The sequence below is a fragment of the Shewanella sp. 10B genome (assembly GCF_023475885.1).
Lineage (GTDB): Bacteria > Pseudomonadota > Gammaproteobacteria > Enterobacterales > Shewanellaceae > Shewanella > Shewanella mangrovisoli.
This window is the reverse complement of record NZ_JAMDJO010000001.1, coordinates 980,414-1,095,756: the sequence shown is the minus strand read 5'-3', so window position 1 is coordinate 1,095,756 and position 115,343 is coordinate 980,414. Positions and strand designations below refer to the sequence as shown.

The 115,343-nt window shown below is 48.0% G+C and carries 92 protein-coding genes, 8 tRNA genes and 2 pseudogenes (2 of these 102 running past the window's edge); 56 read left to right on the top strand and 46 right to left on the bottom strand.

Annotated features, from left to right (window positions below; genetic code table 11):
* Positions 1-63: the 5' portion of a phosphoglucomutase (alpha-D-glucose-1,6-bisphosphate-dependent) gene (pgm, locus tag M0415_RS04670; protein ID WP_249555339.1), read on the bottom strand. It extends 1,590 nt beyond the left edge of the window; 63 of the gene's 1,653 nt are visible here — the first part of the coding sequence; it begins with the start codon at positions 61-63; the stop codon falls past the left edge of the window.
* Positions 64-134: 71 nt separating this feature from the next.
* Positions 135-686: a replication initiation negative regulator SeqA gene (gene seqA, locus M0415_RS04665; protein WP_208662636.1), complete on the bottom strand. Its 552-nt coding sequence runs from the start codon at positions 684-686 to the stop codon at positions 135-137.
* A 295-nt stretch (positions 687-981) separates the two neighbouring features.
* Here seqA and M0415_RS04660 point away from each other — a divergent pair, with 295 nt between their 5' ends.
* The 6 genes from M0415_RS04660 (at position 982) to efp (ending at position 4,846) form a co-directional block, all read left to right on the top strand.
* On the top strand, positions 982-1,758 hold the full coding sequence (locus M0415_RS04660) for an alpha/beta fold hydrolase (protein ID WP_249555341.1): 777 nt from the start codon (positions 982-984) through the stop codon (positions 1,756-1,758).
* 101 nt (positions 1,759-1,859) lie between these two features.
* Positions 1,860-2,081 (top strand): DUF2788 domain-containing protein, encoded by a 222-nt coding sequence (locus M0415_RS04655; protein WP_007648263.1) that lies wholly within the window; start codon positions 1,860-1,862, stop codon positions 2,079-2,081.
* Between the two features lie 11 nt (positions 2,082-2,092).
* A complete protein-coding gene (gene ybfE, locus M0415_RS04650; protein WP_011622798.1) occupies positions 2,093-2,365 on the top strand; it encodes a LexA regulated protein in 273 nt (90 codons plus the stop codon).
* 55 nt (positions 2,366-2,420) lie between these two features.
* Positions 2,421-2,948: a flavodoxin FldA gene (gene fldA, locus M0415_RS04645; RefSeq protein WP_088212348.1), complete on the top strand. Its 528-nt coding sequence runs from the start codon at positions 2,421-2,423 to the stop codon at positions 2,946-2,948.
* Between the two features lie 108 nt (positions 2,949-3,056).
* Positions 3,057-4,241 carry an elongation factor P maturation arginine rhamnosyltransferase EarP gene (gene earP, locus M0415_RS04640; protein WP_249555343.1) on the top strand — a complete coding sequence of 395 codons (1,185 nt, stop codon included), beginning with the start codon at positions 3,057-3,059 and terminating at the stop codon, positions 4,239-4,241.
* A 44-nt stretch (positions 4,242-4,285) separates the two neighbouring features.
* Positions 4,286-4,846, top strand: a complete 561-nt coding sequence (efp, locus tag M0415_RS04635) for an elongation factor P (protein WP_088212346.1) — start codon at positions 4,286-4,288, stop codon at positions 4,844-4,846.
* A 241-nt stretch (positions 4,847-5,087) separates the two neighbouring features.
* On the opposite strand, the gene M0415_RS04630 is transcribed toward efp, so the two are convergent.
* Positions 5,088-6,470, bottom strand: coding sequence for a Na+/H+ antiporter NhaC family protein (locus M0415_RS04630; RefSeq protein WP_011717101.1), 1,383 nt, complete (start codon positions 6,468-6,470; stop codon positions 5,088-5,090).
* A 740-nt stretch (positions 6,471-7,210) separates the two neighbouring features.
* Between M0415_RS04630 and M0415_RS04625 the strand changes: the two genes are divergently transcribed.
* The 3 genes from M0415_RS04625 (at position 7,211) to M0415_RS04615 (ending at position 10,634) form a co-directional block, all read left to right on the top strand.
* Positions 7,211-8,425 (top strand): pyridoxal phosphate-dependent aminotransferase, encoded by a 1,215-nt coding sequence (locus M0415_RS04625; protein WP_249555345.1) that lies wholly within the window; start codon positions 7,211-7,213, stop codon positions 8,423-8,425.
* Between the two features lie 255 nt (positions 8,426-8,680).
* Positions 8,681-9,268 carry a 5'-deoxynucleotidase gene (gene yfbR, locus M0415_RS04620; protein ID WP_249555347.1) on the top strand — a complete coding sequence of 196 codons (588 nt, stop codon included), beginning with the start codon at positions 8,681-8,683 and terminating at the stop codon, positions 9,266-9,268.
* 25 nt (positions 9,269-9,293) lie between these two features.
* Entirely contained in the window at positions 9,294-10,634 is a 1,341-nt protein-coding gene (locus tag M0415_RS04615; protein ID WP_249555349.1) for an anti-phage deoxyguanosine triphosphatase, read from the top strand.
* Positions 10,635-10,704: 70 nt separating this feature from the next.
* Here M0415_RS04615 and M0415_RS04610 read toward each other — a convergent pair whose 3' ends face one another.
* The 4 genes from M0415_RS04610 to zwf are packed head-to-tail and all read right to left on the bottom strand — an operon-like array spanning position 10,705 to position 15,386.
* The gene (locus M0415_RS04610; protein WP_011622806.1) at positions 10,705-11,346 is read right to left on the bottom strand and encodes a bifunctional 4-hydroxy-2-oxoglutarate aldolase/2-dehydro-3-deoxy-phosphogluconate aldolase; all 642 of its coding nucleotides are present in this window, start codon (positions 11,344-11,346) and stop codon (positions 10,705-10,707) included.
* Between the two features lie 20 nt (positions 11,347-11,366).
* Complete coding sequence (edd, locus tag M0415_RS04605; RefSeq protein ID WP_011626134.1) at positions 11,367-13,193, bottom strand: phosphogluconate dehydratase; 1,827 nt, start codon at positions 13,191-13,193, stop codon at positions 11,367-11,369.
* 12 nt (positions 13,194-13,205) lie between these two features.
* Positions 13,206-13,904 (bottom strand): 6-phosphogluconolactonase, encoded by a 699-nt coding sequence (gene pgl / locus M0415_RS04600; RefSeq protein ID WP_249555351.1) that lies wholly within the window; start codon positions 13,902-13,904, stop codon positions 13,206-13,208.
* Between the two features lie 9 nt (positions 13,905-13,913).
* Positions 13,914-15,386, bottom strand: a complete 1,473-nt coding sequence (gene zwf / locus M0415_RS04595) for a glucose-6-phosphate dehydrogenase (protein ID WP_011717106.1) — start codon at positions 15,384-15,386, stop codon at positions 13,914-13,916.
* 312 nt (positions 15,387-15,698) lie between these two features.
* Between zwf and M0415_RS04590 the strand changes: the two genes are divergently transcribed.
* Positions 15,699-16,553 (top strand): MurR/RpiR family transcriptional regulator, encoded by an 855-nt coding sequence (locus M0415_RS04590; RefSeq protein WP_011622810.1) that lies wholly within the window; start codon positions 15,699-15,701, stop codon positions 16,551-16,553.
* Positions 16,554-16,738: 185 nt separating this feature from the next.
* Positions 16,739-18,178: a pyruvate kinase gene (gene pyk / locus M0415_RS04585; RefSeq protein ID WP_088212341.1), complete on the top strand. Its 1,440-nt coding sequence runs from the start codon at positions 16,739-16,741 to the stop codon at positions 18,176-18,178.
* A 141-nt stretch (positions 18,179-18,319) separates the two neighbouring features.
* Here pyk and M0415_RS04580 read toward each other — a convergent pair whose 3' ends face one another.
* Positions 18,320-20,599, bottom strand: coding sequence for an acyl-CoA dehydrogenase (locus M0415_RS04580; RefSeq protein WP_249555353.1), 2,280 nt, complete (start codon positions 20,597-20,599; stop codon positions 18,320-18,322).
* A 15-nt stretch (positions 20,600-20,614) separates the two neighbouring features.
* Positions 20,615-21,253 (bottom strand): TetR family transcriptional repressor PsrA, encoded by a 639-nt coding sequence (gene psrA / locus M0415_RS04575; protein WP_249555354.1) that lies wholly within the window; start codon positions 21,251-21,253, stop codon positions 20,615-20,617.
* Between the two features lie 218 nt (positions 21,254-21,471).
* Here psrA and M0415_RS04570 point away from each other — a divergent pair, with 218 nt between their 5' ends.
* The gene (locus tag M0415_RS04570) at positions 21,472-23,334 is read left to right on the top strand and encodes a M2 family metallopeptidase (protein WP_249555356.1); all 1,863 of its coding nucleotides are present in this window, start codon (positions 21,472-21,474) and stop codon (positions 23,332-23,334) included.
* A 143-nt stretch (positions 23,335-23,477) separates the two neighbouring features.
* On the opposite strand, the gene smrA is transcribed toward M0415_RS04570, so the two are convergent.
* Positions 23,478-24,068: a DNA endonuclease SmrA gene (gene smrA, locus M0415_RS04565; protein WP_249555358.1), complete on the bottom strand. Its 591-nt coding sequence runs from the start codon at positions 24,066-24,068 to the stop codon at positions 23,478-23,480.
* A 132-nt stretch (positions 24,069-24,200) separates the two neighbouring features.
* Between smrA and M0415_RS04560 the strand changes: the two genes are divergently transcribed.
* Both M0415_RS04560 and M0415_RS04555 read left to right on the top strand, forming a co-directional pair.
* Positions 24,201-24,779, top strand: coding sequence for a YybH family protein (locus M0415_RS04560; protein WP_023267222.1), 579 nt, complete (start codon positions 24,201-24,203; stop codon positions 24,777-24,779).
* A 27-nt stretch (positions 24,780-24,806) separates the two neighbouring features.
* Positions 24,807-25,301: a YchJ family protein gene (locus tag M0415_RS04555; RefSeq protein ID WP_249555360.1), complete on the top strand. Its 495-nt coding sequence runs from the start codon at positions 24,807-24,809 to the stop codon at positions 25,299-25,301.
* Positions 25,302-25,381: 80 nt separating this feature from the next.
* On the opposite strand, the gene M0415_RS04550 is transcribed toward M0415_RS04555, so the two are convergent.
* The 3 genes from M0415_RS04550 to M0415_RS04540 all read right to left on the bottom strand — a co-directional run bounded on the left by M0415_RS04550 (position 25,382) and on the right by M0415_RS04540 (position 28,784).
* Positions 25,382-27,565, bottom strand: a complete 2,184-nt coding sequence (locus M0415_RS04550) for a putative bifunctional diguanylate cyclase/phosphodiesterase (protein ID WP_249555361.1) — start codon at positions 27,563-27,565, stop codon at positions 25,382-25,384.
* A 188-nt stretch (positions 27,566-27,753) separates the two neighbouring features.
* Positions 27,754-28,041, bottom strand: a complete 288-nt coding sequence (locus M0415_RS04545) for a DUF406 family protein (RefSeq protein WP_086904920.1) — start codon at positions 28,039-28,041, stop codon at positions 27,754-27,756.
* A 254-nt stretch (positions 28,042-28,295) separates the two neighbouring features.
* The gene (locus tag M0415_RS04540; RefSeq protein ID WP_086904921.1) at positions 28,296-28,784 is read right to left on the bottom strand and encodes a VC2046/SO_2500 family protein; all 489 of its coding nucleotides are present in this window, start codon (positions 28,782-28,784) and stop codon (positions 28,296-28,298) included.
* Between the two features lie 125 nt (positions 28,785-28,909).
* On the opposite strand from M0415_RS04540, the gene M0415_RS04535 reads away from it, so the two are divergent.
* The 3 genes from M0415_RS04535 (at position 28,910) to M0415_RS04525 (ending at position 29,333) form a co-directional block, all read left to right on the top strand.
* A tRNA-Tyr gene (locus M0415_RS04535) sits at positions 28,910-28,994 on the top strand.
* A 39-nt stretch (positions 28,995-29,033) separates the two neighbouring features.
* A tRNA-Tyr gene (locus M0415_RS04530) sits at positions 29,034-29,118 on the top strand.
* Between the two features lie 130 nt (positions 29,119-29,248).
* Positions 29,249-29,333 (top strand) — tRNA-Tyr (locus M0415_RS04525).
* A gap of 195 nt (positions 29,334-29,528) precedes the next feature.
* Here the strand turns inward: M0415_RS04525 and queE are convergent.
* Positions 29,529-30,197: a 7-carboxy-7-deazaguanine synthase QueE gene (queE, locus tag M0415_RS04520; protein ID WP_249555368.1), complete on the bottom strand. Its 669-nt coding sequence runs from the start codon at positions 30,195-30,197 to the stop codon at positions 29,529-29,531.
* Positions 30,198-30,385: 188 nt separating this feature from the next.
* Between queE and queC the strand changes: the two genes are divergently transcribed.
* Both queC and rrtA read left to right on the top strand, forming a co-directional pair.
* On the top strand, positions 30,386-31,105 hold the full coding sequence (gene queC / locus M0415_RS04515) for a 7-cyano-7-deazaguanine synthase QueC (protein ID WP_023267229.1): 720 nt from the start codon (positions 30,386-30,388) through the stop codon (positions 31,103-31,105).
* Positions 31,102-31,704 carry a rhombosortase gene (rrtA, locus tag M0415_RS04510; protein WP_249555370.1) on the top strand — a complete coding sequence of 201 codons (603 nt, stop codon included), beginning with the start codon at positions 31,102-31,104 and terminating at the stop codon, positions 31,702-31,704. The genes queC and rrtA overlap by 4 nt, the downstream gene beginning before the upstream one ends.
* Positions 31,705-32,126: 422 nt before the next feature.
* On the opposite strand, the gene uvrB is transcribed toward rrtA, so the two are convergent.
* Complete coding sequence (gene uvrB, locus M0415_RS04505; RefSeq protein WP_249555372.1) at positions 32,127-34,148, bottom strand: excinuclease ABC subunit UvrB; 2,022 nt, start codon at positions 34,146-34,148, stop codon at positions 32,127-32,129.
* 695 nt (positions 34,149-34,843) lie between these two features.
* A complete protein-coding gene (locus M0415_RS04500) occupies positions 34,844-35,047 on the bottom strand; it encodes a hypothetical protein (protein ID WP_041412641.1) in 204 nt (67 codons plus the stop codon).
* A 514-nt stretch (positions 35,048-35,561) separates the two neighbouring features.
* Between M0415_RS04500 and M0415_RS04495 the strand changes: the two genes are divergently transcribed.
* The 13 genes from M0415_RS04495 (at position 35,562) to nth (ending at position 45,325) form a co-directional block, all read left to right on the top strand.
* Positions 35,562-35,637, top strand: a tRNA-Asn gene (locus M0415_RS04495).
* A gap of 47 nt (positions 35,638-35,684) precedes the next feature.
* Positions 35,685-35,760, top strand: a tRNA-Asn gene (locus M0415_RS04490).
* Positions 35,761-35,791: 31 nt separating this feature from the next.
* Positions 35,792-35,867: transfer RNA gene (locus tag M0415_RS04485), tRNA-Asn, on the top strand.
* Positions 35,868-35,913: 46 nt separating this feature from the next.
* A tRNA-Asn gene (locus tag M0415_RS04480) sits at positions 35,914-35,989 on the top strand.
* 46 nt (positions 35,990-36,035) lie between these two features.
* Positions 36,036-36,111: transfer RNA gene (locus M0415_RS04475), tRNA-Asn, on the top strand.
* 208 nt (positions 36,112-36,319) lie between these two features.
* The gene (locus M0415_RS04470; protein WP_249555374.1) at positions 36,320-38,224 is read left to right on the top strand and encodes an EAL domain-containing protein; all 1,905 of its coding nucleotides are present in this window, start codon (positions 36,320-36,322) and stop codon (positions 38,222-38,224) included.
* A 125-nt stretch (positions 38,225-38,349) separates the two neighbouring features.
* On the top strand, positions 38,350-38,928 hold the full coding sequence (gene rsxA, locus M0415_RS04465) for an electron transport complex subunit RsxA (RefSeq protein WP_011717121.1): 579 nt from the start codon (positions 38,350-38,352) through the stop codon (positions 38,926-38,928).
* The gene (rsxB, locus tag M0415_RS04460) at positions 38,929-39,510 is read left to right on the top strand and encodes an electron transport complex subunit RsxB (protein ID WP_011717122.1); all 582 of its coding nucleotides are present in this window, start codon (positions 38,929-38,931) and stop codon (positions 39,508-39,510) included.
* Positions 39,511-39,513: 3 nt separating this feature from the next.
* Positions 39,514-42,102: an electron transport complex subunit RsxC gene (gene rsxC / locus M0415_RS04455; RefSeq protein WP_249555376.1), complete on the top strand. Its 2,589-nt coding sequence runs from the start codon at positions 39,514-39,516 to the stop codon at positions 42,100-42,102.
* An 80-nt stretch (positions 42,103-42,182) separates the two neighbouring features.
* Positions 42,183-43,232, top strand: coding sequence for an electron transport complex subunit RsxD (gene rsxD / locus M0415_RS04450; RefSeq protein WP_249555378.1), 1,050 nt, complete (start codon positions 42,183-42,185; stop codon positions 43,230-43,232).
* A gap of 55 nt (positions 43,233-43,287) precedes the next feature.
* Positions 43,288-43,926: an electron transport complex subunit RsxG gene (gene rsxG / locus M0415_RS04445; RefSeq protein ID WP_249555379.1), complete on the top strand. Its 639-nt coding sequence runs from the start codon at positions 43,288-43,290 to the stop codon at positions 43,924-43,926.
* Complete coding sequence (locus M0415_RS04440; protein WP_011622832.1) at positions 43,919-44,617, top strand: electron transport complex subunit E; 699 nt, start codon at positions 43,919-43,921, stop codon at positions 44,615-44,617. Before rsxG ends, M0415_RS04440 begins: the two co-directional genes overlap by 8 nt.
* 66 nt (positions 44,618-44,683) lie before the next feature.
* The gene (gene nth / locus M0415_RS04435) at positions 44,684-45,325 is read left to right on the top strand and encodes an endonuclease III (RefSeq protein ID WP_011626118.1); all 642 of its coding nucleotides are present in this window, start codon (positions 44,684-44,686) and stop codon (positions 45,323-45,325) included.
* A 68-nt stretch (positions 45,326-45,393) separates the two neighbouring features.
* Here nth and M0415_RS04430 read toward each other — a convergent pair whose 3' ends face one another.
* Positions 45,394-46,266: a LysR family transcriptional regulator gene (locus M0415_RS04430; RefSeq protein WP_249555381.1), complete on the bottom strand. Its 873-nt coding sequence runs from the start codon at positions 46,264-46,266 to the stop codon at positions 45,394-45,396.
* 134 nt (positions 46,267-46,400) lie between these two features.
* Here M0415_RS04430 and M0415_RS04425 point away from each other — a divergent pair, with 134 nt between their 5' ends.
* The 5 genes and pseudogenes from M0415_RS04425 to M0415_RS04405 form a co-directional block, all read left to right on the top strand.
* Positions 46,401-47,276 (top strand): SDR family NAD(P)-dependent oxidoreductase, encoded by an 876-nt coding sequence (locus M0415_RS04425; RefSeq protein WP_249555383.1) that lies wholly within the window; start codon positions 46,401-46,403, stop codon positions 47,274-47,276.
* A 33-nt stretch (positions 47,277-47,309) separates the two neighbouring features.
* Positions 47,310-48,377 carry an alkene reductase gene (locus M0415_RS04420; protein ID WP_249555385.1) on the top strand — a complete coding sequence of 356 codons (1,068 nt, stop codon included), beginning with the start codon at positions 47,310-47,312 and terminating at the stop codon, positions 48,375-48,377.
* A gap of 6 nt (positions 48,378-48,383) precedes the next feature.
* Complete coding sequence (locus M0415_RS04415) at positions 48,384-49,103, top strand: pirin family protein (protein ID WP_249555387.1); 720 nt, start codon at positions 48,384-48,386, stop codon at positions 49,101-49,103.
* Between the two features lie 17 nt (positions 49,104-49,120).
* Complete coding sequence (locus tag M0415_RS04410) at positions 49,121-49,711, top strand: isochorismatase family protein (protein WP_249555389.1); 591 nt, start codon at positions 49,121-49,123, stop codon at positions 49,709-49,711.
* A 202-nt stretch (positions 49,712-49,913) separates the two neighbouring features.
* Positions 49,914-50,168, top strand: a pseudogene (locus M0415_RS04405) (iron-sulfur binding domain-containing protein); the annotation flags it as partial.
* 179 nt (positions 50,169-50,347) lie between these two features.
* On the opposite strand, the pseudogene M0415_RS04400 reads toward M0415_RS04405, so the two are convergent.
* From M0415_RS04400 to M0415_RS04390, 3 genes and pseudogenes are all read right to left on the bottom strand, one after another.
* Positions 50,348-50,604, bottom strand: a pseudogene (locus tag M0415_RS04400) (hypothetical protein).
* Between the two features lie 96 nt (positions 50,605-50,700).
* Positions 50,701-51,165, bottom strand: a complete 465-nt coding sequence (locus M0415_RS04395) for a PA2404 family protein (RefSeq protein ID WP_220053205.1) — start codon at positions 51,163-51,165, stop codon at positions 50,701-50,703.
* Complete coding sequence (locus M0415_RS04390) at positions 51,165-52,334, bottom strand: PepSY-associated TM helix domain-containing protein (RefSeq protein ID WP_249555392.1); 1,170 nt, start codon at positions 52,332-52,334, stop codon at positions 51,165-51,167. Before M0415_RS04390 ends, M0415_RS04395 begins: the two co-directional genes overlap by 1 nt.
* A gap of 202 nt (positions 52,335-52,536) precedes the next feature.
* Here M0415_RS04390 and M0415_RS04385 point away from each other — a divergent pair, with 202 nt between their 5' ends.
* On the top strand, positions 52,537-53,448 hold the full coding sequence (locus M0415_RS04385) for an MBL fold metallo-hydrolase (RefSeq protein ID WP_249555394.1): 912 nt from the start codon (positions 52,537-52,539) through the stop codon (positions 53,446-53,448).
* A 293-nt stretch (positions 53,449-53,741) separates the two neighbouring features.
* Complete coding sequence (locus M0415_RS04380; protein ID WP_249555395.1) at positions 53,742-54,692, top strand: hypothetical protein; 951 nt, start codon at positions 53,742-53,744, stop codon at positions 54,690-54,692.
* Positions 54,693-54,702: 10 nt separating this feature from the next.
* Here the strand turns inward: M0415_RS04380 and M0415_RS04375 are convergent, their stop codons facing one another.
* From M0415_RS04375 to M0415_RS04360, 4 genes are all read right to left on the bottom strand, one after another.
* Positions 54,703-55,485, bottom strand: coding sequence for a CLCA_X family protein (locus M0415_RS04375; RefSeq protein WP_249555397.1), 783 nt, complete (start codon positions 55,483-55,485; stop codon positions 54,703-54,705).
* 176 nt (positions 55,486-55,661) lie between these two features.
* Complete coding sequence (locus M0415_RS04370; protein WP_249555399.1) at positions 55,662-56,870, bottom strand: multidrug effflux MFS transporter; 1,209 nt, start codon at positions 56,868-56,870, stop codon at positions 55,662-55,664.
* A gap of 394 nt (positions 56,871-57,264) precedes the next feature.
* Entirely contained in the window at positions 57,265-58,419 is a 1,155-nt protein-coding gene (locus M0415_RS04365) for an AraC family transcriptional regulator (RefSeq protein WP_249555401.1), read from the bottom strand.
* A complete protein-coding gene (locus tag M0415_RS04360; protein WP_283771434.1) occupies positions 58,419-59,384 on the bottom strand; it encodes a GGDEF domain-containing protein in 966 nt (321 codons plus the stop codon). The genes M0415_RS04365 and M0415_RS04360 overlap by 1 nt, the downstream gene beginning before the upstream one ends.
* 628 nt (positions 59,385-60,012) lie before the next feature.
* Here M0415_RS04360 and M0415_RS04355 point away from each other — a divergent pair.
* The 3 genes from M0415_RS04355 to M0415_RS04345 all read left to right on the top strand — a co-directional run bounded on the left by M0415_RS04355 (position 60,013) and on the right by M0415_RS04345 (position 66,638).
* The gene (locus tag M0415_RS04355; RefSeq protein ID WP_249555405.1) at positions 60,013-62,847 is read left to right on the top strand and encodes a TonB-dependent receptor; all 2,835 of its coding nucleotides are present in this window, start codon (positions 60,013-60,015) and stop codon (positions 62,845-62,847) included.
* Positions 62,848-62,872: 25 nt separating this feature from the next.
* A complete protein-coding gene (locus M0415_RS04350) occupies positions 62,873-64,813 on the top strand; it encodes a phytase (RefSeq protein ID WP_249555407.1) in 1,941 nt (646 codons plus the stop codon).
* A 232-nt stretch (positions 64,814-65,045) separates the two neighbouring features.
* On the top strand, positions 65,046-66,638 hold the full coding sequence (locus M0415_RS04345) for an ABC-F family ATPase (RefSeq protein WP_249555409.1): 1,593 nt from the start codon (positions 65,046-65,048) through the stop codon (positions 66,636-66,638).
* A 158-nt stretch (positions 66,639-66,796) separates the two neighbouring features.
* Here M0415_RS04345 and M0415_RS04340 read toward each other — a convergent pair whose 3' ends face one another.
* Together M0415_RS04340 and M0415_RS04335 are read right to left on the bottom strand one after the other, a co-directional pair.
* Positions 66,797-67,246, bottom strand: a complete 450-nt coding sequence (locus M0415_RS04340; protein ID WP_249555411.1) for an SRPBCC family protein — start codon at positions 67,244-67,246, stop codon at positions 66,797-66,799.
* Positions 67,247-67,350: 104 nt separating this feature from the next.
* Positions 67,351-68,505: a DUF1570 domain-containing protein gene (locus M0415_RS04335; RefSeq protein ID WP_249555413.1), complete on the bottom strand. Its 1,155-nt coding sequence runs from the start codon at positions 68,503-68,505 to the stop codon at positions 67,351-67,353.
* Between the two features lie 353 nt (positions 68,506-68,858).
* Between M0415_RS04335 and M0415_RS04330 the strand changes: the two genes are divergently transcribed.
* The gene (locus M0415_RS04330; RefSeq protein WP_249555415.1) at positions 68,859-70,490 is read left to right on the top strand and encodes a diguanylate cyclase; all 1,632 of its coding nucleotides are present in this window, start codon (positions 68,859-68,861) and stop codon (positions 70,488-70,490) included.
* 166 nt (positions 70,491-70,656) lie between these two features.
* On the opposite strand, the gene M0415_RS04325 is transcribed toward M0415_RS04330, so the two are convergent.
* The 10 genes from M0415_RS04325 to M0415_RS04280 are packed head-to-tail and all read right to left on the bottom strand — an operon-like array spanning position 70,657 to position 81,315.
* A complete protein-coding gene (locus M0415_RS04325; protein ID WP_249555417.1) occupies positions 70,657-71,712 on the bottom strand; it encodes a protein-glutamate methylesterase/protein-glutamine glutaminase in 1,056 nt (351 codons plus the stop codon).
* Between the two features lie 3 nt (positions 71,713-71,715).
* On the bottom strand, positions 71,716-72,336 hold the full coding sequence (gene cheD / locus M0415_RS04320) for a chemoreceptor glutamine deamidase CheD (protein WP_011717164.1): 621 nt from the start codon (positions 72,334-72,336) through the stop codon (positions 71,716-71,718).
* Positions 72,337-73,167: a CheR family methyltransferase gene (locus M0415_RS04315; RefSeq protein ID WP_220053219.1), complete on the bottom strand. Its 831-nt coding sequence runs from the start codon at positions 73,165-73,167 to the stop codon at positions 72,337-72,339.
* Positions 73,168-75,141 (bottom strand): methyl-accepting chemotaxis protein, encoded by a 1,974-nt coding sequence (locus tag M0415_RS04310; protein ID WP_249555419.1) that lies wholly within the window; start codon positions 75,139-75,141, stop codon positions 73,168-73,170. It lies immediately after the preceding gene.
* Between the two features lie 5 nt (positions 75,142-75,146).
* Complete coding sequence (locus M0415_RS04305; protein WP_011717167.1) at positions 75,147-75,659, bottom strand: chemotaxis protein CheW; 513 nt, start codon at positions 75,657-75,659, stop codon at positions 75,147-75,149.
* Between the two features lie 14 nt (positions 75,660-75,673).
* On the bottom strand, positions 75,674-77,788 hold the full coding sequence (locus M0415_RS04300; protein WP_249555421.1) for a chemotaxis protein CheA: 2,115 nt from the start codon (positions 77,786-77,788) through the stop codon (positions 75,674-75,676).
* An 18-nt stretch (positions 77,789-77,806) separates the two neighbouring features.
* The gene (locus M0415_RS04295; RefSeq protein ID WP_011622857.1) at positions 77,807-78,172 is read right to left on the bottom strand and encodes a response regulator; all 366 of its coding nucleotides are present in this window, start codon (positions 78,170-78,172) and stop codon (positions 77,807-77,809) included.
* The gene (locus M0415_RS04290; protein ID WP_249555423.1) at positions 78,173-79,870 is read right to left on the bottom strand and encodes a SpoIIE family protein phosphatase; all 1,698 of its coding nucleotides are present in this window, start codon (positions 79,868-79,870) and stop codon (positions 78,173-78,175) included. It lies immediately after the preceding gene.
* Positions 79,871-80,164 (bottom strand): STAS domain-containing protein, encoded by a 294-nt coding sequence (locus M0415_RS04285; RefSeq protein ID WP_011717171.1) that lies wholly within the window; start codon positions 80,162-80,164, stop codon positions 79,871-79,873. It abuts the gene before it with no gap.
* Between the two features lie 14 nt (positions 80,165-80,178).
* On the bottom strand, positions 80,179-81,315 hold the full coding sequence (locus M0415_RS04280) for a methyl-accepting chemotaxis protein (RefSeq protein ID WP_249555425.1): 1,137 nt from the start codon (positions 81,313-81,315) through the stop codon (positions 80,179-80,181).
* A gap of 275 nt (positions 81,316-81,590) precedes the next feature.
* Here M0415_RS04280 and M0415_RS04275 point away from each other — a divergent pair, with 275 nt between their 5' ends.
* Positions 81,591-84,305, top strand: coding sequence for an acetate--CoA ligase family protein (locus M0415_RS04275; RefSeq protein WP_249555427.1), 2,715 nt, complete (start codon positions 81,591-81,593; stop codon positions 84,303-84,305).
* A gap of 125 nt (positions 84,306-84,430) precedes the next feature.
* Here the strand turns inward: M0415_RS04275 and M0415_RS04270 are convergent, their stop codons facing one another.
* The 8 genes from M0415_RS04270 to dmeF all read right to left on the bottom strand — a co-directional run bounded on the left by M0415_RS04270 (position 84,431) and on the right by dmeF (position 95,144).
* Positions 84,431-86,011, bottom strand: coding sequence for a DHA2 family efflux MFS transporter permease subunit (locus M0415_RS04270; RefSeq protein ID WP_249555429.1), 1,581 nt, complete (start codon positions 86,009-86,011; stop codon positions 84,431-84,433).
* The gene (locus M0415_RS04265) at positions 86,008-87,063 is read right to left on the bottom strand and encodes an HlyD family secretion protein (RefSeq protein ID WP_249555431.1); all 1,056 of its coding nucleotides are present in this window, start codon (positions 87,061-87,063) and stop codon (positions 86,008-86,010) included. The genes M0415_RS04270 and M0415_RS04265 overlap by 4 nt, the downstream gene beginning before the upstream one ends.
* 56 nt (positions 87,064-87,119) lie before the next feature.
* Entirely contained in the window at positions 87,120-87,554 is a 435-nt protein-coding gene (locus M0415_RS04260; RefSeq protein WP_249555433.1) for a MarR family winged helix-turn-helix transcriptional regulator, read from the bottom strand.
* Between the two features lie 240 nt (positions 87,555-87,794).
* Complete coding sequence (locus M0415_RS04255) at positions 87,795-88,823, bottom strand: GGDEF domain-containing protein (protein ID WP_249555435.1); 1,029 nt, start codon at positions 88,821-88,823, stop codon at positions 87,795-87,797.
* A gap of 154 nt (positions 88,824-88,977) precedes the next feature.
* Positions 88,978-90,603, bottom strand: a complete 1,626-nt coding sequence (locus M0415_RS04250) for a phosphoethanolamine transferase (protein ID WP_249555437.1) — start codon at positions 90,601-90,603, stop codon at positions 88,978-88,980.
* 253 nt (positions 90,604-90,856) lie between these two features.
* The gene (locus M0415_RS04245; RefSeq protein ID WP_249555439.1) at positions 90,857-92,950 is read right to left on the bottom strand and encodes a prolyl oligopeptidase family serine peptidase; all 2,094 of its coding nucleotides are present in this window, start codon (positions 92,948-92,950) and stop codon (positions 90,857-90,859) included.
* Positions 92,951-93,486: 536 nt separating this feature from the next.
* Positions 93,487-93,948, bottom strand: a complete 462-nt coding sequence (locus M0415_RS04240) for a MarR family winged helix-turn-helix transcriptional regulator (protein ID WP_011622868.1) — start codon at positions 93,946-93,948, stop codon at positions 93,487-93,489.
* The gene (dmeF, locus tag M0415_RS04235) at positions 93,948-95,144 is read right to left on the bottom strand and encodes a CDF family Co(II)/Ni(II) efflux transporter DmeF (protein WP_249555441.1); all 1,197 of its coding nucleotides are present in this window, start codon (positions 95,142-95,144) and stop codon (positions 93,948-93,950) included. Before dmeF ends, M0415_RS04240 begins: the two co-directional genes overlap by 1 nt.
* A gap of 703 nt (positions 95,145-95,847) precedes the next feature.
* On the opposite strand from dmeF, the gene gloA reads away from it, so the two are divergent.
* A complete protein-coding gene (gloA, locus tag M0415_RS04230) occupies positions 95,848-96,258 on the top strand; it encodes a lactoylglutathione lyase (RefSeq protein ID WP_011717181.1) in 411 nt (136 codons plus the stop codon).
* Between the two features lie 92 nt (positions 96,259-96,350).
* Here the strand turns inward: gloA and msrQ are convergent, their stop codons facing one another.
* Together msrQ and msrP are read right to left on the bottom strand one after the other, a co-directional pair.
* Positions 96,351-96,998: a protein-methionine-sulfoxide reductase heme-binding subunit MsrQ gene (msrQ, locus tag M0415_RS04225; RefSeq protein WP_249555443.1), complete on the bottom strand. Its 648-nt coding sequence runs from the start codon at positions 96,996-96,998 to the stop codon at positions 96,351-96,353.
* Positions 96,999-97,113: 115 nt separating this feature from the next.
* Positions 97,114-98,148 carry a protein-methionine-sulfoxide reductase catalytic subunit MsrP gene (gene msrP, locus M0415_RS04220; protein WP_088211670.1) on the bottom strand — a complete coding sequence of 345 codons (1,035 nt, stop codon included), beginning with the start codon at positions 98,146-98,148 and terminating at the stop codon, positions 97,114-97,116.
* Positions 98,149-98,422: 274 nt separating this feature from the next.
* Between msrP and rmuC the strand changes: the two genes are divergently transcribed.
* The 11 genes from rmuC to recB form a co-directional block, all read left to right on the top strand.
* A complete protein-coding gene (rmuC, locus tag M0415_RS04215; RefSeq protein ID WP_249555445.1) occupies positions 98,423-99,988 on the top strand; it encodes a DNA recombination protein RmuC in 1,566 nt (521 codons plus the stop codon).
* A 93-nt stretch (positions 99,989-100,081) separates the two neighbouring features.
* The gene (locus M0415_RS04210) at positions 100,082-102,007 is read left to right on the top strand and encodes a transglycosylase SLT domain-containing protein (protein WP_249555447.1); all 1,926 of its coding nucleotides are present in this window, start codon (positions 100,082-100,084) and stop codon (positions 102,005-102,007) included.
* Between the two features lie 214 nt (positions 102,008-102,221).
* Positions 102,222-102,929: an EAL domain-containing protein gene (locus tag M0415_RS04205; protein WP_249555449.1), complete on the top strand. Its 708-nt coding sequence runs from the start codon at positions 102,222-102,224 to the stop codon at positions 102,927-102,929.
* 543 nt (positions 102,930-103,472) lie between these two features.
* Complete coding sequence (locus tag M0415_RS04200; RefSeq protein WP_249555451.1) at positions 103,473-104,828, top strand: ATP-binding protein; 1,356 nt, start codon at positions 103,473-103,475, stop codon at positions 104,826-104,828.
* A gap of 60 nt (positions 104,829-104,888) precedes the next feature.
* On the top strand, positions 104,889-105,488 hold the full coding sequence (locus M0415_RS04195; protein ID WP_249555453.1) for a hypothetical protein: 600 nt from the start codon (positions 104,889-104,891) through the stop codon (positions 105,486-105,488).
* 84 nt (positions 105,489-105,572) lie between these two features.
* Positions 105,573-105,737, top strand: a complete 165-nt coding sequence (locus M0415_RS04190) for a hypothetical protein (protein ID WP_249555455.1) — start codon at positions 105,573-105,575, stop codon at positions 105,735-105,737.
* Positions 105,738-105,920: 183 nt separating this feature from the next.
* Complete coding sequence (locus M0415_RS04185; RefSeq protein ID WP_041412651.1) at positions 105,921-106,832, top strand: AAA family ATPase; 912 nt, start codon at positions 105,921-105,923, stop codon at positions 106,830-106,832.
* A 50-nt stretch (positions 106,833-106,882) separates the two neighbouring features.
* The gene (locus tag M0415_RS04180; protein WP_249555457.1) at positions 106,883-107,968 is read left to right on the top strand and encodes a DUF58 domain-containing protein; all 1,086 of its coding nucleotides are present in this window, start codon (positions 106,883-106,885) and stop codon (positions 107,966-107,968) included.
* The gene (locus tag M0415_RS04175) at positions 107,965-110,112 is read left to right on the top strand and encodes a transglutaminase TgpA family protein (protein ID WP_249555459.1); all 2,148 of its coding nucleotides are present in this window, start codon (positions 107,965-107,967) and stop codon (positions 110,110-110,112) included. The genes M0415_RS04180 and M0415_RS04175 overlap by 4 nt, the downstream gene beginning before the upstream one ends.
* Before the next feature lie 109 nt (positions 110,113-110,221).
* Entirely contained in the window at positions 110,222-113,935 is a 3,714-nt protein-coding gene (gene recC, locus M0415_RS04170) for an exodeoxyribonuclease V subunit gamma (RefSeq protein ID WP_249555461.1), read from the top strand.
* On the top strand, positions 113,935-115,343 hold the 5' end (the start) of the coding sequence (gene recB, locus M0415_RS04165) for an exodeoxyribonuclease V subunit beta (RefSeq protein WP_249555463.1). It continues 2,368 nt past the right edge of the window; 1,409 of the gene's 3,777 nt are visible here — the first part of the coding sequence; its start codon is at positions 113,935-113,937; the stop codon falls past the right edge of the window. The genes recC and recB overlap by 1 nt, the downstream gene beginning before the upstream one ends.

Genomic DNA, 115,343 nt, shown 5'->3' with positions numbered 1-115,343 from the left:
CTTTGGAATATTCACCAGATCCGTCTGACTCGCGGTTTGTCCTGCCCGTTGATGTATTGCCACCTGATCCTCTCCTACTGGAAAATCGGTTAATTAAATGGAAACGCCGCATCATTGCGGCGTCGATAAAGGCGTTATACGCGTTCGGCAATGCCGTTGGCGATTTCGGTATCGCAACCAAATTGCACTAAGGCTTCGACTAAAATCGCCCGTTTTTTAGCAGTGTTATTGTTGGTCGTCACCCAAAATCCGGTATTACCGATTTCCTTCGGATTGGCGGTAGCACTGGCCTTGAGTAACTCTTCCCGTGAGCGCGCAAAATAGAGTCGATCGCGACCTTGGATCTGTAAAATTTGCGAGAATTGCGCTTGGCTCTGTTGATATAAACTCTCGAGCAAAAACAAGAAGCGACCCACTGCGCCTTTTTGCTGCGCTAACTTATGCTCATCCACCAATTGATTGAAATCGGTCGCAGAGACTAAGGTCTCAACTTGAGGTGCAACCTGTGGCTCAGGCGTCGCCGCCTCTAAACTCGGTTGGCTAATGGCCTGTGGCTGCGTTTGTTCAACCGCATCGACGGACAGGCCGAGTAATCGACGGAGAATGTCAGAGGCGCTCTCACCAATACGTTCCGTTTTGCTGGCAATATGACGATAGAGCTCTTCATCCACTTCGATGTATTTCATAACCTTATTATCCTTTGTTATTCGATAGGCTTAACCGAAAAAGTGCACCACAGGCGATCCTCGCAAAGGATCTGTGCGATCGTTGCCCCAGTGTATCTATCTCTATCAATCTGATAAAGCATCATTAATCTAAAAATGCGTGAAATCGCACATCAAATTAGCACAAGCGCGCTAATCGCTGAAAAAGCCAGCAAGTTGAACGACCACGGCCTCAAAATCGCCTCAAGACTTGTCAAACTTAACCCATTAGGGGCACAATCCGCAGCACTTTATGTACCACAGCACAGGCGACTTCATGAATTTTGCATCCACAGGTCAAGGAGAAGCAGTCCTCCTTATCCACGGACTCTTTGGCAATTTAGATAATCTTAAGGGGCTAGGACAAGTCCTCGAAGCAAATCATCAGGTTATTCGTGTCGATGTGCCTAATCACGGTTTGAGTGAACATTGGCAAACGATGGATTACCCAAGCTTAGCCAAGGCAATGGTGGCATTATTGGATGAACTTGCGCTTGAGCGGGTGCATATTGTTGGGCACTCCATGGGCGGTAAAATCGCCATGGCAACTGCCCTTGCCTACCCAGAACGCATCATCAGCCTAGTGGCCGCCGATATTGCCCCTGTTGCTTACCAGCCGCGCCATGATGCGGTATTTGCCGCACTCGAAAGTTTGCCACTCCAAGGCCACACCGACCGCCGCTTCGCGTTAGCGCATTTATTAGCGGGTGGCATCGATGAGCCGACCGCGCAGTTTTTACTTAAAAACCTCCAGCGCACCGACACAGGCTTTCGTTGGAAGATGAACCTCACTGGCTTAAAAAGCTGCTATCCCAATATCATTGGTTGGCCTAATGAAAACCACAAATCGCAGCAAGTCTTTAACGGACCGAGCCTTTTTATCCGTGGTGGCGATTCCAATTATGTGACCGCCGAGCATCGCGATGAGATCATGCGCCAATTTCCGGCGGCACAGGCCAAAACATTAGAGGGTTGTGGTCATTGGCTACATGCCCAAAAACCGGCGGTGTTTAATCGTATTGTGTCTGAATTTATTGACAAACACTCAGTGTAAATGACAATGATTCTCGACCTAAATCATATAGCCGACACCCTGCTGATGTGATATATTCGCGCCTCTTTTAGCCTTAGAAGACTCTAGAGGACTAAGAAAGTATGTTATCTCAGTACATGGAACAAATTGAAACCATCGGCCTGAACCTGTTTTTTGCCGCGATATTTTTCTTTATCGGCATGGCCATCCACGATGTGCTTAAACAAGGTAATGTGCCGAAATTTGGTCGATTTATTGTGTGGTTAGTGTTATTTCTCGGCTGCGCCGGGTTTATTGCAAAAGGTATTATCCAGATGTCTTGGGAAGGTTCAGGCATCGGTTAAACAATAAGAACATGGCAAAAGAAGCAACAGATAGAACTACCATTGACCTTTTTGCCAATGAAAAGCGCCGGGGCCGCCCACGTAGCAATCCTTTGTCCCGTAGCCAGCAACTTAAGGTCAATAAGCGCAACCAGATCCAGCGGGATAAAGCCAAAGGATTAAAGCGAATAGAGTTAAAGGTGTCACAAGATTTATATGACGCCTTGAATGAGCAGGCATTGGCCAGTAACATCAGCCGAAGCCAGTTAATCGAATTAATTCTTCAGCAAAAAATAGAATGCTGAGCAATCGATAGCAGCAAGATTAACGTATAAGTGAACTAGACATAAAGGATAGACAATGGCAACTGTAGGTCTTTTTTTCGGTAGCGACACAGGCAACACCGAAGCTGTCGCCAAGATGATCCAGAAGAAACTGGGTAAGAAAATGGTTGAGGTGAAAGATATCGCCAAGAGCACCAAAGAACAGATCGCAGAATACGACCTGCTGCTGTTCGGCATCCCAACCTGGTATTACGGTGAAGCACAGTGCGACTGGGATGACTTTTTCCCTGAATTAGAACAGATTGATTTTACCGACAAACTGGTTGCAATCTTCGGTTGTGGTGACCAAGAAGACTACGCAGAATACTTCCTCGATGCCATGGGCATGGTGGGCGATATTGTTCAAGCCCGTGGCGGTATCATCATCGGTCACTGGCCAACAGCGACTTACAACTTCGAAGCTTCAAAAGGCTTAGTCGATGATGACCACTTCATCGGTTTAGGGATTGACGAAGACCGTCAACCTGAGCTGACTGAAGAGCGTGTCGATGCTTGGGTGAAGCAAATCTACGAAGAAATGTGCTTAGCCGAGTTTGAAGACTAATTCACGCTATCGTTAATTCGTTAACGATGGATCAAAAGCGGCCTAAACGCCGCTTTTTTTATGGGGGATTTTCGTCCCTAACGTTGTGAACGCGGAGCCATTCCATTTATGACAGACATTCGCGCAGCCCACTGGGATATCTTTTGCTGTGTTGTCGATAACTACGGTGATATCGGCGTCACTTGGCGCTTAGCCAAACAGCTGGTCAATGAATATCAGCTCCCCATAACACTCTGGGTCGATGACTTACACAGCTTTTCGCATATTTTACCGAGCCTTGACCCCAAGCTTAGCAGCCAAGTGTTTAATGGTGTCACTATCAATCATTGGACAAGTCCCCTGCCCGTGGCATTTGTGCCCGGCGCGGTGTTAATTGAAGCCTTTGCCTGTGAACTGCCCGATGAGGTCAAGCAACAACTCATCGCGCTGCACAGCACAACACCGCAAGCGGTGCCCGTCTGGCTGAATTTAGAATATTTAAGTGCCGAAGACTGGGTCGATGGCTGCCATGGGTTGCCCTCGATGCAGGCAAGCGGCATTAAGAAGTATTTCTTTTTCCCTGGCTTTACCCCAAAGACGGGTGGACTTATCTGTGAGCGGGAACTATTTGCCGAACGTGATGCATGGCAACGGGATAGCGCCAATAAACTGCAATTATTTGAGCGCCTTGGCCTTAAGGATATTCAGGCGCAAGATACTGTCTACAGCGTCTTTAGCTATGAGACCGAGTCTCTGCCGGCGTTATGCGAACTCTGGCAAGCCAGTGCAACAAGCGATGCCAAAATCCATGCACTCATTCCCAAGGGACGCAGCTTAAACAGTTTACAACACTTATTGCCCTGCAAAATTGAGGCGCTCAGCCCCGGACAGCAAATCAAGCTCGGTGATTTGACCCTGCATATCTTGCCGATGACAGACCAGCAAGGGTTTGACCGCCTGTTGTGGAGCTGTGACTTTAATATTGTCCGCGGTGAAGACAGCTTCCTGAGAGCGCAATGGGCCGCTAAACCCTTAATTTGGCATATTTATCCGCAAGAAGATGATTATCATCTAATAAAATTAGGAGCTTTTATCCAACTTTACTGCGATAATCTGCCCCCTGATATTGCCGACACTTGGTCTAAATTGAATGTTGCATTTAACCAAGGCGAGCAATCTGCCGTGAAAACTCACTGGCAAAACCTAAATCCTGTCAGTTTGCCACTCTTGCAACATGCTAAAGATTGGCCAATTGACGCAATAAATGCTGCAGATCTTGCGACTCGGCTAGTCCAATTCGTCAAAAAAAGCTAAGATGCTGCGCTGAAATAGAAAATCGACATATAGGAAATTGTGTAATGAAAACTGCTCATGAAGTCCGTCCTGGTAACGTGATCATGTTTGAAGGCAGCCCATGGGTTGTACAGAAAACAGAAACAACTCGTTCTGGCCGTAACGCTGCCATCGTTAAGTTAAAGCTGAAAAACTTACTGCTTAACTCTGGTACTGAAACCACTTTCAAAGGTGAAGATAAGATTGACGATATTATCTTAGATCGTCTGGATTGTACTTATTCTTACTTTGCTGATCCTATGTACGTGTTCATGGATGCAGAATACAACCAATACGACGTAGAAGCTGAAAACTTAGGTGACGCAGCGGCTTACATCGTTGACGGTATGGAAGAAACTTGCCAAGTGACTTTCTACGAAGGCAAAGCTATTTCTGTTGAAATGCCAACCACTATCGTACGTGAAGTGACTTACACTGAGCCATCAGCTCGTGGCGATACTTCAGGTAAAGTGATGAAGCCAGCAACTATCACTGGCGGCGGTACAATCAGCGTGGCTGACTTCGTTAAAGTTGGCGACAAGATTGAGATCGACACTCGTACTGGTGAATTCAAGAAGCGCGTATAATCGCCCTTCTCAGTCCCAGATAAAAAAGCCAGTGCCTGCACTGGCTTTTTTATTGCCTCGAATTTGATGCTTCTAAAGTTTTACAGAGGACAGTTATCACATGGAATTGGATATCGAGGTAAACAGCGAAGAGTTCATTAGTGGACCGAGCCAGTCAACACGCTCAATAAACGTTAGCAATAAACGTTGGCAATAAAAAAACCAGCCGTAGCTGGTTTTTTTATATTTACTGCATCGCAGCTTAGGCAATCAAGATAAAGCCAAAGAACGCAATCACAGCGGCAATTAACGCATAGGGTAACTGAGTCACCGCATGGCTCACTAAGTTACAACCAGAGCCTTGTGCGGCCAATACGGTTGAATCTGAGTAGAAACACGCTTGGCTACCAAATGATGATGCCGACAGCAGCGCACCAATCACCAGTGGAATATCCGCACCAACCGATTGCGCCAGTGGCATCACAATTGGAATGGTCACCGCAAAAATACCCCAGCTTGAACCCGTCGCAAAAGCAAGGATCGCCATAGAGAGGAATACTACCGCAGGCAACATCTTAGGCGTCATGAATGGGCTCAATGATTCAATCACATATTGTGGCAGCAGCAGCGCATCACATACATCCTTAAACACGAATGCGGCGATCACGGTACCAATGGCGGGCAACATGCTCTTAAAACCATCGATCATCTGATCCATCATTTCTGACAGTGGCATTAAACGTTGCACTGCATAGTAAGGCAACGTGATAACTAATGTCGCTAATAAGCCCTTCCACACGTCGATATCAAAATAAACGGTAAAGGCAACCAGTAGCAGAATAGGCACTAAGAAGTTGTGCAGCTTGCCCTGATTGTCGGCATGCTTAAACTCTTCTTCAATCGCAGCAATCGCGTATTCATCAGAGGTTTGTACCTGGTCTAAATCGACTTGCGCCTCAGCAGGTTCACCCTGGGCGGCGCGCAGCTGGGCTTTTTTCATCGGACCAATGGCAGGCACAACACCTAACACCACCAGTAACACCATGGCCACGGCTAACCAAGCGTAAAGCATGTAGGGGATCGCCTGCATATACACGCTAATGCCCTGACCTTCTGCCGCCACACCGTTATCGACCAGCAAGCCACCAAAGAATACTGCCCAGGTGGATAATGGCACAAGCACGCACACAGGAGCTGCGGTTGAGTCAACCACATAGGCCAGCATCTCACGGGACACTTTAAACTTATCGGTCACACGCTTCATGGTTTCACCCACAGTTAACGCGTTCAGATAGTCATCGATAAAAATCACAATCCCGAGAATAAAGGTCATAAACAGGGAGGATTTAGGCCCTTTAGCAAATTTCAGCGCATTTCGACCAAACGCCAGTGCACCACCAGTACGCACTAACAGGGCAATTAACGCACCAAAACAACCACAGACTAAAATCAACCAACCGATGGTTTCATCGGCCATGACTTTTAATGAAGTACTGGCGAAATTATTTAAGACTTGCGACGGATCGAGTAACAGAAACCCAGTTACCGCACCAATGATCAGGGAAAGAATGGGGCGGCGTAACCAAATGGCCAACACCAATACCACCAAAGGTGGAATAAGACTTAACGCTGTCGGTTCAGACATGCACTTAGGTCCTCTAAATAAGTCGCCTAAAAGGCAAAAGTTTTTAGAACAGCGCCTGAAATCACCTCGATAACGGACGCCAATATTGCTGCTTCATGATGACTAACTCCGCTGATAAAACCTGCTAAAAGCTTGTTATCTTAGGTGCCTTGCCAAAAACATCGCGCAGAAAATAAAGCGCATCGAATAGCGAGTCAACCATAAATTTATGCTAACCATAAATAATTTTTAATACTGAAATAAGCAATGATATATACATTTGATTTTAAACGATTTTAAGCGCGTACAACGAAATCTTTATTTGACCTTAAATGCTTAATAAGCATTCAGTTAATCTGCCTAAATATCAAAAAATCGCTGAGTGCCCGATAAAACCGCATTAACTCAAATCACCGCCAGTAAATCAGCGGTTAAGCAAAAACTGATTAACAATTTTTTAAACATTTAACCCGTGAGTGGATTTTCGAGTTTCTAAAAAGCGAGTAGAAGCTCAAGCAAGCCCCTTGATAGTCGCAAAGGCTGACCCCATCAAAACCAACAGTCCATTAGTTTGATAATTTGCAAATATTCAGCATTTAAAACTTGTTTTAATTTATTTAAAGCTTGGTTAAAGCATATTTAACTAGCGAGTTTGATGAAAAAAACTTGTTATTTGTGCTCAAGCCCCCTTCCTTAAGCCAGATAATTTCGTTATGGTGCACAAACTTAAGCCTAAATTAACTGCATGTTTCGAGGTGTAAATGCGCCCTATCATCAAGTCCAACAAGTTGGATACTGTTTGCTACGACATCCGCGGCCCAGTGCACAAGGAAGCCAGACGTTTAGAGGACGAGGGACACCGCATCCTCAAACTCAACATTGGTAACCCCGCCCCCTTCGGTTTTGAAGCGCCGGAAGAAATTGTGCGCGATGTGATCCTCAATCTCCCCAGTGCCCAAGGCTACTGTGAGTCAAAAGGATTATTCTCTGCCCGCAAGGCGATTGTGCAGCATTATCAAGCGCAGGGCATTCATGGCGTCGATATCGAAGACATCTATATCGGTAATGGCGTGTCAGAGCTGATAATGATGGCCATGCAGGGCTTATTAAACACCGATGATGAAGTGCTGATCCCCTCACCCGATTATCCACTGTGGACCGCAGCGGCCAATTTAGCCGGCGGTAAAGCGGTGCATTATCGCTGCGATGAAGAGGCGGATTGGTTCCCAGATCTTGATGATATTAAGAGCAAAATTTCGTCCCGTACCCGTGGTATTGTGTTGATTAACCCAAATAACCCAACGGGCGCCGTTTACAGTAAAGCATTATTACTAGAAGTGATTGAGCTCTGCCGCGAGCACAACCTGATCCTGTTTGCCGACGAAATCTACGATAAGATTTTATACGACGAAGCTAAACATATTCCGGCCGCGAGCCTCTCAGATGATATCTTAACCGTGACCTTTAATGGTCTCTCAAAAGCATACCGCGCGGCGGGCTTTCGTGTCGGTTGGATGATGTTGTCTGGCAATCTAAAAGCAGCCAAGAGCTATATCGAAGGGTTAGAGATGCTCTCCTCGATGCGCCTGTGTGCCAACGTGCCGAATCAACATGCGATTCAAACCGCGCTCGGTGGTTACCAAAGCATTAATGAGCTGATTTTACCCAGCGGTCGCTTAACCGTGCAGCGCGATACCTGCTATGAGTTATTGAACCAAATCCCAGGTGTAAGCGTGAAAAAGCCCAAGGGCGCGCTGTATGCCTTCCCCAAACTGGACATGAAGAAGTTCAATCTCAGGGATGATGAACGCTTAGTACTCGATTTACTCAGGGATAAAAAAATCCTCCTAGTGCACGGCAGCGCCTTTAACTGGCCAGAGCCGGATCACTTAAGAGTGGTGTTTTTACCCTATAAGGAAGATTTAACCAAAGCATTGACAGAGTTTGGCAATTTCCTCGAGACCTACAAGCAATAGTGCTGTGAGCTCATCGCCTAATCGGGCATTTAAGTTTACTATCGACTAAAGCGATCCTCTGGGTCGCTTTATTTTTTGCCGTGCGTAAAATCTCTTCAATCATGCCACTCACTTATCCCCTTGCCTGTGTTAGGCTAAAGCTTCATCGCCGTACTTTTTAGGCCGTACTTTTTAGGCCGTATTTTTAAGCCGCATTTCTTACCGATTTATCTCGAGTTACTGTTGTGCGGTCAGGCATTCATATAAAGGAGCATTATGAGTCATTTATTTGCCCACCTCGCCCGAATGAAACTTATCCAGCGCTGGCCCTTAATGTACAACGTGCGCACCGAAAACGTTCAAGAGCATTCACTGCAAGTTGCCATGGTGGCCCACGCCCTCGTTATTATCAGTAATAAGAAATTTGGCACCTCGCTCGATGCCCATCAGGCGACGAGTTTAGCGATTTTCCACGATGCCAGTGAAATTTTGACTGGCGACTTGCCGACCCCGGTAAAGTACTTTAATAAAGAAATCGAAGCCGAGTATAAGAAGATTGAGGCCATTGCCGAGCAACGCATGCTCGATATGGTACCCGATGAATTTAAAGACGATTATCGCAGCCTGTTTATCAGCGATTACACCGATCCGATTTACAAAGCCATAGTCAAGTCCGCCGATACCCTGTGCGCTTACCTTAAATGTTTAGAAGAAAATCGCGCCGGCAATACCGAATTTAATACCGCGCGCAAACGCCTCGAAACCATGTTGGCGGCCAATCCCGATCCGGCTGTGAAATATTTTATGGATTGCTTTGTGCCAAGTTTCACCTTGAATTTAGACGAAATTAACAAGATGTTGTGATGTATCACTCTCGCTAGGAATGCATATGAGCTCAAGTGTTTGGCAAGAACGCCGCCATGGCGAAGATAAACAAAGACGTAATGATCATCGAAGCCCTTTCCAAAGGGACAGAGCAAGGATCCTCCACTCCGCCGCCTTTCGCCGCCTGCAGGCCAAAACCCAAGTGCTTGGGGTGGGCATGAATGACTTTTATCGCACACGGTTAACCCATTCACTCGAAGTGTCACAAATCGGCACGGGCATCGCGGCGCAGCTCAGCCGTAAGTATCCCGAACATAAGCCCTTATTAGGGTCGATGAGCCTGCTCGAATCCCTCTGTCTTGCCCATGATATTGGCCATCCGCCCTTTGGACACGGCGGTGAAGTCGCACTCAACTATATGATGCGCCACCACGGCGGCTTTGAAGGTAATGGCCAGACCTTTCGAATCCTCTCGAAACTCGAACCTTACACCGAGGCCTTTGGGATGAATCTGTGCCGTCGTACTATGCTCGGCATTTTAAAATATCCCGCACCGCAATCACTGCTGTATGTGCCGGGATCACATCCTGAAATCACCAATTACAGACAGCTTAAACCGTCACAATGGCCGCCTGTTAAAGGCATATTCGACGATGATAACGACATTTTCGATTGGGTACTGGAGCCGTTGTCCGTTGCCGATAGAGCGCGCTTTACCTCTGCTCAGCCGAGCCAGCAGCCAAACTACCCGCATCTACGCACTCAGTTTAAATCCTTCGATTGCTCGATTATGGAACTGGCAGACGACATCGCCTACGCCGTGCACGATCTTGAAGATGCCATCGTCATGGGCATAGTCACCGCCTCACAATGGCAACAGGATGTGGCGCCAACACTTAAACACAGTGGCGATCCTTGGATCCGCCAAGAGCTTGCCGATATTGGCACTAAACTCTTCTCCCATGAACATCATCTGCGAAAAGATGCCATTGGCACCTTAGTAAATGGTTTTGTCACCGCCATTATCATCAACGATGATTTGGCCTTCGAGGAACCGTTGCTGCGGTTTAATGCCAGCCTCGAACCCGAATTTGCCCATGCGCTCAATGTGCTAAAACAGCTTGTGTATAAATACGTTATCCGTAAACCCGAGATCCAAATGCTGGAATACAAGGGCCAACAGATAGTGATGGGACTCTTTGAAGCGTTTGCCTCGGATCCTGAGCGCTTATTGCCACTCAATACCCAAGAACGTTGGCGCACCAGCGAGCAGCAAGGCCAAAACAGCCACAGGGTGTTGGCGGATTATATTTCTGGCATGACAGACGAGTTTGCCGGACGACTTTACCAGCAGTTATTTAGCCCCAAAGCTGGTTCTAACGTGGAACTCAGCAAAGAAATGTAGCGCTGTTCAGGCAATAAAAAACCACCGCAAGGTGGTTTTTTATTATCGGTGCGTTCTGCGTTTAAACGGCTTAGAGTCCGCCAATCGCATCTTTACACAGTTGAGTGATACGCGCCCAATCGCCCTGCTCCATCGCATCCGTTGGGGCAATCCAGCTGCCGCCGATACAATCCACATTCTTCAGCGCTAAATAATCTTTATAGCTGCTTGGCGTAATACCACCCGTTGGGCAGAAACGGATATCCGCTAATGGGCCAGAGAATGCTTTTAACGCATCAACACCGCCCGAGGCTTCCGCTGGGAAGAATTTAAAGTGAGTGTAACCGAGCGCCATGCCTGTCATCACTTCGGAGATGCTGGCAACACCTGGGATCAAAGGCACTGGGCCTTGCATACCGGCTTTAAGCAGTTCGACCGTCGCCCCAGGGGTGATAATAAATTGCGCACCGGCGGCAATCGCTTGATCGAGCTGGGCTTCATTTAAAATGGTACCCGCACCGACAAGCGCCTCAGGCACTTCTTGGGCGATCTTAGTGATAGCTTCGAGGGCACATGGAGTACGTAATGTCACTTCCAAAACGCTGATCCCGCCAGCGACTAAGGCTTTTGCTAACGGCACCGCATGTTCAATCTTGTTAATGACCATAACAGGAACAATAGGGCTGCGTTTAAAAATATCTTGTGGTTGTAATGACCAGTTATTCTCAAGCATTGCGGTATTCTTCCTTTGTATTAATAAAGTTCGTCAATGGCGCTGGTACTGCGCGCACCGGTTTCTGGACTGCTTAAGTTTGAACGCAGCGCCCCAAACAACTCACGGCCCATTCCATAGCGTGAGTGGCGTAAATCAATTTCAGCAGCGGTTCTCGCGGCAAGTTCAGCATCAGAGACTAATAAGCTCAGCTCGCCCGTCAGCGCGTCGACACGAATAAGATCGCCATCTTGCACTTTGGCAATTAGCCCGCCATCGATAGCCTCAGGCGTTAAGTGAATCGCTGCAGGTACTTTGCCCGATGCGCCCGACATACGACCGTCGGTCATCAGTGCCACTTTAAAGCCTTTGTCCTGCAAAGAGCCTAACAGCGGCGTTAACTTGTGCAGCTCTGGCATACCGTTGGCTTTCGGTCCTTGGCCTTTTACTACCACCACACAATCTCTATCTAACGCGCCGGATTTAAACAGCGCATCGAGTTTGTTTTGATCGTCAATCACCACGGCTGGCGCTTCAACTACACGGTGTTTTTCTTGCACGGCAGACACTTTAATCACAGCGCGGCCTAAGTTACCTTTAAGCAGTTTTAAGCCACCATTGTTTTGGAAAGGCGTAGCGACAGAGGTTAACACTTCGGTATCTAAGCTGACGGTTGGACCATCGACCCAACGCAGCTCGCCATCGAGTAATTTTGGCTCTTGGGTGTAGCGACGTAGACCAAAACCAGCAACTGTATTGACATCCTCGTGCAGTAAGCCTGCATCGAGTAATTCCTTGATCAGGAAAGCCATACCGCCGGCGGCGTGGAAGTGGTTAATGTCCGCATGACCGTTTGGATAAACACGGGCAAGTAACGGAACCGCGTCTGATAATTCAGAAAAATCATCCCAGTTCACGATAATGCCGGCTGCACGCGCCGCCGCCACAATGTGCATGGTCAAGTTAGTTGAGCCACCGGTTGCCAGCAGCGCCACTATGCCGTTCACCACGGATTTTTCGTTAACGACTTCACCGATTGGGCTGTATTGAGTGCCCAGCTCGGTTAAGCGACACACCTGCTTGGCCGCCATTTTATTCAGGGCTTCGCGCAGTGGATCGTCAGGATTCACGAAGGATGAACCCGGTAATTGTAGCCCCATAACTTCGAGCATTAGCTGGTTCGAGTTCGCCGTACCGTAGAAAGTACAAGTGCCAGCGCTGTGGTAAGACTGGGCTTCGGCCTCAAGCAGCTGCGCTCTATCGACTTTACCTTGGGCAAATTGCTGGCGAATGCGGGCCTTTTCCTTGTTAGGAATACCCGACTTCATTGGACCTGCAGGCACAAACAGCATGGGTAAATGACCAAAACTTAAGGCGCCAATCAATAAACCCGGCACGATTTTGTCGCAAATACCCAGTAATAAGGCACCATCGAACATGTTGTGGGATAAGCCCACCGCCGTCGCCATGGCAATCACTTCACGGCTCAGTAAGCTCAATTCCATCCCGGGTTGACCTTGAGTCACACCGTCACACATAGCAGGTACACCACCGGCGACCTGTGCAACGCTACCCACTTCCTGACAGGCTTTTTTCAGCAATTCAGGATAGGTTTCATAGGGTTGGTGCGCAGACAACATGTCGTTGAATGCGGTAATAATCCCGATGTTGGCTTTAGTCAGTTGACGCAATGAATTTTTGTCATCTGGATTACAAGCAGCAAAACCGTGGGCTAAGTTACCGCAGCTTAACGAGCTACGGTGTACGCCATGGTTACGAGCATCATTTAACGCGGCTAAATACGCTTCACGAGATGCTTTGCTACGGGCAATAATTCTGTCGGTAACAGATTGAACGACTGAGTGCATGAGAGTGACTCCTTAAGCGCTCCAGAACACGTCAACGGGCGTTTTACGCTGCGCTAACACGGCTCTGATGGGCATAGCATTAACATCATCATTTTCTAAGGCTTGACGATATACGGATAATTTCTGTTCCCCGACCAAATGCAGATAAATCTGTCTGCTATTGAGGATCGCATTCTTAGATAATGTGATCCGGCCATGGGGCGCCGTGGTGGGATTGGTTGCCACACACAGGGCTTGAGTGCTCAAGGCATCATTTAGTTCGGCGCTGCAAGGGAACCATGAGCAAGTGTGACCATCATTACCCATACCCAGCACCACCACATCGAAGGGACGCGGGAAATTAGACAGCGACTCGGCGGTCATATCGGCGCCCGCTTCGGCGGTGGAAAACATATTCTTCAATCCACGGAACTTGGCATTGGCCGCGCGGTTTTGCAGTAAATGTTCACGCACTAAACGCTCATTCGATGCACTGTCTTCCACATCTACCCAGCGATCATCGGCGAGCGTGACATAAACATCACTCCAATCGATGGATTTCATGCTGAGGAGCTCAAACAGTTTCAGCGGTGTTGAGCCGCCGGAGACGACTAAACTTGCCTTACCACGGGCATCCACGGCCTCTTGCAACTGGCTGGCGATTTTGTTCGCCAACTGCTGCTCAAGTGCTGCGGGTGTATCAAAGGATTTAAATACGGTTTCTTTAATCATCGAAGCCCCCTATTCATCCCACGAACGGCCGTCTTTGGTGATCAGCGCGACCGACGCTACAGGTCCCCAGGTGCCCGCAGGATAAGGTTTCGGTTTCTCGTTACTTTGTTCCCATGATTGGATGATGCCATCCACCCAAGTCCAAGCTTGTTCCACTTCGTCGCGGCGAACGAACAGCGCTTGGTTACCGAGCATGGCTTCGAGCAACAGACGCTCGTAAGCATCGGCGATACGCTCGTTTTTAAAGGTATCCGAGAAACTCAAGTCGAGTTTAGTTGTTTGTAAACGTTGTTTCTGCTCTAGCCCCGGCACCTTGTTCATCATCTGGATCTCGACCCCTTCGTGTGGTTGCAGACGGATGGTTAACTTGTTAGGTGGCAAGTTACGGTAGCTTGAGCGATACAAGTTGTGTGGTGGGTTTTTAAAATACACCACAATTTCAGAGCTCTTGAACGGCATGCGTTTACCGCTACGCAGATAAAATGGCACGCCCGCCCAGCGCCAGTTGTCGATATCGACACGCAGCGCCACAAAGGTTTCGGTGTGGGACTGAAGGTTGGCGCCTTCTTCCTCTAAATAGCCTGGCACTGGACTGCCCTTGAGGAAGCCCGCGCTGTACTGACCACGGACTGTGTTTTCATACACATTGTCGGCATTGATTGGGCGCAGCGACTTCAGTACTTTCACTTTTTCATCGCGAATACTGTCGGCATCTAAGTTAACCGGTGGATCCATCGCAACCAGCGTCAGCACTTGCAGTAAGTGGTTTTGGATCATGTCGCGCATCTGACCGGCTTTATCGAAGTAACCCCAACGGCCTTCGATCCCCACTTCTTCAGCAACGGTGATCTGGACATGGTCAATGGTCCGGTTGTCCCACTTAGATGCGAATAACGAGTTAGCGAAACGCAGTGCAATCAGGTTTTGTACTGTCTCTTTACCTAAGTAATGGTCGATACGATAAACTTGGTTTTCTTTGAAGTAGGCAGAAACTTGGTCGTTAATCACGCGCGAAGAAGCGAGATCGGAGCCAATTGGCTTTTCGAGTACCACGCGAGAATCGCTATGGATAAGATTTTGTTCGTGTAAACAGCGGCAGATATCGCCAAAAATCGCAGGAGGGGTGGCAAAGTAACTGACCATGACGCGCTCTTCTGGTTTGAGCAATTCATGGAAGGCGCTGTAGCCTGCTGATTCGGTGAAATTCGTGCCGACATAATGGCAGCGGGACAAGAAGCGTTGGACAGTCTCTTCGCAGAGGGCTTCTTTTACGAAGGTTTTTAACGCAAGGATGACGAGTTCTCTAAATTCATCCTGACTGAACTCATCTTTCGCAACCCCAATGACTTTGGTGTTCTTATCCAGAAGTTCAGCTTTATCTAGCTGGTATAAAGAAGGTAACAACTTGCGTCGTGCCAAGTCGCCTTTAGTACCAAAGAGTACGAAGTCACAAGCTTTGGCGCCTGATGTTGTTTTGCCCATTGCGTTACGCTCTCCTTTGTATGTCGTGTCCCTTCAAGCCAATGAAGAAATCCACACTTTTGTTGTAATATAACAACAGAATTTGTTAAATGCATCTATTTTTATCAATATTAACATTCTAGCTAACTAGGCACCTAGGGCATAAATCTGATATGCTTTTTGTGCTTAAATTACTGATGATAGTAAATTCTTATTTCAAAAATGTACTTAAAACTTACTTAAGCAGTGTCGATTAGTGAGATCCTGAAACAGATCAACAGCACTAAACAAAAATAAATAAAATTACATTCTCAATTTAGCGGACGTACGCGTATGAATACCCTAGAAAAGGTTCAAAAAAGCCTCACCCATTTTAGTAAGTCAGAACGCAAGGTTGCAGAGGTGATCTTAGCCTCTCCGCAAACAGCAATTCATTCCAGTATCGCCACGCTAGCTAAGATGGCAGATGTGAGTGAACCTACTGTGAACCGTTTCTGTCGCCGCTTAGATACTAAAGGCTTTCCTGATTTTAAGTTACATCTGGCGCAAAGTCTCGCAAACGGTACGCCTTATGTGAGCCGTCATGTCGAAGAAGATGATTCTCCTGAGTCTTATACGACAAAAATTTTCGAATCTTCAATGGCTTCCTTAGATACCGCACGTCAAAGCTTAGACGTCACTGCCATCAATAAAGCCGTGGATATTCTGACTCAAGCCAAAACCATCTCCTTCTTTGGTTTAGGCGCGTCGGCCTCCGTTGCCCATGATGCCCAGAATAAATTTTTCCGTTTTAATGTGCCTGTCATCTGTTTTGACGATGTTCTGATGCAACGTATGAGCTGCATTAACAGTAATGAAGGCGACGTTGTGGTGCTGATTTCCCATACTGGTCGCACTAAGTCATTGATTGAAATTGCGCGTTTAGCGAGAGAAAACGGCGCGGCTGTGATTGGTATTACGGCTCGTAACTCACCGTTATCCATGGAATGTACACTGCCCGTGACGATGGAAGTGCCAGAAGATACCGATATGTATTTGCCAATGGCCTCGCGTTTAGCGCAATTGGTGACTATAGATGTATTGGCGACTGGTTTTACCCTACGCCGTGGCCCGCGTTTCCGTGACAATTTAAAACGTGTGAAAGAAGTGTTGAAAGAGTCTCGTATCAATAAAGATCCGATACTGTAATTCACTTCCTATCTTAAAAAAGGCTAGTGCAAATCGTCCGTCTAGCCTTTTTTAAAGCAAATTTCAGCGATACCTCACAAATTTGAAACATAACTTTAGATCAATTTGATTGTAACTTTACTACATAATTTGGAATTGCATGGTAATATAGCCCCAAGATTTTTTTAACTTTAACGGAGTATCTTATGTTCCGCAGAACCAAAATCGTCACCACTCTGGGCCCCGCCACTGACCGTGACGATAACTTACGCCGTATTATCGCGGCAGGTGCAAACGTTGTTCGTCTTAACTTCTCCCACGGCTCCCCCGAAGATCATCTCAAACGCGCGACTCAAGCTCGCGAAATTGCAAAAGAATTAGGTGTCCATGTTGCTATTTTAGGTGACTTACAAGGTCCTAAGATCCGTGTATCTACCTTTAAAGACAACAAAAAAGTTCAACTGAACTTAGGTCAAGCCTACATTCTGGATGCCGAGTTAGGTAAAGGCGAAGGCGACGAGAATCAAGTCGGTATCGACTACAAGCAATTGCCAGACGATGTGAATGTTGGCGATATCCTGATGCTCGACGACGGCCGTGTGCAACTGCGTGTTGAGCGCGTTGAAGGTCGTAAAGTGCACACGACTGTTACCGTTGCAGGCCCTCTATCAAACAATAAGGGGATCAACAAACAAGGTGGTGGCTTATCTGCAGCGGCTCTGACTGAAAAAGACAAGGCAGACATTCTGACTGCGGCGATGATCCAAGTGGATTACTTAGCCGTGTCTTTCCCACGTAGCGGCGCCGATCTGGAATACGCGCGTTCTTTAGCGCAACAAGCTGGCAGCAATGCACTGATCGTAGCAAAAGTAGAACGTGCCGAAGCCGTTGCTAGCGAAGAAGCGATGGATGATGTGATCCTAGCCTCTGACGTCGTCATGGTTGCCCGTGGTGACTTAGGGGTTGAGATTGGTGACGCAGCACTGGTTGCAGTACAGAAGAAGCTAATCGCTCGCTCTCGTCAACTGAATAAAATCGTGATCACTGCGACTCAAATGATGGAGTCAATGATTTCGAGCCCAATGCCAACGCGTGCTGAAGTCATGGACGTGGCCAACGCCGTGCTTGATGGTACTGACGCTGTGATGCTGTCTGCCGAAACTGCAGCAGGTGACTTCCCAGAAGAAACCGTGAAGGCGATGGCGAACGTGTGTATCGGTGCCGAATCTCACCCAAGCGTGAAAGTGTCTAAGCACAGATTAGATGCACGTTTCACTTCAGTTGAAGAAACGATTGCACTATCGACTATGTATGCTGCTAACCACTTAGAAGGCGTTAAAGCAATTATTGCCTTAACTGAGTCTGGCGCAACACCTAAGCTGATGTCTCGTATCAGCTCATCTTTACCTATCCTAGGTTTATCACGCCATGAGACAACTCTGGCGAAGATGGCACTGTATCGTGGTGTGTTACCGATTTACTTCGACTCAACCATTTATCCTGCCGATGAGTTAGCGCAAAAAGCGCTGGAATCTTTAACAACTGCGGGTTATCTGCAGAGTGGCGACTTGGTATTAATGACCAAGGGCGATGCGATGGAAACCATCGGCGGCACTAACACTTGTAAAGTGTTGATCGTTGCTTAATCTTTGCAGATTGGCATTAGCTAGACGTAAAGACTAAGGCTAAGAGTCATCAAGCTTAAAAACAAAAACCACCTCAATTGAGGTGGTTTTTTTATCACTTGTCACGGCTAGAAACGATTGTAGTCGCGCTAGCCGACCCGATTATAGCGCTTCAAAATCATTCACATTGATGGCCGCTAAACGCAACTTATCGGCATGTAACAGCTTTTGATGCTCATCTTCAGTTATAGTGCCCTGCTCCAACGCTTTAGCAAATAACACCAAATTAGGCACTTTGGCTGGCAACTCACCGGCGCGTTGTGCTTTCTTGAGCTTCTTGTAAATCTCTTTACAGGCATATTGCGTCACGAAGGCCTGTTCAACCTCCGCAATACCACCCACGTCGCCTTCGAACTCAGGGCATAGGAACGTAATGCGTTCACGGGCTGGACTTGGTTTTAGCATGCCAGAGACTAATTCGGTCGCCATTTTATCGCTCGGGGCGTTGAAATGGTTGCCGATTGGGAAAATCAGCGCACGTAGCAACCAGGCAAATGGACGGTTCGGGAAGTTACGGATCACTTCTTCGAGCGCCTTAGCCGCTAAATGTAGGCGATTGGCCATCACATAACGCACAGCGGGTAAATCGTCCTGTTGACGGCCATTGTCTTCAAACAGTTTTAAGGTGGCAGAGCCTAAGTACAGCTGGCTTAACACATCCCCCATGCGTGCCGACAACATTTCCTTACGCTTCAAATCGCCGCCCATGATCAGCATCGAAATGTCTGTCATTAAGGCTAATGCCGATGAAAGGCGCGACATGTCTTTATAGTATTGCTTGGTTTCGCCGCTCACTGGTGCACTGCCGAAACGGCTGGCAGTCAAGGCGTTAAATAAGGCGCTGAACGCGTTACGAGTGGCATAACCCATATGGCCCATTAACAGCGAGTCGAAACGCTCGAGCGCATCGTGCTCGTTTTCCATCGCCGCGGCTTCCATTTCGGCCAACACATAAGGATGGCAACGGGTCGCACCTTGACCAAAGATCATCAAGGAACGAGTCAAAATGTTCGCCCCTTCAACGGTGATCGAAATAGGATTCGACATATAAGGGTGGCCTAAGTAGTTTTTAGGTCCTAATTGGATGCCCTTACCCGACTGAATATCCATCGCATCGTTCATCACCGCGCGGCCAAGTTCAGTCATGTGGAATTTGGCAATCGCCGTCACGACTGAAGGTTTAACTTTAAGATCGATACCCGTCGTAGTTAAACGGCGCGCCGCTTCCAATTGATAGGTATTAGCGATAATGCGCGCCAGCGCTTCCTGCACACCTTCAAAATTACCAATCGCCATGCCAAATTGGTGACGCACATAGCTGTAAGCCGTGGTGGTTTTGGTCGCCATATGGCCAGAAGCGGTAGCCAATGCAGGCAGAGAAATACCGCGACCCGCCGATAAACATTCAACCAGCATGCGCCAGCCTCTGCCCGCAAACTCAGGACCACCGATGATCCAATCCAGCGGAATAAAGACTTCTTCGCCCTTAGTGGTTCCGTTCATAAACGCCATGTTCAGCGGATTATGACGACGGCCAATCACCACACCAGGGTGATCGGTTGGGATCAAGGCGCAGGTAATGCCTAAATTCTTTTTATCGCCCAGCAGACCATCAGGGTCGCGCATCTGGAAGGCTAAACCTAATACGGTTGCCACAGGAGCGAGCGTGATATATCGCTTGTCCCAGGTTAATTTAAGGCCTAAAACTTCTTCGCCGTTAAACTCACCACGGCAAACAATACCCACATCGGGGATAGCGCCCGCATCACTGCCCGCTTCTGGGCCCGTTAATGCAAAGCATGGGATCTCATCACCCTTAGCTAATGCAGGTAACCAGCGCTCCTTTTGCTCTTTAGTGCCATAGTGAGTCAAAAGCTCGCCAGGGCCTAATGAGTTTGGCACCATCACAGTGACAGCGGCACTCACGCTGCGGCTGGCTAATTTACTCACAATTGTCGAGTTGGCGTAGGCGGAAAACGCACGACCACCAAACTTTTTAGGGATGATCAGCGCAAAAAAGCCTTCTTTCTTAAAGTAGTCCCACAGCTCTGGTGGCAAATCCTTACGATTATGCACAATGTCGAAATCATCGATCATCTTCAGGGCGGTCATCACCTGATTATCGATAAAGTCTTTCTCTTCAGCCGTGAGGGTGGGTTTACCGTAGCTGTGCAGGGTATTCCAATTCGGATTACCGCGGAATAGCTCGCCTTCCCACCACACATCACCCGCTTCCATCGCTTCGCGCTCGGTATCGGATAATGGCGGTAATACTTTTTTAAAGAAGTGAAACACAGGCTGGGTGATAAATTGCATCCGAAGGCTCTTTACTGCAAACAGCGCAATAATCGCAATCAGGGCAATAATTATAATCGTCAACATAATCAAGACCTTTTATTAAGAAGCCACGGGGACTGATACGCCCGCGGCCATGTAGGGGATCACTTTACGGATCACGGCTTCGATGTCGTTATGCTCACCAAATTCGGCCGCGGCAATATCATTGAGCGCATCGGCTGAGGCCATAGTGAAAACAATCGTTCCTAGGGTAAAGTGTAAGCGCCAAAACATTTCAGCAGGAGGAATATGCGGTGCACTGGCCGAAACAGCTTTTACAAAGGTGTCTAAATGCTGCCCATAATGGGTGGTGATAAACCAACGCAGGTGCCCTTGGCTTTCAATGTAACCGCGACCCAGCAATTGAAGGAAAATTGTCGTGCCTTCGGTGCGCAGCTCGTTCAAATCCAATAATGGATCGACTAACGCAGAGAAAATCTCCTCTAACGAAGCCTGTGTTGGCGCGGTATGCAAACGCTTTATTGCCAACGATGCGGCGGGCATAAACACGTCTAAATAGCGGGCTAACACGGCGCGGATTAACTCTTTTTTAGAGCCAAAGTGATAATTCACCGAGGCTAAGTTAACCTCCGCCTTGCTCGTGATAAGTCGCAATGACGTCTCAGAAAACCCCCTTTCGGCAAATAGCTTCTCTGCGGCATCAAGTATTCTAGTTTTTGTATCGGATCGACTTGCCATTCCGTGACCTTGAATTAATTTAAAACACTCGTTTAAATTAAACATTGGTATGGGAGTTGTCAAACGAAAAATGGCCAAATAAGCTGCGCCTTGCAGACATGGATTAACAGCCCACTCACATCCGTTGCAAAAAACCATGAAAACTCATCAAGTCCTGTGCAAAAAACACTGTGCTTAGGTAGAATGCTTAACACAAAAACAACAAAGGACTGCAATACATGGCTATTCTATTGAATCGTCCCACCACGCTCGCACTCACTATAGCGCTCACCTTAGGCTTAACCGCCTGTAATGATGCCCAAAGCAAGGCCGAAACTACTGCAGCAGCACCAGCTGCAACTAATGCCGCGCCCGATACAGCACAGGCCATCGCCTTTATTCAAGATGCTGAAGCCCAGATGGCACAGCTCTCTATTGAAGCTAACCGCGCCGAATGGATTTACAGTAACTTCATCACCGAAGATACCGCTGCGCTCTCGGCCGCAGTGGGTGAAAAAGTCAGTGCAGCTTCGGTCAAATTCGCCACCGAAGCCGCCAAATACGCCAATGTGGAACTCGATCCGGCCAATGCGCGCAAACTGAATATTCTGCGCAGCGCACTCGTATTACCCGCGCCGCTTGACCCCGCAAAAAATGCTGAGCTGGCGCAAATCAGCTCCGAGCTCAATGGACTCTACGGTAAAGGCAAATACTGTTTCGCCGACGGCAAGTGTATGACCCAGCCAGAGCTGTCGAGCCTGATGGCGGAATCGCGAGATCCAGCCAAGCTGCTTGAGGCGTGGAAAGGCTGGCGTGAAATTGCAAAACCGATGCGCCCGCTGTTTCAACGTGAAGTTGAACTCGCCAACGAAGGGGCAAAAGATCTTGGTTACGCTAACCTCTCTGAGTTATGGCGTAGCCAATACGATATGAAACCCGATGAATTTTCACAGGAATTAGACCGTTTATGGGGTCAAGTTAAGCCCCTCTACGAATCCCTGCATTGTTATGTTCGCGGCGAACTGAATAACGAATACGGTGACGCTATCGCGCCAAAAACAGGCCCTATTCCCGCCCACTTATTGGGAAATATGTGGGCGCAGCAATGGGGTAATGTGTACGATCTCGTCGCCCCAGACGATGCCGATCCTGGCTACGACGTGACAGAATTGCTCGAGCAGAAAGGCTATGATGAGCACAAGATGGTCAAACAAGCTGAAAGCTTTTTCACCTCGTTAGGCTTTGCGCCGCTGCCGGACAGTTTCTGGAGCCGCTCTTTATTCTTACAACCTAAGGATCGTGATGTCGTTTGTCATGCCTCGGCGTGGGATTTAGACAATCTCGACGATATTCGCATCAAGATGTGTATCCAAAAAACCGCTGAAGACTTTACCGTTATTCACCACGAACTTGGACACAACTTCTATCAACGTGCCTATAAACAACAACCTTTCCTGTTTAAAAACAGTGCCAATGATGGTTTCCATGAGGCCATTGGTGACACGATCGCGCTATCTATTACCCCAAGCTATCTAAAACAGATTGGTTTGCTCGAAGACGTGCCCGATGCTTCCAAGGATATTGGCTTATTGTTAAAGCAAGCTCTGGATAAAATCGCCTTCCTCCCCTTTGGTTTGATGATTGACCAGTGGCGCTGGAAAGTCTTTAGCGGTGAAATCACTCCAGCGCAATATAACCAAGCCTGGTGGGAATTAAGGGAGAAATACCAAGGCGTTAAGGCGCCGACAGACCGTAGCGAAGCCGATTTTGACCCAGGTGCCAAGTACCATGTGCCCGGTAACGTGCCTTATACCCGCTATTTCCTCGCGCATATTCTGCAATTCCAGTTCCATAAGGCGCTGTGTGATACCGCAGGCGATAAAGGGCCTGTGCACAGATGCAGTATTTATGGCAACCAAGCCGCAGGGGAAAAACTCAATAAAATGTTAGAGCTGGGTGCGAGTCAACCTTGGCCAGTTGCTTTAAAAGAAGTGACAGGTACTGAGGGGATGGATGCCAAAGCCGTGCTCGATTATTTTGCGCCGCTTAAAATCTGGCTCGATGAGCAAAATACGGCGGCAAATCGTCAGTGTGGCTGGTAATTCAGCCTCAGGTGCCAGTTATATCCACGCCTTAAACTAAACCGATAGAAATGCCCAACGATGTTGGGCATTTTCTTTTTAAGCTTCGGCATTAATAACGAACGCGAGTAACTATCTGAAAAATCAATGCGTCCACAAAGCCATTAACGCCAACCCATTCCCTTACGGTTTGCCTCTTTATTCTCAATCTTAAGCTGTTCGGATTTAGTCAGCATCACATACAAAGCGCCCGTGCCGCCCTGCTCGGTTTTCGCCGAATGATAGGCCAGCACCATATCAAGTTGAGACAACCAATGGCAGACGGCAGATTTGAGCAGTCCAGCCACGGGTTTACTGTTATGGCCCTTGCCATGGATAAGCATCACACAGCGTTCGCCATGGCTCTGCGCCGCTAGTAAGTAATTAAGTAAGGCATCACGGGCTTGACTCAAACGGTAGGCATGTACATCTAACTCCATCTTAATGCTGTATTGCCCCAGCCTTAGGCGCTTAAACACTGCACCTTGTACCCCTTCGCGCTTAAAACTGGCAATATCATCGGGCGCAATAATCGGGATCAAACTCAAATCCAAGGGCATACAGGCCAAATAGGCTTCACGTTGCAGCGCTTCACGACGCTGAAGCTGCTCATCGGTTAATGCCTTAGGTTGTAGATTAACCGCCTTAACATCGCCCTTAAGTGGCACAACTCCCGCCATTTCTTCAAAAAACAGTGCCGATTCATCATCTAGCATGGCAAGCTCCTCCACTCTTAACGCTCAGTGTGCACTTTTAGAACAGAAACACACTTTGTAAACATTCAACCCTTTAGTTCAGCGGGCACCTCCATTATAGTGGCGCCATGAATGCTTGATTAGAATAATGTAATGAGATTTTTGCTGCTAGCCCTGATATGCCTATTGTCACTTCCAAGCTTTGCTACTCCCACAAAAGCCAAAACTACCACGACTACCGATCAGCTGATCAATGCCAATTATCCGCTGTTCACTAAAGCATTTACCGAGCTTGACCCCGAAGTTACCGCAGAAATCTATTCGAAAGATGCAAGTTATCTCTCTGAAAGTCAAAGTAAAGAAATTTATTACGGCCGCGAGAGTATCGTTGCTATTTACCAGCGATTTTTCGATAAAATCCGCAATAAAAAGGCCCGAATAGATATCGATTTTCGGGTGCTTAACCGTAAGTTATCGGGCAATAGTGCGTTTGACACTGGCTATTATCTAGTGCGTTTTTACCCCGCTGAAGAGACAGGTGAACCTGTGAGTGAGTTTGCAGGCAAATTTGTGATTGGCACTCAAAAAGACTCTCAGCAGCGCTGGAACGTTACGCTGGATATGAACAACCGTGCAGAGCCAAGTTTCTATTTGAATGCCAAACCTGTACCCAATCTTTACTATGGTCGCCAGTTCCCACCGTTACCTGATAGCCAAAAGAAAAAGCAATAATTGTTTATATTTTAAAGCAATATTATTATGACTCACGAAAAAACCTGCCTTTGCGGCAGTAAAATAATCTATCAAGATTGCTGCCAAGCACTGCATCTAGGGCTCGATTCTGGCGCACAACGAGCGACCAGTTCTGAGCAATTAATGCGCTCTCGCTACTGCGCCTTTGTGTTGAAAAATTTTGATTACATTATCAAAACGCACCATGCAGATTACCTCGATGGCTTAACCCTTGAACAGCTCCAACAAGGTCCCCATCCCCAATGGTTAGGGCTCGATGTATTATCCGCCGATGAAACCATTCACCCCGATGGCCGCAAGCACGGTACTGTAACCTTTAAGGCGTGGTATAAGATAAATGGCGAGATTGATGCCATTTACGAGCGCTCCGAGTTTATCTTCGAGCAAGGTCGTTGGTTTTACACTAAAGGCCATCAAATGCATGCCAAATTACCGGGGCGCAATGATCCCTGCGTCTGCCACAGCGGTAAGAAGTTTAAGCAGTGCTGCATGAAGGGTTAACAAAAGATGGTTTGTAAAACAAAAGGCAATCGATTGATTGCCTTTTGTTTTTATATCGCCAGAGCAGCTAATCTGAATGGTTAGTGCGTCACAAGACTAGGTTCTTTCGCAGCCAATAAGAATTGCGCAAATTCCGGCTCTCGCAGAGCTGGACTGTATAAATATCCCTGCGCTTGATGACAAAAACTCTTGGCCAAAAATGCTTCCTGCTCGGCGGTTTCAACCCCTTCTGCGGTCAAGGAAATATTGAGCGCACTCGCCATCGCGATAATGGCCGAGACGATTTCTTGGCTTTCGCGGCTAATGGTGAGATCGGAGATAAAGGAGCGGTCAATTTTTAACTTACTGATCGGGAACTGTTTAAGATAACGCATCGAGCTATAGCCCGTGCCAAAATCATCGATGGCCAGCCCCACACCCAGCTCCGCTAATTCTTGACACAAAAGCGTGGCATGGCGAATATCGCCCATTAATTCCGTCTCGGTGATCTCAAGGATCAGGGTTTTGGGCTTTAAACGATAACGCGTCAGCAGTTGCCAGACTTGCTCATACAGGTTCCCGCTAAAAAACTGCCGCGCCGATACGTTAACATGCATGCTCAAATCGGCATTATGGTGCTGCCAAATATTTAGTTGTCGGCACGCGGCCTCGAGTACCCAACTGCCAATGGCGTTGATCATCCCAGATTGCTCGGCAATATCGATAAACGCGCCGGGATACAACACGCCTTTTTTGGGGTGATGCCAACGGATCAAGGCTTCGGCCCCGATATAGGTTTGCTGCTCGAGATCCCGTAAGGGTTGATAATAAAGTTCAAATTGACGGCCGCGAATCGCGCTATGCAAATCACGCTCGATTTGCGCATCTTCCTTAAAGGCACTGAGCAAAGTGCTGTTAAACACTTGAATGGCCGTGCCCTTTTTCTTCTTCGCGTATTGCACTGCAATATCGGCGCAGGTCAGCGGTGCGAACAGATTCGCCACCGAAGCGATATCGACAACCGCAAGTGCGGGTTTTGGTTCGATTTGCTCACGACCAATTAAAATCGGCATGGCTAAATGCTGATATAGACGGGTGCTGAAATAATCCAGATCGTAAACCGCGTTATCATCGGTGAGTAACACGGCAAATTCGTCACTACCGACACGGGCGATTTCGGTCGCCTTATTGATTTCCGAAAAATGTTTTAAGCGGCGGCCAATTTCGATCAGCAAACTGTCGCCATTTTCATGACCATAGGTATCGTTAAATCGTTTAAAGGCGACTAAATCGACTAGCAGCAATAGCCCATTGGTGGTTTTCTCTAATACCCGATTAAAGTGACTGCGATTATTCAGCCCAGTGAGACTGCAACGCCAAGCTAAACGCTCAAGCTCCGCCTTATAATTGTGTTCATCCGTGCTTTCTTCGCCCGACACTAAGGCGTAATGATTGCCGCGATCGGTGATAAATTGACTGACCACATACTTGAGCCAATATCGACTGCCATCGGCACGATTGAATTGTACCTCGCCCTTGGCTTGCTCGCCTCTGAAGATCTGCGCTAAGGTTTGCTCAGCTAATTGATTGTGCTGCTTAAAAAAACTTAACTCACGTAAATTGGCGCCAATGCTTTTTTCACGCGCTAAGCCGGTGATCTCTTCATGGGCTTGATTAACGTATTCGACTTTTTCGGTGTGCAGGTTAATTAGCATGCTCATCTGGCGTGACTGTTCGGTGGCACAGCGAAACAGGCTTAGGCGTTCTTCTTTATCATAGGTATGTTTGGTGGCCAGCGTTAAGGCCAGTTGATCGGCCATTTGGCAGGCAAGATGGATTTCGCTATCGTGCCAATGGTGAGTGACTTGCGCTCGCTCGAGGCAAAGCACCCCTTCGAGATGACCATTAATGCGAATGCCAATCTCAAGACTGGATAAAATTTGCCGAGGGATAAAATAGTTGTCGACTAACTCAGTCAAACGCGGATCGATAAGGGTATTACCCGCATCGATATGGCGATGATTTTTGAGTTCATCTAAATAGCGTGGCAGCGTCTGCAACTGCGAAGGACGATGAGTGTCTTGTAGGGGCATAGCGCCAAATTGCGCCACTAGGGATTGGCTCGATTGGTCGGCGGAAAAAATCCAAACCGACACCAGAGAAACGGCTAAATTTTGGCAAAGTAGCTCAGTGGCTAACTCTGCGGTCTTAGTAAAATCACCCTGCTGTTTAGCCGTGGAATGCACTAAAGACTCTAATAAATGCTGATGCTGACGTCGCTTCACTCTGATTCCTACAAAACTTCGTGTTGGGTAAAACGGTACTGCTGCGACTAACACACTAAAGAAGCGTGTTAATAGAGCCTATTTATCTTTATTTTTGTTGATGCAGATTACACTATCTACATTTAAAACAGCAACATCGGCCACACTTTATTACAAATTAACGCTAACGGTGCTCACAGTCGCTTGCATCATAGGCCATTCTCTAATTGGAAAATCATTTTCTCGACACTCACATCGAAGACCAGCTTGAGGGTAACACCCGCTTCATCATGCACAATATTCCCTTGGGTTTGGCTAAAACGCGCTTGAGCCCGCTCCAACATCTTAGTCGCTTCGACCTCAGCCTCTGCACCCGCGAAGGATAACTCCAGCACTGTATCCTGCTCATCAATCACAGCGCCAATATCCACAAAACTGCCGCAATCGGTGCAAGTGTCGTTCACGGTAGCCGCTTGTCCTGCAATGATACCTTTCATCTGTTTTTCCTCTCTAATCGCTGTAAGGGTGATGCATCAACTTAAACCAGCATCATTAACGCCTTATTATAGGTAACAGTGGCGGCAGAGACTCAGCTTTAGCTCACGCTTATTATTGTGCATCGACACAGTTGACGGCTATTTGGCCAACAAGTTCCTTTAATCCCTAGCATTGCTTTAAAAGACAGAATCTTGCTTAACAGCCCGATAGCGACTTGGAGGCAAGACGACTTGGAGGCAAGACGACATACAGGCTAGGCGCTGGCCAATAACGGCACTAAGTTACGTTGAATCGCCAGTTGATCGGCAAAATGCATGACGTCCATTTTCGGGGAGGGTAACTGGCCACGTTGGCGCAGACGTGTGGTGAGATCGCAATTGCTTAAGGCTTCGGCCATTGCGATAGGCTCACCACCGCGGATCACTAATGCCTCTGGGCGCAATGCCTGTTGCAGTTGAAACGCCCTCGCCCCTTGCTCAGCAAAAACAGCACTATTGTCGGTAACCTTGTTATCCGTCGATAAATCCGCCACAAGCGCTTGCTTGGGGGGTAACTCGAACTGACGTTGTAATTTTTCTGCATTATCGAGTTCTTTTTGCCATTGAAACTGCGCCATGTCTCTCGCGTCTGCAGACAATAGCGACAGCAACAGGGCGAACTCTCCTCGCCTGTTGTGTTCGATTGCCGCATTTAAGCGGGAGCCAATTTGGGCTTCGTTGATTAAAGGAACATCGATCTGCATAAAAAAACATCATTAAAACAACTCGTTGTTAGTTAATCGACCAGTTGAACCAGAACTTTAGGAAAATTTTCATATTTAGACTTTACATGCCAAACGTTTCTGACTACTATGGCGGCCGCAATTGAGGAGGGGTTCCCGAGTGGCCAAAGGGATCAGACTGTAAATCTGACGGCTCCGCCTTCGAAGGTTCGAATCCTTCTCCCTCCACCATTTGCACTAACAATTAGCGATGCTATAAAAGATACTCGTGGAGGGGTTCCCGAGTGGCCAAAGGGATCAGACTGTAAATCTGACGGCTCCGCCTTCGAAGGTTCGAATCCTTCTCCCTCCACCACTTTTATCTTATGTGGTTCGTCAATAGTTAGTCTGCTGTACACTTGCTTTACCCTTAAATCCGGCCAAGATTTAAGATAACTTTTAAATCCGTCTTAATAAGTCAGAGTTAAAAGTTGAAGAAAATATGTGGAGGGGTTCCCGAGTGGCCAAAGGGATCAGACTGTAAATCTGACGGCTCCGCCTTCGAAGGTTCGAATCCTTCTCCCTCCACCACTTCTTTCTTATCTCACACTTTTTCTCGCGTTATTCCCCAAGTTTTATCTCTAGCACTTCTGCTTATTCAAACTTATTCGATCGCTTAACCCTATCACCTTTAATCCATGGATTTTGCTGATAAAAAACGCCCCATTCGGAGCGTTAAAACTATTTCTGAGCATTAAAGACCAATGCTGCTGAGCTAAGTGGCCATTAATCGATATTCAGGTATTTGTGGGTTTGAATCGATAAACGCCAATTACGGGCAATACACACCTTCATCGCTAATTCCGTCGCCCTTGGTTTTTGGCTAATCGGTTGCAGACAGATGGTTTTAGCCGACACATCAATCCCTTTGAGTAACTCATCGAGTTCGTCGATATGATTTTCAGTCGCTATCGGGTGCTTTATCTCGTTGGCGCGGGTCAAGGCCTGCGCTAACACCTTATAACCCCCTTTCATATTGATCTTTGGCGAGACAGTCACCCAGGTTTCAGCATCGCACTTCACTTCAAAGGTGCCACTGGTCTCGATTTGAGTGGCAAAACCAGCAGCGTGGAGCGTGTGGGTTAATTCATGCAGATCGTACATGCAAGGCTCACCGCCAGTGATCACCACATGGCGCGCCGTATATCCCTTAGCGTTGAACGCCTCAATAAGACTCTGCGCCGTGTGATTAGCCCAGCGCCCCACCGAACCATCGACGGTGATCACTTGTTCGGGTGACACCTTGTTTTCCTCAAGCAGATCCCAAGTCTGTTTGGTATCACACCAAGCACACCCCACAGGGCAACCCTGTAAACGTACAAAAATGGCGGGCACTCCGGTAAAAACACCTTCACCTTGAATGGTTTCAAAGACTTCGTTGACTGGGTAATTCATGCTTGCGTTCCGTTTTTCTGGGGCGGCATTTATAGAGGATTTTAGCTGCAGCTGCAAGTTTTTACCGCCTCACGCATAGTGATGCCAAGAGCGATATGCCCGTCGCCACACGCCAGCAAAGAGTTTGCAAGCCCTAGCGCCTGAGTTACACTTACGCCCTATTTTATGCGTCAATTTAAGTGGATCCTATGTCAGCAGCGTCAGTTTCAAAGGTGGTAGTGGTTTTCAGTGGCGGACAAGACTCAACGACTTGTCTTATTCAAGCCTTAACTCAGTTTGATGAAGTCCACGGGATCACCTTCGATTATGGTCAGCGTCACCGTGAAGAAATTGAAGTTGCTAAATCCCTCGCCAAGCGCTTAAAGATCACTAGCCATAAGGTGATGGATGTGAGCTTACTCAATGAGTTAGCGATTTCTGCCCTCACCCGCGATGCCATCCCCGTATCCCACGAATTAATGGAAAATGGCTTACCCAATACCTTTGTACCAGGTCGTAATATTCTGTTTTTGACTTTGGCGGGGATCTACGCCTATCAATTAGGGGCTGAGGCGATTATTACCGGTGTCTGCGAAACTGATTTTTCGGGTTATCCCGACTGTCGCCACGACTTTGTGCGCGCGATGGAATCGGCACTGGTGCAAGGCATGGACAAAAAGCTTGAGATCATCACGCCATTAATGTGGCTCAACAAGGCCCAAACCTGGGCGCTGGCCGATAAATACCAGCAGCTCGATTTAGTTCGCCACCATACCCTGACCTGTTATAACGGCATTGTCGGCGATGGTTGCGGTGACTGTCCAGCCTGCCATCTTCGCAAACGGGGCTTAGAGGATTACCTGCAAAATAAAGCAGAGGTAATGGCCTCGCTCGACAAGGCAACTGAAACGGGTAAACCGCAGGCGTGAGACTGGTGACGTTAAAAAAACTCGGCCCCTATTGGCTGGCGCTTAGCGTCAGTCTGCTCTGCGCGCTCTTGTATGTTGGTGGGCTTTTTACCCCGAGTATAGATAACCTGCTGGCCTATCGCCGCAGCGCCATCAGTGACGGCCAGTGGTGGCGCCTGATCACAGGTAATCTGCTGCATACCAATCATTGGCACCTGCTGATGAACCTCGCGGGATTATGGGTAGTGTTGTTTTTACATCACTTTCATTATCGGCTTAGGGGCTTAACCGCGCTGTTTATTCTGCTTTGTCTGTTTGAAGGCATTGGCCTGTATCTGGGTAATCCGCAGCTATTAGGTTATGTGGGGCTGAGTGGCATGTTACACGGCCTATTCACCTTTGGTGCAGTGCAAGATATTCGCCGCAAAATGCGCTCGGGTTATTTGCTGTTGCTCGGCGTGATAGTTAAAGTCGGCCATGAACAGTTTTATGGTGCCAGTGATGATGTGACCGCCATGATTGGTGCACGCGTTGCCACCGAGGCGCATTTAGTCGGCCTGATCTGTGGCTTAGTCTGCGCACTTATGGTGTTTGTGTTCCAGCGAACGAGGGCGTGTTGACGTTTCAGGGTTATTTTTGCAGCAGTTAGGCTGGCTTTTATGCAAGGCAAAGTCCGTGCAGTGTAGTTATTCTACATAAACGGACGATAACGCAGCAGAAACGCCAGCCAAATGCTGCCCGAAGGGTTCGCCTAGCAAGCCCTTGCTCTTTGTCACTCGTCATTTGAGTAGAATAACTACACATCATTCCTCGTTTCGCGAGCATGTGCTTGCCAGAACGAACAAAATCTAATCTCGAAACGTCAACACGCCCTAGATTAGCCAAGAAAACGTCGCGCTAATACCTCCAACTTTGATTAATCCATACAATAAAATGCCGCCTCATATTGTTGTGTTGGCGGCTTTTTATTAAGTAGTGAACCTTGGTATCTGCTTGATTAACATCGCAGTCCTACGTCTAACTAGCTAAGGTATAGATTTTGTTAGGCGGTGATCAGCAACTCCCGTAAACGTTTCACTTCATCACGCAAGGCAGCTGCCTGTTCAAACTCCAAGTTACGCGCATGTTCATGCATTTGCTTCTCGAGCTTGTCGATATCATGGCTCAGCTGCGCCGCATCGGCATGATAACGTTTAGCTTTAGGTTCAGCCACTTTACCCAGTGACGCTTGGCGATAACCCTTTTCAGTGTCTCTGCCATCGTCCACATCCATCACATCGGTAATACGCTTGACCACGCCTTTTGGCACTATGCCATGCTCAAGGTTGTAGGCATGTTGTTTCTCACGGCGGCGCTCGGTTTCGCCCATCGCCTTGGCCATCGACTGGGTGATCCTATCCGCATAGAGGATAACCTTACCATTGACGTTACGCGCGGCGCGGCCAATGGTCTGAATAAGCGAGCGCTCCGAACGTAAAAAGCCTTCCTTATCCGCATCCAGAATACAGACCAAAGAAACTTCGGGCATGTCTAAGCCTTCACGCAGCAAGTTGATGCCGACCAGCACATCAAACTTACCGAGGCGCAGATCGCGGATGATCTCCACCCGCTCCACGGTATCGATGTCCGAGTGCAAATAACGCACTTTGACGCCGTGTTCATCGAGGTATTCGGTTAAATCCTCCGACATGCGTTTGGTTAAGGTGGTGACAAGCACCCGCTCATTGACGGCAACGCGCTTGGCCACCTCGGAGAGTAGATCGTCCACTTGAATGCTGACCGGGCGCACTTCCAACTCGGGATCGAGCAAACCCGTTGGCCGAACCACTTGCTCAACAATCTCGCCGCCACTCTTATCTAGTTCGTAAGGGTTTGGTGTTGCCGACACATAAATGGTCTGCGGCATCAGTTGCTCAAACTCTTCAAACTTCAGCGGCCGGTTATCAAGCGCCGAAGGTAAACGGAAGCCATACTCCACAAGCGTGGTTTTACGGGAGCGGTCCCCCTTATACATGGCACCAATTTGCGGCACAGTGACGTGGGACTCGTCGATAATCAGCAAACCATCGGCGGGTAAATAATCGAGCAAGGTCGGTGGTCCTTCACCCGGTGCACGACCCGACAAGTAGCGGGAGTAGTTTTCAATACCGGAGCAATAACCCAGCTCGACCATCATCTCGATATCGTATTGCACCCGCTCGTGGATCCGCTGCGCTTCAATCAACTTATTGTTGTCGAGCAGATACTGTTTACGCTCGCGTAGCTCTTCCTTAATTGATTCGGTCGCTTCGAGGATTTTCTCCCGCGGCGTCACATAGTGGGTTTTCGGATACACAGTGGTGCGCGCAATACGCTTCACTATCTGCCCCGTTAACGGGTCAAACTCGCTTAAACGTTCAATTTCATCGTCAAATAGCTCTACCCGAATACCGTAGCGATCCGAGTCAGCGGGGAAAATATCGATAACTTCACCACGGGCGCGGAAGGTACCACGCTGCAACTCGAGATCGTTGCGAGTATATTGCAGCTCGCTCAAGCGCTTAAGAATATCCCTCTGTCCCATGGTATCGCCCTGACGTAGGTGCAAGAGCATCTTCATGTAGGAATCGGGATCGCCAAGACCATAAATTGCCGATACAGAGGCAATCAAGACCACATCCTTACGCTCCAGCAGTGCTTTCGTGGCCGAAAGACGCATTTGCTCGATATGGGCATTCACCGATGCATCCTTTTCAATAAAGGTGTTCGATGCGGGTACGTAGGCTTCTGGCTGGTAATAGTCGTAATAGGAAACGAAGTATTCCACCGCATTATTGGGGAAAAACTCTTTCATCTCGCCATAAAGCTGCGCCGCCAGTGTCTTGTTTGGCGCCATAATAATCGTCGGGCGCCCAAGCTGGGCAATCACATTGGCGATGGTGAATGTCTTACCCGAGCCCGTCACCCCCAAAAGGGTTTGGCACGCTAGGCCAGATTCGAGGCCATCGACCAACTTGGCGATGGCCGTGGGCTGATCCCCTGCGGGGGCGAATTGGGATTCAAGCTGAAAAACAGATTCTGACACGCGAACATATCCTTGTGGTTAGTCGACTCATTCTAATCAAGTCGTCCATTAAGCTCCAGCAGTTATCCTTCTTAAACCATGAGCACACATTTGCATTAACTCAAGTGGATGACAGTTTGATGGACAGAAAGTGAAACTTTTTGACCACGAGGTTTTAATGCTCAAATTGGCGATAAAACGCCCTAAAACTCAGGAGAAATGCCAAATTAATACACAAGAGTTGACTTTCACTTGCTTACAAAATTGCAACCTAAATCGAGTCCAAAAAAGATAAGGCTTGCAATTATTATCTATTTGAAAAATATGGCTTAATATTTTTATCGCCAAAATAGTGCAAATTAAGTCCATCGCCCGCACGGCAAGGCTTTGCTGCCTATTTCAAGCCGCAACTAACAGGGTTATCCACAGAATTTGTTGATAAGTCGAAATAAGTGAGAAACCATGCGGGATTGAGGAGTATTTCACCCTAGCGTCAGCTGACGGATGGCTTTGGTAATTTAATTACATTTGATAAATGTTACTACTTGTTACAGCTGCAAGCATTCGAAAAATCTGATATATGTCCAACTGTTAGGCTTTAACCTTGGCATTGCAGCATAAAATGACAGCGTTTACCCATTCACGACGTATTAATGTGGGCAAAGCCTTTTTATAAGGCTCGTTCTCCTGATTGATCATCGCTGCAGATAGCTGCGCTAAATTAAGTCCTCTGCCAGCGCGGCGGCAAATAGTGCTTCATCCGCCGATGCAACCACAAAGAGGATTTCGGCTAAATCTTGGATTTTTTGAAAATCAGGATCATCTAAGTGCATGGATAATTCGCGGTATTGACGCAGTACATCTAAGGTCAACGGTTCCTGAAGTAAGGCTTCCGCTTGCGCTAATCGACTCATTGCCATAGTTATCACCTCTCGGGATGTTTTCAATGCCACTTATATCGTTAAAAATGGCGCCTACCTGTCGCTATAGGGATAATGTGAAGTGTCTTGGGTTATCGCTTTACCCATTGCTTTGCATCGGCGCAAAGGTCAAATTGAATGCCGCATACTCAATTCGACCACAATCGTGCCGTTTCGTTGCCACGAATTTGAACTTTATCTAGTTAAGACCGAGCTTTTAGAAATTTCAAATTAACCATTAACCCCAATAACTGCTGTCAATTTAATCAATTAAGCCTTTTGGGGATTTTTACTGGCAGATAAAAGCCAACTGAGTTTGGATGTTTACATACGCTATCTTACGAAAACATAAGTTATTTCTTCATCAAAATGCTGATTTCTACACCGCAATGCACATTAGATGAGCACTTAACAGCATAATTACACTTTTTTTAGTAACTCGAGTTGACTCATCCCACAGAGCGTTTTACTATGCGCTCCGTTCTCAACGAGTCATCGAGACGAGAGAAACGATTCCCCTGTAGTTCAGTCGGTAGAACGGCGGACTGTTAATCCGTATGTCACTGGTTCAAGTCCAGTCAGGGGAGCCAAATTTCAATCTCGATAAAAGTGAGTATGCAGTTAGGTAACTAACGATTCCCCTGTAGTTCAGTCGGTAGAACGGCGGACTGTTAATCCGTATGTCACTGGTTCAAGTCCAGTCAGGGGAGCCACTTAATTATCAAGCTGTTGCGTTAAAACGATTCCCCTGTAGTTCAGTCGGTAGAACGGCGGACTGTTAATCCGTATGTCACTGGTTCAAGTCCAGTCAGGGGAGCCACTAACGCAAGACAAGTTAAAGTCGATAGCAATATCGCATCATCTACTCCCCTGTAGTTCAGTCGGTAGAACGGCGGACTGTTAATCCGTATGTCACTGGTTCAAGTCCAGTCAGGGGAGCCACTTTCAAGATGATATCTCAAGTCGATAGAAATATCGCACCCTCTACTCCCCTGTAGTTCAGTCGGTAGAACGGCGGACTGTTAATCCGTATGTCACTGGTTCAAGTCCAGTCAGGGGAGCCACTTTCTTGCTTATCCATCCAATTTTCTAGGCTCCAATAACTCGCCATCTAGGCGTGTGTTTTCATTTCTGTTTTACGCCAAATACGGTTACACTGTAAGCAGTTTGTTAACCAAAATTCCGAGTATCATCACGCAGATAGGGATATTGACTGAGCACTCTCTTAATATTCTGTCCGCAAATACTTCACCACATTGAGAGCGGATTTTTATGGCGATGTCTAAATCATATCCCATCTTTTTATTGCTGATTTTTTTAGGGCTGTTTGGTTGGATTTATCACAACGAAATTAATCAGCTCCAAGTGCAGCAACAGCAAGAGCTCAATAACTTTAAACAGTACATGGCTAATTTTGCCCAATGGCAAGGCAATGGCGCCGAGCTTTACCAAAGTATTGCCAGTCATTATCCGCTGCAATTTTTCCAATATGTCGATGATACCGACGGACAACTTAATTTTACTCAGGGCGATCTCAACTCCCAGAGCCCTCACCCGCTAGCCGGATTGTTTGCCTTAGATTTATCCCATACGCAAAAACTGGCTGCGGGGCGTTTACAGGTTAAGTTGAGTGCCGATCAAGCGATTGAAAATGCCATCACCAGTACCCAGCAGTTGGGGATGGTATTGGTGCTGACCTATATCCTGTTGATGGTTGTTTTTATTTTGCTTATCAACAAATTAAAATCAGCTATCCGTTATGCGGCAGAGTATATCTCCCATATTCCTGACATGAATTTTTCCGCCATTGAATCTTCGAAGCTGAACGGTGAAATGGCGCCAGTGAAATTAGCCTTAGAAGACTGCCGAACTCAGCTCAAATCAAAACTGGATTTGCTCACCCAAGAAAATCAAAAATTACATAAAGCCGCCTATCAAGACCCTGTGACGGGTTTTGGCAGTCGTCCACCTTTTACCACTAAATTAGAAAGCATCAGTAACCGCAGCATCCCACAACTCGGGCTGTTAGCCATGGTCAAAGCGACTGAGCTTTCCCATGTGAACCAATTACAAGGCCGTTCTGCGGGTGATGATTATCTCGCGAGTGTTGCCAATTGCATTCGTAAGGCTTGTTCAAAATATCCCGATTCTGAGTGTTACCGAGTCTCCAGTGCCGATTTTGCGATTTTTTTACCTGACTTAGTGTTAAAAGACGGTCCTAAGTTTTTAGAACAACTTAAAGTGTTCCTCGATGAATACCAACAAATGACCAGAGCCGAATCGGTGGCGCACATTGGCTTAGTACCTTATCAACAGGGGACCGATCCCGTTAATTTGCTCTCCTTAGCGGACACCGCCGTCAGCATTGCGCAAACCTTAGGTCCTAATAGTTTCCATATTCAAGAGAAACTCAACGGCGATGAGCAGTTTGGGGATGACCGTTGGAAAGTGGCAATCAACGACTTAATCACCCGCCAAGCGTTGAAGTTTTTCCAACAGCCGATTCAACCTTGCCGCAATGATGTCGAGGTCTATCGCGAGTTACTCGCACGTTTTTACAACAACGAAGGCAAGTTTTTACCCACCACTACAGTCATCGCCATGGCCGAACGCCACGGCATGAGCACCGAATTAGATAAATTAGTGGTGATCAGCACATTAAGAATGCTTAAAGAAAATCCGACCATTAGCGGCAACTTTGGCGTCAATATCAGCGCCTTTTCGGCCCATCAAGAATTGTTTGTCGGCTGGTTAAGGGATGTGTTGAGCAAACATAAATACATCGCTTCTCGCTTAGTGTTTGAGATCAACGAATCCGGCATGCAGGCCAATTTAGGCGCCAGCTATAAGTTTGTTCGAGAAGTGCACAGTGTCGGTTCGCGAGTCTCAATTGAGCGCTTTGGGATGAGCTTTACCTCCTTCAAATTCTTCAGTGAAGTGCGCCCAGACTACATTAAGCTCGATGGCAGCTACACCTCATCAATCGATGAAGACAGCAATAATAAGTTCTTCGTGCGGATGATGGTGGATGTAGCACGACGTATCGGCATCCGAGTTATCGCCACCAGTGTCGAGCGCCAAGAGGAAAAACTGACCCTCGAAAAACTCCTCGTCGATGGTTTGCAGGGCTATTATATTGCCCAGCCACAGGCCATTACCTTAACTGACCAAATTTAAGCCAGCGCAGGGTTAATGGAGCGCGCAAATTTACAGTAAAGATAGTTAACCCTGCATTCTATATGTTGTTTATGCAAACGGAAAAGTCGATAATACGGCCAAGATCCGTTTAGACAAGTATTGAGATGAGTGAATATCTCCTGTTGTTGATCAGCACCGTACTGGTCAACAATTTCGTATTAGTGAAATTCTTAGGTTTATGTCCTTTTATGGGGGTCTCCAGTAAATTGGAGTCCGCTATTGGCATGTCCATGGCGACCACCTTTGTGTTGACCTTGGCATCCATTCTCAGTTACCTCGTCAACCAATATCTATTATTGCCCTTTGATCTCAGCTACTTGCGTACCATGAGCTTTATTCTGGTCATTGCTGTGGTGGTGCAATTTACTGAGATGGTGGTGCAAAAAACCAGTGCATCCCTACACCGAGCGCTCGGTATCTATCTGCCACTGATCACCACTAACTGTGCCGTACTGGGTGTAGCCCTGTTAAACGTGAACGAGAAACACGATTTTATTCAGTCAGCTATCTATGGTTTTGGTGCTGCGGTGGGTTTTTCCTTAGTGTTAATTCTGTTTTCCGCGATGCGCGAACGTTTAGCGGCCGCCGATGTGCCAATGCCGTTTAAGGGCGGCGCCATCGCCATGATCACCGCAGGCTTAATGTCTTTAGCCTTTATGGGATTCACAGGATTGGTTAAATAGATGTCCACCATGTTAATTGCCGTTATCTTACTGACCCTATTGGCATTGTTCTTTGGGGTATTACTCGGATTTGCCGCCTTAAAATTTAAGGTTGAAGGCAATCCCATTGTCGATGAACTCGAAGCTATCCTGCCACAAACCCAATGTGGTCAATGTGGTTATCCCGGTTGCCGTCCCTACGCCGAAGCCATTGCCAATGGCGATAAAGTCAACAAGTGTCCTCCCGGCGGCACTGCAACCATGGAAAAGCTCGCCAACTTAATGGGTGTCGAGCCAGAGCCGCTCAATGCCGAGGCTCAGTCCCAAGTCAAAAAAGTCGCCTACATTCGCGAAGATGAGTGTATCGGCTGCACTAAATGTATTCAGGCCTGTCCTGTCGATGCCATTATTGGCGCGGGCAAACTCATGCATACCGTGCTCACCGCCGACTGCACAGGCTGCGATCTCTGTGTCGAGCCCTGCCCCGTTGACTGTATCGATATGATCCCTGTGGGCCAAAATCTAAAAAACTGGAACTGGCGCTTAAACGCCATTCCCGTGACTCTTATCCAAGAAACCCCGCACGAAGAAAAGAGAGGATAAGCGGTGCTGACTTTATTAGATCAATTAGATAAAGGAACCCTTTGGCGCTCACCCGGTGGCATTCATCCGCCTGAAGTCAAATTCCTCTCCAACACCACGCCAATTAGCCAACTGCCATTAGCGCAGGAATACTTAGTGCCTGTGCCACAGGTAGGTGAGAACTGCACTCTTGCAGTCAAAGTGGGTGACAAAGTATTAAAAGGCGCGCCATTAACTCAAGGCACCTCGATTTGGCATTTGCCGGTGCATGCGCCAACCTCTGGCACTGTAATCGCCATTGAGCCAAGAGCCAGTAACCACGCCTCGGCCTTGCCGGTCAATACCTGCGTGATTGCCGCCGATGGTGAAGATCGCTGGTGTGAGTTAACGTCAGGCTCAATTGAGCTCAGTAATCATGAAATAATTGCCAAAATCCATGGAGCCGGCATTGCCGGTATGGGGGGCGCCGCCTTCCCAAGCCATATCAAGCTTAATCCCGTCAGTGAAATCGAATTAGTGATTATCAACGGCGTGGAGTGTGAGCCTTATATCAGCGCCGACGATCGCTTAATGCGCGAATACAGCCAAGACATTCTGGCGGGGATTGGGATTATCCATCGCCTCCTAGCGCCCAAGCGCATTGTGATTGCGATTGAAGACAACAAGCCTGAAGCGATTAAAGCCATGCAACAGGCGGTGAGCCAATCCACGCTTCCAGCGGGCAGCACGCGGGTGACGGCTATCCCAACCAAGTATCCTTCTGGCGGTGAAAAGCAGCTTATTCAAATCATCACGGGGCGTGAAGTGCCCTCAGGCTCCATCCCCGCTAAGCTTGGCATTGTCGTGCATAACGTGGGGACCGCGTTTGCGATTCGCCAAGCCGTGACTCAAGGTAAACCACTGATTGAACGTGTGGTGACAGTTACCGGCCAAAATGTGGGTAAGCCCGGCAACTATTGGTTACCCATAGGCACGCCCGTTGAGCATGTGCTCAAACACACTGAATTTAACGCCGAAGCCGATCAAAAAGTGATTATTGGCGGCCCTATGATGGGCCATGCGTTACCAACCATCCAAGTGCCTATTTTAAAAGGCACAAACTGTATTTTGGTGCCCAGTAGTCAAGAGATTGGAACCACGCCAGAGGAAAAGGCCTGTATCCGCTGCGGCGAATGTGCCAATGCTTGCCCTGCACTCCTGCTACCACAACAACTGTTTTGGCATGCAAAAGCCGAAGAATATGACAAGGCGGCCAGCTACAACCTTAAAGACTGTATCGAATGTGGTTGCTGTAGTTATGTGTGCCCCAGTGATATCCCACTGGTGGAATACTACCGCATCGCTAAATCGGCGCTAAAACAAGCCGCCGATGAAAAGCATCAAGCCGAGCGCGCCAAACAGCGCTTCGAGGCGCGTATTCAACGCCTCGAGGAAGAAAAACTCGCCCGCGAAGCCAAGGCTAAAGAAGCCGCTGCGCGTCGCCAAGCGACCATGACCTCAACGGACAAAAATGCCGTCGCCGAAGCCATGGCGCGGATTGCGGCCAAAAAAGCGGCTGCTGCAGAAACCACAGCGGATAACGCTCCGGTCGAGGTCGTTGCGGCTGATGCAAGCAGCACTGAGGCGCCTCAGGGTAAGGCGGCCGTTGCCGCCGCGATTGCTCGAGCTAAAGCCAAGAAAGCCGCCGCTGCGGCTCAAGGTGCTGATGATGCAGAATCCTCTCAACAAGCAGTCTCTTCTGAGCAAACAGCTTCTTCTGAACCAAGCGAGCCAACTGAGCAAACCGCGTCTTTATCGCAAAAAGATAAAGTCGCCGCTGCAATCGCTCGCGCCAAAGCGAAAAAAGCGGCATTAAAAGCCGACTCAGATGCCAATGGCGACACTGACATCGCGACAGACAACACAGATAAGCCAGCAACAGAAACGACGGCTAACGCAGAAGTGGATGACAAAAAAGCCAAAGTTGCTGCCGCTGTTGCCCGTGCAAAAGCCAAAAAGGCCGCCGCGCAGCAAGCTGAATCGAGTGAGGTTACCGAGGTTCAGTCCAAGCTAGCCGCAGACGCTAAGCCAGAATCAGAGTCAAGCTCTATTCCAAGCGCGCCACTCAGTCCCGAAGATGAGAAAAAGGCCAAAGTCGCTGCTGCGGTTGCTCGTGCGAAAGCCAAAAAAGCTGCCTCGCAGCAGGCTGAATCGAGTGATGTTGCCGAAGTTCAGCCCGAGTTAGCAGCAGATGCTAAGCCTGAATTGACCAATGAGCCAGACTCTGAATCAGATAGTAAATCAAGCTTAGATGCTGAACCAAACGCGCCACTCAGTCCCGAGGATGAGAAAAAGGCCAAAGTCGCAGCCGCCGTTGCCCGCGCGAAAGCCAAAAAGTCCGCCGCGCAGCAGGCTGAATCGAGTGATGTTGCCGAAGTTCAGCCCGAGTTAGTCGCAGATGCTAAGCCAGAGTCAGACGATGAATCTGGTAATGAATCAGACTCCGCTACTGATCTAAGCGCACCACTCAGTCCCGAAGCTGAGAAAAAGGCCAAGGTCGCTGCAGCCGTTGCTCGTGCGAAAGCCAAAAAAGCGGCCAGAGAAGCGAATGCGACCAGCGATGCAAATGAATAGCGCTGCAGGTTTTAACCTCGGAGCATTTAAAATTATTAGCTTAAAAATCAGTGACTCAAGATTAGATAAAAGGGATCACAATGGCGTTTAAAATAGCCTCATCACCCCATGTTACCCGTAATTTACATACTTCAACGGTTATGCAAAGGGTCATTTTATGCTTGTTACCCGGCCTTGTGGTGCAATGCGCCTTTTTCGGCTGGGGCACGCTTATTCAAGTGTTACTGGCGATTATTGTTGCCCTGAGCTGTGAAGCCGCGGTGATGAAACTGCGTAACCGCAGCATTAAAGCGAGTCTAAGCGATAACAGCGCCATGTTAACGGCGATCTTAATCGGGGTTGCGATCCCGCCGCTGGCGCCTTGGTGGATGATTGTCATGGGTACAGCCTTTGCGATTGTTATCGTTAAGCACCTCTACGGTGGCCTAGGCCATAACCTGTTCAACCCCGCGATGGCCGCCTATGTGTTGCTGCTGGTTTCCTTCCCTGTGCAGATGACCAGCTGGATTGCACCAAGTACGGTTGCGCTTAATACCCCAAGTGTGGTCGATAGCTTGCAATTGATCTTCAATGTCGGCGCCCATGGTGGCATGGAGCAATTCCGTCTCGGCATCGATGGGATCAGTATGGCGACACCGCTCGATACTCTCAAAACCGATCTGTCTTTAGGGCTGACCACTACCGAGAGTATGGCCAAAAGCATATTCGATGGTGGCACTGGCGTAGGTTGGTTTTGGGTCAATTTAGCTTATCTTGCTGGCGGTTTAGTGCTACTTAAATTAAAAGCCATCCGTTGGCATATCAGCACCGGCGTGTTGGTGGGATTATTTGTGGCATCGAGCATCGGCTATTTATTATCGCCCGATACTCAGGCAAGCCCGCTGTTTCATTTATTCTCGGGCGCGACCATGCTCGCCGCCTTCTTTATCGCGACCGATCCTGTCACCGCGGCGACCAGTCCACGCGGCCGTTTGATTTTCGGTGCATTAATCGGTGTCTTGGTCTATGTCATTCGAACCCAAGGTGGCTACCCCGATGCGTTCGCCTTTGCTGTGCTGCTCGCAAACCTGTGCGCGCCATTTATTGACTACTATGTGCGTCCACGCACCTATGGTCACTCTGCGGGCTAAGCCTGTGGCATAAAAGAATCAAGCGAGCTTGAACAAAGATTCTTGAGGAATAAAAGTGAATAATCCAATGATTAAAAATGGTCTGCTACTTGCCCTATTTGCCCTGCTCTGCACGGGCTTAGTGGCAGTGGTTAATCAACAGACCTTAGACAAAATTAAGCAGCAAGAGCAACAGGAATTGATGCGCGTGCTGCATCAGCTCATCCCTGATGAGCTCCACGACAATGAGCTGACCGCGCAATGTACCCTGTTGCAGGATAGAGAGGCACTCGGCACCGATGATGCCATGCCCGCCTATATCGCCACTGCTGCAGGTAAGCCCGTTGCTATCGCCCTCGAAGCCATTGCCCCCGATGGTTACAACGGTAATATTAAGCTGATTGTGGGTATCAACACCCAAGGTGAAGTGTTAGGCGTACGCACACTTGCCCACCAAGAAACACCCGGACTTGGGGATAAAATCGATTTACGTAAATCTGATTGGGTCACCAAATTTGTAGGAAAAGTGCTGACATCTGAAGATGATAAGCAATGGCAAGTGCAAAAAGACGGGGGTGACTTTGACCAATTCACCGGCGCAACAATCACACCACGCGCCTATGTGAAAGCCGTTAAACGCGCTGTATGGTACTTTACTCAGCATCAAGCAGAGATTTTCAGCCAACCACTGAATTGTGAGGCCAACCATGACTAATTATCGCGAAATAGCCTGGCAAGGACTGTGGAAAAACAACCCCGGCTTGGTGCAACTGCTGGGGTTATGTCCACTGCTGGCCGTAACTGCCACCCTCACCAATGCCCTCGGGCTTGGGGTCGCCACTATGTTAGTACTTATTGGTTCAAACATTTTAGTCTCGTTGGTACGTGACTATGTGCCCAAGGAAATCCGTATCCCCGTGTTTGTGATGATCATTGCGGCGCTGGTAACCGCGGTGCAGCTGCTGATCAACGCCTACGCCTATGGCCTGTATTTGTCCTTAGGGATCTTCTTACCGCTGATTGTGACTAACTGCATTATCATTGGCCGCGCCGAAGCGTTTGCCTCCCGTAATAATGCCTTTAGCGCCGCCTTCGATGGACTGATGATGGGACTTGGCTTTACCTTAGTCTTAGCAGTCCTTGGCGCAACGCGGGAAATTCTCGGCCAAGGCACCCTGTTTGATGGCGCAGACCAACTGCTCGGCCCATGGGCAAAAGCCTTAACTATTCAGGTATGGCAAGTCGATACCCCCTTCCTGCTGGCGATGTTACCGCCAGGCGCCTTTATTGTGATGGGCCTACTTATCGCCCTGAAAAACGTTATCGATAAAAAGCTTAAAGAGCGTCAACCCGAAGCGGCAGTGCAGCCAAGCGTAACACGGGCACGGATCACCAAAGTGAGTTAAGCCCTTATTGAGATAACAGCTTAAGTAGTGGGTTTAGCGTTAAACCCACTACTTACAAGGACCACTATGAATCAAGAAAAACGCATCCAAATCCTCACCCGCCTTCGCGAAAACAATCCCAAACCCGAAACCGAGCTGAATTTCTCTAGTCCCTTTGAATTACTGGTGGCGGTGACTTTGTCGGCACAGGCAACCGATGTGAGCGTGAATAAGGCGACCGACAAACTGTTTCCAGTCGCCAATACCGCCCACAGCATTTATGCCTTAGGCGTGGATGGATTAAAGGAATATATCAAGACGATTGGCCTGTATAACAACAAGGCCATCAATGTGATTAAAGCCTGTGAGATCTTGATTGAAAAATACAACGGCGAAGTCCCAGAGGACAGAGAAGCGCTAGAGTCGCTTCCAGGTGTAGGCCGTAAAACCGCTAACGTGGTGCTCAATACCGCCTTTGGCTGGCCGACCATCGCCGTCGACACCCATATCTTTCGCATGGCAAACCGCACTAAATTCGCCCCCGGTAAAAACGTGGTCGAAGTCGAGGAGCGCATGTTGAAGGTCGTTCCCGCCGAATTTAAAGTCGATGTGCATCACTGGTTTATTCTGCATGGCCGCTATACCTGTCTTGCCCGCAAACCCCGCTGTGGCAGCTGCATTATTGAGGACCTTTGCGAATTTAAAGAAAAGGTCTACCCCGAAGAATAAAAAGCCACAAGGCTGTTGTTCATGAGCGGATAGCGGACATCATATGGTCCGCTTCTTAATGCTGCAAATTACTCTAGTAAATTTAATTTTTTACCAAGTTTTTGCTGTAAGAAATCTATGAAAACCCGAACTTTTGCGGGCAATAGTCTGGTTTCAGTCAATGCGTAAACGGGTAAAGTCGCACCTGTCCATCCAGGTAATATTTCGACCAATTTCCCTTGGGCTAATTCTTCTGTTACCGAGGTTTGCGGCAATAGAATAATGCCGTGATTTAACGTTGCTAAACGTTTCATCATGCCCACGTTGTTGGCCCGATAGCGACCGCCAAATTCAGCCCGAATGTCTTGTTGCCCATTTCTCAAATCCCAATGACTTGTCTTTGGAAAGGCTATGCCGTCATGCCCGATGAGTTCCGATGGATGTTTTGGCTGACCGCATCGTTCAAGGTAAGCAGGTGACGCAAACAATTGACTGGTAAAACTGGTAATTTTTCTGGCGATTAGTGTTGAATCCGGCGGTTGCCCCATACGGATGGCTAAGTCTATATGCTCTGAAATCAGGTCTGCATTACGCGGCGTCATGTCAAATTCGATGTGAATGCCCGGGTAAATTGCACCGAATTCTTCAAGCAAGGGCGCGATGTAGATGATAGCAAAGTCGACAGGAACGGACGCTCTGATTGTCCCGGTGGGGTGTTCAAGCATTTCACCAAGTTGTTCGTGGGCTAAATTGGCTTCGTCGACAATACGTTTACAGCGCTGGAAGTAGAGTAATCCGGCTTCTGTCAGATCCACTTTTCGGGTGGTGCGATGCAATAAGCGCAATCCAACTTCTTTTTCTAAATGACTTATTCTGCGGGAAAGCGTTGAGCTCGGCATGTCTAAAGCGTCCGCCGCCTTGCGAAAACTCATCACTTTGCACACTTCTACGAATAACGCCATGTCTCTCAATATGTCCAATCAGATTGCTCCACTAATGCATCAATCAATTCCATTTTAACTTATTTATCCCAAATATCTATCGATTAATAATGACACTCAACCAAGAGGTGGCATTAAAGCAGAGGCACATTAGCGTGAAAATTAATAAACAGTTCAGTGCAATCCGTATGGGCGATGTTCGTACTGAGTTGAAAGGTAAGCAAGTCGTCATTGTCGGTGGTACCGGCGGTTTAGGGCGTACACTTGCGCAAAACATGGCTAAACATGGTGCTGATGTTCTGGTAGTAGGAAGAACATTTCGCGATCAAGCCCACCTAGGTATTCGCTTTTTGCAAGCGGACTTAAGTTCGATGCGGGAAGCTGAGCGCGTAGCAACCATTATCCCTGCCGAAACACTGGATATGTTGATTTTTACCACCGGAATTTTTGCTGCACCTAAACGGCAAGAAACTGCGGAAGGGCTGGAGATGGACATGGCGACCAGTTACCTCAATCGCCTGCTCATGCTTGATAACATCATGCCTCGCTTAGGCAAGCAAACCCATCAAAAACCCCGGGTATTTGTGATGGGGTATCCAGGTTCAGGTAGCCCAGGCGTGCTGGGCGATTTGAATGCAGAGCAAAGCTACAAAACCATGCAAGTGCATATGAACACGGTCGCCGGCAATGAAATGCTGGTCCTTGATAATCATCATCGCTTCCAAAATTTTTCGATATTTGGCCTGAATCCAGGTTTAGTTAAAACCGATATCCGCAGTAATTTCCTCGGTGGGAACCGGGTGATTTTCAATCTGCTGGAAACGCTGATCGGTTGGTTTACCCCGACACCGGAGCAATACGCCCAAGGCATTACGCCGTTACTGATTGCGCCTGAATTAGACCAATATTCCGGCACTTTATTTAACCAAAAATCTCAGGCACTGCTGCCGACCAAAGGCATCAATGCGGACGACCATATGCAGGCTTATTTACTTCAATCCCGCTACTTAATCGCAAAGGCATTGGCTTAATTATCCAGTTAACGAATAGCAGAGGTTATTACGATGAAATCCATTTTTGATTCGATCACTTTAGGTAAAAACACCCTACAAAACGCGCTCGTTATGGCGCCAATGACCCGTTCAAGGGCCCATCAGGATGGTACACCCGGTACATTAGCTGCCGACTATTACAGTCAACGCGCAAGTCTGGGGTTAATTGTCACCGAAGGCATACAACCATCAGACGACGGACAAGGCTATATCTTTACGCCAGGGATTTACACCCAGGCCCATATCGACGGCTGGAAGCAGGTTACGAAAGCGGTGCATGAAAAAGGCGGACGTATTTTTTTCCAGCTGATGCATGCTGGCCGCATGTCTCATCCAGACAATACACCGCATCACCGGGCTGGTTTGGCCCCTTCAGCCATAGCGCCAGGTACGCAAATGTTTACCTTGAAAGGCATGCTGGACATTCCGGTGCCCGAGGCCATGACTCAGGTGCAAATTAAGCAAGCCATTGGCGAATTCAGACATGCCGCACGCAGTGCCATTGAAGCGGGCGCCGATGGTGTCGAAATTCACGGTGCGAACGCTTACCTCATCCAACAGTTTCTTGCCCCAAGCTCAAATACTCGTACGGATGAATATGGTGGTTCTATCGAAAACAGAGCCCGCTTTGTTATCGAAATTGCTAAAGCTGTCACCGAAGAAATCGGTGCAGAAAGAACAGCTATCCGCTTGTCACCGGGCACAAAATTGTGGGGCATTGATGAAGGCGCTGAGGGACCAGCCTTATACCGCTATTTGGTTGCAGAGTTGAACAAGCTGCAATTGGTTTATTTGCACGTGATGCATCAAGGTGATGACGAGCTTCTGCGCGATATCCGTTATGGTTGGGATGGCATTCTGATCGTCAACAAACCAGGTCGTGCCCGCGAAAACATCGGTGAAGATATTCGCAGTGGCTTAGCTGATTTAGAGGCTTATGGTCAGATGGTGCTGGCTAATCCTGACTTTGTCGAACGTCTGAAACAGGATATTCCGTTTAATACCGCGGATCGCAATACTTTCTTTGGTGGCGCAGCGCAAGGTTATACCGATTATCCGCTGGCCAAGGTTGCGGGTTGAACCACCATGCACATAGTGACAACACAACAGGTTAGCCACGGTGCACATTTTCGGGCACAGGTTCTGCGTGGCTATCAGCAAAAAATTAACCCGTTTATTGCGGTTGATCACGCCTGGATGAGTGGACCCACATTTCCTCCTCATTCACATGCAGGTTTTTCAGCGGTCTCCTATGTGCTTCTCGATTCTGAAAGCGGAATTGATAACAGCGACTCAACCGGGGTGAAGAACCTAATCAAACCAGGAGGATTGCACTGGGCCGCGGCAGGCTCAGGGATTGTTCATGAGGAAGTTCCGGCCGAGCCCGGCAAAACCGTGCATTCGTTACAAATATTTATTGCCTTGCCAGATGCTAAGCGGTTGATGCAGCCAACGTCTTTGACATTGGAAGCGGAAGATGTTGTCAGCGTTAAGATTCCAGAAGGAAAAATCCGTATTCCGGTGGGTGAATTTAATGGCGTGCAATCTCCTTTAAATACACCCACGGATGTGGCCTTACTGGATATTACCTTAAACACCGGAGCCTCGATCAATTTACACGTAAAAGCCAACCACAACGCTTTTTTGCTGCCAGTTTCAGGGGCGTTTACTGTAGACCAGCAAACGTTCTCTTTTCAGCAGCACAAAGTACCGGTCTTCTCGTCACAAGAAAATGAGCAGACCATCACAGTGACCGCGTCCGATGCCGGTGCGAAGGTCATGTTTTTTAGTGGCAAACCACTTTAATTAATGAGGATACCAAGATGAGTTTCAGTAGATTTACTGGCGAGAACGCAACGCTGCTCTTGATTGACCATCAGGTTGGCACTATGGGCTGGGTAAAATCTATCCCAATTGACGAAATGAAGCGTAATGCCCTTATGCTGGCGAAAACCGCCAAGATACTAAAAATGCCCGTTGTATTGACCTCCAGCATGGAGGAATACGCGCAAGGACCGTTAATGCAGGAATTAAAAGATGTCCTGCCGGAAGAGTTTGAAAACAGAATTCAACGCTTAGGTATCGTTAACGCGATGGACGACGAAAACTTCGCGAAAGCGACCAAAGCACCGGGGCGCAAACGTATCATCATTGCCGGAGTGACAAATGATGTCTGTACTGTCTACCCTGCTTTGAGCTTGGTTTCAGAAGGCTATGAAGTCCAGGTCGTAGCGGATGCGGGCGGCTCTCCGAGTAAGATGGGCGATGACATGGCTTTACGGCGAATGGAACAGGCGGGCGTTGTATTAACCAGTACGAATCAAGTCATTGCCGAGCTTGCCGGCAGTTGGAGTACACCCGAAGGGATGCGAATCGTGCAGGAAGTTGTGATGCCCTCTCTTCAAGGTGCTTAGCTAACAAGTAGCAGTCTTAGTTGCAATAATTAAGACTGCTATATAAATGGCGGAGACTTCTTTGAGCTAGATGCGGATAGAGGTTTGTCTGAGCCACAATGATCATCATACTACAAACGGAGTTTGTATAGGTCCGCTTTTGGCACTTAGCAGTCCTTTCAAAACATCGAAATATTCTACCATCCACTACCGCAGCGAGAACTTTGGCTGGCCAACCATCGCCGTCGACATCCATATCTTTCGCCTCGCAAACCGTACTAAATTCGCCCCAGGTAAAAACGTGGTCGAAGTCGAGGAACGCATGTTAAAAGTTGTTCCCGCCGAATTTAAGGTCGATGTGCACCACTGGTTTATTCTGCATGGCCGCTATACCTGTCTGGCCCGCAAACCCCGCTGTGGCAGCTGCATCATTGAAGATTTGTGCGAGTTTAAGGAAAAGGTCTATCCCGAAGAGTAAGGGCGCTACAAGGCTGTGGTTAAGCGCTTTAGTTAACGGCTTCTTGTTGGAGACAATTTGTTAAACACTTTGGTTGAAAACTTTTATAAAGGGCTTCCACGCTAGAGAAGATCTCGCTGAAAGTCCTTTTGTTATTAATGCTGTTATTAGCCCTATTGATATTAGCCCTGTGGTGCAGATTAATCGTTTTGTTGAGCGGCTTTTTGCTGCAATAGGGCGAGCAATTCTTCATATTTGGGCCCTTGGCCAAACTGGGGTAGCGCGACCGCAAAGACCACCAGCGCAAAGGCAATATAAATCGCATACGGGTGACTCCAAAATCCTGCCAGCAGCGTAAGCGTGCCTAAGATAAGTAACATAATCACCCCAGCTGCGCCATCTGCACTTTTTGTTTCGCGGCAGCGATTAACGCGAGTTCCGCTTGAGTAAATGCCATATCCAATCCTTTGCAGTAAACCTATCCGATAAAAATAACCCTCAAGCACAGTTTGCACCTGAGGGCTACTTTACTGCAAACAATTTGCTAGCGGTATTACTGAACTAACACTGCCTCGGGGACAGGCCATTGGCTGACTAACCATTCGCCCTGCCAATTTTGAATCGACACCCACAGGCTGTCCGTTGCCGCTAACTTAGCGCCGGTTATCGCATGCACATGCTGGCCATGTTTGCTGCCATGCAACACACCATTTTCGCCTTTTTGCAGGGCTTCTAATGGCAAGGCCTCTGGGCCGATATTGGCATAACCTTGGCGAATATGGGCGATATCACCCTGTTCAAAGATCAACATAAAATCTTTTACGTAATCATCGTGGTGTTTGTAAGGCGCCTTTAAATCTAAGGGCATTGGCGCGATTTTAAATTCACCAAGCTGCTGGCTCGGCCAAGCGGGCGGAAAGCTTGGGCTAAGCGACTGATAGAGAAACACTAAGGGTAAAATCAAAATCAAGCCACTGAGCTTATATTTATGCTTTAGCCAAAATACCGATGATGCCATTAGCGAGCCTCCCCTATCATATCTGCGGCTAAGTCTTTGGTTTCGGCCTGTTTAAAGGCGCGGACATGGCGCAATCCCCACATCATAAAACCAGTGATCGACATCCCAGAAAGCACCAGCCCAAAGAAGAACCAAATCAATTTAGTCCAAATACCAGCTAAGGTGCCGTAATGCAGCGGATCGGCAATATGCATTAAGGTTTGCATACCTGTCATGGTTTCTGGCGAGGTAGCACTGGCAATTTCACCAGTCCATGGATTAATGCTGAGACTATAGGAATATTGATCGTAAAAAATATGATCGCCACTACCACTTAAATGGTACATATCCCGTTGATGTTCAGGCAGCATCACATAGCTTGGTTGAAAATCGGGGAAACGCTGCTTGGCTAAACTTAAGGCCTCAGTAAAAGAGACATTCGCGCTTGGCAGTTGCGTATCACCAGCTTGCATCAAAGGCACTTGCTCGGCGGCAATCATAGGCGCATGGGATTCAATATCGATATCGGCATGCCAAAAGATGGCTTGGACTAAATACCACAGCCCTGTGAGGCTCATAATCGCGATAAACCAAATCGACCAGACGCCGGATAATTTATGCAGATCCGACAATAGGGTCTTCTTCCCTTGGGTGAGTCTAAGTTTTGGTGCAAAAAAGCTGCGCCAAAAACGTTTATAAACGATGAGTCCCGTTATCAATGAGGCAAGCATCAAAAGTGCCATAGAGCACACAAGGTAATAGCCCACGCTATAACCGCTCTGCCAAGGGAACAACAACCAACCATGTAATGAGCGCATAAAACCGATAAAGGTTAATCCTTCATTGATCTGCTGGATCTCACCCGTATATTGATTCACATAGGCGATGGCATAGGGTTTATCGGCATCGGTAAAGGTAATGGCATTGACTAAATAAGGCTCGAGGGTCATTGCCCCCATCACTTGCGCATTCGGATACGCCTTTTCGACCACCAGCATTAACTCGTCAACGGGTTTTGCAGGTAATTCGTCAGGATTAGTCGCACGAGCCGCTGGGTTGGTCAGCCAAGTCAACTCATGACTCAACACGGCCACAGTGCCCGTTAAACAGATAAAACTGAATAAAATCCAGATGGGTAATGACACCCAACCGTGTAACATAAACCAGAAGCGATTACTTATTTTCGCCATGGGGGATTGTTTCCTACCTCTTTTAGAATGCCAACAGTGTAAAGGTAATGCGAATTGTTATCAATACAGCATATTGATAATACGATAGGTTTATAAGATTTGTCACAAATTTGGCCGAGTTGCGCAATAGCTCGCAACTCGAATGCGGTCAATAATGCTTAAAGATCCCATCGATTAGGTTAAACCAGAGAGTGATTTCACTATGCATAAGGTATTCGTTACCCTCGTTTTTTTAACGTCTAGCTTCATTGTTCAAGCCAATACCATCAGTGTTGAGCAAGTCTCTGAGCAAGTACATCTTTTAAAAGGCATAGATTACGGCACCAATATTGGCCTTATATCAACGAGCGATGGCTTGGTGCTTATCGATCCTATGCCTGGGGATGAACACTTAAGTGCTCTGGATGATGCGATTCAATCCCTCTATGCCAAACCTGTTAAATTCATCTTAAATACCCATGAACACGTCGATCATACCGGCGGTAATCAGCACTTTATCCAACAGGGTGCGCGGCTAGTGCCAACGCAAGACACAGTTCCATCGCAAAAAGTTCCATCGCAAAAAGTATCTTCACTAAAAGTACCGTTGCAAAATACAGCCCAGATGCAGAACACGGTGGCAGCGCAAAAAACTGTGCCAATGCAACCCGCGATACCCGATATATTGGCAGCCCAAGTTTCTTCCCATTCATCAGCTGACTGGATTTATTTTCATCCACGGAGCAACAGCCTGTTTGTCGGCGATATTGTCGATAACAGCTGGCATCCGACTTTTTATGCTGGTGGTATTAGCGGATTTAATGCCGCCATCAACCATATTTTAGCCATAGGTAATGAGGACAGCCTTATCGTACCCGGGCATGGTAAGCCAAGTCATAAAGCCTCACTGCGCCGCTTTCAGCAAAACACCAATGACTGGGTTCAACAAATCGAGTCGCTAATTGACTCAGGCAAGAGTGTGGAACAGATAACCCAACATTCACAGATCGCAGAGCTGGTTGCGCGCTTTAATCAGGAGGGCAAATCCCCTTTTCTGCCGCCAAAAGCCTTGACGAAATTTATCGAACGAACCATTGCCGTGATAGAAAAAGAACGTCAAACATCGGGAAAATAACGGATAAGTACTATTTTAAGGACGAAATTTTATCGCCAGAGTTTACAAAGCTGAGGCTCCAACAGAATAGCGGGCAATACTACTCGCAGCTCAATAGCCCTCAACCCCAAATACATCAACCTACGCTTGAGGAGATTAACTAGAGGAGAAAAACCGAAATAAAAACAGTCTAACGTACTGTTATTATGAAATTTTATTAATTATCTTGCCTGTCGCTTCAGGGGAATAATTCTTTAGTCAAAACAGAAGATCCGCTACAATACCCATCTTTGTTTTAGAGAGTCCTTGCGAGTATGTCCTATCCACAGCCCTTAGCCGATGCGCCTCAGTCCCATACGCATATGCACCGTCAATTGGCTGAGCCACAACCTAGGATTTGCCTGCGCACTCTCGCAGAGCAACTTAAGCTTGAGCAAGTGACCATTATTGGCAATGCCTCTGGCGAGTGGCAGCCCGCGGTCGAAGGCCTCACCTTTATCTTTAATGGCACGCAGTGGTCGCAGCAGAAAGCTCCCCAAAGCCAGGTGGTCAATATTGCCAATGGCGGCTTTGCTGAGTCGCAGTATGCCTTTGAAGTTCAAGGTCATCCGCAAGCTGTGCAACTGGCGAAAGCATTGACACAAGTCGCCACCGATCTCACCGCATCCCTTGGTTGTTGGCCATCATCGGGCTTAACGACAGTTGTACTCATGCTGCAATTGGCGAATCACGTACAGGTTCAGCGTATGTCGCTGTTGCCGAGCTTACAGCGCAGTATTGAACTGCCGGAGACACTCCATTTACCCTGCATAGTGCATAACTGGCTAGGGGAAAGAAGAATCGCAAAGGCGCTGTTGTGTGAACGCTTAGATTGGGTCGAGTTTACATTGATGCCTTGGGAGCCAATGTCCAAGGACTGTGAAACAGATGAAGTCAGTGAAACCGATAGCAGTGAAAATAAACAAACTTTATGTGAGGATCCCTTCGATAAGCTGGAATTACTCAGACAATCCAACCTCGCCCCAAGCGTAAGCGAGGAGACTAAACAAGCGCTACGTCAGCACTTAGCCAAGCTTGCACACACGCCTTATGAGATTTGGCAACAATGTGCCGATCACTGCAAGCTAAAAGCGTGCGAGCCTTTATTCTTTAATCATCTTCCCGAAAGCCAAACGAGTCCTTGGTACCTGATGGATTATCACGCCTCGCAATATCTCGATGCGATTCGCCACCAGCTGGCCTACTGTCAGCAACTCGCGGACTAAGCCAGTCAGCTTATCCCGCTTTCCCTAAGGCCATGCCTAATGGCTCAAAGTAAGCAATCAAAGCATTAAAGATACGCAGCCTATGCTGCTCATCGGGATAAGCCCCTTCCTTCGCCAACGCAGAATGGCGCGTGCCAGAGACTAAATAGGGATTTTGGATCCCTTGATAGGATTCGATGCAAGCTTCAAACGCGCGGGCCATCATTTCCGTCGGTTTAGCAAAATACTGCGCGCCATAACGCTTATCTAAGGCTATGGCGCGACGCACATAATCGCTTGGCTCCAAATTGTCCTCGGAGAGTAATGTCACCCTAAAAATTTCGGCCAACCGCTGATTGAGCGGATGCTCGATAAGTGGCAGATCCGCAAGCCAAAGATCGCTGGCGCACTTAAAACGCCCCGAGACTCGTGAAAACGCCTTGGGTGCCACATAATGGTCAAAGGCATGCCAAAACTCATGGGCCAGCGCCCCAGCACCCGCATTTTTGGCTAACGCCAGCTCTCGCGCCCCTGGCGCATAGTGAGCCTGCACGCCCTTTTGTCCACCATGGCCAAAGGCAAGGCTTAGGGTTTGCCTCAACCCTAAAGTCAACGGCGGTAAATTGAGGATAAAGGCAAGATCTGCCAGCGAATCAAACACTAAATTGGCAGCAATTAACGACTCTTCCCGCGTGACCCAACGCCCCACGCGCACATGGCTAAAGCCAAAGGTTTGCTTTACATCCAGAAAGGTCATTTGCTCCCCGAAGCGATAATCGGGGCCATGGCGGGTATGTTGCTGATGGAGTAACACGCTTTATCTAACAAACCTAAGTAAACGACAATTTAGAATCATTCTAAGTTAAATAAAAAAGCTTTTATAGCCAGAAAGCCATCAAGTAGACAGCACAAACAAATCTTTCAAAACTAACACAATGACAAAAAAGCCGAGCGATTCTCGGCTTTTAATGGACGATAATGGAGCTGAGGCTATTTGTTATCCGCTCTAATGGAAAGCATAAATAGCAGTGATAGTGACGCCGAGATCAAAATATAACTACAGATCACCAGCGAAGTACCCGAGGGCAACAGCCAAATCAACAGACTGACTAAGGCACTTAAGAACAGACTCTCGATGGCATAATACAGAGCGGTTGCCAGCCCCGCAGAATGGGAAAACGCCGCTAAGGCACCATTAGCGGTTACGGCACAGGTTAAGGCGATATGCACTCCGATGAAGTACATAGGCAGCATAAACCCAAGTAAACTCAGCCCATTTAGCCATTCCAGCCCATACAATAAGCCGCCGCTTAGCATCATGCCAATCAGGCCTCTAAGCACAGTTCCCTGTGTGCCCCAACGTTTGACGAGACGCTTAACAAAGCGAGTGGTGATTATAATGACAATCGCAACCGAGCCAAACCACAGGCTAAAGGCCACTTTATCGAGCCCTAATTTGTCCATCAGTATGCTGGGTGATGCCGAAAAATAGACAAAGAAGGTGCCCATGGCCGTGGCGTAGGCCAAGGTATAGCCTAAAAACGCCTTAGTGCGAACGATATTAAAACATCTCGACCACTCAAAGGGATGGGTCTGCGCTGGGCGGGTTTCAGGCCATTTCAGTAAGGCATGCAAGCCTACTAGGGCAGCAAATATCGCTAAGGTGTAGAAGATCCCTCGCCAATGCCAAAGTCCATCGATAAGCGAGCCAATAAAAGGTGCTACCGCAGGCACGGCCGCGAGCACAGATCCCATAATGGCGTAGATAACGACACCTTCTTCCCTATCGGCAAACACATCTCGCACGGTCGCAAATGCGGCCACTAGCACGGCCGAGGCGCTCAAGGCCTGGACAATCCTAAGGAGCAGAAACACACTGAAGCTGTCGGTCAGTGCCATCGCCAAACTGGAACCTGCGTAAACTAAGTCTCCGGCAATCACCACTCGCCTGCGCCCTATTGCGTCGGATAGCGGTCCAAATAACAACTGGCCTAAGCCTAAAATCGCCATATAGAGGGTTAAAGTCAGCTGCATTTGACCTTGGCTAACACTAAAACTCTGGTGAATATCATTGATGGCAGGCAGATACAGATCCATGCCAAGGGAAGCGAGTAGATCGAAGGGAATAAGTAATAGGAGTGAGTACGCAAAGGTATAATCCCATTTGCGGTCTTGCGGGTTTTGATTAAATTTTGTCATGTTTAAATCCAATTATTGCTATGAATGTTTACAGCGATAATTGGATAAAAGGCACCGCCCTCTTCATCTTTAACCTCCGTTTTTAACCTGTCGAATAACTTATTACTGTTCTGACTGCGGGCTTATTACAACGCCGGTTACCGCACGAGTCACCATGCCTCTTGCAGTACAAGATGGCGGATCATGGCACAAATCCCCCCTTGATTGCTATGACTAATTCCCCAATCAGCACCCAATCGCCACTGAGTTTATAAATGACTGAATATGCTTTAATTTGCATAAATAAAAATATAATCCCGGGGATTTTTCTAACCATTATGCAAAATCGCGAATACCCATTCAAAAAAAGTTGAAATTGTTACTGTTTTGAGTTGTAAATACTTATCGCGCTTGCTTAGGCGAGCCAAAAGCGGAAATAGGCGGGTAATTGGCCGGTCCAGCGCTTGAAGGAACGTCTAAAGTTACTGGCGTCACTGAAGGATAAGGAATGCGCAATGCTATTGGCATCCTGCTCTGGTTCGGCGAGAAAATACAGCGCCTTAATCAAACGGGACTCATCGACTAATTGTCCGTAACTCAGCGCCATCTCCCCAAGACGCCGTTTTAAGGTGGCAGGACTCATCTCTAACAATTGTGCCATTTCCGGCAGGCTTAATGTATTTTGCATCAATTTAAGGCGGATCCCAGCCGCTAATCCGTGGCGAAACCCATGCGCGAGCAGGGCTTGGCGGGCATTCTTGGCCATCGTCAGTTGCGGCCCTAACACAGTACTCGCAAGCGGCTCGTTAAAATGGCGCTCCAATGTTCTCGGATGAGGGTGCTCCGAAGGTTGCAACGCAGCGGGGTTATTCGGCGGCTTTGTATATTTGGAGCCAGCAAAATCGATCGCATGGGTCTCGGAGTGGTTTGCAAACAACAGAGGTTGGCACAATAGGGATTTTGCCATCGAAATTCGGCAAAGGGGCGCATTAAAGCTTAACTCAGTGCCGAAATACTTATAGTAATGGGCTAAGTTCGCTGGTGCGGAGTACGGAAAACTGATGCTGCCGCGCCACGCTTGGCCAAGCAATTGTTTGCAGCATGCCGTGAGGGACGACAGGCTTAATTCGATGAAAAACTGTTTGTGCCGCTGCATGCCTAGGTCGAGGCTTAATAGAAAGTGCCATTCCTGCTCCCCTTGCCAGCGCCAAGTTTGTAACCAAGGTTGTGTGAGCCAATGATATTTATGCCAAAAATGCCCGAGCGACTGCAGATCCCGTGCACAAAATATTCCCGCCGTGAGCGCGCCACTTTGGGATGGCAGCCACAGCTGACCCAATAAGAAACTTAAATCGCCACTTGGCCACAGGGATAAGGCATTGTCCAGCAGCCGAGATAACTGCTTTGGACTAATAAGGTGATCGGGTTTACGAATGTCCGCGGTAAAAATCCCCGTGCCTCGTAACAACTTATCGCTATCGAGCCCACGCTGCTTAAAAAGCCCAACGATGCTCGCCACCAGCAATTGGCTATCGATACATTTATCCTGCCAAGTGGCGAGCGGGCGCATCAGTTAAGCTCACTTAAGGTCGACGGATTTTGCGTGTTACACGCTTGAGCCGGTGTGGCTTCCGGACTACGATTCTCTTTTTGCTGTGACATTTTTTGATTCAACAATTGCAGCAGCGTAGCGGCCTCTTCCTTGGCAGACGCTCTATGCGTTTGCAACGGCAACACTTTAGGTGATGGCAGTACCCAGACCACGGAGGCGCTACAACCGAACGCGCTAATACCTTGCTGTATCTGATCCGCCATCACGCTCACTAGAGACGGAATCGCACCGCGCAACAGAATGATAAAGCGATCACCAGCGTAGCGGCAGACTAAATCCTGATTCCTGAGGGTTGAGCTTAACCACAATGCCAACTGCGACAAGAGCCTATCGCCCTCTTCCACCCCTTGATTCTTGTTGTATTGATGAAAATTATCGATATCAAGCATAATCAGACCAAATGCTTGATTTTGCGATAATTGTTTTATTAGATGATGTTCAAAGGCTTTAGCATCATTGAGCAAGGTCAAGCCATCGGTTAACTGATGTTCGCGGTGAAATTGTTCCCGAGTTTGCAACTGGCGATTGACGACGGTTTGCTCATCACGCCATAGCCATAGGCCACAGGTCAGCACCAATAGCCCAACTGGCGTCGGCATCTTTTCAAACCAATTATACACTGGGATAGTTTTAACGATAAAAATCTCATCCAGCAAATCTAAATAGCAGCCCAAGCAGTAACTTGAGAGGCCCGCGATCAACAGATTTGTCACCCGACCAGAGGGGCGAACAGACACTATCACCATCAACCAACACATACCGAGAATAAATAAGGCGCCCTCGGTGACGACATCGAACCAATCCACCGCCGCCACTGTTTTTGCCGTGGTGCTTTGCCAAAGAAACAACGGCACGATAAAGATGATAAGCAGACTTAAGCCATAGACGCTGGCGAGCCGTAATGATTTTGCAGGAGTTCCCAAAGTACACACCTTGTTCTGTGAAGCCCAAACGGGCAAATACAACGTTAATGCTTTATGGGATGGCAAGTTAGCGGGCTTTTATGACAATGCCGTGACGCCATTTAGTCGCGCTCAACTGACAAACATAAACAAATAAAACCTAATACATTGAATTAAATGTAAAAATAATCTTAACCCCATACTATTCGAGCCGACCACAGCGGCAAATTAGCTCAGGCACTTTTGAGTGGTACAGATAAAAAACCATATCAAGCCGATTGATGCTGAATTCTATGCCTGCGGAGACTTTACTAGACCTTTGCTGAAAATAATTTCTTTACAACCGATAGCGATATAACACTTTATAAATAAAGCCATTATTGCCAATCACACTCTTTATATCTGCATCATTACTGAGCGATGTTGACTAATCCATGCCAATTTTTTGCGGTGATGTTTCAGCGTCATTTTGGCTCACTCACGGTCGAAAACCGCCATTTTCGTCCGTTAACAACCGCCAAACACGGCAGCTCAATTATCCCGTCACAAATCTGACATTTTGCTCCCCTAACTTGGCCGCCATCACAAATAGGCCTTCACCCAAGGCTTGCAATAACACTCAACAGAAACAACTTAAACGGAACTCAAGATGCAATCTCGTACCCCACCATTACGACAAGAGTTACAACAAGGCTCCCAAGCGCCGCAAAAGCAGCACGCCATTCCTAAAACCCGATTGGCTGCACGTCTGTCGGCAATAAGCTTAGCCATGATGGTCGCAGGCTTTAGCACTAGCGCCCTTGCCGTTGGTAAGCTTGAAGGGCAAATTCGCGATAATGTCAGTCAACAACCCCTTGCTGGCGCGACCGTCACCTTAAAAGAGCTCAACCTGAGTCAACAGGCAGGCCGCGATGGCCGCTTCTTCTTTGTCGGCGTGCAAGATGGCGATTACACCTTAGTAGTCAACTACCTCGGTGCTATGCCGCTGGAACATAGCGTTAGCATTCGCGATAAACAAACCACGCTGCAAGATATCAACTTAAGCAGCCAAGATGTCGAGCATATTCGTGTCGTCGGCCAACAAGGCGCATTAAGTAAATCCATGAACCGCCAACGCGGCGCCGACAATGTACTGAGTGTGGTCAGCGCCGATGTGCTGGGGAATTTCCCCGACAGCAATATCAGTGAGTCGCTGCAGCGGGTGCCAGGGCTATCTATCGAGCGAGATCAGGGCGAAGGTCGTTTTGTGCGTGTACGCGGTATGGCGCCGGACTATAACTCAGTGTCGATGAACGGCACGCGCTTGCCGTCACCCGAGAGCGATCGCCGTGCAGTTGCCCTCGATGTAGTGCCATCGGATCTCTTGCAGTCGGTAGAAGTGAGTAAAACCTTAACGCCGGATATGGATGCCGATGCACTGGGTGGCGCCATTGAGGTTAAAAGTCTGTCGGCCTTCGATCGCGATGATACTTATCTCAACCTCAACGCCGAGGCGAGCCAAGATACCTTAACCGACAATACCAATCCCAAACTCGCCGCCAGCTACAGCGATATCTTTGCCGACAAGCTAGGGGTAGCCATAGGTGCCAGTTGGTATAACCGCGACTTTGGCTCAGACAACGTCGAAACCGGCGGTAAATGGGAATTTGCCGGGGATAACGGCTTTGAGGGTGCGGCGCTTGAATCCATCGATGCACGGGATTATGCAATCAATCGTGAGCGTTTAGGCATAGGCGTGAACTTCGATTATCGCCCAAGTGATGATACCGATCTGTATCTGCGCACCCTTTACAGTGAGTTTGATGATACCGAAACCCGTAACAGCGCCAAAACTAAGTGGAAATCGCCGCAGCAAGCCAATGCCCTCAGCCAAGGCAAAACCACTCGCTCGCTAAAATCGCGCACCGAGAACCAAAACATCACCTCCTTTGTGCTGGGCGGTCAAACCCGCTTCGATCGCTGGACCTTCGACTATCAGGCGAGCCACAGCACCGCCAGCGCCGAAAAACCGCGGGATATCGCCGGCGCCGACTTTGTCGCCAAGATTGATAACACCGGCTTTAGCAATACCAAACAGCCACAGATTATCGCCTCCGAAGACTACTTTCAAAACGCTAACTTTGAGCTAGATGAGATTGAAATTGCCGCCTCCAAGGCCGAAGACACCATTAACAGTGGCCAACTGGATCTCACCCGCCAGTTAACCCTCGCGGATTACAGCGTCGAGCTAAAAACCGGGGTCAAGCTGAGCCGCCGCGATAAATCCAATCGCGAAGATATCTGGATCTACAGCGACTTAGGCGATCAAGGCGTGAGCGATGACGATTTGCTATTGAGTCAGTATGCGGGCAATGAGCTTGACTATGACCTCGGCCGCTTTGGCAGCGGGATCGATGCTACGCCACTGTGGCAGCTTATCGATAGCCTCGATGCCGACAGCAATCGCGATGATATCGAGTCAACCATTAACGACTTTGATATCAGCGAAGATATCAACGCCGCCTACCTGATGGGCCACATTGATATCGATAAACTGCGTATCTTAACAGGGCTGCGTTTCGAGCAAAATCAATGGGATTCCAGTGGCTATGGTTACGATGGCGCCAAGGGCGAGTTTATCGATATAAACCACTCCCGCGATGAGGACCATTGGCTGCCCGCACTGCACCTCACTTACCGCTATAGCGACAATACCGTGCTTCGGGCCGCCTGGACCAACACGTTAGTACGCCCAACGTTCGGCCAATTAGCGCCGGGATATTTGCTCGAAGAGGATGATGGCGATATCGATTTAACCTTCGGCAATCCACAGCTTAAGTCGCTCGAATCAATGAACTTTGACTTAAGCCTAGAGCACTACTTCGGCAATATCGGCTTAATTTCGGCGGGACTGTTTTATAAAGATATCGACAACTTTATCTATCAGGCGGATTTAGCTGGCCGTGGCGACTACATCGATGCCCATAGCGCCGTGACCTTTGTTAATGGCGACAGTGCCGACATCTACGGCGTGGAACTCAGCTATGTGCAAGAGTTTAACTTTTTGCCCGAGCCCTTTAATGCACTGGTGCTCAACTCTAACCTCACTTATACGGATTCCAGCGCCAAGATCAGTTGGCTAGAGGATGGCCAGTTACTGAGCCGCGATATTCCGATGCCAAGCCAATCGGATCTCACCGCTAACCTATCGGTTGGCTATGAAAACAGTTACGCCAGTGTCTGGTTATCGGCGGCCTATAAATCCGAATATTTACAGGAAGTCACAGAGCTCAGTGATGAGCGCTACGATCTCTATCAAGACAATCACTTACAGTGGGATTTTGTCGCTAAGGCCCATTTAACCAGCAATTTAACCTTGTATTTCAAAGGGGTGAATCTGACCGACGAGCCCTACTACAGCTACACGGGTGACAACAGCTACAACGCCCAATACGAAGCCTATGGCCGCACTTTCCAGTTAGGCGTGCAGTACACCAACTATTAATCACCTATTAAAAAAGAACAAAGATATGACAACAGCATTTACCAAAATTAGTGCCATAGCCGTTAGCTTAGCAGGCCTTATCAGTGCGCCCTTGAGCGCATTCGCTCAACCAATCACAGCCCCAGCCCACAAAGGCAGCCAGGCCCAAGCCTTGCTGTTTAACAACGATAACAACGCAGTAATCCCTGCAGTCGATTGGCTTTGGGTCAGTGAAAAAAATGGTTTGATGCTACAAAGCATGCCAAGCGCGGATAAAACGTCGCTACCCGCCGCCAAAACCTTAGTCAAAGGCGAGTTTGAGCTGTTAGCCTTTAGCGATCCCTATGCCTTGACGCTCGATCGCCGCGCCGATCGCATTCGCCCTATCATGATCAAACAGATAGAAGGCAAAGTCGCGACCAATGTATTGCCACTGCTGCCGATGGCGTCATTTGAAATCAATTGGATCTGTATTCAGCCAAGGCCGCAGGATGGCAATATCTACGCTTGGTTTGGCGGCGAAGACGGTTATAGCGAGCAATGGCTATTAGGCGATGCCGGACACTTTATGCCGAAAAAGCTGCGCAGTCAGGCAATCCCCGTCAATAGCACTAGCTGCGCCATTGATGGCGACAAACTGTTAGTGAGTGAGCCCGAAGCCGGTGTTTGGCAATTTGATGCCAGCCCCTTCGCCGACAATAGCGCTAAGTTGGTTCTCGCCGCCCTCAATAATGATATCGCGGGCATGCAAGTCATCGATGGCAAGTTATTGTTAAGCGATAAAAATGGTACCCTGACCTTAGACCAACAGGCTATTGCGAACTACGACTTAGGAAAGGTACAGGGATTCAGTGGTTATCTAAACGGAACCAGTACCAACAAGGCAATCCAGTTTGCCCTCTATGATGATAAAACTGATCAGTACTTATTTAGCCAAGCAGTCTTGCCTATAGACCGGAGTCAATCAAATAACGATCCCAGCGACGATATCATCGAAATTCCCGCTTGGGTTGAAAGCGCCCCATCCGATAGGCCCGGCGATACCATGGACGATCCGGCGATTTGGGTGCATCCAACTGAACCGGAAAAAAGCCTAGTGCTTGGCACCAACAAACGTTGGGGGCTATTGAGCTTTAATATGCGTGGCGAGCAGGTTCAAGCCCTACCATCCGGGCGCATCAATAACGTCGATCTGCGCCAGCAAGTGATGCTGGGTGGTAAAAAACGCGATATCGCCGTGGCCACCTTAAGGGATAACGACAGCCTCGCCTTCTATGAAATCGACGCTCAAGGCAAGTTAAGCGAATATCCCAATCAAGCTACGAATATGGTGGATATTTATGGCATGTGTCTGTATCAAGATGCCGATACTCTGTATGTGTTCGCCAACGAAAAGTCCGGTCGCATCGCCCAATACCGCGTCGATTGGCAGGTAAATGGCCCAAGCATCAAGCTGGTGCGTGATATCCATACCCCAAGCCAAGTTGAAGGCTGTGTGGTCGATGAGGCTCAGCACGCGCTGTTTATCGGTGAAGAAGATAAAGGCATTTGGCGCTTTAATGCCAAGGCCAATGGCGGCGCCCAAGGTGAACTGATTATTAAAGCCGAGGGCGACTTAGTCCCCGATGTTGAGGGCATTTCACTCTATCAAGGTGCCAATATTCACGGTAAAAAGCAGGATCTGCTGGTGGTGTCGAGCCAAGGCGATAACAGTTACTTGCTGTATAAGGCACAGCCGCCCTACGCCCAATTAGGCAAGTTCCGTATTGGAGTCAACCTTAACGGCATGGAAAATGGCCGCGAAACTAGCATCGATGGCAGTAGCGAAACCGATGGTTTGGCCGTGACTCACTTAAGCGTTGGAACCGGAGCTTGGCAACAAGGAATGCTGGTGGTACAGGATGGACACAATCATTTACCCGATAATAATCAATCTTTTAAATGGCTGCCTTGGCACAATATTGTCGAGAAATTATCGCTTAACTGAGTATTGAGCCAGTTGAAAGCTGCATGATCTGGCGAGAGGAATGATAACCGAGTCCGAGTGGCTCGGTTTATTTTTGCCTTGAACCTTTTTGCTTGAAACTCGCATCTTGAGTCTGAAATCGCTATACTCCGCGCCCAAATGATTTGGCCAATAACTAGCTCGATATTGCAATACTGTTTGCGGTTGTCAGCTTTTTAAGCCGTTATTAACGACTTTTTCCTAGGACATACCCTTGATCTCTACCGCAAATATCACCATGCAATTCGGCCCAGAGCCATTATTTGAAAATATCTCGGCAAAATTTGGCAACGGCAACCGTTATGGTTTGATTGGCGCAAACGGCTGCGGCAAATCGACTTTTATGAAGATCTTAAGCGGCGCCCTCGCCCCAACCTCGGGCAACGTGTCGATCACACCGGGCTTGAAGGTCGGCACCCTAAGCCAAGATCAATTCGCCTTCGAGCAATACACAGTTATCGATGCGGTGATCATGGGCGATACCCAGCTGTGGAAAATCAAGCAAGAGCGTGATGCTATTTATGCCAAACCCGATATGACCGAAGAAGACGGCATGCGTGTGGGCGATCTCGAGAGTGAATTTGCCGAGATGGACGGTTACAGCGCCGAGAGCCGCGCGGGCGAAATTTTGATTGAAGCCGGCATCGAAGAATCCTTCCACTATGGCCCTATGTCACAGGTTGCACCCGGTTGGAAACTGCGCGTACTGTTAGCCCAAGCCCTGTTTGCTAACCCCGATATTCTGCTGCTCGACGAGCCCACCAACAACTTGGATATTCACACCATCAGTTGGCTCGAAACTGAGCTGAATAAGCGCAAATGCACCATGATCATTATTTCCCACGACAGACACTTCTTAAATGCTGTCTGTACCCATATGGCGGATATCGATTACGGTGAACTGCGGATTTACCCCGGCAACTACGAATACTTCCTCGAGCAATCGGCCTTGCAGCGCGAACAATTGCTGTCGAGCAACGCCAAAAAGAGCGCCGAGATTGAAGAGCTGCAAGACTTCGTAAACCGTTTTGGCGCTAACGCCTCTAAGGCAAAACTCGCCAGCTCACGCGCCAAGCGCATGGACAAAATTAAACTGGATGAAGTCAAATCCTCCAGCCGTATCGCGCCATCGATTCGCTTCGCGCCGGGTAAGAAAATGCACCGCCAAGCATTGGTGCTTGAGAACCTCGCCCACGGTTTTGACGGCGAATTGCTATTCGAAGGCGGCGATTTAATCCTCGAAGCTGGCGCAAAGCTTGCGATTATCGGTGAGAACGGTGTCGGTAAAACCACTCTATTACGCTGTTTAGTCAATGAGTTAATCCATAATCAGGGCGTGATAAAGTGGTCTGAAAACGCTTCCATTGGTTACTGCCCACAGGACAGCACCAGCGATTTTGATAATGATTTGACTATTATTGAATGGATGGACCAATGGCGTCAGCCAAAACACAACGATTTGATGGTGCGCGCCATGTTAGGTCGTTTGCTTTTTACCGAAGATGATGCCAACAAAAAAGCGAAAAACTGCTCAGGCGGTGAGAAAAATCGTTTAATTTTCTGCAAGTTAATGATGCAAGATATCAACGTCATCATTATGGACGAACCGACCAACCATATGGATATGGAAGCGATTGAATCCTTAAATAATGCCCTCAAAGATTTTGAAGGCACATTGATTTTTGTCAGTCACGACCGCGAATTTGTGTCCTCATTAGCGACCCGCATTATCGATATTCGGGATAGAAAATTGGTCAACTTCCAAGGGACCTTTGATGAGTATCTGGCAAACCTTGCCAGTGCCTAATCGCCATCGGCTTTTGCAAAAGCACTTTTGATAAACGTCCTTTTGCTAAAGGGACTTCAAAAGACCTCAAAGAAAAGACGCTTCACTCTACTCGAGCTTAGCGTCTTTTTTATACCACCCTTTTTAGCACCCTTTCATATACACAGTGGCTGACTGCGTTACTCGGTTTTCGCTTCCACTAATGCCGCTAATTGTTGTAATGATTCCTGCCAGCCTAAATAACACATCTCCTCAGGGATAACGGCTGGAATCCCCTCCTGAGTGATTTGCAAATTGGTACCGCAGGAAACCTCGGTTAACTCGATAGTCACCTGCATCACCCCGGGCAGACTCTCATCATCAAACTGGTCGGTATGTCTAATCAATTTGTTGGGGATGAGCTCGGTATAGACCACCTTAAAGGAGTGACTGTATCCCGTCGCAAATTGGGTAAAGCTCATGCTATAGCCCGCCCCAGCAGCCAATTCAAACTCATGAATCGTCCCCACAAAGCCGTAAGGCGGTAACCAACGCTCTAACGCCGCTTTATCGGTAAAGGCTTTGTAGACTAACGCAGCGGGCACGCGCAGCACTCTATGTAACTTCACAGTACCTGTGTTATTCGACATATCCTTATCCTTCAAAATGACGTTGAAATTACTATCTGTATTTAGCACTTGCACATAGCAAGATTATAGTTGAACGGCTAATTTCTATAGTAAAAATGCCCCATCTATCGTTGCCTCCACCCCAGCCAATCTCTATTCAATTGATTGATCCCACCTGGATAAGAGCCGAGTATTTCGTCAACATTCTTAGTTCCACAACGCTGCACACTAAGATGCTCAAATAACTTTCTTAACAGCTGTTTGCCATTTTTATGGTGAAACAGGAAGCGAACAAAGCTATGAGAATGTTGATAGAGTACATCTTGCTTCTGTCCTTGCCAATCTTGTTCTGAAGCAAGTAGCTCAACAAGTCCCATCGATAAATGAGCCTCATCATCCACAAAAACCATATTCGACTTATTCCGAGTATTATTGTTAATAATTGATTCATATCGAGTATTTAACTCAACGGTTTCTAAGAATTCTGAAGATTCAAAGTACTCAGCGAGTCCTTCATTTAACCAGCGAGGCGTATCACCAAATTGTCCAGCATTCATCACATGAACACTCTCATGGATCGCAGTTCTAAATGCTTGGGAATCTTCACGATGCCATACGGCTGCCAGATTATGTTGACCGGAATAAAATCCTTGGCTTGCCCCTACTTGAGAAGCATAACGAGCCTTTAATTTGTTATAAGCTGACAGGTTTCCAGCCAACATTAAGTTGACTTTGATTGGATGAAGCTGACGTTTGGGTAAGTATTTTCGGTAAATACTATCAATGTCTTTAATCGTTGCGCTGTGGCGATCTCGAAAAAATGGCGGAGGGGTCGTAGCTAATGAATCTATTTTCAACTCAAAACTATATTGTGGCTCGGTATAATGTGTCAGCTGACTATCCTTCATTGCATGGCTACTATCGGAGAAATGTGTCTGCCCTTTTTCATCAACCCAAGTATATATTCCTCTACTTTGCTGAGCCTCTTCCGCTTGTTTTATAACTAAGGTATCACATCCACCATACTCCATTTGATGTGACTCATTTTCCACAATCTGAGGTATTGTTTGACCCATATTGGAAGGTAACTCTTTTGATGTCGTACACCAGTCCCATTGATTAGCTAAACAGTAATGGTGAATGGGCTCCATAATGTTAGTCACTAGTTGGCTGGCCTCAATGCGACTCCATCGGCCTTGGTAGTGAAAGTAATCGACTAACAAAGCGATAATGGCCATTGAAAATAACGTTACAAAAATACGCTTTGTGCGGCTTTCCATTGCCACCACTCCCTTCAATTTGATTTAGTTAAACCTAACGAGTTAATTTATGAACTTTGTCTTCACTACGCCAAAAAGTGAATGTAAAGATAACTTGAAACAATAAATTATTTGATCGGCGAACAAGCTACAACATTTTAAAATACGCAACACTATAGTACTCACTAACGCTAAACAAATAATCCACGATACAAGACTTGTTTTTGCCCGCATTTTCTCTGCCTTGGTTTACACTCTTAAAGCAACCACAAAGCACAACTCAATGAATTGGGTGAATTAAACCTTATGGGGTATTGCATACGCGCCAGCTGTGCACCAGTTTATTCTATAAATTCTTATCATGGTGATGGTTTATGAGTCTTGAAGAATCCTTAGAACAATTAAAACGTCAGTACTTACATGCACTACCAGATAAAAAGAAACAAATCATTACCTTATGGATATCTCTACGGAAAAACTGGCAAAGCCATATGCTGTCGGCCGTATACCGTGAGGTGCATAATTTAAAGGGCTCCTGCGAAACTTTCGGCTTAACCGAAACCAAAGATATCGTCGATAAACTCGAATTACAGCTAAAAAACCTACTGGACGCTCAAGCCCCAGAACTGCCCGTCATCAAGGGGTTAGATACCCTCTTCCATCAATTGCTGCAAAATAATCTGCGTAGTGAACCCGCAGCACCCGTGGTGGAAGCGCAAATGCAACAAAGCCCCTATAAGCCCACCAAAGCACGGCATGAGTATCGAATTGCGATTGTGGAGGATGACAGTAATGTCGGGGCGATGATAATGAAGCAGCTGCATGAGTTTGGTTTTAATGTGCAGCATTTTTTAAATTTCACCGATTTTCTGGGGATCCAAAATACCTCGCCCTTCGATTTGGTCTTACTCGATCTTATCTTGCCCGATTATACCGAGGCCGCTTTATTTACGGCGGCGACTGAATTTGAAAAAAATAACACCCGCGTGTTTGTTCTCTCTTCCCGCGGCGACTTCGAGATGCGACTGCTGGCGATCCGCGCCAATGTCAGCGAGTATTTTGTCAAACCCGCCGAAACCACGCTACTGGTACGCAAGATCCACCAATGGCTTAAAATGTCAGAAAAACAGCCGCTTAAAATTCTGCTGGTGGACGATCAGCAATCCATGGTCGATTATTTTTCCAGCCTACTTCGCAGTCATGGACTAATGGTAAAAGGCATGACCAAACCCGAACAAGTGCTGCCGACCCTTGAGCAATTTGAGCCAGACTTGTTTATTTTTGATTTGTATATGCCCGATGTGAATGGTTTAGAGCTGGCAAAAATGATCCGCCAATTAGACAAGTACAGCTCGAGTCCGATACTCGTGCTCAGCTCCGACGACACCATGCAGAACAAGGTCAGCATCATTCAGGCGGGATCCGACGATTTAATCTCAAAGCAAACCGCGCCGAGTCTGTTTGTGACCCAAGTGATTTCCCGCGCCCAGCGAGGCCATGATATTCGCAGCTCCGCCAGCCGTGATAGCTTAACCGGGCTACTCAACCACACTCAGATCCTGGTTGCCGCACGCCGCTGTTATAACCTCGCCAAACGTATCAACTCTTCAGTGTGCATTGCCATGCTGGACTTAGACCACTTTAAACAAGTAAATGATACCTATGGACATTCTGGCGGCGACAAAGTCCTCTTGGCCTTTGCCCATCTGTTGCAGCAATCTCTACGTCCTGTGGATTTTATGGGGCGTTACGGTGGCGAGGAATTTATGTTGGTCTTGCCCGATCTACCCGCGCCCTTAGCCATTGCCAAGCTTAATGCCATTCGCGAGAGCTTTAGTCATATCGTATTTGTTGAAGAAGGCGCTGAATTTAAAGTCACCCTAAGCGGTGGCTTGGCCTTCTCGACCGAATGTAATGAGTTTCAAGATTGTTTATTGCTGGCGGATAAAAATCTGTATGAGGCGAAGCGAACTGGACGCAACCGTTTAATCACCACTTTAAAATAAGCACTAACGCATCAACGAGTTAATCAAAGGCATGGCTTTAAAAAGTGTTATGGCTATCAGTTGCATAAGTGACGAAACTGATGCGTGCAAATAAGACTGTTACGAGGAATGACAAAATAGCGCGTGATTTGCCATTGATAAGACCAAAATCTATTTATAAGCGCTTTTAGTCTCGCTTAAGCGAGGCTAAATAGTTGAGCATCTTATCCGCCAGTTGCGGCAGTTCAACCACATGATGGATAATGCCGCGTTTAATCGCTTCCCTTGGCATACCAAACACCACACAGCTCTGTTCCCCCTGAGCAAAGGTTTTGCCCCCCTGTTGGTCGATTATTGCCATGCCATCGGCACCATCTTTACCCATTCCAGTGAGGATAGCCGCCGTGGTATTGGCCCCCGCACACGCCGCAACCGAATTAAACAACACATCCACCGAAGGACGATGGCCGCTAACCTTATCACCTTGGGTCAAACGGGTCTTAAAACTACCGCCGACCTTAATCACTTCTAAGTGCTGATCTCCGGGCGCAATATACACATAACAGGGCAATAAACGTTCGCCATCATCGGCTTGCTTAACATTCAAACGGGTAAGTTTATTTAGCCGCTCGGCAAAGGTACGGGTAAAGCCCGGCGGCATATGTTGGGTGATCACTATCGGTGGCATGACTGCAGGAAACTGTTGCAACAGATATAAAATGGCTTCGGTGCCGCCCGTCGAAGCGCCAATTGCCACCAATTGCGTGTTGATCACGCGATTTGCAAGGGTGGGTTTTAGGCTTGGCGGAGTCACAGCAACGGGTTGAGTGCGTTGGGTTTTCAGCTTCGCATTCGCCGCCGATTTAATTTTCTCCAGAATCAAATCTTGATATTCATTAAAATCTTGGGGTGAGTCTAATTTCGGTTTAGGGATAAAATCCACCGCGCCTAATCCTAGCGCGTTGAAGGTGGCATCGGCACCCTCCTCGGTTAATGAGGAAATCATTACCACCGCCGTAGGTCTGGCCTTCATCAATCTATCTAAAAAGGTCAGCCCATCCACCTTGGGCATTTCAATATCTAACGTAATCACATCGGGGCGATGCTGATTCACCATATCCTTGGCCATATAAGCATCGGCGGCCATGCCCACCAAAGATAACTCAGGATCGGCCTCGATCATCTTGCCCAATAAGTTACGGATCAGTGCCGAATCATCAACCACTAGTACTTTTATCGTCATCGCTTAGTCACCAAAAAATTCCACATCTCCGCCACTGGGCAAATTCCTGATCCGTAGGCGATATTCACTTTCCCTGTCCATAATGGTGCTGTTATGCATCGTTTTGATTTTTCGTACTTTGACTAATCCCGTCCCGGGGAAGAAATATACTTTTCGAGGATAAAAATCGAGTAAATCCGCTGCCAATATTGGAATTTGCTCCACCTGCAAATACTCGAGCACAAACTCCGCATTGCGCTCCCCAATATTATGGGCGGTGATCCCGTTGAGCATGTTGCCGCCACCAAACACTTTAGCGACCAAGGCGCGGCGCCGCGCACCGAGTTTGAGCAACTCGTTAATCAGCAACTCCATGGCGTATACACCGTAGCGGGCCGAATCGGTTAATATCCCAGAACTGTTGCCGTTATCACTCGGTAATAAAAAATGGTTCATTCCCCCAATTCTTAAGTCAGGATCATAGAGGCATACTGAAATGCATGAGCCTAACACTGTGACTATCATGGTTTGATCCCGTGTGGCGTAGAATTCTCCTGGTAGAATTTTTACGGCGTCACAGCCAAAATGATGGTCAAAATACCGATTAGGCTCAATAACAGGGTACTCAATATTCGGTTTTGGCACTCAAGCTCCCTTTACCGCCTTGTAGGTTGTTTGGCCCACGGGCTTAATGATCTGGGGGAACATATTAAAGTTCTCCGAATGGCCAGCGATGTAGAGTCCATCGTCGGCAAGGGAAAGCATCATATGTTTAAGAATGCTTTCCTGCGTTGTTTTATCGAAATAAATCATAACATTGCGGCAAAAAATCACATCGATGGGCGTCTTGATTGACCAAAACTCATCGACCAAATTAAGCCGCGTAAAATGCAGCATCTGTTTAAGCTCAGGGACCACGCGTACATTGCCTTGTTGTGCCCCACGTCCACGCTGAAAAAATGCCTTCTTGCGCTCGGCACTCACCGCCTCGATACGCTCGATAGGGTAAATCCCCGTTTGCGCCTTGTATAACACCCGACTGTCGATATCGGAGGCAACGATTTCGATGGGAGTGTTAAAACGGCCAAAATGCTCCGCAACCACCATGGCAATCGAATAAGGCTCCTCTCCTGTACTGCTGGCCGCACACCAGATCCTTTTGGTATGCGGATGAGCCTGCAAATATTGCCTTAAAATCTCAAAGTGATGCGGCTCGCGAAAGAATGCCGTCTGATTAGTGGTCAACGCATTAATAAACTCCTGATGCTCACCCTCGTTTGCCTGCAAATACTCGAAATACGCGGTAAATCCCGCTAACTTCAGCGCCCTGATCCGCCGGACTAAACGGCTGTACACCATAGCGTCTTTACTGTCGGCTAACTTAATCCCGGCAAATTGATACAGCCGTGTCTTCACCGTATTAAAGTGCGCCGCAGTAAAAACAAACTCTTTCCCTAGAGGTTGATGTTCGCTCAATCAAAAATCTTCCCATTCGTCTTGGTCGGCTTTATTGACCTTTGGCGCCATCGCCTTAGGTTTCACGGGCATGCGAGTCACTGTCGATGGCGGTTGCTTAACCGCTAACTTTTTGGTGCTCGCCACGGATTTGGGCGCAGCGCTGGTGTCTTCATCCACGGTAAAATTGGCCACACTGTCGGCTAATTGCTGCGCCTGTGACTGCATGCTTTCGGCTGCGGCCGCAGCTTCTTCCACTAAGGCCGCGTTTTGCTGCGTCATTTCATCCATTTGCACCACGGCTTTACTGATCTCATCGATGCCGATGGCCTGCTCATTCGAGGCCGAGGCAATTTCGGCCATAATGTCGTTTACCCGTTTAATGGCGATGACGATTTCTTTCATAGTATCGCCGGATTTGCCGACTAAGCTGTTGCCGCTCTCGATTTTGGTCACAGAGTCGGAGATCAAAGCTTTAATATCTTTGGCCGCGTTGGCCGAACGTTGGGCTAGGCTTCTCACCTCAGAGGCCACCACCGCAAATCCACGGCCTTGCTCGCCTGCTCTGGCCGCTTCGACCGCGGCATTAAGCGCTAAGATATTGGTTTGGAAGGCAATGCCATCGATAACCCCAATAATATCGGCGATCTTACGTGCCGATTCGTTAATCGATGCCATGGTTTGCACCACTTGCTGGATAAGCTCGCCCCCATCGACGGCAACGTCAGCGGCCTTAGAGGCAAGTGCATTGGCTTGACTGGCGTTATCGGCATTTAACTTCACTGTGCCCGTCAGCTCTTCCATACTCGCTGAGGTTTGTTCAAGACTCGATGCTTGCTCCTCGGTACGACTCGATAAATCGGCATTGCCCTGGGCGATTTCTGAAGAGGCGGTATTGATGGTATCGGCGGCTTTTTGGATGTCTCTTATCATGTAAGAGAGCTTTTCAGCCGTTTGATTTGAATAGTTTTTCAAATCATTAAAGGTGCCTTCGTAATCGTTATAGATACGCGTAGTTAAATCACCTTCGGCGAGCGCCATTAACACCCGCGCCACATCCTGCAAACCGCGATCAGAGGTTTCAATTAAGGCGTTTAGGCTATTGGCGAGCATCAAGAAGAAGCCCTGCTTACCTTGCGTCTCAGCCCGTTGGGAGAAATCCCCCGCCGCAGCCGCATTGACGATGCGCGAGATTTCCTGCTCGATTTGCACTTCGACCGTGCGGTCCAGCCATTCGACGACAGAGCCTAACCGCTCACCCGTTTTAGAAATAATAGGGCTTGCGGTTAAGCGGAAATGACAACTTGCCACTTTAATCTGCGATTCATATTTACGGTCGAGCTTGTCTAACAGACTGGCTTGATGGGCTGGATTTTTATGGAAAATATCCATTGAGCTGCCAAGAATTTTATCCACCGAGAAATGCGGCAACGCTTGTCTTATCTCACTCTCAGATTGGCGCAGCATCGACTCCACCGAGCGGTTCATATAGATGATGGTGCGGTTGGCGTCTGCAATCATCACGTTGGTGCTGGTATTATTCAGCGCCTCTAAAATGCGCTGCGTCGCCCGCTCGGACTCTATGCTCTCAGTTCTATCAATCCATTCAACGCCCGTGCCTAAGTGCTTATTTTCACGAGTGATAATGGGCGTGAGGATCAGCTTGAAAATACGTTTACCAATGCTGATTTGCGCCGTGTGCGAATGAGTAAGGCGCTCGAGCATATTGCGTTGATGGGCCGGATTTTTATGGAAAATATCGATATTACTGCCCACCACCTTCGCCACAGAGAACTGCGGCAGCTCTTTGCGAATATCCGCCTCAGCCTCGGATAACATATTCAATACCGCTTTATTGGCGTAGATAATATTGCGGTTGCTGTCGGCGATCATAAAGCTGTTGCCGCTGTTATCTAATAATTGGAAATAGCGTTGCAGCTCTTCTTCCTTTTGCTGGCGCGCCTCTTCATTTCCAAACACATTGAAAATACCCATTATGATTACTCCTGATCAGACAGACTATTTGCATCAATTAGACCCAGCTCATCACTGCTGATCAGAGCCTGTATATTTACCAAAATGATCATTTTGTCTTCTACCGTAGCCAGCCCCTTGAGGTAACGGCTATCGAAGGCCACCCCAAATTCGGGGGCGGGTAGAATTTCTTCGGCGGCGAGTTTGATCACATCCGACACCGCGTCGACGACAATCCCGACGATACGGTCAAACACATTCAACATAATGACGATGGTGAACTCGTTGTAGGTCGCACTGCCCACGGCAAACTTCATCCTTAAATCGACAATCGGAACGATATCGCCCCTGAGATTGAGCACGCCTTTGATAAAACTCGGCGCATTGGCAATTTTGGTGACAGGCTCATAACCGCGGATCTCCTTCACCGACATAATGTCGAGCGCATAATGTTCTTCACCCAGCACAAAGCTTAAAAACTCGACCTCATCGTGGACGCTATATTCCTGTTTACTCGCCGTGTTCGTGCGGTTATCCATTGCGACATCCTTAGTTAATTTTTGATATGCAGTGCAAGTGATTCAACATCGAGGATCAAGGCCACGCTGCCATCGCCCATGATGGTCGCCCCCGATACGCCGGGGATCCGCCGATAGTGTTTTTCAAGGCTCTTGATCACCACTTGTTGTTGCCCGACGAGAGCATCGACACACAGACCAAAGCGTTTATTATTGCTTTCGAGCAAGACCACTATGCCGGCTTCTGGCGTCTTGGCTTGAGGTTCAATTTCCATTAATTGATAGAGGTTTAGCAGGGGTAAATATTCTTCCCGTACTCTGAGTAACCGCTCTTTAGCCAAAAATTTAAGCTGCTCAGTTTGCGGCTGTATCGATTCAATAATGTGCACTAAGGGCAAGATATAGATTTGATTGCCCACGCTGACGCTCATACCATCGACAATGGCTAAGGTGAGGGGGAGCTGGATTTCGAAAGTAGCGCCTTCGCCCGCAACAGAATCAATATCGATTCGACCGCCTAAGGCCTCAATATTCTTACGCACCACATCCATACCCACGCCGCGACCAGAGACATCGGTGACCTCAGCAGCCGTTGAGAACCCCGCAGCAAAGATCAATTGCCATACTTGCTTGTCCGTCATGTTCTCAGTCAGTGCCATGCCATTCTCTCGGGCCTTTTGCAAAATGCGCTCGCGGTTTAAACCGCCGCCATCGTCGTGAACGGCGATCACTATACTGCCGCCACGCTGACTCGCCTTAAGGGACAACACACCGACCTCACTTTTACCTGCCGCGATTCTTTTTTCTGGTTTTTCAATACCATGGTCTAGACTGTTGCGAACGAGATGGGTCAAAGGGTCGACCAACTTTTCGATCATCCCCTTATCAATTTCAGTGTTACCGCCTTCAATCACCAGAGTGACATTTTTGCCAAGCTGCTCCGACAAATCCCTCACCAGACGATGGAAACGGTTAAACACGAACGACACGGGTAACATACGCACCGACATCACGGCTTCCTGCATTTCCCGAGTATTGCGCTCTAACTCATTGAGCGCCGTTTTTAGCCGCTCACCTAATTCACCGCCCAGTTCATTGCCTATAAGAGTGAGCATGGATTGGGTGATCACCAATTCACCCGCCAGATTAACTAAGGTATCTATCTTGGAGGTTTCCACCCTCAAAGTGGCATCTTGAGTCGATGTGCTCGCCTTTTTCGCCACTTGGCTAGAGGCAGCAGGTGTTGCTGATGTCGTATTCATCGCAGGGGATGAAGCTAAGTGGGTTTGCGTCTCCAGTTTTACATCCGTAGTCGCTTGAGATTTAAGTTGGGCACTGTCTTTAGGCGGCTTTTTTGAACGAGTCGTTTTGGCGTCAGATTGTTCAACCAAGGTTTTATTTATCGGCTTATCGGTTACTTGCGTATCCTTAGCGGGTGTTGATAATGCGTCCAGCTCATTTGCAAAACTCTCTGCTGTCAGTGATTCAAAAAAACCGTAACCTAATTCATCGTCATTCACAGCAGCATGGGTTGCTGAATCCGCAGCGTTTGAATGAATATCCTCGACACGGATTTCCTTTGCGGTATAAGCCTCGTCAAAAAAGCCGAAATGTTCAGGTTCATCGACCAGCCCCAGCTCGACTTCATCTTCAAAAAAGCCAAAGCTCGCCTCTTCTTGTAGCGTCGAATTGGTTGATTTCGCAGCAGGTTCATCTTGGTTAGCGGTCTCGGCAACCTTAGCCGCCTGAGTCGAAAATGGCTCACCATTTAGCGCCGCCACTAACTGGTTCTTAGCAAACTCCACTTGTTGCCAATCGATAGGTTCTTCTTCTCGATAGAGATTTAAAATATGTGACAGGGTATCGACGGTACGAAGCAAGAGATCAATGACGGTGGATGACAGCTCAAACGTGCCCTTTCGGGTTTTATCGAGCAAATTCTCCATTACATGGGTCACGCTGGTCAGCGCGGTAAAACCAAAAATGCCACTGCCCCCTTTTATCGAATGGGCGGCACGGAAGATGGTATTTAGTTCTTCGGGATCGGGGGCGGCTAAATCTAATGCAAGGAGCAATTGCTCCATATTTTCAAGATGTTCGTGGCTTTCTTCAAAAAAAACCTGATGGAACTCTGCCATATTAATGGACATAGCACACCCCGACCTAAGTTAGCCCAGCACTTTGGCTGTGATAGCTAATAACTTTTGGGGGTCAAAGGGCTTGACCATCCATCCAGTGGCGCCAGCAGCTCGACCTTGGGCCTTCATATCTTCACCGGCTTCAGTGGTCAGCATCACAATCGGCGTGCGCATAAAGGCCGACATGCCTCTAAGGGATTTGATTAAGGTTAAGCCGTCCATACGAGGCATATTTTGATCCGTCAAAATAAAATCGAATCGTTGTCCGCCGCATAAATCTAGGGCCTCACGGCCATCCTTTGCTAATACGACTTGGTAATTGGCCGACTTTAATGTCGCCTCGACCATCTGTCTAATCGCGGCCGAGTCATCAACAATTAATATTTTTTTGCTCATTTACAATTCCATTATGACTTTAGTTTTATTTCCTGGAGCCACTAATTCATAGCTCTTACAAAGAGACTTGACTAATAAAAGCCCACGACCCGAAATTTGAAACCAATCTGTTGATGCTGCCTGTTCTTTGGGGATATAACCCTCACCACTGTCGGACACGATAATCTTGAGTTCATTTAACTGTGCATGCCATTCAAGCTCGACCTTAACCCAGTCAGCAGCGATCAGTTTGTCTATGCTGCCTTCACGTATACTGTGGTACAGCTCAAAGCTCTCGGGATCATTTTTAAGTCGCGAATCTAACTTAAGCACACCATGGTCTACTGCGTTGGTAACTAACTCAGAAACAACAGTAAATACCCTCTGACTAAACGTAGTAGAAAACCCAAAAATATTCAAAAACTGATTCAGTGAATTTAAATAATCGACATTTAACAGCATTGACCCCATCATTTTTATCGCCCAGGCAAACTCTCCTTTCATGCATATTTGACTCGATTTATGTTCTCGTTCTCGATACCAGTTATTTAATAACTCAAAATCGAGTACACACACCGCAATATCATCGGTTATCTCATGTTCAAAAATACTTTTGAGTTTTGCTTTAAGGTGCTCGGTTAAATCGCGGCCGTAAAAACTCAGCAGTGAAATCACGCTATCCATGCCAAAAAAAACACCGCCTTTACTCTGTTGCTCGATTAAACCGTCGCTGAGTAGACAAATTCGGCCAGTTTTAGGGATCGGGAATGTAGCAATATTAGCGATAAACGAACTAGGCGATAAAATACCCAGCGCCATATTTTTAGAGCGATATCTTTGTATATGGTCCAGCTCGCTATGCCCGGTTGAACCCTCAAACTCATCTTGGTAAAGCAGTGCATCCGGCATGCCGCCATTCCAAAGATGTATTTGATTCTTAAAGAAATCGACTTCCAATACCATAGCAGCAACAAAACGGTCGCCGGGGCTGTCTTCATACACGTTAGCATTGAGTTCATAAATCAAACTCACCAAATTAAAGCCTTTCGCCACCATGGCTCTAAAGGTATTCGCCACCCGTAAAATCGGCATGGCAGCGCTTAAACCATGGCCAGTGGAGTCGGCTATAATTAAAAAGAAATTACCGTTAGGTCCCACGGTATTGAGAATAATATCGCCGCTAAAATTGGCACTGGCTTGAGTAAACGTTTTGACAAAATCGTAAGTGACATTACCGATATTGACCAGATGCTCAAATAAGTGCCTCGCCATTTGTTCTTCGCGGGCTTTTTGATATAGCATCTTTTCTAAAATAGAGCGTTGTTGCTTAACTTGTTTCTCTAAGGAAAAATGTGCGAGCAGGCCTTCAACTTTATGCCAAAATAGCTCTAAATTAATTGGTTTAATAATGTAATCGAGGGCGCCTAATCTAAAACAAGATAATATTTTTTGATACTCATTATCAGCGCTGATCACAATCACTGGTACTGGTGACTCGCAATATCTTAATTTTTCTAATAGCGTTAAAGCCGAACCATCGGGTAGAAAATAATCTAATAAGATAAGTTCAATATTCTGCTGGTAAATTTCCTCACTGGCCTCTTCTAAACTGCAACAAGTGATCACCCCCCAACCTTTACTGTGAATAAACGCGGTAATAATTTGGTTTGTCACTAGGTCATCTTCAATGACCAAAATATAGCGTTGGCTTTTAGGCACTTATACATCCCGTTCGACAAGATACAAACGACCCATATTAGCTATGTTGATAATTTCTTCCGCTTGGCCGTGCAAACCTCGAATCGCCGTGCTGATCTGTCGCTCCAATGCTTTTCGATGCAGCAACACCATCATTCCAAGGGCCGAGCTATCAATATAAAGCACACGGCTAAAATCCAGCACTAAATGCTTAATGTCCTCTTCGAGAAAGGCCTTTTGATAATCGTTGGTGAATTTTTTATGGTGATAAAAATCAAAACGTTCCGGCAAAGAGATGTAGAAAATATTAGCCATCACAATGTCCCTATTTAGAAAAGCTCAATTTCACCGCAACTGATTTGGCTTGCTGATACTGGGTTATGGGTATTTTTACGCCGACCACTAATCTGAGATACCAGACCATCACACTGCTCGTCGAACTCTTCAGGCGACATCGCGGTGACACTATTTAAGGACTCCCGCAAATGTTGCAGCGTCTGATTGGTGTAAATCAAACTTTGGGAAGTGATATCGCTAAATTGCAAGCCACGAATTGCGTCTGCAATGGCGCTTTCCAACTCATGGGCAGAGGCATCGATTCTATCAATCACTGCGGCATCTTTTTCTGCTTTAACAATGATTTGCTCCAGTGCAGTATCCAGATCTTTTTTTGCCTCAATAATGTAAGACATATCCTGAGCAGCGACTTTACTCACTTGATGGGTAAGCTGCTCGATTTGCACTTGAATGGCGTGTAATTGCTTTTGAATACTTTCGCTAAAGCCTGCGCTGCGATTAGACAAGGCGCGCACTTCATCGGCCACCACGGCAAAGCCCCTGCCTGCATCGCCCGCGCGGGCGGCTTCAATGGCCGCATTTAAGGCTAATAGATTGGTTTGCGAAGAGATTTGGTCTATATCCTTGAGTGCCTTCATCGCCTGAGGCATAGATTCATAAATCACATTGACCTTTTCGAGCAGATCGATATTGGAAGCAGACATCTCAATGGTCGATTGAATAAAACGCTCTAGCGTCATCGAGGTGTTATTGGCAAATAGCTTCATCTGCTCTGAGTGAAAGATTTCTTCATCATCGGCGCTATGAACCAATGCCGAGATAAACTCGCTTTGCTCGTGCATTAACTTACCTAAGCCATCGAAGGCACCACCGAGTAAATCAACCGCATCCGACTGTACCGACAGCACATCGTCGATACTCTGCTCGCAGGTCTTTAATGACACTGACACTTCTTGATAGAGATTAAGCTGATCTTGCCAGTCGCCGCTCGCAGGGGAAGTGGCAAAGGAGTGAGGTATGGGTTGAGAGGCTGAGGATTGTCGATAGAATTGCCAACCGAGCATGATAAACACGGCAACTAAGGTACTCAGCGTAAAACTGACTAAGCTGCCGATAAAATATCCTATTACTGCTGCAAACACTGCAACAATGCCATCCTTGTATGTCATAGAGACTTCGCAATTATTGATCTGTGATTAAAAAGTAGTTTCATATTCAGGGGTTTTCAAACGACTAACTGATTTTTTTCGTTCAAATCAGCACGGCGTGCGCAAAAATTGTACGAATCGTGATTTGGCGCTAAATAAATCAGTAGAACGGCTTTTTTTATCAGGCGAATGGCTGATTAACTCATAGACTTGTCTAGTGGATACATAAACTTAGCTGTGCAGCCTGCAAAGCCTAGGTTACACTGGCGTTGTCTTCGACTGGGATGGGATCATTTATGAGTCAACGTACATTACACTCCTTATTTAAACCCACATCCGTAGCCATTATTGGCGCCTCCAATAGTGAGAAACGCGCCGGTAATGTGCTGATGAAAAACCTGCTCTCCAGCGGATTCTCTGGCCCCATTATGCCCGTGACGCCAAAATACCGCGCAGTAATGGGGGTGCTTGCCTATCCCAATATTGAAGCTTTGCCGATAAAGCCCGATCTGGCGGTTATTTGTACCCGTGCCAGTCGCGTGCCCGCCATCGTCGAAACCCTGGCCCAATTCGGCTGTAAGGTGGCGATTATCATGGCATCCGGCATGGCGCAGGAGGTCAATGAAGAAGGTGTCAGCCTGCTCGACTTAGCCATGCAACATGCGAAACGCTACGGCATGCGTATCCTTGGCCCCAATAGTTTGGGCATGTTATTGCCGCCGTTAGGGCTCAATGCCAGTTTGGCCCATGCCAGCGCCCTGCCCGGCAAAATTGCTTTTGTGTCGCAGTCGGCGGCGATTTGTACCACGGTACTGGATTGGGCCAACAACAAAGGTATTGGCTTTTCATCCTTTATCTCCCTTGGCGATGCCACCGATATTAACTTCGATGAATTACTGGATTTCCTCGGCCGTGATAGCCGCACTAGCGCCATCATGTTGTATATCGACTCGGTCAATGAAAAACGCCATTTTCTCTCCGCCGCCCGCGCCGCCTCCCGCAATAAGCCCATATTAGTGATTAAATCCGGCCGCAGCGCCGAAGGAGTGCGTGCAGCCAAATTGCATACGGGTGGCATTGGCGGTAACGATGCCGTATACGAAGCCGCCTTTAGGCGCGCAGGTATGCTGCGGGTGAATGATTTGATTGAACTTTTTGCCGCGGTAGAAAGCCTCGCACACTCTAATCCATTGCAGGGCGAGCGATTAGGGATCATCAGTAATGGTGGCGGGCCTGCGGTATTGGCCGTCGATGAGCTTATTCTACGCGGTGGTAAACTGGCGGAGTTATCCCAAGAGACCATCGCCAAACTCGATGCCATGCTGCCCAATACGTGGTCGAAGCAAAACCCCGTCGATATTATCGGCGATGCCAACGCCAGCCGTTACGCCAGCGCACTCAATATCCTGATGGATAGTGAAGAATTAGACGCAATCTTGGTGTTGCACTCGCCCTCCGCCCTTGGCGAAAGTGTCGAGATTGCCGATGCCTTAATTAAAGTGATCCACGCGCATCCGAAGAAAAACCGCTTAAATATCCTCACCAACTGGAGCGGTGAAGACTCAGCCTATCAGGCCCGCAAACGCTTTACCAAGGGCGGTATCTCCACCTATCGCACTCCCGAAGGTGCGGTCGGCGCCTTTATGCATATGGTGGAATATCGCCGTAACCAAAAACTGCTGCAGGAAGTGCCGCAGTCGATCCCCGACAATATTCCGACCGACAGCCAAACGGCACGCAAACTGCTGCAAGCCGCGCAGGCCAAGGGCAAAGCGGTACTCGAAACCCACGAAGCCAGCCCGATTTTGCGCGCCTATGGCCTCAATACTATCGACACTTGGTTTGTCAAAGACGCCGATGAGGCCGTCACTATTGCCAATGAGGCGGGTTATCCCCTCGCGCTCAAGGTGCAATCGCCGAATATTTTGCATAAATCCGATGTCCACGGCGTCATGCTTAACCTCACCTCGGCGGAAGACATTCGCCATGCTGCCAACGCAATTACCCAGCGGGTACATCAGGCCAATCCCGATGCAATTATCGAGGGCATGATAGTGCAGAAGATGGCCTTGACTGCGGGCGCGCAGGAAATTCGGGTCGCCGTGATTAGCGATCCCGTCTTCGGTCCGGCCATCTGTTTAGGTGAAGGCGGCTCGGAGTGGGATCCGACTCAAGATGCTGCGGTCGCCTTGCCGCCACTCAATATGGCGCTGGCCCGTTACATGGTGATCCAAGCCTTAAAGACCCATAAATTAAAGGACAGGCATTTACCACTGGGGCTGGATATGAACGCCCTATGCGTGATGCTTACACAAATTTCCCACATCATCATCGATTGCCCAGAGATAGCTTCGTTAGATCTTAACCCTGTGCTGGCGGCGGGAGAAAACATCACCTTGCTCGATGTGAATATCCGTCTGCACGATGCCAATACCGATAACACCTCACGCCTTGCCATCATGCCTTATCCCAAGGAATTAGAGGAATTTGCCGAGCTTAAAAATGGCCTTAAGGTCATGCTGCGTCCGATCCTGCCCGAAGATGAGCCCAAGCATTTGGCCTTTGATAATTCCCTCTCCGATGAAGACAGGTACAAACGCTACTTTGGCGTGCGCTCTAAGATGACCCACGAGGAAATGGCGGTACTGACCCAAATCGACTATGCCCGCGAAATGGCGTTTATCGCCACCGCCAAGGGACCGGACGGTGATGACATCACCCTAGGTGCGGTCAGGGCCTCCATCGATCCCGACAATACCGAAGCCGAATTTGCCATGGCGGTACGGGGCGATCACCAAGGTATTGGGCTGGGTAAATTACTGCTCGAAAAATTGATTAAATACTATCAAGCCAATGACACCCCAGTGCTAACGGGCTTTACCATGTTTGAAAACCGCAATATGGCAAGCCTTGCCAAGAGCTTAGGCTTTAAGGTTACCTTCGATATGGAAGAACATTTGATCAAAATGCATATGGATCTTAAGGCGCCCAACGCCAATAAGAGTCAATAGCGCGAAGCAAACTTCGCTCCGCTGGACACAATAAAAAAACGCCGCATCTTTTGAGTGCGGCGTTTTTCAATTGATCATGCATTTATCGCTAGCGTGATACCCTCAACTCCAACTTACTGCTCGTCTCATAGCTTTGGTTTTTTATGCACGCCTTTTAGCAAAAACACTAAGGGCACGGCGGATAACGTCACCCACATCATTAACCTAAAGTCCTGCAAATAGGCCAAGGTCGCCGCCTGACGATTGACTTCGGCATTGAGTAAGGCTATGCCCTGTGTCGTCGATAAATCAACGGCATGAAGATCAACGGCGTGCTTGAGCGCAAAACTAAAGGGATGAATGTAATCGGCAAACGCCGCATGATTCATCTGTGTGTGCTGGGCAAGATAGGTGATCACCACGGAGATCCCTATACTGCTGCCGATATTTCGCATCAGACTAAAGAGCGCAGTCCCCTCATTACGGTATTTTGCCGCTAAGGTTGCAAAGGTAATGGTCGAGAGTGGCACAAAGATAAAGCCCAAGCCAAGGCCTTGGATAACCCCAGTTTGCACTATGTCCCAGCCGGTAATATTGGTGTTAAAGCCCGTCATCTCCCACAGGGACAAAATGGTGAGCATCAAACCTAAAAAGATTTGGTAACGCACATCCACTTTACCGGCAAGCTTACCCACAGTCATCATGGCGATCATAGTGCCGACGCCCCTTGGCGCCAGCAAGTAGCCCACATCAATCACAGGATAACCTAACAGGTTCTGCATAAACGGCGGCAGTAAGGCCATGGTCGCCAGCAGAATAATCCCAATGATAAAAATGAAGATAAGCCCCACACTGAAGTTTCTGTCCTTAAACAGCCCAGGCTCAATAAAGGGATGTTTATGGGTAAAGATATGGGCAATAAACAGATAAAACGCCATGCCAGCAATTATGGCTTCGATAACAATTTCACGACTGGAAAACCAATCGAGGGATTCTCCCCTATCGAGCAACATTTGCAGGGCGCCAATGGCCAGACTCAGCATGGCAAAACCGAGTAAATCGAACTTACGGCTATGGTCCAGCGGCGTTTCTTTCACATAGGCGGCAAGACCAAACCAGGCTAATAGCCCAAAGGGTAGATTGATATAGAACACCCAGCGCCAGTTGTAATACTCAGTTAACCAACCACCGAGGGATGGTCCCAAAATCGGCCCGACCATCACACCCACACCCCAAAGCGCCATGGCCGAACCATGGCGCTCTGGCGGGTAACTGTCGAGTAATACCGATTGGGATAATGGCACTAAGCTGGCACCAAACACCCCTTGCAATAAGCGAAATAACACAATTTGCTCAAGGTTTTGCGCTGCGCCGCACAGCATAGAGGCAATCGTAAAGCCCACAACGGCCCACATAAATACCCGTTTACGCCCAAGCCTAGCGGTTAAAAACCCCGTTAGCGGCATAAAAATCGCCGCGGCCACAATATAGGAGGTTAACACCCAAGAGATCTGATCCTGAGTCGCCCCCATGCTGCCCTGCATATGGGGCAAGGCCACGTTGGCAATGGTAGTATCCAGCGCCTGCATAATGGTCGCTAGCATCACCGAAAGGGTGATAAAGCCAAGATGTTGCTCGGGCTTTTTGGTATCGATTTGCAAAGCACCGCTCGCGTTAATGGGCTCAGCTTGGGCATTACCTTGCCCAGCCATCACTTGCTGACTCACAGACTAAAACCCAACAACTGACGTTGATATTCAGTATCGATATCCACCACGGCGCTTAATCCGGCGCGCAGCGGCGCCTCGGGCAGCGCGGTATCAATGGCAATCCGCACCGGAACGCGCTGGGCGATTTTCACCCAGTTGCCGGTTGCATTTTGCGCAGGGATCAGCGAGAACTCAGCGCCCGTTGCCGGACTTAAACTCTCGACCGTACCTTGCCAGCTATTATCGGGAAAGGTATCGATATGGATATTGACCTTTTGTCCGGGTTTGACGTGGGTTAAATCGGTTTCGGTGAAGTTCGCTTCAATCCAGAGGGCATGATCGGCCACTAGCGCTAAAGCGATGGCGCCAACATTCACATATTGTCCAAGCTTTGGCAGTTGGCTGACGACGCCTGATACTGGGGCTTTAATCTCCACGCGGCTTAAATCAAGCTTGGCTTCATTTAATTGGGCTAAGGCTTCTAAATAGCTGGGATGTTGGTCAATCGGAAAATCGGGGCTGCCACCTAAGCTTTCGGCGATACGGTGTAAGTCTTTTTGCAGGGTCTGAATATTCTGCCGCGCAATATCGGTATTTTGCCTTGCATCTTCAAGCTGAGATTCAGACACAAAGTGTTTACCGATCAAATTCTCCTGCCGCTTTTGCTCTTTCTCCGCAAAGGCTAACTTGGTCTCTGCCAGAGTGATTTCGGCTTGCTTCTCATGGTAACTCGCCTTGAGTACCGCTAAATCCGTCTTGACCTGTGCCAATTTGGCACTCGCCTTATCGACCATCACCTTAAACATGGCATCGTCGAGGCGAAACAACACTTTCCCCTTCTCAACCCTTTGGTTTTCAACCACATACAAGCTGTCGACATTCCCAGCCACTTGCGCGCTTACGGGCACTTTATCCGCCTTCACATATGCATTATCGGTTTCCATATAACGGCCGCCATGCAGGTAAACCGCACCTATGGCCAGCACGGATAACAGCGGCACCACAATCAGTAACACGCCGCGCTTTTTACGCATATTCGCTTTAGGTGCTTGAGGATTTGCGTCACTCATTACAACAACTCCAACTTCACTAAATGTCTATCACGGGTATGGGTTATCAGCTTTGATTAAGCTGAAAAATTTTTATGGATTTGCGATAACAGCCTGATAACAGTCTCCGACTCGGCTTCATCGAATCCTTTAAAGGCTTGGGCGTAGACAATCGTCACGGCACGTTCCATTTCCGCTAAATGGGGCGCGGCCGCCTCCGTCAAAAATAACTGAAAAGCGCGTCTGTCTTTGGCATCGGGTCTGCGTTCAACCAAGCCTGCGTCACACAGCACATCAATTAATCTCGCGGCCGTGATAGGTTTAATTTCGAGGCGATCCGCTAGCTCAATCTGCTTAAGGCCTTCGTTGCGGGCGATATGTAATAAGGCTCTTGCCTGCGATAACGTCAGCGAGCAGTCCGCCGTGGGCCTGTAGGTTTCTTGGAACACGCGGCGCATCATGCGGGTAATATCACTTAAGAGTGCGCCTAGGGTATTTGATGAGGTTTTCATAAGCTATCCACATAGTAAGCATTGCTTATTATATGGATGACATCGAATGTAAAGCAATTGCCAGCACAATCAACAAAGGTAACAAAATGCAAAGTCAGACGACATTAAGGGTTAAGCTATTGATCAAATAGAGCATTAATCTTTGTTCATCGAGTGATTCCAAAGACTATCTGACTCAAAGCACTTAAATGCACAGGAATAAGTTAAGGGCGTGTATGACCTAACGCTTTACGGTAAAACCTAACCACGGACACAATTGCGCCCATCGGATTTGGCTTCATATAAGGCTTTATCCGCTCGGCTAAACAAGGTATCGGCATCATCGCCTTCCTGCAAAGACGCTAAACCGATAGACACAGTAATGGCGCCCAAGGAGAGTTTTTTATCTTTACCTATGGCTAAGCGCCGCTCAGAAATCCGCTCCCTTAGGGTTTCGGCCACCTGCAACGCATCGTGGAAATGGGTATTGGGCAGCAACACAACAAATTCTTCGCCACCATAGCGAGCGACAAAGTCATCCCCCCGCACACATTGTTTGAGGGCGAGCGCTACATAGGCTAACACCTTATCCCCCACTTGATGACCATAGTTGTCGTTAAACACTTTAAAGCGGTCAATATCAATGAGTAATAAGCTGCAACGGGTATGTTGCTGCTCGGCGCGGTGAATATGATCTTGAATCGCAATCTCGTAGGCGCGGCGGTTATGCAGCGAGGTTAGTTGATCCGTCATCGCCGCCAAACTTAAATTTTCCATTTCGGTCTTTAAGTTTTGTACCTCCTGCCCCATGGCGCTCAGGCTCTGCTCCATGGTTTGGTTATTGACGAGTAAACTTTGCATTTCATCAATCACCCCATCCACTAACTGATTGAGCGTGCACACATCCGGTTTAGTCTGTAGCTGTAGGCCAAAGTCCGCCAGCGTGCTTGAAAAGGCCTCCGTTCCCTGATTTATCTGAGTAATTTTACTGATCAACGAGTTGATCAATATTTGAGTTTCGATTTGAACGTTCTCGATAACTTCGGGGGATTTTTCTTGAATAAAATTCTTGTACAGACTGGTATTCACTTCCTTAGTGAACACCACTTTATTCGCCAGAAAGCCATCGATAGCACGATTTAAATCGAGATTCGTCTGGGCAAAATACTCATACCAAACCGTGTAATTCTCTGGGGTAACCGGAATATCGAGCGCCGACATTTGTGGCACGGCTAAACGCAAAATTTGCGCCGCTGAATCGAGTTCTTTAGTGGCAGCAGGAGATGACATGAGTCGCGCACCCAAGGTTGTTATTTTTTTGTATAACTTAAGTTAACTCAACTGCTTCGATTTGGATACGGGACACAATAATTATTATGATAAGGCGCAAAAAATAAAGGAGGATGTTGCCATCCTCCTTTATGTATTCACCAGCTCGCTGAACTTAGCTGCGGCAGCGAGCAAAGATATCTAACTTAGGCTGATACACTTGGGTCTGCACGTTCATTAATCCCAGCAGACTGTCGAACAGATTGTCGTGGGAGAAACCGCCCTTCTCGGCCTCTTTGGCCAAACATGCCATATTCAAATGGTTGTCTTGGCTGAAATCCTCCGACACCCAGGCCAGCATAGGAATACTGGTCTGTTCAATCGGCGCGATGCTGTAAGGTGCGCCATGCAGATACATACCTTTCTCACCCAAAGATTCGCCGTGATCCGACACATAGAACATGGCGGTATCAAACTTAGCCTGTTGGTGTTTAAGCTTATTCACCACTTCACTAATAATGTAATCGGTATACAAAATCGTGTTGTCATAGGTGTTCATCAGCTCTTCGGCGCTGCAGTTTTGAATGTCGCTACGCGGGCAATCCGGCGTAAATTTACGATGTTCAGGCGGATAGCGCAGGAAGTACGTCGGCCCGTGGCTGCCAATCACATGCAGGGCTATCACAGTGTCTTTCTGCTCCGCATTGGCTAAGGCTTCATCGAGTTTATTGAGCAGCACTTGGTCGAAACAATATTGTCCCGAGCAGAGTTCTGGATCGCTATTCAAGTCAATAGTGATGTTTTCAACCTGATCGCACACCCCTTTACAGCCCGAATCATTATCAAACCACTGTACTTTAATCCCGCCATGATTTAACACATCGATGGCCGTGTCTTGGGCATAGGCGCGGCGAGAATCGTAATCCTCACGTCCCATCCGCGAGAACATGCAAGGCAGCGAGACCGCTGTGGCTGTGCCGCAAGAATGGGTATCTTTAAAGGCAATCAAGCCTTGGCCCTCTGTGTAAGCATTGGTCGGTTTATCATAACCATAGTATTGATAATTCATCGAACGGGCAGTCTCGCCTACCACCAGCACTAACAGGTTAGGTTTACCGTTGGCATTGGTTGTAACATTTTTGGCATCCAAACCCAGTTGTTGGTATTCAATCGGCGTTTGCAAATAGTGCACATTGATGTACTTAGCTGCCGCACCAATAAAATAAGTCGGCACGATATAACGCTTGATCTCATCGTTATTGCGGCCAAAGGCGGCGTAATCTTGGAAATAGAAGAAGGCGATAATCCCAAGCCCCGCTAGCATCGCCAGCATAAACAAGACTTTATGCAGCAACTCTTTGAAAAATGGCTTGTATTGGATATTGGCTTTGTAAATTAAATAGGCGGGTAAAATCCCCGTGAGCAGCATGTTGAGGATGGAAGCAAAGTTCACATACATCAAGGCTTCAGCGCTGTTGGTTTGAAAGGTGTTTTCAATCATGCCGTAGTCGAACACGACATTGTATTTTAGCGCCGCAAAAAACACGCTCGATGACAGCAGCGTCAGAATGATGAAAAAGGGTTTTACTAGGTATTTCACCGTAAACAGTGAAAACACAAAACTCAGTGCAAAGGTTAAAAACAGCGGCATAGTGGCGATGAAGATCGGATCCACATCAGGTTGTTTTTCAATGCCTTTTTTGATGACTTCAAAGAGAGGGATATTAAAAACGCAAACGTAAAATAATGCGGTGAGGAAGGTGAAGCGATTCACAGTTAGGGTTTTAAATCTCGTCAGCACTGGTAATGGTCTCTCAAATAAATAGTGGGCCGAAGCTAACTTAGTTTTCTTAAGGTAATCTTATGCCTAACAATGAATGTCATCTTAGCAACTGACCTTGGCTCACTCAATAAAATTATTAATATTATTAACAAGTTAAAATACGGATTAAAAAAACGGCCGAACCTGAATGAATTCGACCGTTTTTTGCTCCCCAACCTATAGGGACTTGCTCGGTGCTAATCGCGACACTTTTTGCGTGAAAAGGTCACGATTATTTTAACTGCTGTAATAAGTAGGCAAACGCCATTGAATTTAGTTCCGCAGCTTGATTATTATCTGCAGCCCCAGCATGCCCACCTTCGATATTTTCATAGTAAAGCACATCGATACCTATGTCCTTCATCTTGGCCACCATCTTACGCGCGTGTCCTGGGTGAACCCTGTCATCACGGGTTGAGGTGGTGAAGAACACCTTTGGATAATGCGTATCCTTGTGCAAATTATGGTATGGCGAATAGGTTTTAATGTAAGCCCATTCCTCTGGCACATCGGGATTACCGTATTCCCCCATCCAACTTGCGCCGGCGAGTAACTTATTGAAGCGGTACATGTCGAGTAACGGCACTTGGCAGACCACGGCATTGTAGAGATCGGGACGACGGGTAAAGGCGGCGCCCATCAGCAAACCACCATTACTGCCACCTTGAATACCTAAATGCTTGCTCGAGGTAATCTTACGGGCGATAAGATCCTCTGCAATGGCTTCAAAGTCCTCGTAAGCCTTATGACGATTTTCCTTAAGCGCCGCTTGATGCCACGCAGGCCCATACTCGCCGCCACCACGGATATTCGCCAGCACATACACACCGCCCTGCTCTAACCAGTTTTTACCAATGGTTGCAGAATAGGCTGGGCGCAGTGACACTTCAAAACCACCATAACCATAAAGCAGTGTTGGATTGCTGCCATCGAGCTTAAGATCTTTTGCCATCACCACAAAATACGGCACTTTGGTGCCATCCTTTGAGGTCGCAAAATACTGTTCGGTGGTAAATTTATCCGCCGCAAATTGCTGAGGCATACCTTTCATCTTTTGCGGTTTTAGCGCCTTAGCATTGACGGTATACAGGCTCGATGGCTCAAGGAAGCTTGTGTAATTGACAAAGAAATCATCACTGTCGCGCTCCATATCCATCACGGTAAGCGCGCCGTTGGCCTCAAAGGGTACCGGCGTGCTTTGCCATGCGCCTTTCGCGTCTTGCTCATAGCGAACCAGTTTGCTCTTCACGTTATCGAGCCAATTAACAAAAATCGCGCTCTTACTGAACGTTAACTGGGCGATTGATGCGGTCGGCGTTGGGCTGACAAATTCAGTAAAGGCGGCTTTTTGGGCAATCAAATCTGCCACATTGGCGTACACTACTGCGCCTTGGCTGAATGTCGCCGCAGGGGTTGCTAACTCACTCTTAAGCTCAATAAACAACTTGCCTTGGAAATAGCCTTTAATCTCGGCATCCTGTGGGAGTGGCAGCTTAATGAGTTTGCCGTCTTGGTAAACATATTGAGTGGCGGTGTAAAAGGTATGCGCCTCGGTAACTAGGCTCAGTGGGATTTTGTCGTCAAATATCACCCAACCCGATACCGCGACCGAAGTTTTGTCGCCACTGAAAATGGTTTTCGCTTGCTCAAGCGGCGTTCCACGTTGCCATAACTTCACCACGCGGGGATAACCCGAGTCCGTCATGCTTTGACCATCGCCAAAGTCGGTACCGACAAAGGCCTGATCGGTATTAATCCAACTAAGGCTAGATTTCGCTTCTTTTAAGAAGAAAGGTTTGTCTTTCGCAGGCACAAAGTCTTTGGTGGTTAAATCAAATTCACGCACTTCGACCGCATCGGCGCCGCCACGGGACAAGGACACAAAGCAGCGCTGATTCTGTGGATACTGGCAATCAATGCCTTTGAATACCCAGTTCACCGCTTCGGTTTTGCCTAAGGCATCGACATCGAGCACGGTTTCCCACTTTGGATCCGCCTTGGCGTATTCTTCCATGGTGGTGCGACGGTAAATCCCCCGCACATGGGTATCATCCTTCCAAAAGTTATACAGCTTATCGCCAATATGGGTGGCGTAAGGAATACGCTCTTTGTCATTGAGGATAGCGAGGCTGTTGGCAACTAAGGTCTCGAAGCCTTTGAAGGCTTTAATTTCGGCGGCTGAAGTGGCATTTTGGGCCTTAACCCACTCCATCGGCTTTGCGCCTTCAACCTCTTCGAGCCAAAGGTATTTGTCTTCTTCGGCGTGGAGTTGACCACTCATAGTGAGTACCCCTGCGATGCACCAAGGCAGTAATTTACGATTCATGTTATTCCTTTTTAAACAGAGCCCTTAAACATAGTCCTTGAACAGAGCCCTTAGATTGAGTCCATCTTGATTTCTGCCCTACATTACCTTAATTGACCTCCAGTTCAACCTTTAATACAACAAGAATGTAACAAAAGGTAAGATATTGTAATCACGGATGATTAATCGAGAATGAATCGAAAATATTCGAGATGCTATGCGGGCGTGTTAACGTTTCGAGATTAGATTTTGTTCGCTCTGGCAAGTACGTACTCGCGAAACGAGGAATGAAGTGTAGTCTACTCAAATGACGAGCGGCTCTTATGACAGAAAGTAAGAGCAAAGGCTTGCCAGACGAACCCTTCGGGCAGCATTTGGCTGGCGTTTCTGCTGCGTTATCGTCCGTTTATGTAGAATAACTACACGGCACGGACTTTGCCTTGCATAAAAGCCAGCCTAATTGCTGCAAAAATAACCCTGAAACGTCAACACGCCCGCCAAAAAAAGCGCCCATCGGGGCGCTTTAATCAATACTGAATCGCGAGTAAACGCTACCATTAAAACTCTTGGTTCATCCGCGTCAGCAGACTCAGCAGTAAGCTTCGCTCCTCTGCACTCATCTTAGCGGTGAGATCGGTCGTTAATTGCAGATGCAGCGCATCATGCTCGAGGAACAGCGCCTGACCTTTCTCGGTGAGCTCAACCAGAATCGAGCGTCTGTCACTCTCATGGGGACGGCGCATCACCCACTGGGACTCGACCATTTTATCGATTTGTACGGTGAGCGTGCCTGTGGTCACACCGATTTTGTCGGCCAGTTCCTTCATTCGCATCGCGCCGTGCACACCCAACAACTCTATCGTGTGTACCTGCGACAAGCTAAAACCCTTATCGCGCACAATAGCATGCTCCCACGATGATAATTTTTCATAAAACTCAATAATCACATGGTTCAAGGCCTGATCCGTAGAATGGGCGGACGCGGCTGATAAAGCATCATGCGGGTGTGCAACTGTCATTAGGCTTCCTTAGCCACACACTCACGTTGACGGCAAGTATGCAGCTCAATGGTAATATGGGATAACTCAGGGAACTTAGTCAGTAACTGATTAAAATAACTGGCTTCTTTCGGTGAGTGAGACACAATGGACACCATAATAGCATGGTGATCGGCACTCACGCGCCAAATATGTAAATCGGCGACTTGATGATCCGGTACCGCCTCTATGGCCTCACGCACTTTACGCTGTAGCGAGGCCTTTACCCCACCGTCCAACAGAATTGGACTGGTCTGTTGGATAAGGCCCCATGACCAGCGGCTGATAATAATCGCGCCAACAATCCCCATAATCGGATCGAGCCAAGTTAAGCCCATATATTTACCAAATAACAGCGCCGCAATCGCCAGCACTGAGGTTAACGCATCGGCTAAAACGTGGAAATAGGCTGCCCTCAGGTTGTGATCATGGCCCGAGTGCCCGTGTGAATGCCCATGGGAATGACCCTGTGCGTGGCTGTGCGAATGGTCGTCATGGTCATGGTCATGGTCATGGTCATGGTCATGGTCATGGTCATGGTCATGGTCAGCAGCATGATGATCGTGTCCATGGCAGCAATGATTATCTTGATGATCCTTATGGTCATCATCTTCATCGTCGTGATCATGGTCGTGTGAGTGACTGTGCGAATGTCCATGTGAATGTCCATGGTCGTGAGAATGATGATCCTTCAACAGGAACACACTTAATACGTTCACGCTTAAGCCAATCAGGGCGACAAAAATCGCTTCATTAAAGTGAATATCCTCAGGGTTAATCAAGCGCATCCCCGATTCAATTAACATCACTAAGGCCACTAAGCCCAAGGCGATGGCACTGGTGTAACCGCCAAGCACACTGACCTTACCAGTCCCAAAGGCAAAGGCCGGATCATTGGCATGCTTACGGGCATAGGAATAGGCAAATAAGGTGATCATAAAGGCGGCGGCGTGGGTACCCATATGCCAACCATCGGCCAACAAGGCCATAGAGCCATAAAGGTTCCCCGCCACAATCTCGGCCACCATGGTAATCACGGTGAGATACAACACATAACGGGTGTTTTTTTCGCCCGCGGTATTTTGGTTAGAAAATCCATGGGAATGCTGCCACTGCGCGACAGAATGCCCAAGCCCAGTACTCTGCATCGGCTTCTCGGTTGAAGATGTTGTTTTCATTATTTTTTCCTAAGCGATTTTCCCTAGCTTGCATAAATGAGTGCGTAAATTCATGCAGCAAGAGCAAACACGCTGTGGTGATTGATGACTTCTGTAGCCAGTTTAGTTTGAAAATCAAAATATATAAATATCAAAATAATCATTTTTCAAACTATTTGCATAAGTGTTGCAACGACTCACAAAATTTAAACGCAGCAAAGTACCAACCCACCTTCACAAGGCTCGTATAGACAGGGCATAAACTCGAAACGGGGAAGCGATAAAAACGATAAGGCAAATAACACAAAGGCGCTTAAATCAATCGACTTAAGCGCCTCTGCATGGGAAGGGATTTGAAGGCAATATCAGAACATGGATACAAAGAATGCACTGAAAAATAAAGCAATTACAACTGTTGTACCTAGCGCCATTTTTAGTTCGGTGTTCATATTCACTCTCCTAGTTGGTATAACCCCATTATTATCAAGGCTGAGATAAATGCCTATATTGAGATAGTTATTTTGTGAGCAAGAGCTAAATAATCGTGCACTTTTCACACCGCACCGCCAAGCAAAGTGACATAGCTCACAAAGCAAGAACTTCCCTAGCGCACGCAATTATCGAAATCAAGACCAAGCAATCCATTTATTCGATTAACATTCCGGCATGACTTACGGCAAATTTTGATATACTGCCGACGTAATTCATTGACCGAGATAATCCTATGTCACAACTGTTACACACCATGCTTCGCGTCGGTAACTTAGAACGCAGTATCGCTTTTTACACTCAAGTGCTGGGCATGAAGCTGCTCCGCACCTCAGAAAACCCAGAGTACAAATATTCCCTCGCCTTCGTGGGTTTCGGTGAAGAATCAACGGGTCAGGCCGTCATCGAGTTGACCTACAACTGGGGTACGGAAAAATACGATCTCGGCACGGCCTTTGGTCATATCGCTATCGGTGATGAAGACATTTATGCCCGCTGCGAAGCCATTGCCGCTGCGGGTGGTAAAGTGACTCGCGCACCCGGCCCTGTTGCTGGTGGCACCACTGAAATCGCCTTTGTGGAAGATCCAGACGGTTATAAGATTGAATTTATTCAAATGAAGTCGGCGACCCAAGGTTTAGGTTAAGCCTATTACCTTCCCGCCTGATGTAAAAACGGCGTTTGCAAAGCTACAAACGCCGTTTTCTTTTGCTCATACATAAATCGAAATGCCGCAGATTATCGCTTGCCCTCGGCGGCCATGGCGATACGGCTGCTGCGCTTCTTCTGCCAAATGGGTAAACGCCACGCGAGCAACAAACTAAAGCCAAGGATATACAAACTCGGTTCGATAATTTCGGATTTTACCGACCAATAAAAATGAATCGGCGCCAGTATCGCCACCACATACACCCCATTGTGCAGCGTTTGCCAGCGGCGGCCCATTTTACGCATCAAGGCTTTAAAGGACGTCAGTGCTAGCGCGGTAACAATCACATAGGCCAGTGCGCCGACTAAAATATAAGGCCGTTTCGCCACTTCACTGAAGAATAACTCCCAGGCAAACAGCAGATCTAAACTAAAAAACGCCACAATATGCAAGGTCGCATAGGCAAACACATACAAGCCAACTAAACGGCGTGTCTGCATTAACCAGCCTAACTTTAATCCCTTAGCAAGGGGCGAGATCAGCAGTGTAGCCGCCAGCGCATTTAAAGCGCCAATGCCAGTAAAGTGGATAATATGCTGCACGGGGTCGCCGCCCGCACGGCCTGACAGCACAGTAAAAATCAGCCAAGCAATCGGGATAAGCCCTATCAAATGAAAGACCAGCTTTATCCACAAAAGCTGTTTTGGCGTGACTCTTAACGCCGTGATATTGAACATAAGACTCCTACTCTTTTGACTCTTTCAAGGCACTAACCTGTATGCCACTAGATAGATATTGCCACTTGTTCGCTAGGCGCAATCAATGGCGCCTAAACAACAGCCGTCAAGTGAGTTAATAAAACTGCCTCAGATCCATACCCTCATATAAAGAGGCGACAAACTCGCCATAGCCATTAAAGGGCTGCGTATCGATGCGTTTTGCCGAGAACAAACCGCCCTCGCCGATGCGCCGCTCGCTCGCCTGCGACCAACGGGGATGATCTACCGCAGGATTCACATTGGCATAAAAACCATATTCATGGGGCGCGAGTTGATTCCAACTGGTGGGCGGCTGCTTGTCCATCACCCGAATGCGGACGATGGATTTAATGCTCTTAAAACCGTATTTCCAAGGCACCACTAAACGGATCGGCGCGCCGTTTTGCGGCGGCAAGGTTTTTCCGTAGAGTCCGACCGACATCAGCGTCAGCTCATTCATCGCCTCGGCAATGGTTAGACCTTCCACATAGGGATAATGAATGCCGCCACCCATTAAGCGGCTCTTTTGCCCCGGCATTTGCTCAGGATCGAAGGCGGTTTCAAAGGCAACATACTTGCCTTTACTGGTCACGCCGACTTTCTTCAATAAAGCGGCGAGCGGAAAGCCCACCCAAGGGATCACCATGGACCAAGCTTCGACGCAGCGCAGGCGGTAAATGCGTTCTTCCAGTGGAAACAGCTTAGTCAGATCTTGATAATCAAGGGTCATGGGGCGCTCCACTTCGCCTTCAATGCGTAATTGCCAAGGGTCGACCTTAAACTGCTGGGCGTTATCAGACGGATCCTGCTTGCTGGTGCCAAACTCGTAAAAGTTATTGTGGGTGGTGACCTTATCCACGGGGGTCAGCACTTCGTCCTTGCCAAAGCGGGCATTGGCCTCGAAGGTTAATGGCGTGGTGATAAAGCTAGTTTTGGGTTGTTCGCCAAACAGATCGAATAATCCCGCCTGCACATAACCCGGAATGCTAGCCCCAATCGCGCCAAGGCCCATGGCTTTGACTATGTGACGGCGCGCTTTAAACACCGACTCGGGTGTCACTTGATTATCTTGGATATGCCAGCGCGCTTTTTTCAAAATACCCGGTGTAAAACGTGATTGATTAGCCAATGGACACCTCTGCAAAAATAAATGTTATGTACCGGCGCTGACTCACACTCTGCGCTCGCCCAAAAAGCCTCAGGTACATTTACCTGTGTTGATAAGCTGTAGGGATATAGACACAGATAACAGCAAAAAAATTTCATCCCTCACAGTATCTCAACTTAAGCGACTAAGTCTTGCTCATTTGAGTCATCGCCTAAACAGATTGTTAATTAAAGCACTTGAAGCCTTTTTGGGGGCATGCGACCCTAGGCGCCACAGCTAAAGGAGTGCTAATAAGATGCCATTTTCTCAATCTTTTTCCCTCGCCCAGATCATCGGTCTTCTCGCCGTGGCCTTTTTAGGACTGTTAATCGGTGCCCTACTCAATCAACGTCTCACCCGCTCACGCTGGCAACAGTTTAAAGACGAATTAGAGCAAGAAATGCGGCAAGTAAACGAAGACGCCGAGCTCTCCCTCGCCCAGCAGCAAGTTTTAGTCGACGACAAAGATAACCAACTGCGCCAATGCCAACAGCGCTTAGAGCAAAAGATAGAACAACTGGGTAAAGCCGAAGCCATGGCCGAGCGCCTGCCGAGTGTTGAGCAGCAACTTGCCGACAGCCATCGCCGCCAACTTGAGCTCCAACTGGCCTTATCCAAATCCAATGCGATGCAACAGACCATTCAAGCCAAGGCCGATGCCCAGCAATCCGCGATGCAGGAAAAAATCGCCACCTTAGAAATGGCCGAAGTGCGCCTACAAACCCAATTTGAAAACCTTGCCAATCGTATTTTCGAAGAGCGTAGCGAAAGCTTTAAGCATCAAAATGCTAACCAGTTAGAAGGCGTCCTCGGGCCGTTGAAGCAACAGTTAGAAGGCTTTAGGCAGCAAATTCGCGAATCCTACAATCATGAACAGTCGGAACGCAGCGCCCTTAAGCATCAATTAGAACACCTGCGCGAGCTCAACTTAAAAATGAGTCAGGATGCCATTAACCTGACCAAAGCCTTAAAGGGCGATAACAAGCAGCAAGGTAACTGGGGCGAAGTGATTTTAGACCGCGTGCTGCAAGAAAGCGGTCTGCGCGAAGGTCACGAATACCACACCCAGCAAGATCTGAAGGACGACAGCGGCAAACGCTTTAAGCCAGATGTGATCGTACATTTGCCTGAAAATAAAGACGTCGTCATCGATGCCAAGATGTCGCTTGTCAGCTACGAGCGCTATTTTAATAGCGAAGATCCGTTGGTGCGTGAACAGGCTATCAATGAACACGTTTTATCGATCCGCAATCATATTAAGGGCTTGAGCCAAAAGGATTATCAGCGTTTACACGGGCTAAAAAGCTTAGATTACGTGCTGATGTTTATCCCGATTGAACCCGCCTTCTTACTGGCCCTAGAGCATGACCCAAGCCTAGTTAACTTTGCCCTCGAGCAAAATATTATGCTGGTCAGTCCAACCAACCTCTTGGTTGCCCTGCGAACAATCAATAATATCTGGCGTTACGAGTATCAGAACCAGCACGCCCAAACTATTGCCAAACAGGCGGGTCGCATCTACGACAAACTCTGTGGCTACCTCGACGATATGGAAAAACTCGGTCGCGCTCTGGATAACGCCGAAAAAACCTATCACAGTGCCATGAACAAATTGTCATCGGGTAAAGGCAATTTAGTGCGTCAAGCGCATTTAATGCAGCAACTAGGTGTTGATACCAGCAAGCAACTCGATAAGATGTTACTTGAGAAGGCGCTTAACGAAGCCTTAGACGAGAGTGATGCGCAGGACAGCGGTGATAATCAAACTCATCGCGATACGCTTTTGCCCCATACTGAGGATGCCACCGCACTCGAACAATAACGAACAACACGCAGTTTAAAAGCCAATAACTCATAATCCTGAATCGATAGGGAAAAGTCGATTGTAACCTTGATGCCCGGAGGCAAGTTCTGCATGTGCAACCCATTGACAAAGATGGTGTTATCCAGCGCAATTATCATCGCAGGGGCATTTAATGCCTCTGCGGCTTTCGCGTTAACTTCTACCCAGAAGACCTTTCTCGAGGCTGAAAAAGCCTTAAAGAAACAAGACTATGCCACCTATAAGCCCCTGCGTGCTAAGTTAGGCGATTATCCGCTGGCGATTTATCTCGACCATGATATCGACATTGGCAAGCTTAACGATTTACGCGGCAACGACGCTAAGGCCATGATAGATAAGTATCAAACCACGCCTATGTACCAACGCCTACGTTCAAAATATTTATTAAATGCCGGCGGCCAAAAGCGTTGGAACGACTTTTTGAGCCTCGCTCAAGACGCGCCGACCGATGTCAGGCTACAGTGTTATTTCTATGAGGCCAAACTCGCCAAGGGCGAAACCCAAACCGCCTACACGGCAGCGCAGTCACTTTGGGTCTATGGCGATTCCCGTCCCAAGGAATGCGATCCCCTCTTCAATGCTTGGACCAAGGCCGGTAAACGCACTCAGGATGTGATTTGGGCGCGGATGTTACTGAGTTTCGATGAGGGCCAAACCAGCCTGCTGAGTTACCTATCGCAAAAAATCACCGTGCATAGCGCCGAGGCAAAACGCTTAGTGGCGGTGTTTAAAGATCCCAATAGCCTGCGCCATACCGAAAAATTTAAGGATAAAAATCCTATCGTTGGCGATATCGTCGCCGCAGGCTTAAAACGCCTTGCCCGTAAGGATCTCGACCAAGCCATTAATTTATATACTCGGTATCAAAAAGCGAAACGCTTTACCCCAGCGCAGGATCAACAGCTGCAAAAGTACTTGGTACGCCGCGTGTTGATTGAGCAGGATGATAATTTTAGAGACTGGGCCGATAACCTGCTGCCCGAGATGAAAAGCGATGATATGTTCGAGCGCCGCTTACGCTGGGCGATCCGCGAGCAAGACAGCACCCATATCGCGCGCTACTTAGATTTATTATCGCCAGAAAGCGCAGCCAAAGAGCGCTGGCAGTATTGGTTGTATCGCACTAACGCGAAACACGCTCCCGAAAGCGCCACTAAGGCGTTAGCGGCGGTCAGTAATGAGCGCAATTTTTACGGTTTTGCCGCGTCGCAGTTATTGAATAAGCCCGTCTCCTTAAATCAAAGTCCTGAGCCTGTGGTGGATGGAACCAGTCAAAAACTCGAAGACGATTTAGGCTTTGTGCGCGTATTGGAGTTGATGGCGCTGGACCGTTACTTCGATGCCCGCTATGAATGGGTCGCCCTGCTAAAACGCAGCAATAATGAGATGCGCGCCCGCTATGGTCGTTATGCTCACGATCAAGGCTGGTATGACTTTGGCGTGGAGGCCAGTATCCAAGGCAAACTCTGGGATGATATTCCCCTGCGCTTCCCGATGGCGCATCAGTCAGGCTTTGAACATGCCAGTAAAAAGCACAAGGTCAATATTGATGAAATCCGTGCGATTAGCCGCCGCGAAAGTGCGTTTTTCCTCTATGCGACCTCAGGTGTCGGTGCCCGCGGTTTAATGCAGATTATGCCCGCGACTGCCAAGGCGACAGCGAAGAAACACGGGGCTAAATACAGCGATCCTAAGGATCTGTACAGCGCCGAGCTGAACTTAAACTTAGGCAGCGCCTATTACGCGCAATTGTTGAAGGATTTCAATCAAAACCGCGTGTTAGCAACCGCCGCCTATAACGCGGGCCCCTCGCGGGTTCGCCGCTGGTTAGCGGAGTCGAATGGGAAGCTCGATGCCATGAGTTTTATCGAGTCCATTCCCTTCACCGAAACCCGTGAATATGTGCAAGCCGTGTTAAGTTATCGGTTGATTTACGAGGCGCAAAAACAAAAGCCACAGCCTTTATTTAATGAGGCTGAGCTCAAGTTCCATTACTAAGCTACATGGCGAAAATGGGATAGTAATCGAACAGTAATCAAGGTGGCATTGGCCACCTTGATCATTTTTGGCCACATCAAGATGCCGTTTTATCCCAAGGTTTAACCGTATGAGTGTTTAATCGGCAAACGCGCTCAAGCGAGGTAAACTTGTTTGCACTCTTGGCCACTAAATGCGAATAATTAGCGATTAGTCATTTAACACGCCAGTCTCGATGCTCAATCTCAGCGGTTTATCCTTAAGTTGCGAATATCAGCCCTTTGTCTGTCCCCATACTCAACGCATTCATGGCTATGAAGCACTCGCCCGTTTTTACCTTGAGCAGGGTCAAGCCATCGCCCCGAATCTAGTGTTTGAGCAATTACACGAAGCCAGCGAACAACTGGCGGCGGTCGAGTTTCAGGCAAAAGCTTTTCAGCTCAAACACGCCCCTCAGGCACAGCGGTTATTTGTGAATGTAGACCCCCACGCGGTGGATGGCGCGCATACCCAAAAGTTACTCGACCTGCTATCGCAGCATCCGCAATTGACGGTGGAAATCATTGAAAACACCTGCGTGAGTGATGCCGAACTTGCTAATCGCTTGTTCCATCAATTTAAAGCGGCCAATATTCAAGTGGCGCTCGATGATATCGGCGCGCCCCACTCCATGCTCTCCATCGATTTAATGATGAATGTGGACTACCTCAAGTTTGACCGCTACTGGCTTAAATTAATCGACGCGCCCCATGGTATCGCCCTGCTCGGCGCCCTGATTGAATTTGGCAAACGCACGGGCAAACAATGCATCCTTGAAGGCATCGAAACCGAGGCACAACTCCAGCTAGCCCGCGAGCTTAATATCGATCTAGTACAGGGATTTCTATTCAAACCTTGGTTTATCCGCCCAGAGCAAAGTGAAAGGTTAATTTGTTTGGGATAATAATGGTTTATACAAGAATGGCAGAGTGAATGTAGGTTCGCTGTGATTGTGAAGTTAGAAATGGATCACACCAATATTGCTAAATAACATATTGCGTTATGTGCATTTCCACTGTTTCCCCAGTGACACGCCGTGAATATATCCCTATAGGCTCGACGGCGGCATCCATGCCGCCAACGGTCACTGGTGCAACAATGACAATCTTAACAACCCCTCTAGCAGTTCCTCTATCTAAAAAAGCTATTAGCACTCGTTAGTGGATCATAAGCGATTCATATACGGGTGATTTCAACAGGAAAATATAAAATCATTTAAAATTAATTACTTGCTTAAAGCAAAACTTAGATAATAGTTTGGGAAACGTACATGTGCCTTTTACTAATGGTATATTTCAAGGAAAGCTGATAAATTCTTTACATACAGATAGTTAGCTGAGCACGTTTTCACTAGTCTAACGAGCATATACACTAATAACGCTTTAAATTGTGGCTAGAAGTTGTGCTTCTAAGTATTAAACTAATCACACATAATATGGATTGTTAAATGGGCAACATGGTAATAAGTGGTACAGCAGATATCACGCATGAGGGAATTAAAAAACATTTCACAAAATGGAAGAAACACCCATTCCAATCAGTTATCGAACTAATTGCTAACGGATTTGATTCTGGCGCAACATCTGTTGATGTCACAATTGAGCTCAATGAAATGCATGGCTTAGCAGCTATAACTGTATTGGACAACGGGTCTGGTATTGACATACAAAAATGCGATCAGCATTTTTCTAGGTTTAATGAATCTTCAAAGCAAGGTGATGATGACCTCCAAGGCGCACACGGAAAGGGAAGGCTTGCTTTTCATTTACTCTGCTCAAATGCTACTTGGTACACCAAATACCATGACACTGAATCTAAGATATTAATAGATAGCCATACACTACGTAATTTCTCAGCACTAGAGATTTCATCTGACGAGCAGCATGCGTCATTAAGCTCATTAAAATCAGGCACATGTGTAGTTCTTACAAATTTCCATACGAACTTACCAGAACTAGGTGTTATTAGAAAAAACCTTGAAAATTATTTTGGTTGGAGATTAATTCTAAATCCAGAGAGAAAGTTAACTGTTAATGGATTGGATGTTGATATCCCTGATAGTGTTCTTATTGAGAAAAATATTTCCATCAATAATACTGAATTTAAAATTGATTTTATTCGCTGGATAAACAAGCCTGGAGATGAAAAATCATACAACTATGTTGTTAACAATGATGGGCGGGTATTACATCGCGATTTAAGCAGTTTTAATAACAAGCCAAATTTCCATCTTAGCTCTTATTCTAGATCAGATTGGTTCGATAATTTCGATAAAACAAATTCATCTCTAAATTTCACTGATACTCCACAGGTTTGTCCGGATTCAACTGAATTTAAGAAGTTAAAAAAGACAATACATAAATTCAGTAGTGATATATACGAAGAATTCCTTCGCGAATTCGTTGAAGAAAAGATCAATGAATATGAAATCCGTGGTTATTTTCCTAACCATAAAAATCTTAAAGCAGAAGAAGCTGCTTGGCGAAGAGAAAATACAAAGAAATTTGTAAAATCTCTTTATTTGGCTGATCCAACAATTTTCAATAACATCAAAGAAAAGCCTGTAAAAATATTACTAGCACTAATTGATAAGATACTTGTATCCAATGAAAATGACACGATTTTTGAAGTTATTGGTGAGATTCTTGACCTAGATGAAAATCAACTCAATACATTCTCAAAACAGGTTAAAAATTCATCGTTAAAAAATATTATTAGTACTATAGAAGTCCTCCAAAAGAGAGAGCTTGCGGTTCAAAAACTTCGAGAAATAATGGTTAAACACTATAAAGAAGTTCTTTAAACTCCTGACTTACAAGGCATTATAGAAAGTAACACTTGGCTTTTCGGTAACAAATACACGGTGCTAGGTGCTGAAGAGGATGATTTTCAAAATATATCCTTTAAACTGAGGGAGCACGTTAAAGGGATAAATTTAATTGATGACTGCGACATAGAAGCATCGGATGCAGAAGATGGGCTAGATATTGAAGGTGTCAGACGACAAGTAGACTTATTTTTAGCGAGAAAAAATATTGGTTTTAATTCAAGAGGTGAGTCTTTTTACCAGTGCACAATAATCGAAATAAAGAGACCTGCTGTTGCACTCAACGAGAAGCATCTTAAGCAAATTAAAGATTATGCTCGAATAATATCTGAGCATTCAGGCTTCTCTATGGAGAAAATGAAATTTGAAATAATTCTGGTTGGTAGGAAAGTATCAGAGAAAGATTTCGACATCCATTCGGCTTTAGAGACTGCAGATGCTAAGAATGAACCTGGATTAGTGTTCAGCTTCAAGAATGATCGAATAAAAGGGTACGTAAAAACTTGGGGAACCATATTTGCAGAGTTTGATCTAGCGAACCACTACTTGCTCGACAAGCTTCAAATGAAGCGGGATTCACTAGAACATAAATCATCAGAACAACTTGTAGATGATCTTCAGAAACCATCTGAATAAAGCATTTAATAAGCGCACATTGTCGGATTGTTTCTCCGCTATAATCCAAGCCAACAGACCATACCGATGCAAGCAAGGTGAACTGTGGCGATTAGCGAGACGACCGTCCGCCCCACGGACGGGGCGGTCGAGCATCCACGGATGGACTTGCTGCGCGTCGGCGAGCAAATGCCACGGCTCGCCGATAAACTGCAGCAAAAAGAACTAATAAACCAAGAGTTAGCCTGTTCACAGTTTTATCTACTCTAATTAACGCTTTTCAGCCTCAAATCATACGGTGTGAAGATAATGGAATGCCTTGGCTCACCTCTCTATGGACGGTAAGAATCACACTAAGCCTATTGATTTCACAGTAAAAGCGACTGGCTAAGCGCGTCATATTCCGCCATAGTGGTAGAGTGAATGACCTTATCCATGCACAAGGAGTCTCCCGTGGCACATTCTGGTTTAAGCCAACTATTACAACAACTTGAACAAGTACTATTAGGCAAGCCACGGCAAATTCGCTTAGCCCTCGCCTGTATTCTCGCCCGTGGCCACCTATTAATTGAAGATTTACCCGGTATGGGCAAAACCAGCCTGTCCCATGCCCTCGCCCAAAGCCTCGGCCTTAGCTATCAACGTATTCAATTTACCAGTGATATGCTGCCCGCCGATATTCTCGGGGTATCGATTTTTGATAAACACCAAGCGCAATTTGTGTTTCATCCCGGCCCTATTTTTAAACAGATGGTGCTGGCCGATGAGATTAACCGCGCCAGCCCTAAGACTCAGAGCGCCCTGCTCGAGGCAATGGCCGAGCAGCAAATTTCAGTCGATGGCATCACCCACAGATTACCCAATCCGTTTTTTGTGATTGCCACACAAAACCCCACGGAGCAATCGGGCACCTTTCCGCTGCCCGAATCCCAACTCGACCGCTTTATGATGCGGATTTCCATCGGTTATCCTAGCCATGATGCGGAGCTGGCGATGCTGAAAAGCGATCAAACGCCGCAAACCCTCGATAATTTACCCCAATGTTTAACCCCGCTGGCATTAACCCAGTTGCAGGAACAATGCGACAAGGTCGCGGCGTCCGATGCGCTGCTCAATTATGTCTTGGCCTTAGTGCATGACTCGCGCAACCAAACCGATGCCGTCGGCTTGTCGCCCCGCGCAACCAAAGCACTATTGCAGGCGGCTAAAGCTTGGGCATTTTTAGAGGGAAGACACTATTTAGTCCCCGAAGATGTGCAAGCGGTGTTTTGCAGTGTGGCCGAACATCGACTGCGCACCAGCAGCCAATTGCAGGGGGAAGCGCTCTCGGAGCGGATCCTCGCCAGCGTCAATCCCATCATGTAATGCCTTGTTAATCATATCGATAAGGACGCTCAGACTATGATGAGGACTAGATGAAACGAGTATTTACGACTTTCTGGCAACGCTGGTTGGCAAGGCGCATGCCGCCCAGTTCAGAGTTTGTCCTCAGCCATCGCAGCATCTTTATTCTGCCCAGTGGCTTTGGTTTAGTCTGGCTTGCTCTGGTACTGCTGCTGTATCTGTTTGGCACTAACTATCAAAACAACCTAGTGATTGGCCTGAGTATTTTGCTACTCAGCCTATTTAATACCTGCATCCTCTACAGCTATAAAAATCTCGCGGGTTTGCGTCTTCGCGCGCTCACGGCGCCGGAGGTGTATGCGGGCGAAACCATCACCTTTCCAGTCCTGCTCACCTCAAGTCACAGCAGCCACAATATCAGCTTAAATTACCCCAATAATTTAGCGTACTTACTCAAACAAGTCGGCGCCGATGAGGTGCAAGCCTTGGTCTCGTTTGCCCATGATCGCCGCGGCCTAGTATCGCCTGGCCGACTTAAGATTGAATCCTTTTATCCCTTAGGGCTTTGCCGCGCTTGGTCCCATATTGATCTCGATAATGCGCACATCGTCTACGCCCACCCGATTGAAAGCCCTTTGCAACTAAAAGCGGCCACCGAATCTGGTGAAGACGAACGGTTAGAAAGAGCGGGAAAATACATTGCCGGCATCGATGAATACAAAGGGCTTAAGCCCCATGTGCTCGGAGAATCCCTCAAACAAGTGGCATGGAAACAATGGGCCCAAGGGCGCGGCATGTTAACCAAGGAGTTCGAGCAGCCTCAGGGCGATCCTGTATGGTTAACCTTAGTCCCCGATCCCGCACAGCTTGAACAGCAATTAGGTCAGCTTAGTTGGCAAGTTAACCATTTGAGTCAACAGGAGCAATATTTTGGTCTGTGGCTGCAACGTGTCGGGGCGGAAGATCTGGTCCTCACACCCGATACGGGCAATGCCCATCGCATCGCCTGCCAAAGGGCGCTCGCACTCTACGGACAAGATATCAGCACGCTGGATAAAACCGATAAATTGGTGAATAACCAAGGCGTTAGCCATAAGCGCCCGCTTCCTCCCCATGGGCAAGGCGTTCATGCGGCAAAAATGGAGCCGCGGCGATGACAACGCAAACTTCGACGCATCACAAGGCTAATTCTCACAAGCTGACAACCTACCATGCCAATGGGCCGCAGACGGGGGATAATATCAGCCGCCAAACACTATTTTGGCTGCTGCTCACCAATATTGCAGTACTCAGCCCCTTATTCGAAAAGACGACACCTTGGACCCTTGGGATCTGCGCCATTTGCCTGGTGTGGCGAGTCGGAATCTATGTCGGCAAAGTGGCAAAACCACCACGCTACTTAGTCACTAGTCTTGCCATTGGCGCCGCGATTACCCTCGCATTGGTATCGGGTGAGATTGGGCTATTAAACGCCTTAGTCAACCTGCTAATTTTAGGATATGCCTTAAAATACATTGAGATGCGCAGCATCCGAGATGTACGGGCCGTGGTAATTGTGGGCTACTTTTTAATTGCGCTGACCTTTATCGACCACCAATCCATGCTCAATACCGTGCATTTAATTGGCGTCACTATCATCAATACCTGCGTGCTGGTGACCTTGTATCAAAGCAAACACAACTGGCAACACACCGCTTGGATTGGCGCTAAATTATTGCTGCAGAGTGTACCTTTGGCGCTGCTGCTGTTTTTGGTCTTGCCGCGCTTTGCCCCGCTCTGGCTAGTCCCGAATATGAAGGAAGCCCAAACCGGACTCTCGGATACCCTTTCCGTGAGCGACATCAGCAAACTCACCCGCTCCTCCGCACTGGCCTTTAGGGCGAGCTTTACCGAGGCAAGACCCATCCAAGCCGAACTCTATTGGCGCGTGCTGGTGCTGGAAGATTACGACGGTCAAACCTGGCGCCAAGATGTCGGCATCAAACAAATTCAAAAGGATGCGCTGTTTTTTCCGCCATCAAGGCCAGATCCCGCACGGCTACTCCCGACTGCGATGACGGATGATACAGGCAGCAATGCGCCGCAGCGATACGACTATCAAGTGATTGTTGAACCTAGCCACCAGCCTTGGTTATTCGGGCTCGATGTGGCCTACAGCCAAGATAAAAAGGTCATCAATCTCCCCGATTATCGGCTCTATTCCCTACGTAATGTCGATCAACGCATGGGCTACAGCGCCCGTTCGTTTCCTCAGGCCCAAATGGATCTCAAGCTAAGTGCCAAACAGCGGCAAATAAACCTGAAACTGCCCGAAGACACTAACCCCAAAACTTTGGCGCTCGCCGCCGAGTTTAAGGCCAACTATCCCGAGCCAAAGCAGCGTCTGCTCGCCATGATGGGTTATTTTAATCGCGAACCGTTTTTTTACACCCTCACCCCGCCGCCCATTGGCCCGGAGCAAGTTGATGATTTTCTGTTTGAAAATAAAGCCGGATTTTGCGCCCATTACGCCTCCGCCTTTATCTTTATGGCGCGGGCCACTGGCTTACCCGCGCGTATGGTCACGGGCTATCAAGGGGGCGAATACAACCCGCAGGCCGATTACCTGAGCGTGTATCAATATATGGCCCACGCTTGGGCAGAAGTCTGGCTCGAGAATGAAGGTTGGGTACGATTCGATCCAACGGCCATGGTCGCCCCTAACCGTATCGAACAAGGCTTCGATGCCGAGTTCTCCCCCGAGCAAAGCTACCTGCAAGAAAGCCCCTTTAGCAGTTTGCGCTTTAAAACCATGCCTTGGCTCAATGAGTTAAGGCAGCGCTTTGCCAGCCTAGATTATTACTGGAGTCTCTGGGTGCTCGGTTTCAATCAGGAGCGGCAAAACAAAGTGTTAAGCGGCATTTTAGGGGATGTTACTAAAACCAAGGTGGCGGTGTTTATGAGTGTCTGTATTAGCCTTATCGGCCTCTATATCGCCTACAGTGTAGGGCTGTTTCGCTTTAAACGGGAGCAGGATCCTATCAGCGCTAAGTACCAGCGCATTTGTCAGCGCCTCAGTAAATTTGGCATCACCCGCCCAGCCCACCTTGGCCCGAATGCCTTTGCCGCGCAGCTTATTGACACGCACCAGCAGCAATCACCAGAGTTTTGCCGTGAGTTTGACACCCTGACCCAAAGCTATGTCGCGCTGAAATACCAACAGCTTGCGGACGGTGACTATCAAGCGGCGCTAAAGCGCTTTAATAGCGCCGCTAAAGCCCTAAACTGGCGACTATTTGGCCCGGGTAAACAGTTAAAATAGGCGGGATAAACCGCAGGCGGACAAGATTGTTGAATCTTATAAATCAGTCACATAGAATTGCCAAGCCACTTTGCTATGCATAACAGCAATCCCAAATCGTGAGTCGAATATGCTGAAGTTAATCCAATCCAATCAAATGGAAGTGCTCTGTGCCCATCTTGCCGCGTATTTGCGCCAGCCGCTACCCGGCGTGGCGTTATTGCAAAGTGAGCATATTTTGGTGCAAAGCCCTGGGATGTCGACTTGGTTACGCCTTGAAATTGCAAAACAAAATGGCATCGCCGCCGCGCTGGAATTCCCGCTACCTTCAAGCTTTATTTGGCAACTGTGCCACGATTTACTCCCCAATGTCCCCAAGGAAAACGCCTTCACTAAGGCGGCAATGACCTGGAAGCTGATGCAGCTACTGCCTCAGCTACTGGATGAACCTTCCTTTGGGCCACTGCGCCATTATCTGGGCCATACCTTAGACAATATGGAATCGAGCGCGGCTGACCTCAATAGCAACCATCAGCTTGGCGCCATAAGCGCCGATGATATTAAGCTTTACCAACTTTGCGGCCGTATCGCCGATATCTTCGACCAATATTTGGTTTACCGCCCCGACTGGATTGCCGCATGGGAAGCCAATGAACCGCTCGAATCGCTCAAATTGAATGAGGAGCAAGGCTGGCAACCCATCCTCTGGCGCGCACTGATTGCCTACAACCGCGATGAGCTGCGTCAAAGCCACTACCACAGGGCCAATCTACATCAGGATTTAATTGCCGCATTGGGCGATAGCGCAAATTCACTCGCAAAATTGCCGCAGCGTTTATTTGTGTTTGGGATCTCCTCCATGGCGCCCCAAACCATCGATGTGCTCCACCAGCTCGCGAGCCGCATCGATGTGATTATCTTAAGCCTGAGCCCCTGTCAGCATTATTGGGGCGACATTATCGACCCACGCCATCGGGCGCGAATGGCATTGCAATATGCCGGAAAACGCCAATTAGCCGAACAATGGGAAGATAAACTCGAAGTCGGCAATCCCCTGCTCGCCAACAATGGCAAGATGGGCCGCGAATTACTCGATATGCTGCTCGAACTGCCACCAGAACACTGTGACTTCGGGGACGATGTGTACTGCGAGCCCTGCGGCGATCCTAACGATCCCCACGCCAACGCCAGTATGCTGGCCGGGGTGCAATACGATATCTTAGAAATGCAGACGCTCGATAGGGTACTCGGGCCGGATGCTGAGCTATATCAAGAGGTTGCGAATCGCCGGGTATTAACTGCCGACGATGATTCGATTCAAATCAAGAGTTGCCACAGCCCGCTTAGGGAAGTCGAAACCCTGCACGATCATTTACTCGATCTGCTGGATAGCGACAACCAACTCACGCCCAAAGACATAGTGGTGATGATGCCGGATGTCGCCGCCTACGCGCCCTATATCGATGCGGTGTTTGCGGCCAAACAGGGGCTGGAATATATCCCCTACGCCATTGCAGACCGAGGCGCGGCGCAGGAATCGCCACTCATTAATAGCTTTTTGAATTTACTCAATATTAATCAGAGCCGCTTCGGACTGACCGATATTTTAAGCATTCTCGAAGTGCCAGCCATTTTGCGACGTTTTCAGCTCGAAGAAGACGAGCTGCCACTCATTCGCCGCTGGTTAGATGAAGCCGGCGTGCGTTGGGGCCGCGATGAACAGAGCCGCCTTAAACAGGGCGTGCCCGCCTTCGAGCAAAATTCCTGGGCCCTTGGGATCAAACGCTTAATCTTAGGCTATGCCTTACGGGACGATGCGCCGTTGTATCAATCATCCCCGCAGGGAACGCACTATTTAACCGTTGCAGGGGTTGAGGGCCAATCGGCGCAGGCCCTTGGCAAACTGTTGAACTTTATTGAAGTCCTCGATGAAACCACCCAAGTATTAGCCAAGACGCAAGCGCCCTCATTGCGATTACTCGAACTCACCGAACTGTTAAATGCCTTTTACGCCCCCGATGAGGATGAGCGTGAGCAATTGCAGGAAATTCGCGATGCGATTGCCGTTTTAGAGCAAGAGCTGCTTGCCGCAAGCCCTGCCGATATGGGGGCACAGGCCAACGACTTAGATTTAAGCATCGAAGTGCTGGCGCTCTGGTTTAATCAACGCTTAACCGAGTCACGTGTCGGCCAACGATACCTCGCGGGCAGCGTGAATTTTTGTACCTTAATGCCAATGCGCTCGATTCCCTTCAAGGTCGTGTGCCTACTGGGTATGAATGATGGTGTCTATCCTAGGGTGCAACATCCAGTGGGCTTTGATCTGATGGCCCATTTTGGTGCGCGCAAAGGCGATCGCTCCCGCAGATTAGATGATAGATACCTGTTTTTAGAGGCGTTACTCTCGGCTCGGGAGCAGCTGTATATCAGCTATATTGGCCGTAGCGAACGGGATAACTCGGAGCGTATTCCATCTATGCTGGTCTCCGAGCTGATTGAATATTGTCAGTTGTGTTATCTGCCTGAATCCCTTGCGGCAGAAGCAGCTACTAATGTCAGTAACGAAGATGCCCAGCAGGCATTACTTGAGGCTATTGTGAGCCATCAGCCGCTGCAACCATTTGACCCTAAACTCTATCAAGCAGCACTGGCGCAAGCCCCCGCCTCCCAAGGGATAAAACAGAGTTATAGCCAGCAATGGTGTCCGCCCGATAGCAATAGTCAGTTGCAGCATGGTCGATTTATCGAAGCCCATACCCAGATAGTGCTCGAAGATGGCGCAATTGGTGACAGTGAGACCCAACAGGATATTGAGCCCCTTGGCGAAGCTGAGCATGTCGATATCTCGGCCTTTATTCGCTTCTTTCGCAATCCCGCGCAGTATTTCTTTAATCGTACCCTGAAAGTCGATTTAAACCTGAATATTCAAGCGGATGATAACGATGAGCCCTTTAGTCTTAATGCGTTAGAACGTTATTTATTACAGGCTCAGCTCCTTGGCGATGCGCTCGAGCAGGGGCAAAACGAGCCCAGCACTGAACTGTTACAACGCCTTAAGGCCAGTGGTAATTTGCCGATGCAGCCCTTTGATGATCTGCTGCTGCGTCAATACAGCCATGATATCGCGCCGCTGATCGGTAGAACCCTGTTTATGCGCGGCGATGTAGCTCCCCGCCATGCCGATATTCGGCTCAGCTTTGAGTTGCCACACGCTCAGAGCGTAGGGACTCAGTTAAAAACCAAGCGGGTGATCCTCGAAGGCCGTATCGATGATATCAGCCCTAAGGGATTGGTCACTTGCCGCCCAGGCAGTGCCCATGGGCGGGACATTTTAGCTCTGTATCTGCGTCATTTATGTTTAATGGCCGCAGGAGTGGCTCAACCTAGCGACCTACAACCTAGCTATCTGCTGGATATGGGGCATTTTCATGCCCTCGCGCCCATTACGCCAGCGCTTGCCCATGCGAAGCTCGCCAACTTATTACAATATTTTTATCAGGGCCAAATTCATCCCCTGTGTTTTATGCCAAGAACCTCCCTCGCCTATGCCAGCGCTGAGGCGCATGAAGCGGAAGACTCGCACCCAAGCAAAGACCCGCACAAAGCACGGCTCGAAGCGGCGCAGAGCGAATGGCTGGACGAGCAAGGTGAACTTGGCGAAGGCACAGATCCCCATTATCAGCGGCTGTTTCATTTTCCCGACGACTTTACCGAGGCACATTTTGGCAAGCTCGCCGATGACATCTATCGGCCAATGCTTAGCCTGTACCATAAGGATACCCTCGCCCAACTCGAGGAATTTGCCCTGAATGAAGCCCCAACCGCCACAGAGGGAGCGCACTGATGACTAAGGTATCACCCGCTTTGCCGTTAGATCCGCTCACCCTGCCATTTGGCGGCAGTCGCTTAATCGAGGCCAGTGCGGGCACGGGTAAAACCTACACCATTTCAGGTCTGTATCTGCGATTACTGCTTGGGGATGGCTTAGGCGAACCGCTCAATTGTGAACAAGTTCTGGTCGTGACCTTTACCAATGCCGCCACCGAGGAGCTGAGGGACAGGATTCGCCGCCGCATTCAGGTGGCCTTTAAGTGTTTCTTAGGCTTAGAGATTAGCGACCCTTTTGTGCAGGCGCTGTACGATAAGACCCCTGAAGCCGAGCGCGCTATCGCCCTGAGACGCTTCGACTTGGCGCTCAAATCCCTCGACGAAGCGGCGATTTTTACCATTCACGGTTTTTGCCAGCGGATCTTGGCCGATCTCGCCTTCGAATCATCATTGCTGTTCGAGTCGGATTTCACCTTAGACGACAGCGAATTTTTACACCATGCGGTGCGGGACTTTTGGCGTGAGGCCTGCTATCCGCTACCTGAGTATTTAGCCCAAATCATTGCCAGCGAATTTGGCGATCCCGACGGATTAGTCAAGCAGTTGAGAGCCTTGCTCGGTGCCAGTGAGGCCAAACCGTTAAAACCAGTGCAGCCCTTTGCTCGTTTGGCAGAGTCCTTAAGCCAGAGTGTGCAGCGCTTTAAACTCGCCTGGCCGCGTGGCCGCGACGCGCTGTTAGAGTTACTGCATAGCCTACCACTTAACGGCCAACGTTTTGGTAAAGCAAGCGACAATTACCCTAAACTGGCTGAAATGTTCGACCAGCTGGATAACTTCCTAGCCTTTGGTCACGGCTTACCGCCGCTCAAAGTGCTCGAATCCCTATCGCTATCCGAGCTTAAGCTGAATAAAGGCGGCGTGCTCCCAAGTGCGAGCGAAGCGCCACTACTTGACCATATGGAGCAGTTAGCCGCGCTGATTAACGCGATAAAACCCGCATTTCTTTACAGCGCCAAACAAGGGATCAGCGAGCGCTTTGCCAAGCAAAAACAGCAGAAAAATGTGCTGACACCCGATGATCTGCTCACCACCTTGGCAGCGGCGATGCAGGCCAATCCCGACACTTTACCTAAGGCGGTGGCGAATCGCTTCCCCGTGGCACTTATCGATGAGTTCCAAGATACGGATCCACTGCAATTTGCTATTTTCTCAGGGATTTATCAAACCCGTTTGGGGATTGAAGCTCAAGGTTCGACGGCGGCTGAACTTAAGCCTCGCACGGATAGCAAATTAAGCCTGCTGATGATTGGTGACCCTAAACAGGCGATTTATGCCTTCCGCGGCGCCGATATTTACACTTATATCGAGGCGCGCAGACAAACCGAGGCGCACTATTTCCTCGATACTAACTATCGCTCGAGTCG

Bases quoted from the DNA above. Each gene is read 5' to 3' on its own strand.
- seqA (WP_208662636.1), bottom strand. From the start codon at position 686: ATGAAATACATCGAAGTGGATGAAGAGCTCTATCGTCATATTGCCAGC.
- M0415_RS04660 (WP_249555341.1), top strand. From the start codon at position 982: ATGAATTTTGCATCCACAGGTCAAGGAGAAGCAGTCCTCCTTATCCAC.
- M0415_RS04655 (WP_007648263.1), top strand. From the start codon at position 1,860: ATGTTATCTCAGTACATGGAACAAATTGAAACCATCGGCCTGAACCTG.
- ybfE (WP_011622798.1), top strand. From the start codon at position 2,093: ATGGCAAAAGAAGCAACAGATAGAACTACCATTGACCTTTTTGCCAAT.
- fldA (WP_088212348.1), top strand. From the start codon at position 2,421: ATGGCAACTGTAGGTCTTTTTTTCGGTAGCGACACAGGCAACACCGAA.
- earP (WP_249555343.1), top strand. From the start codon at position 3,057: ATGACAGACATTCGCGCAGCCCACTGGGATATCTTTTGCTGTGTTGTC.
- efp (WP_088212346.1), top strand. From the start codon at position 4,286: ATGAAAACTGCTCATGAAGTCCGTCCTGGTAACGTGATCATGTTTGAA.
- M0415_RS04630 (WP_011717101.1), bottom strand. From the start codon at position 6,470: ATGTCTGAACCGACAGCGTTAAGTCTTATTCCACCTTTGGTGGTATTG.
- M0415_RS04625 (WP_249555345.1), top strand. From the start codon at position 7,211: ATGCGCCCTATCATCAAGTCCAACAAGTTGGATACTGTTTGCTACGAC.
- yfbR (WP_249555347.1), top strand. From the start codon at position 8,681: ATGAGTCATTTATTTGCCCACCTCGCCCGAATGAAACTTATCCAGCGC.
- M0415_RS04615 (WP_249555349.1), top strand. From the start codon at position 9,294: ATGAGCTCAAGTGTTTGGCAAGAACGCCGCCATGGCGAAGATAAACAA.
- M0415_RS04610 (WP_011622806.1), bottom strand. From the start codon at position 11,346: ATGCTTGAGAATAACTGGTCATTACAACCACAAGATATTTTTAAACGC.
- edd (WP_011626134.1), bottom strand. From the start codon at position 13,193: ATGCACTCAGTCGTTCAATCTGTTACCGACAGAATTATTGCCCGTAGC.
- pgl (WP_249555351.1), bottom strand. From the start codon at position 13,904: ATGATTAAAGAAACCGTATTTAAATCCTTTGATACACCCGCAGCACTT.
- zwf (WP_011717106.1), bottom strand. From the start codon at position 15,386: ATGGGCAAAACAACATCAGGCGCCAAAGCTTGTGACTTCGTACTCTTT.
- M0415_RS04590 (WP_011622810.1), top strand. From the start codon at position 15,699: ATGAATACCCTAGAAAAGGTTCAAAAAAGCCTCACCCATTTTAGTAAG.
- pyk (WP_088212341.1), top strand. From the start codon at position 16,739: ATGTTCCGCAGAACCAAAATCGTCACCACTCTGGGCCCCGCCACTGAC.
- M0415_RS04580 (WP_249555353.1), bottom strand. From the start codon at position 20,599: ATGTTGACGATTATAATTATTGCCCTGATTGCGATTATTGCGCTGTTT.
- psrA (WP_249555354.1), bottom strand. From the start codon at position 21,253: ATGGCAAGTCGATCCGATACAAAAACTAGAATACTTGATGCCGCAGAG.
- M0415_RS04570 (WP_249555356.1), top strand. From the start codon at position 21,472: ATGGCTATTCTATTGAATCGTCCCACCACGCTCGCACTCACTATAGCG.
- smrA (WP_249555358.1), bottom strand. From the start codon at position 24,068: ATGCTAGATGATGAATCGGCACTGTTTTTTGAAGAAATGGCGGGAGTT.
- M0415_RS04560 (WP_023267222.1), top strand. From the start codon at position 24,201: ATGAGATTTTTGCTGCTAGCCCTGATATGCCTATTGTCACTTCCAAGC.
- M0415_RS04555 (WP_249555360.1), top strand. From the start codon at position 24,807: ATGACTCACGAAAAAACCTGCCTTTGCGGCAGTAAAATAATCTATCAA.
- M0415_RS04545 (WP_086904920.1), bottom strand. From the start codon at position 28,041: ATGAAAGGTATCATTGCAGGACAAGCGGCTACCGTGAACGACACTTGC.
- M0415_RS04540 (WP_086904921.1), bottom strand. From the start codon at position 28,784: ATGCAGATCGATGTTCCTTTAATCAACGAAGCCCAAATTGGCTCCCGC.
- queE (WP_249555368.1), bottom strand. From the start codon at position 30,197: ATGAATTACCCAGTCAACGAAGTCTTTGAAACCATTCAAGGTGAAGGT.
- queC (WP_023267229.1), top strand. From the start codon at position 30,386: ATGTCAGCAGCGTCAGTTTCAAAGGTGGTAGTGGTTTTCAGTGGCGGA.
- M0415_RS04500 (WP_041412641.1), bottom strand. From the start codon at position 35,047: ATGGCAATGAGTCGATTAGCGCAAGCGGAAGCCTTACTTCAGGAACCG.
- M0415_RS04470 (WP_249555374.1), top strand. From the start codon at position 36,320: ATGGCGATGTCTAAATCATATCCCATCTTTTTATTGCTGATTTTTTTA.
- rsxA (WP_011717121.1), top strand. From the start codon at position 38,350: ATGAGTGAATATCTCCTGTTGTTGATCAGCACCGTACTGGTCAACAAT.
- rsxB (WP_011717122.1), top strand. From the start codon at position 38,929: ATGTCCACCATGTTAATTGCCGTTATCTTACTGACCCTATTGGCATTG.
- rsxD (WP_249555378.1), top strand. From the start codon at position 42,183: ATGGCGTTTAAAATAGCCTCATCACCCCATGTTACCCGTAATTTACAT.
- M0415_RS04440 (WP_011622832.1), top strand. From the start codon at position 43,919: ATGACTAATTATCGCGAAATAGCCTGGCAAGGACTGTGGAAAAACAAC.
- nth (WP_011626118.1), top strand. From the start codon at position 44,684: ATGAATCAAGAAAAACGCATCCAAATCCTCACCCGCCTTCGCGAAAAC.
- M0415_RS04430 (WP_249555381.1), bottom strand. From the start codon at position 46,266: ATGGCGTTATTCGTAGAAGTGTGCAAAGTGATGAGTTTTCGCAAGGCG.
- M0415_RS04420 (WP_249555385.1), top strand. From the start codon at position 47,310: ATGAAATCCATTTTTGATTCGATCACTTTAGGTAAAAACACCCTACAA.
- M0415_RS04415 (WP_249555387.1), top strand. From the start codon at position 48,384: ATGCACATAGTGACAACACAACAGGTTAGCCACGGTGCACATTTTCGG.
- M0415_RS04410 (WP_249555389.1), top strand. From the start codon at position 49,121: ATGAGTTTCAGTAGATTTACTGGCGAGAACGCAACGCTGCTCTTGATT.
- M0415_RS04395 (WP_220053205.1), bottom strand. From the start codon at position 51,165: ATGGCATCATCGGTATTTTGGCTAAAGCATAAATATAAGCTCAGTGGC.
- M0415_RS04390 (WP_249555392.1), bottom strand. From the start codon at position 52,334: ATGGCGAAAATAAGTAATCGCTTCTGGTTTATGTTACACGGTTGGGTG.
- M0415_RS04385 (WP_249555394.1), top strand. From the start codon at position 52,537: ATGCATAAGGTATTCGTTACCCTCGTTTTTTTAACGTCTAGCTTCATT.
- M0415_RS04380 (WP_249555395.1), top strand. From the start codon at position 53,742: ATGTCCTATCCACAGCCCTTAGCCGATGCGCCTCAGTCCCATACGCAT.
- M0415_RS04370 (WP_249555399.1), bottom strand. From the start codon at position 56,870: ATGACAAAATTTAATCAAAACCCGCAAGACCGCAAATGGGATTATACC.
- M0415_RS04365 (WP_249555401.1), bottom strand. From the start codon at position 58,419: ATGCGCCCGCTCGCCACTTGGCAGGATAAATGTATCGATAGCCAATTG.
- M0415_RS04355 (WP_249555405.1), top strand. From the start codon at position 60,013: ATGCAATCTCGTACCCCACCATTACGACAAGAGTTACAACAAGGCTCC.
- M0415_RS04350 (WP_249555407.1), top strand. From the start codon at position 62,873: ATGACAACAGCATTTACCAAAATTAGTGCCATAGCCGTTAGCTTAGCA.
- M0415_RS04340 (WP_249555411.1), bottom strand. From the start codon at position 67,246: ATGTCGAATAACACAGGTACTGTGAAGTTACATAGAGTGCTGCGCGTG.
- M0415_RS04335 (WP_249555413.1), bottom strand. From the start codon at position 68,505: ATGGAAAGCCGCACAAAGCGTATTTTTGTAACGTTATTTTCAATGGCC.
- M0415_RS04330 (WP_249555415.1), top strand. From the start codon at position 68,859: ATGAGTCTTGAAGAATCCTTAGAACAATTAAAACGTCAGTACTTACAT.
- M0415_RS04325 (WP_249555417.1), bottom strand. From the start codon at position 71,712: ATGACGATAAAAGTACTAGTGGTTGATGATTCGGCACTGATCCGTAAC.
- M0415_RS04310 (WP_249555419.1), bottom strand. From the start codon at position 75,141: ATGGGTATTTTCAATGTGTTTGGAAATGAAGAGGCGCGCCAGCAAAAG.
- M0415_RS04305 (WP_011717167.1), bottom strand. From the start codon at position 75,659: ATGGATAACCGCACGAACACGGCGAGTAAACAGGAATATAGCGTCCAC.
- M0415_RS04300 (WP_249555421.1), bottom strand. From the start codon at position 77,788: ATGTCCATTAATATGGCAGAGTTCCATCAGGTTTTTTTTGAAGAAAGC.
- M0415_RS04295 (WP_011622857.1), bottom strand. From the start codon at position 78,172: ATGAGCAAAAAAATATTAATTGTTGATGACTCGGCCGCGATTAGACAG.
- M0415_RS04285 (WP_011717171.1), bottom strand. From the start codon at position 80,164: ATGGCTAATATTTTCTACATCTCTTTGCCGGAACGTTTTGATTTTTAT.
- M0415_RS04280 (WP_249555425.1), bottom strand. From the start codon at position 81,315: ATGACATACAAGGATGGCATTGTTGCAGTGTTTGCAGCAGTAATAGGA.
- M0415_RS04275 (WP_249555427.1), top strand. From the start codon at position 81,591: ATGAGTCAACGTACATTACACTCCTTATTTAAACCCACATCCGTAGCC.
- M0415_RS04265 (WP_249555431.1), bottom strand. From the start codon at position 87,063: ATGAGTGACGCAAATCCTCAAGCACCTAAAGCGAATATGCGTAAAAAG.
- M0415_RS04260 (WP_249555433.1), bottom strand. From the start codon at position 87,554: ATGAAAACCTCATCAAATACCCTAGGCGCACTCTTAAGTGATATTACC.
- M0415_RS04255 (WP_249555435.1), bottom strand. From the start codon at position 88,823: ATGTCATCTCCTGCTGCCACTAAAGAACTCGATTCAGCGGCGCAAATT.
- M0415_RS04245 (WP_249555439.1), bottom strand. From the start codon at position 92,950: ATGAATCGTAAATTACTGCCTTGGTGCATCGCAGGGGTACTCACTATG.
- M0415_RS04240 (WP_011622868.1), bottom strand. From the start codon at position 93,948: ATGACAGTTGCACACCCGCATGATGCTTTATCAGCCGCGTCCGCCCAT.
- dmeF (WP_249555441.1), bottom strand. From the start codon at position 95,144: ATGAAAACAACATCTTCAACCGAGAAGCCGATGCAGAGTACTGGGCTT.
- gloA (WP_011717181.1), top strand. From the start codon at position 95,848: ATGTCACAACTGTTACACACCATGCTTCGCGTCGGTAACTTAGAACGC.
- msrQ (WP_249555443.1), bottom strand. From the start codon at position 96,998: ATGTTCAATATCACGGCGTTAAGAGTCACGCCAAAACAGCTTTTGTGG.
- rmuC (WP_249555445.1), top strand. From the start codon at position 98,423: ATGCCATTTTCTCAATCTTTTTCCCTCGCCCAGATCATCGGTCTTCTC.
- M0415_RS04210 (WP_249555447.1), top strand. From the start codon at position 100,082: ATGTGCAACCCATTGACAAAGATGGTGTTATCCAGCGCAATTATCATC.
- M0415_RS04205 (WP_249555449.1), top strand. From the start codon at position 102,222: ATGCTCAATCTCAGCGGTTTATCCTTAAGTTGCGAATATCAGCCCTTT.
- M0415_RS04200 (WP_249555451.1), top strand. From the start codon at position 103,473: ATGGGCAACATGGTAATAAGTGGTACAGCAGATATCACGCATGAGGGA.
- M0415_RS04180 (WP_249555457.1), top strand. From the start codon at position 106,883: ATGAAACGAGTATTTACGACTTTCTGGCAACGCTGGTTGGCAAGGCGC.
- M0415_RS04175 (WP_249555459.1), top strand. From the start codon at position 107,965: ATGACAACGCAAACTTCGACGCATCACAAGGCTAATTCTCACAAGCTG.
- recC (WP_249555461.1), top strand. From the start codon at position 110,222: ATGCTGAAGTTAATCCAATCCAATCAAATGGAAGTGCTCTGTGCCCAT.